This is a genomic window from Vibrio fluvialis (assembly GCF_900460245.1).
Taxonomy (GTDB): domain Bacteria; phylum Pseudomonadota; class Gammaproteobacteria; order Enterobacterales; family Vibrionaceae; genus Vibrio; species Vibrio fluvialis.
The window spans coordinates 2419305-2534647 of sequence record NZ_UHIP01000001.1 but is presented as its reverse complement, the minus strand read 5'-3'; the positions used below and the strand labels follow the sequence as shown (position 1 = coordinate 2534647).

The following is a 115343-nucleotide window of genomic DNA, read 5'->3' as shown; positions in this document are numbered from 1 at the left end:
GGTTGAAAAAGGACTACAACTCAATTGAGCGTGGCAGCTACCGTGGCAGCTACTACGAAGTGAAGCGCGGGGATACGCTGTACTTTATCGCTTACATCACAGATAAAGATGTAAAAGAGTTGATTCGTTACAATGATCTTAAATCTCCCTACACGATCCATCCGGGTCAAAAACTGAAACTATGGCAACCTGCATACAATCCACCCGCTTATGGTGGAAGTGGCGCAGGCTCAGCAGTTGCTGCGGCTGGTGCGGTTTCTGTAGCAGCAAAACCTGTAGCGCCTCCCGTTGCTGTACCAAACGTGAGCAAAAACTCTAAACCTGCAGCGTCATCACAAACTACTAATACATCATCAAAAGTGGTTAAAAAATATCCAGAAAAGGGTGTTGATCAATCGAAAACAAAAGAGTATGTTGGAAACTCAAGTAAACAAAATGTTAACAAAACTGTAAGTAAACCTAAACCAACGAACGATAAAGTCGCGAAGTGGTTATGGCCTACTCAAGGCAGAGTTGTTAAGAATTTTTCTGCTGGGGATCAAGGTAACAAAGGTATCGACATTGCAGGACAGCGAGGTCAATCCATTGTTTCAACCGCAGCAGGTACCGTGGTGTACTCGGGCAATGCATTACGAGGTTATGGCAATCTTGTCATCATTAAGCACAACGATCACTATCTCAGTGCTTATGCCCACAACGATCGGTTGCTGGTTAAAGAAGGACAAAGTGTTAAGGCTGGCCAGAAAATAGCAACAATGGGCAGTTCAGGAACCAGTAGTGTTCGTTTGCACTTTGAAATTCGATATCAAGGTAAGTCAGTGAATCCGAAGCGCTACTTACCATAAACATACTTGTTAAGAGTCATGTAGTGACATTCAGAGTAGTAATGTCTTGCTAGCTCGCCAGGGGAGGCGCTATGAGTATCAGCAATACAGCCACTAAAGTCGAAGAGTTTGATTTTGATCCTGAAACAGCGAATCTTGCTGAGGTCGAAGAAGAACTTGCTACCAACAATGACCAGTCAGAAGAGATTCGTGAAGAGTTTGACGCTTCAACGAAAAGCCTCGATGCAACTCAGATGTATCTGAGTGAGATTGGTTTCTCACCACTGTTAACCGCCGAAGAAGAAGTACTCTACGCTCGCCGTGCTCTGCGTGGCGATGAAGCTGCGCGCAAACGCATGATTGAGAGTAACTTACGTCTGGTGGTCAAGATTTCCCGCCGTTATAGTAATCGTGGCCTGGCACTGCTTGACCTGATTGAAGAGGGTAACCTCGGCCTGATTCGTGCGGTAGAGAAATTCGACCCAGAACGCGGTTTCCGTTTTTCGACTTACGCCACCTGGTGGATTCGTCAGACCATTGAACGTGCGCTGATGAACCAAACCCGTACCATTCGTTTACCGATTCATGTGGTGAAAGAGCTGAATATTTACCTGCGTACTGCACGTGAACTGTCTCAGAAACTGGACCACGAACCAACCGCAGAAGAAATAGCGGTTGAACTGGATAAGCCAGTGGATGACGTCAGCAAAATGCTGCGCCTGAATGAGCGCATCAGCTCTGTGGACACTCCGATTGGCGGTGACGGTGATAAGGCGTTGCTGGATATCATTCCGGACATCAACAACTCTGATCCTGAAGTCTCCACGCAAGATGACGACATTCGTGATTCGTTGGTGGCTTGGCTGGATGAGCTCAATCCGAAACAGAAAGAAGTGCTGGCACGCCGCTTTGGCTTGTTGGGCTATGAACCTTCGACGCTGGAAGAAGTCGGCCGCGAGATTAATCTGACTCGTGAACGTGTACGCCAAATTCAGGTTGAAGGTCTGCGCCGTCTGAGAGAGATCCTGATGAAACAAGGCCTGAATATGGAATCGCTGTTCAACGTGGAAAACGATTAAACACAGCAGACTGATTGAAATGAAAAGGCACTCATTGAGTGCCTTTTTTGATCACTGTAGGAAGAGGGCTAAAGCATCTTTTTCAGACGATAGAGTGCCTCAAGAGCCTGGCGCGGGGTCAGATCATCGGGATCAATCTCGGCCAGTGTCTGTTCGACTTCGCTTGGCTCTGGGATAAGGCTCAGTTGATTAGCAATATCGACCGTGCTTGGTTTCTGACTGGGCTGCTGAAGACTGAGTTGTTCGAGCTGAGTCAGTTTGGCTCGGGCGTTTTTGATGACCGCTTTAGGTACACCTGCCAAACCTGCCACCGCCAAACCATACGACTTACTCGCTGCGCCTTCTTGTACGGCATGCATAAAGGCAATGCTGTCGCCGTGCTCCACCGCATCAAGGTGAACGTTGGCGAGATGTGGCAGTGAATTCGGTAACTCCGTCAGTTCAAAATAGTGCGTGGCAAACAGAGTCATTGCCCCAATTTCCTTGGCCAGCCATTCCGCACTTGCCCAGGCCAGTGACAGGCCATCGTAAGTACTGGTGCCGCGGCCGATTTCATCCATTAAGACTAGGCTACGTTCGGTGGCGTTGTGAAGAATATTGGCGGTTTCTGTCATTTCCACCATGAAGGTTGAACGACCCGATGCCAAATCATCAGAAGCACCGATACGAGTGAAGATGCGATCGAGCGAACCAATGTGCGCCGCTTCGGCTGGCACGTAAGAACCAATGTGAGCCAACAGCGCAATCAACGCCGTCTGACGCATGTAAGTCGATTTACCACCCATGTTCGGGCCGGTGATGATCAGCATCTTACGTTGCGGATTCAGTTCAATCGGGTTAGCAATAAATGGTTCATCCATCACTTGCTCGACCACCGGGTGACGACCGGCTTGAATGCGAATCCCCGGTTCATCGCTGAGTGTTGGGCGGCAGTAATCTAGGCTTTCTGCACGCTCTGCCAGATTCTGCAGCACATCAATCTGCGACAGGGCAGACGCCAGATTTTGCATCTGCTCTAAGTGAGGCAGAAGCTGATCAAACAACCCTTCCCACAACTGTTTCTCCAACGCCAGCGCTTTGGACTTAGAATTCAGCACTTTATCTTCGTGCTCTTTCAGTTCTGGAATGATGTAGCGTTCAGCATTTTTCAGTGTCTGGCGACGCACGTAATGTGGCGGCACCAGATGACTTTGCCCACGGCTGACCTGAATGTAGAAACCATGCACTGCGTTATAGCCGACCTTCAGTGTATCAATGCCGTGACGCTCGCGCTCGTCAGCTTCAAGCCTGTCGAGATACTCGGTTGCACCATTGGCCAGGTCACGCCATTCATCCAGTTCAGCATTGTAACCATCGGCAATGACACCGCCATCGCGAATAACGACGGGTGGGTTTTCTTTGATGGCTTGTTCCAGTAACTCGCATAGGCTGTCCATCGGTTGAGCGTCGTTACGCAGTTTGCCCAGATATGGCTGAGTCAGGATGGTTAGTACATCCGCCAGTTCCGGTAACTGCTGCAGCGCATTGCGCAGGCGGGCGAGATCGCGTGGACGGGCAGAACGCAGTGCCAGACGCGCCAGAATACGTTCAATGTCACCAATCTGCTTGAGTACAGGGTGTAGCTCGGTGAATAAACCGTGCTGTTTAATTTCCCCGATGGCATCCAGGCGCTGGTTCAATGTTTCCAGACTGCGCATAGGTTGATGCAGCCAACGTTTGAGCATACGGCTGCCCATCGCTGTTGCGCAGTGATCCAGTACTTCGGCTAACGTGTTGTCGGTGCCGCCTGCGAGATTCTGTGTCAGCTCCAGATTGCGACGGGTCGCAGCATCGAGAATGACCGACTGATCCTGACGATCAAACGTCAGTGAACGAATGTGTGGCAGAGCAGTACGCTGAGTATCTTTCACGTACTGAATCAAACAACCCGCCGCGCATAAACCCAGTTTCGCTTGTTCTACACCAAAGCCGACCAGATCGCGTGTACCGAACTGTTGATTGAGCTGCTGTTTGGCGGTATCAATCTCAAACTCCCATACCGGACGGCGACGGTTGCCTTTGCGGCTCGCCATCAACTGCACAGGTGCAAAATCTTCCGGAAACAACAGTTCGCGTGGTGAGGTGCGTTGCAGTTCGGCCGCCATTGCTTCTTCCGATTCCGGCTCACACAACTGGAAACGGCCAGAGGTAATGTCCAGTGTCGCATAGCCAAAGCGACCATCATGGTGATAAATCGCGGCAATCAGGTTGTCCACCCGTTCTGATAACAAAGCCTCATCCGTGACAGTGCCGGGAGTGACGATGCGAACGACTTTGCGCTCGACCGGGCCTTTGCTGGTGGCCGGGTCGCCAATCTGCTCGCAAATCGCGACCGATTCACCCAACTGGACCAGTTTCGCCAGGTAGCCTTCAACCGCATGAAACGGTACGCCCGCCATCGGGATCGGCTCACCAGCGGATGCGCCGCGTTTGGTGAGGGAAATATCCAGCAATTGCGATGCGCGTTTGGCATCGTCATAGAACAGTTCGTAAAAATCTCCCATGCGGTAAAACAGCAAAATATCCGGGTTCTCAGCTTTGAGCTTGAGGTATTGCTGCATCATTGGAGTATGTTTTTGTTCGGCAGTCACGGGTTACATCTTTTGTTTGTGGACATAGCGGCTTAGGATACGTGAATCCCTATCGAGCGAAAAGACGCAAAGAGGTTTTTGGTTATGGAATTACACCAAACATTAAGTCAGCAGGTTGGCGAACAATTGCTGGCAGCGGGTGAAATACTGGTTACGGCTGAGTCCTGCACGGGCGGCGGCGTGGCAACCGCGGTAACCGATATCGCAGGCAGCTCCGCGTGGTTTGATCGCGCGTTTGTGACCTACAGCAACGAAGCCAAGCAGGAAATGATTGGTGTTAAGGCTGCAACGCTGGAACAGTACGGCGCGGTATCGGAACCGGTCGTGGTTGAAATGGTACTCGGCGCGCTAAAACACTCTCAGGGCAGCGTTGGTATTTCGATCAGTGGCATCGCGGGCCCGGGCGGCGGCAGCGCAGAAAAGCCGGTCGGCACCGTATGCTTTGCCTGGGCGAGTAAGCATGGTTGGCTTCATGTAGAAACTCAACATTTCGCCGGAAATCGCGCGCAAGTTCGCTATCAAGCGGTGCAACATGCCCTGCTGACGTTGAGCAAATATTTATCAATAGCTTAAGCGTTAAGTTTGTCGACTCGCTGCAACTTTTTTCCATACAGGGGTGGACACTGTATGAATCAACAGTATAATGAGCAGCAATCTGACAACAAATGTCGAACCGATTTCTACGCATTCACGTATCACTGTCGGTACTCAAACATAAATAGATAGTGACAGTCTGGAGAAAGTAATGGACGAGAACAAACAGAAGGCTCTGGCCGCAGCCCTGGGTCAAATTGAAAAGCAATTCGGTAAAGGTTCTATCATGCGCTTGGGTGACAACCGCACGATGGACGTAGAAACGATTTCTACCGGTTCACTTTCTCTGGATATCGCCTTGGGTGCGGGTGGCCTGCCAATGGGTCGTATCGTGGAAATCTACGGTCCGGAATCATCAGGTAAAACGACGCTGACTCTGGAACTGATCTCAGCGGCTCAGCGCGAAGGTAAAACATGTGCCTTCATCGATGCAGAGCACGCTCTGGATCCAGTTTATGCTCGTCGTCTGGGCGTGAAAATTGATGAACTGCTGGTGTCTCAGCCAGATACTGGTGAACAGGCGCTGGAAATCTGTGATGCATTGGCGCGTTCAGGTGCTGTTGACGTTATCGTCGTTGACTCGGTTGCAGCACTGACACCAAAAGCGGAAATTGAAGGCGAAATGGGCGACAGCCACATGGGTCTGCAAGCGCGTATGCTGTCTCAAGCGATGCGTAAACTGACGGGCAACCTGAAACAGTCAAACTGTATGTGCATCTTCATCAACCAAATCCGTATGAAGATTGGTGTGATGTTCGGTAACCCAGAAACCACTACTGGTGGTAACGCACTGAAATTCTACGCATCTGTTCGTCTGGATATTCGTCGTACCGGTTCTATCAAAGAAGGCGATGAAGTTGTCGGTAACGAAACTCGTATCAAAGTAGTGAAGAACAAGATTGCGGCACCATTTAAAGAAGCCAACACGCAAATCATGTACGGCCAAGGCTTTAACCGTGAAGGTGAGCTGATTGAACTGGGCGTGAAGCACAAGCTGGTAGAAAAAGCAGGTGCTTGGTACAGCTACAACGGCGACAAGATCGGTCAGGGTAAAGCGAACGCGTGCAAATACCTGAGAGAAAATCCTGAAGTGGCTAAATTCATCGACAGCAAACTGCGTGAAATGCTGCTGAACCCTGAACAAGTTGCGGTAAACGAAGAGCCGGAATTTGGTTCAGTGCCAGAACAAGAAGAAGAGTTTTAATCCGACTCTTTACCGATGAAGCCCTGCTATTGCGGGGCTTTTTGCTATCAGAGAATTGATGGAAAAATCATGTATTCACGCTCATCGAAAATGACCTGCAAAGAAAACGCGCTGTTTTTGCTCACACGACGGGATCATGGGGAATACGAGTTGCACCAGAAACTACTTATTAAAGGTTTCGAACCGGAGGAAGTGGAGCAAGCGGTGCGCTATTGCCAAGAGCATGGCTATCTCAACGATTTGCGTTATGCACACAGTCAGGTTCGACAACATGTGGCCAAAGGTCATGGCGAACGACGTATCCGTCAGGAACTGAAGCAAAAACGAGTGGATTCCGATATTGTCTCCCAAGCGATAGAAGAAGAGGGCACAGACTGGTTTGAACTGGCTAAAGTTACGGCGCAGAAAAAGTTTTCTCCGCTCTCTGCCCGGGAGCCCAAAGAGTACGCAAAGCGCGTTCGTTTTTTGCAATATCGTGGGTTTGGTTTTGACCAGATTCAGTATGCATTGAGTGATGAAGAAAGCTGACCGCAGCTCGATATTGTGGGGATTTTCCAGACATTTCACGTTGTTAACGGTTAAATCAAATTTAACTCTCTGACATTTCTTTGTATTTCAATTCATTTTCGTCTTTTCTTGAAGAAAACTAGGCGAACTCTTATCCATGCTTTACAATAGCGCAAAATTCTAACTTGAGTATTTCAGGAAGAGCTGCATGTACATGAGCACGGATGAGGTTCGCCGCGCGTTCCTCTCATTCTTTGAAAGTAAAGGTCACCAAATCGTCGACAGTTCGTCGTTGGTACCTGCAAATGACCCGACCCTGCTGTTCACTAACGCAGGTATGAACCAGTTTAAAGATTGTTTCCTAGGTTTGGAAAAGCGCGCTTACACGCGTGCCACCACTGCCCAACGTTGTGTGCGTGCTGGTGGTAAGCATAACGACCTGGAAAACGTCGGTTTCACCGCACGTCACCACACCTTTTTTGAGATGCTGGGTAACTTCAGCTTTGGTGACTATTTCAAAGAAGACGCCATCAAATTCGCATGGGAATTTCTGACCGAAGTACTGCAATTGCCTAAAGAGCGCTTGCTCGTCACTGTTTATCAGACCGACGATGAGGCGTTTGATATCTGGAACAAACAAGTTGGTATTCCTGCTGATCGCATTATTCGCATTGGTGACAAGCCTGGCGGCAAAGCGTACGAGTCAGATAACTTCTGGCAAATGGGTGATACCGGCCCTTGTGGTCCGTGTACCGAGATCTTCTACGATCACGGCGATCACATCTGGGGTGGGCCTCCTGGTTCACCAGAAGAAGATGGCGACCGTTTCATCGAGATCTGGAACAACGTGTTCATGCAGTTCAACCGCCATGCTGATGGAACGATGGAGCCGCTGCCAAAACCGTCTGTAGATACGGGTATGGGTATCGAGCGTATCTCTGCCATCATGCAGGGTGTGCATTCAAACTACGAAATCGATGTCTTCCAAACGTTGATCAAAGCTGCTGCTGACGTGATTGGTTACGACGATTTGTCGAATCAGTCTCTGCGCGTGGTGGCTGACCACATCCGCTCCTGTGCTTTCCTGATTGTTGATGGTGTTATGCCTTCAAACGAAGGTCGTGGTTACGTGCTGCGCCGCATCATTCGCCGTGCAGTACGTCACGGTAACAAGTTGGGCGCGAAAGGTGCATTCTTCTACAAACTGGTTGGCCCTCTGGCAGAAGTGATGGGTACGGCTGGCGAAGAACTGAAAAAACAGCAAGCTATTGTTGAAAAAGTTCTGCGTATCGAAGAAGAAAACTTTGGCCGTACTCTGGATCGCGGTATGACGATTCTGAATGAAGCATTAGATGCGCTGTCTGGCACTGAGCTGGATGGTGAAACCGTGTTTAAGCTTTACGACACCTACGGCTTCCCTGCTGACCTGACCAACGATGTGGCTCGTGAACGTGGCTTTACTATCGATGAAACTGGTTTTGAAACGGCAATGGAAGAGCAGCGTCAACGTGCTCGTGAAGCGGGTCAATTCGGCACCGACTACAACCAGTTGATTAAAGTTGAAGGTACAACTGAGTTCTGCGGTTACAGCGCGACTCAGGGTGAAAGTGTCATCGCTGACATGTTTGTGGAAGGCAAAGAAGCCGCTTCTCTGTCAGCTGGCGACAAAGCGATCATCGTTCTGGATGAAACACCATTCTACGCAGAATCAGGTGGCCAGTGTGGTGATACGGGTGTGCTTAAGACTGAAGCGGGTGTATTCCACGTACAGGATACGCAAAAGCTGGGCAATGCGATTGCGCATCACGGCGTTGTGGCTGAAGGTGTATTCGCTCAGGGCGATAAAGTTCAGGCAATTGTCGATGCTAAACGTCGCAAGGCTATTTCGCTTAACCACTCTGCTACGCACCTGTTGCACGAAGCCCTGCGTCGTGTTCTCGGTGAGCACGTGATGCAGAAAGGTTCTCTGGTTCGTGCGGAAGCTCTGCGTTTTGACTTCTCGCACCTGGAAGCTGTTTCTGCAGCTGAACTTAAAGAAGTTGAGCGTCTGGTGAACGAACAGGTTCGCACCAACCATAACATTGAAACCAACATCATGGACATCGAAGCGGCGAAAGCCAAAGGCGCGATGGCTCTGTTTGGTGAGAAATACGACGATCAGGTTCGCGTTCTGTCGATGGGCGATTTCTCAACAGAACTGTGTGGCGGTATTCACGCCAGCAGCACTGGTGATATCGGTCTGTTCAAGATCACTTCTGAAAGTGGTATCGCAGCGGGTATCCGCCGCATTGAAGCGGTAACCGGCGAGGCGGCACTGGATTACCTTGACGCACAACAGTCTCAGTTTGAGAGCAAAGTTTCTGAGATGGCGTCTAAAGCGAAGAGTCTGGAAAAAGAGATTCAGCAACTGAAAGACAAACTGGCTGCAAAAGAAAGTGCCAATCTGACCAGCAAAGTTAAAGAAATCGCTGGTGTGAAAGTACTGATAGCGCAACTAGATGGTGCAGATAACAAGGCGCTACGCGGCATGGTTGATGAACTGAAGAATCAGCTGGGTAGCGGCATTATTATGCTGGGCAACGTGGCTGACGATAAAGTGGGTCTGATTGCTGGCGTAACAAAAGATCTGACTGCCAAAGTGAAAGCAGGGGAACTGGTGAACATGGTTGCCCAGCAAGTTGGCGGTAAAGGCGGTGGTCGCCCAGATATGGCTCAAGCGGGTGGTAGCGATGCAGCAGCATTGCCTTCAGCCTTGGAGTCCGTAGACGCTTGGATTGCTGAGCGTCTATAACAAACTGAAATAAATAGCGCTCAATCAAAACAATTTTTGATTGAGCGTAACTTTATCTGGTCAACCAAGTGGTTTAATTGGCTTAATTTTGTACAAAGCCGATTAGCTGCTTGGTTTTGTTTTTGCAACTACTAAACTGATAGACAACTCGTTGGTGAGCACAGTTTAGTCCGAATGAGACTTTGGTCTTGGGAAGGTGAATACTGGTGAAAAAGCCCCTTATCGTGCAAAAGTTCGGCGGAACTTCAGTAGGCTCGATTGAGCGCATGCATACTGTCGCTGAACACATCATTAAAGCGAAAAATGATGGTAATCAAGTTGTTGTTGTTGTCTCTGCGATGTCAGGCGAAACCAACCGACTGCTGGGTTTAGCCCAACAAGTAGATAGCGTACCAACCGCTAGGGAACTTGATGTTTTGCTCTCTGCTGGTGAGCAGGTGTCTATGGCACTGGTGGCAATGACTCTGAATAAACTGGGTTATGCTGCTCGCTCTCTAACCGGAGCTCAAGCGAACATTGTGACGGATAACCAACACAATGACGCGACGATTAAAACGATTGATACACGAACGATTACGGAACTTCTGGAGCAAGATCAGATTGTTATCGTAGCCGGTTTCCAGGGTATCAATGAGAATGGGGATATCACCACTTTAGGTCGTGGCGGTTCGGATACCAGTGCGGTGACATTGGCCGGAGCGCTCAACGCAGATGAGTGCCAAATATTCACTGATGTTGACGGGGTTTATACCTGTGATCCTCGAGTTGTAGCGAATGCAAAGAAACTGGACGTGATCGATTTTCCTTCGATGGAAGAGATGGCACGTAAAGGCGCGAAAGTGCTCCATCTGCCTTGTGTTCAGTACGCTTGGGAAAATCAGGTTCCACTAAGAGTATTGTCGACGTTTGATGTGAACGAAGGAAGCCTGATTAAAGGCGAACTCGGTACGCAAGCGGTGTGTGGTCTGGCGGTTCAACGCGATATGTCTCTGATTACTGTTGAACATGACTCATTATCCAGCCTGACAAAACAGTGTCAGATGCTGGGTGTGGAAGTCTGGAATGTGATCGAAAAGGCAGAATGGGCAGGAGTTGTGGTAAAACGCGATGCCTGTGCCAAGTTGGATCTGGTGTTCAGCGACAAAATCCGTAATAGTGAACATGTGAGTTTACTGACTACGGTCGGTCTGCAAGCGCCTGACTTAGAGGAGCATTCTCGTGTACTGTTGTCTGAAAAAGGCATCGACGTGCATTATGCTTCTACGACTTCACAATCATTGATGTTGATGCTTGCGCCGCAATGCGTTGACGAAGCGGCAAATATTTTGCACGAAGCTTATATCGATTCGGAAACACTTGTGGACTTTCAACCTAAACATGCATTTTTAGGCTGATTTGACTGCAATAGAGAGTTTACGAAAATATAACTTTTAGTGGATAATAACGTAGTTGCAAGATAATACAGAGATTACTCAAGGAGCAAAGAATGCTAATTTTGACTCGCCGCGTTGGCGAAACACTCATGATCGGTGACGAAGTGACAGTAACAGTACTTGGTGTTAAAGGTAACCAAGTGCGTATCGGTGTAAACGCTCCGAAAGAAGTTTCTGTGCACCGTGAAGAAATCTACATGCGCATTCAAGCTGAAAAAGGTAATGGTAACGTTGCATCAGGCAACTACTAATTATCGAAGAAAGGCTGGCAAATTTGCCGGCCTTTTTTGTCTTTCAGATATTCATTTTTAATAAAAGTGTAATTTCACACCGCTTTGGTTAAATAGCCAACGGTTAAGCGTTTTTTTGTTATTTTCGCCAAGAAAGTGTTTGACATATTTTTGGTAAATCGTAATATGTGCCTCCGCAAGACGGTGAGGTGGCCGAGAGGCCGAAGGCGCTCCCCTGCTAAGGGAGTATGCGGTTTATAGCCGCATCGAGGGTTCGAATCCCTCCCTCACCGCCATTTCTTGCGACACTTAATTTAGCACATTAGGTGAAATGCGCGTCCGTAGCTCAGCTGGATAGAGTACCTGGCTACGAACCAGGCGGTCAGAGGTTCGAATCCTCTCGGACGCGCCATATTCCTTCGGGAGTATGAAAAGTTCTGAAACGTAAGTTTTGGAAGAGAAAAGTGGTGAGGTGGCCGAGAGGCCGAAGGCGCTCCCCTGCTAAGGGAGTATGCGGTTTATAGCCGCATCGAGGGTTCGAATCCCTCCCTCACCGCCATTTCTTCGCCTTCGGGCAAGTTTTTATTCCAAAAGAATAAAAATGTGATATGCTTCACAACCTGCGCGCTCGTAGCTCAGCTGGATAGAGTACCTGGCTACGAACCAGGCGGTCAGAGGTTCGAATCCTCTCGAGCGCGCCATTATTTTTAAGCTCTTGATTTATCAGGAGTCGATTGTGAAAACAATCAAGCCTGCGCGTCCGTAGCTCAGCTGGATAGAGTACCTGGCTACGAACCAGGCGGTCAGAGGTTCGAATCCTCTCGGACGCGCCATTCTTTCTTGTGAAAGAATATTGTGAATAAGGGTAATGCCCTGATACTAAGCGGTTTGTTTAGTCTCGAAAATTGCGCGCTCGTAGCTCAGCTGGATAGAGTACCTGGCTACGAACCAGGCGGTCAGAGGTTCGAATCCTCTCGAGCGCGCCATTATTTTTAAGCTCTTGATTTATCAGGAGTCGATTGTGAAAACAATCAAGCCTGCGCGTCCGTAGCTCAGCTGGATAGAGTACCTGGCTACGAACCAGGCGGTCAGAGGTTCGAATCCTCTCGGACGCGCCATTCTTTCTTGTGAAAGAATATTGTGAATAAGGGTAATGCCCTGATGCTAAGCGGTTTGTTTAGCCTCGAAAATTGCGCGCTCGTAGCTCAGCTGGATAGAGTACCTGGCTACGAACCAGGCGGTCAGAGGTTCGAATCCTCTCGAGCGCGCCATTCTTATAAAGCCTCGCATTCGCGAGGCTTTTTTATTTACATCTCGTTATCATTTTGTTTATCTCTTCTTTACAACTCATTGTTTTTATTGGGCTGCTTGCCACTTTATTAACCACATCTCAATTTTCATTTTGAATCTTCATTAATCTAGTCATATTGGCCACAAAAGTTAGAAAGTGTATCGGTTATTTCACGACATTTTGTGATTTGTGTGACGAATCTTTCACCGATTTTGTGGATCGCCCGCAACTGTGCAGTGAACAAAATTGACAATTTTTCACCAAAATTGATAATTTCGGTTCACATGCCGACGCGGAATGGTCGTTCGTGTTCGGTATATGTTGTCAGGATGACACAGAAAGGAAGCAAAATGACTAATATTGGAAGCCTGCTAGTAGATGCGGCCACCCTGATGGTTACGGGGATGTCGGTCGTATTTCTATTCCTCACCATTCTGGTTTACCTCGTTCGATTTATGTCTAAATTGGTACCACAAGAAGTACCACCATCGTTCGTCGCACCAGTCCCAGCGAAAAAAGTGAACCCCACCTCTGCTGCTGTCAGCCCTCAGGTTGTGGCTGCTATTTCCGCTGCCGTACATCAATACCGTACTTCAGCGTCGAAGTAGTAAGGATTAAAAGGAGTTATACGCATGTCTAAACCTCTCGCTATTACTGATGTCGTCCTACGCGACGCGCATCAATCCCTGTTCGCGACGCGCCTGCGTCTCGAGGATATGCTGCCGATTGCGGCAGAACTGGATAAAGTGGGTTACTGGTCGTTGGAAACCTGGGGTGGTGCTACTTTTGATGCTTGTATTCGTTACTTGGGAGAAGATCCTTGGGAACGTTTGCGCGCTCTGAAGCAAGCGATGCCAAATACACCGATGCAAATGCTGCTGCGCGGCCAGAACCTGTTGGGCTATCGCCACTATGCGGATGATGTGGTGGCGAAATTTGTGGAACGTGCTCACACCAACGGTATGGATGTGTTCCGTATCTTTGATGCGATGAATGATGTCCGCAATTTTGAAAAAGCGGTTAAAGCCACGATAGAAGTCGGTGCGCACGCACAGGGGACGCTCTCTTACACGACTAGCCCGGTACACAACACCGATACCTGGGTTGATCTGGCCAAACGTTTGGAAGATCTGGGTTGCCACTCGCTGTGTATTAAAGATATGTCGGGTCTGCTTAAACCGTATGAAGCGGAAGAGCTGATCCGTCGCATTAAAGCATCTTGTTCTGTACCGTTGGCGCTGCATTGCCATGCCACCACTGGATTGTCGACAGCGACGGCAATCAAAGCCGTAGAAGCCGGCATTGATATTCTCGATACCGCTATCTCATCAATGAGCCAGACCTACGGCCATACTCCCACCGAAACGGTGGTGGCAATGCTGCAAGGTACTGAACGTGATACAAACTTGAAGTTGGAACAACTTGATCCGATTGCTGCTTATTTCCGTGATGTCCGTAAAAAGTACGCCAAATTTGAAGGCCAGCTCAAGGGCGTGGATTCCCGTATTCTGATTGCTCAGGTACCGGGTGGTATGCTGACCAACATGGAGAGCCAACTCAAAGAGCAGGGCGCGGCGGATCGTATGGATGAAGTGCTGCAAGAGATTCCGCGTGTGCGTGAAGATCTCGGTTTCATTCCGTTGGTGACCCCAACGTCTCAAATCGTTGGTACACAGGCGGTTATCAATGTCCTGACTGGTGAGCGTTACAAGAGCATTACGAAGGAAACTGCAGGCGTACTGAAAGGTGAGTACGGCGCGGCTCCAGCACCCGTAAACGCAGCGTTGCAAGCCAAGGTACTTGATGGCGCAGAAGCCATCACTTGCCGTCCGGCAGATTTGCTACACGCTGAAATGGACCATCTGACTACCGATTTGCTGGCTAAAGCCAAAGCAGACGGTATTTCATTGGCAGAAGATGTGGTCGATGACGTGCTGACTTACGCCTTGTTCCCTCAGGTAGGACTCAAGTTCCTGAAAAATCGTCATAATCCGGACGCTTTTGAGCCGGCTCCAGGTTGTGAACCTGCGCCAGCAGCGGCACCTGTCGTATCGGCATCGAGCGGAGGTGTGGAAACTTACAGCGTACGCGTTGATGGACAGGTATATAACGTTGAAGTCGGCCCCCAAGGTCAGCTCACTTCAGTGATTCCTACAGCAGCAACCCAAGCGGCTCCGGTTATCGCACCCGCTGAAACTGTATCGGATGCGGAAGCCGTTCCGGCTCCTTTGGCGGGGAATATTTTCAAAATCAACGTCCAAACGGGTAGTGAAGTCGCGGAAGGCGATATTTTGATCGTGCTGGAAGCGATGAAGATGGAAACTGAAATTCGCGCTGCACGAGGCGGTGTGGTTCAGGATCTGCACGTCAAAGAGGGTGACTCTGTGACGGTTGGCGCACCTTTGCTTAGTCTGGCGTAAGGGAGAACCATGGACGGATTAATGACCTTATGGTCAGAGACGGGTATTGCCAATTTTGAATTTGGTCAGATCATCATGATCATGGTTGGCTGTTTGCTGCTGTTTCTGGCGATTCGTAAAGGGTTTGAACCTTTGTTGCTGTTGCCGATTGGTTTTGGGGCCGTGTTGGCCAACATTCCGAACGCTGGTTTTACTGAACCGGGTGGCTTGTTGTACTACGTTTATCACGTGGGGATTGAATCCGGGGTTTTCCCGCTGTTGATCTTCATGGGCGTAGGGGCGATGACGGATTTTGGCGCGCTGATCGCTAACCCGAAAACGTTATGGTTGGGGGCGGCGGCGCAGTTGGGTATTTTTGCCACTCTGTTTGGGGCCATCATGCTGAACTACGTGCCGGGTATGGAATTCACCATGGCAGATGCCTCATCGATTGCGATTATCGGTGGTGCGGATGGCCCGACGGCTATCTTCCTTGCCAGCCAGCTATCGCCAGACTTACTCGGGGCGATTGCTGTGGCAGCTTATAGCTACATGGCACTGGTGCCTATCATTCAACCGCCAATTATGAAAGCGTTGACCACGCCAGAGGAACGCCAGATCAAAATGGCTCAGCTGCGCCATGTCGGAAAGACGGAGAAAATCATCTTTCCATTGGTGGTGTTGCTGATGACGATACTCTTTCTTCCTGCAGCGACGCCACTGGTCGGGATGTTCTGTCTGGGCAACCTGATGCGTGAAGCGGGTGTGGTTGAACGTTTGTCTAAGACGGCGCAGAACGAGCTGATCAATATTGTGACGATTTTCCTCGGGCTTGGCGTCGGTTCGAAATTGCAGGCTGATAAGTTCCTCAATCTGGAAACGCTCGGTATTCTGGCACTGGGTGCTGCGGCGTTCAGTATTGGTACGGCTGGCGGCGTGATCATGGCGAAGATCCTCAACAAGTTCTCCAAGGAAGACATCAACCCATTGATTGGAGCCGCAGGCGTGTCTGCAGTTCCTATGGCGGCTCGAGTGGTGAATAAAGTAGGACTGGAAGCCAATCCTCAGAACTTCCTGCTGATGCATGCCATGGGACCTAACGTCGCTGGTGTGCTGGGTTCGGCGGTGGCCGCAGGCGTGTTGTTGGCTCTGGTCGGTTAATCTCTGGTTAAATTGCGAACTGAGAGTTAACGATCATAAAGAAAATGGTATATATTCAAGGGGATGCTTCGGCATCCCTTTTTATTTGCCTCGATAGGGACCCTGGAAATGGACAACAAGCAGATCGCAATTACCCAGTTCGGCGGGCCGGAAGTGCTCGCGATTCAAACCTCCGCTATTCCTGAGCCTCAGGCGGGTGAAGTGTTAGTGAAAGTCGCATTTGCGGGCATCAACCCTATCGATGTGAAAACTCGTGCTGGTCTTGGTTGGGCGGCGGCGCAGAACAAAGACAACCTTCCTTGGGTTCCGGGCTATGACATCTCTGGCACAGTGGTCAGAGTGGGAAGTGAAGTCAGTGAGCTCAAAGCCGGGGTCAATGTGGCTGGCTTTATTGGCTTTCCGCTGCGCGGCGGCGGTTACAGCCAATATGTGTGTGTACCAGAAAAAGAACTCAGCATCATCCCCGATGCAGTGACGCTAGAAGCCGCTGCCGTCTTGCCTCTGGCGGGGCAAACCGCTGCGCAGGCGCTCAATAAAGCGCAGGTCAAAGAAGGCGACCGCGTGCTAATTCTCGCTGGTGCCGGAGGGGTTGGTCATCTGGCGGTGCAAATCGCGATTGCGGCGAAAGCCGAAGTGTATACCACCTGTAGCGAAAGCAATCTTGATTATCTGGCGACCTTGGGCGCGCATGCGATCAACTATAATTTTGCGCCGGTTTCCCAGCGTCTCGAACAAGTCGATGTCCTGATTGATCTGGTCGGCGGCGATGCGGCGCTGGACGCACTCAAATGTCTTAACGATAATGCCCGCGTGGTGACGGTACCGACGTTGAGTGCGGAGCTTATTTGCGAGAAAGCGAAAATGCTCGGCTTTGAAGCCACCGGTATGCTGGTGGATCCCAATCCCGAGCAGCTCAATACCATGTTGTACATGGTTAGTGTCGGGCTATTGAAGACCGAAATTCAACAGGTGTATCCGATGAGTGACGTGCAGCAAGCTCACACTCAGATTGAGTCCGGGCACACTCGAGGCAAGGTGTTGCTTGATATGCAATGCTAGAGTGGTTTAACTCTGGCTTTACCGAACTGGCACTGCTGTTTTCCAATTCCGCCCTCTGGGTGCTGTTCCTCGGGGGCTTTCTGAGTGCGACCCTGTTGCCCGGCGGGTCAGAGGCGGCACTGGTTGCGACCTTATCTCTGCAACAATATTCCGTATTTTGGGTGATTGTGGTCGCCACTGTGGGTAATACCCTCGGTGGTGTCACCAACTATTGGTTGGGTTTATGGCTGCCCAACCGAACTGAACACGAAAAACAAGGTCATAAAGCATTAGCCTGGCTGAATAAACACGGCTATTGGGCGTTGCTGTTTAGTTGGTTGCCAATCATTGGCGACCCTCTCTGTCTGGCAGCTGGCTGGCTTCGCATGAATTGGTTTCCCGTCTTTACTCTTATTCTGATTGGTAAAGCATTACGTTATTCGCTGCTGGCTGCTCTCTTTTATGGTTTTTTCTAAGGAGAAGTCATGAGAAAACTCTGGTTTGGTGCTTTTTCTCTTATCGCCTTGTACGGCTGCACATCGACAACGGCACCTGTTTCGCTTTTCTCATCTCTACCTTCCGGTGTTTCACTGGTTGAAAAAGTGGATGCACAACCGGGAAAAGTGATGATCCCGTACTCCAAGTACCGTCTTGATAATGGGTTGACGGTGATTCTGTCGCCGGATCACTCTGATCCATTGGTGCATGTGGATGTGACTTACCATGTAGGCTCAGCGCGCGAAGTGGCGGGTAAGTCCGGATTTGCCCATTTCTTCGAACACATGATGTTCCAGGGCTCGAAACATGTCGGCGATCAACAGCATTTCCGTATCATTACTGAAGCGGGTGGTTCATTGAATGGTACCACCAACCGTGACCGCACCAACTACTACGAGACGGTGCCGTCCAATCAATTGGAAAAAGTGTTGTGGCTGGAATCGGATCGCATGGGCTTTTTGCTGGATGCGGTGTCGCAGCGCAAATTCGAAATTCAGCGCGATACAGTGAAAAACGAGCGCGCGCAAAACTATGACAACCGTCCCTATGGTTTGATCTGGGAGAAAATGAGTGAGGCCATCTATCCGGAAGGTCACCCATATTCCTGGCAAACGATTGGTTACGTGCAAGATCTGGATTGGGTTGACGTCAATGATCTGAAAGCTTTTTTCCTGCGCTGGTACGGACCGAACAATGCGGTATTAACCATTGGTGGTGATATTGATGTGGATAAAACGCTGGCGTGGGTGAGCAAATACTTTGGCTCGATTCCGAAAGGACCAGAAGTGGATAATGCACCGAAGCAGCCAGCGAGCTTACCGCAGGATCGTTTTATCACCCTGCAGGATCGTATTCAGCAACCTATGGTGGTGATTGGCTGGCCAACTGCGTATCGCGGTGCCGAGGATCAGGCCTCATTGGACGCCTTAGCAAAAGTGTTGGGTAGCGGATCCAACAGTCTGCTCTATCAGAATCTGGTTAAAACGCAAAAAGCGGTTGATGCGGGTGCCTTCCAGGATTGTGCGGAGCTGGCGTGTACTTTCTACGTTTACGCGATGGCACCTTCAGGTGACAAAGCACAGCTTAAACCGCTGTATCACGAATTGATGCAGACGTTGCAGCAATTCAAGCAATCGGGTGTTGATAAAGCACGTCTGGAGCAGATTAACGGCATGGCGGAAGCCAACGCGGTATTTGCGCTGGAAAGTGTGCAAGGCAAAGTCACTCAGTTAGCGAGTAACCAGACTTTCTACGGTCAGCCGGATCGCATCGAAACGCAATTGGCCGAATTACGCGCCGTCTCTCCGCAGTCGGTGTCGCAGGTGTTTAACCAGTACCTCGATGGTCAGCATAAAGTCACACTGAGCGTCGTGCCAAAAGGTCAAACGCAACTGGCGGTTCAAGCGGATAACTTTACACCGCCAGAGCGGGCTGTACCTGAGTATCACAAAATTAGCGACAGTGACCTTCATTATCGCGCAGTGAAGGACAATTTCGATCGTTCACTAATGCCTAAAGTCGCAGAAGCTGTGCAGGCGCATATGCCGCCGCTGTATGACATCTACTTTGACAACGGAGCAGAACTGCTGGGCACCCAGACGACCGAAACGCCAACCGTGCTGGTGGAAATCAAACTGCCAGCGGGGGAACGCCACGTGGTGCCGGGCAAAGAAGGGTTAGCCAATCTGACCGCAGCAATGCTGGAAGAAGGTTCCACCACCCGCGGTGTAGAACAGATTCAGGCACAACTGGATAAGTTAGGTTCTCAGGTCAGCGTCAATGCCAATGCGTATTCAACCAGCATTGTGATTTCGAGCTTGAAAAAGAACCTGGCCGAAACCATGAATGTGGTTGAAGAGGTGCTGTTCAAACCTGGCTTCAGAAAAGAGGACTTTAACCGCATCAAGCAGCAGATGATCCAGGGCGTGGTGTACCAGCATCAGCAGCCTAGCTGGCTGGCTTCGCAGGCGACACGTCAGGTATTGTTCGGGGATTCTATTTTTGCTCGGGCCAGTGATGGTACGGAAGCTTCGATTGCGGCTCTGACACTTGATGATGTGAAGAATTTCTACCGTAAATACTACACGCCACATGGCGCGCAGATTGTGGTTGTGGGAGATATCGGTAAACGCGAAGTGCGCAAGCAACTGCAGTTCTTTGCCAACTGGCACGGAGAGGCGTCTCCGCTTCTGCGTCCGCAAGTGGTGCCGAATCTCGGTGGTCAGAAAATCTACTTAGTCGACAAGCCGGGAGCGCCACAAACCATTGTTCGCCTGGTGCGTCGTGGGTTGCCGTTTGATGCCACTGGTGAGCTTTATCTCAGCCAGCTTGCCAACTTTAATCTGGCGGGCAACTTCAACAGCCGTATCAACCAGAACCTGCGTGAGGACAAAGGCTACACCTATGGTGCCAGCAGCTATTTTGTCAGCAACCGAGAGGTCGGTGGGATTGTGTTCAATGCTCAAGTGCGCGCCGACTCGACTGTGCCATCGATCATTGAGATGGAAAAAGAGATGGATCGCTTCAGCAAACAAGGAATGACCAACGAGGAAATGAAATTTTTACGCCTCGCGGTCGGTCAACAAGATGCTCTGAGTTACGAAACGCCATCACAGAAAGCGCAGTTACTCAGTAGTATTCTGACTTACAGCTTAGATAAAGATTATCTGCAGCAACGCAATGACATCGTCAAAAGCGTGGATAAGTCGACACTGGATGAACTGGCGGCGAAATGGTTTGTACCCGCGGATTATCAAATCATTGTTGTGGGAGATGCCAAATCGCTGAAGCCACAGCTAGAAAAGTTAACTATTCCCGTAGAAGAGCTTGAAATCATCCGCTAGAGTACACATTAAAGAGGAGGCGAAGTTCCGCCTCCTGCTTCTATCGTGGCGGGTTAAGCTCAGCTTCATTGGATTTATACACATATAAGCGAATCTCATTTTGACTAATTTTGCCGCGCGACTTGAACGAGTTGCTAATCAACCTGAAGTGTTTCAACAGTTTGGCCGAGGCGTTGAACGTGAAACGCTGCGTTACACTCCTGAGGGGGCAATTGCTCAAACACCTCATCCAACAGCACTGGGTTCGGCACTGACCAATAACTGGATCACGACGGATTTCGCAGAATCTCTGCTGGAGTTCATCACTCCGGTTTCTCATGACGTTCAGGCGCTGATGTCGCAACTGGCGGACATTCATCATTTTGCCCAGACGAAGATTGGTGAAGAAAAATTGTGGCCGCTCTCAATGCCGTGTTATGTCGGCAGCGAAGACGATATTACGCTGGCGCAATATGGCACTTCCAACTCCGGACGCATGAAAACACTATACCGTACGGGCCTCAAACGCCGTTACGGCAGCCTGATGCAAATCATTTCTGGTGTGCATTTCAACTTTTCCTTCCCGGATTCGTTCTGGGATGCCCTGTATGGTGAACAGTCAGAGGAAGAGCGTCAGGCCACGAAATCGGACGCCTATTTTGCGCTGATCCGTAACTATTACCGCTTTGGCTGGTTAATTCCTTATTTCTTTGGTGCTTCACCTGCGCTGTGTTCGTCGTTCATTCAGGGGCGCGAAACGTCACTAGAGTTTGAGAACATCGGCCATACGTTGTATCTGCCGCATGCGACATCACTGCGTTTGAGCGATCTGGGTTACACCAACCACGCGCAAAGTGTGCTGCGAATTGGTTTCAATGGAATTGAGCAATATCTGACTGGCCTCAATGCGGCCATTCGCACACCTTCCGATGAGTTTGCCCGCATTGGGGTGAAAGTAGATGGTGAGTACCGTCAGCTCAATAGCAATGTACTGCAGATTGAAAATGAACTGTATGCTCCGATCCGTCCTAAACGTGTGGCAAAAAGTGGCGAAAAGCCGTCTGAAGCGCTGGCTCGTGGTGGCGTGGAATACATCGAAGTTCGTTCGCTGGATGTGAACCCATTCAGCCCGGTCGGTATTACCGAGCAGCAGGTTCGTTTCCTCGACCTATTCCTGACTTGGACTGCGCTGTCGGATTCAGATCCGATGGACAATTGCGAACTGGAATGTTGGCGTGATAACTGGAGCAAAGTAGTACTGGAAGGGCGTAAGCCTGGTCTGGAACTGCAAATTGGCTGTCACGGTGAGAAATTGTCGCTGCAAGCCTGGGCCAAACGCGTATTTGCTGATTTGTCTCTGATTGCTGAACTGATGGATTCAGTGCATGGCTGCAGTGCATATCAGGATGTGTGTCGCGAGCTGGAAAGTTGGATCGATCATCCGGAACGTACGTTGTCAGCACAAATTCTGGAGCTGACCAAACAGCACGGCGGATTAGGGAAAACGGGGTGTGCGCTGGGGCTTAAATACCGTGAACATAACCTGAATCATCAATACGAGGCATACTCTGCCCAGTTGATGGAAGAGGAAGTAGTGCGTTCTGTGGCAGCTCAGAAGCAGATTGAGCAACAAGACGAACTCAGCTTTGATGCCTTTCTTGAACACTACTTTGCCTACCTGAAATAACATGGCGGTGGCGAAATGGTTATCTGTTAGCACACTTCTGCTTTTGGCGGGGTGTGCGACGTCGCCACCCAGCAAACAGAACAACCTATGTGAAATCTTTCGTGAAAAGCCGCAGTGGTATGAAGATGCGGTGGAGATGCAGGATGAATGGGGGACTCCGATTCAGATTGCAATGGCGATCATCAAACAGGAAAGCAGTTTCCGCCATGATGCGAAGCCACCGAAAGATTATCTATTGGGTTTTATTCCATGGGGTCGGGTCAGCAGTGCTTATGGCTATGCTCAGGCGCAAGACCCTGCCTGGGACGATTTCCTGCGAGCCACGGACTACGGCGGTTCGCGCACCAATTTTGATGATTCGTTAATGTTTATCGGCTGGTACACCAGCGAAACACAAAAAACACTTGGGGTATCGAAGTGGGATACCTATCATCAATATCTCGCTTATCATGAAGGACGAGGTGGCTTTAAACGCAAAAGTTACCAATCGAAACCGACTTTGATCAAAGTGGCTCGTAAAGTCGAGCAACAGGCAAAAGACTACGGATGGCAACTGAAACAGTGCCGTCAGGAATTAGAAGACAACCGAAGCTGGTTTTTCTGAACTGGCATGCAATGGAGAAAGGACAATGCCATTATTAGACAGTTTTACCGTCGATCACACTCGCATGAACGCACCGGCTGTGCGTGTTGCGAAAACCATGCAGACGCCAAAAGGCGACACCATTACGGTGTTTGACCTGCGTTTTACGATGCCAAACAAAGACATTCTGTCAGAGAAAGGGATTCACACTCTTGAGCATCTTTACGCGGGCTTTATGCGCGCGCATCTGAACGGTGCGAACGTGGAAATCATCGATATTTCCCCAATGGGCTGCCGTACAGGTTTTTACATGAGCCTGATTGGTGCGCCAAGTGAAGAACAGGTGGCTGCCGCTTGGTTGGCTGCAATGCAAGATGTTCTGAAGGTGGAAAGTCAGGACAAGATTCCTGAACTGAACGAATACCAGTGTGGTACGGCAGCGATGCACTCGCTGACGGAAGCTAAAGCGATTGCAGAGAAAGTGATTGCCGCAGGCATTCAGGTCAACAAGAATGATGAACTGGCACTGCCAGAGTCAATGTTGAAAGAGCTGAAAGTACACTAAGGCTAAGAACGAGAAAAAGGCTTGGGATGACCAAGCCTTTTTTGTATGCGTTGTGAGTGCGAGTAACGCTACGCCTTCTTATTTTTGCGTGGATACACTCGAACCAGTTTGATACGGTTTTCTTCCAGCTCGACGATCTCCATTGGGTGACCAGCGACTTTGACACTCAGGTGACTGGCTGGAATCTCTTCGAGATGTTCCAGAATCAAACCGTTCAGTGTGCGTGGACCATCGGTCGGGAATTTCCACTTCAGGCTCTTGTTGATATCACGAATATTGGCGCTGCCTTCAATCAAAAAGCTGCCATCGCCTTGCGGTGTAATTTCATCCGCTAAACTCGGCGCAATGGATGTGGTGAACTCGCCGACAATCTCTTCCAGAATATCTTCCAAGGTGATGAGACCAATAATGTCACCGTACTCATCCACGATGAGGCCGATGCGCTCTTTGTTGCGTTGGAACTTAAGCAACTGCACGTTAAGTGGTGTGCCTTCCGGAATGAAATACACTTCATCGGCGGCACGCAATAACGTTTCTTTGGTGAACTCATTTTTCTCCAACACGAAGCGCGCCGCTTCACGCAAACGCAACATGCCGACCACTTCATCAATATGATCGCGATACAACACCACTCGGCCATGAGGTGAGTGGGTTAGCTGACGCACAATTGATTTCCAGTCATCGTTAATGTTGATGCCAGTAATTTCATTGCGCGGAATCATAATGTCGTTGACGGTAACGTGTTCCAGATCGAGGATCGACAGCAACATGTCCTGGTGGCGGCGTGGGATCAGGCCGCCAGCCTCATTCACCACCGTACGCAGTTCTTCTGAGCTGAGCGGGTCATCGCCACCATGCTGCGCAGACAGACCCAGCAGACGAATAAAACCGTTGGTAATAAAGTTGACAAACACCACCAGCGGCGACATCACTTTCATCAGAATAGAGAGCAGAATACTGCTGGCGTAAGAGACGCGTTCCGGATACAGCGCCGCCAGTGTTTTCGGCGTGACTTCGGCAAACACCAGAATCACTAAGGTGAGCACACCAGTAGCAATCGCAACGCCGATATCGCCATACAAGCGCATGCCCAAAATGGTGGCGATTGCGGAGGCCAGAATGTTAACCAGGTTGTTACCGATCAGAATCAGGCCGATCAAACGGTCAGGACGGCCAAGCAGCTTTTCAACGCGTTTGGCCCCTTTGTGGCCAGTGTTCGCTAAGTGCTTTAGGCGATAACGGTTCAGCGACATCATGCCTGTCTCTGAACCGGAGAAGTAGGCGGAAATAATAATAAGACACGCGAGTAGCGCAAATAAGATACCCGTTGATATGTCGTCCAAAACGCTTGTTTTCCTTATAACTGTTTTCGGTAATTAATGGCCTATCCCAGGCGGGGTGTCAATGTCGATTAAGGTCTAACCCGTTGACCTTAGCGCAGAATAATCTCTCTGACAAATCGGCTGCCAAAGTACGCCAGCGTCAGTAAGGTCGCACCGGCAACAGCAAACCAGGTAACTTTGCGTCCGCGCCAGCCTTTCTGATAGTGACCCCAAAGCAGGATGGAATACACAATCCAGGCAATGAAGGAGAGTATGCCTTTGTGCGCTTTCCCTTGGGCAAACATATCCTGTACGAACACAAAACCAGTGATCAGTGTCCCGGTCAGCAGCAGGTTACCGATCAGAATGATCTTAAACAGCTGACGCTCGACCATGAGCAGTGGCGGCAGGTTAGGGTTAATGGTCAGCCCTTTTTTCTTCTTCAGCTTGTAGTCCAGCCAGGCTAGCTGCAGCGCATAGAGAGCACCAATCGACAAGGTAGAGTAGGAGAAGAGTGCTAAAGAAATGTGAAACATCAGCTTGGGATCATTTTCCAAATGGGTAATGAAGGTTCCGGGTAGGAACGCCGCCGCTGACAGATTAATGGCAGAGAAGCTGTACACCACTGGCAGTAAAAACCACAGTCGTGCTTTGAACATTGCCAGGCTCATGACCAGTGAAATAATAAAGCTGATCAGCGAGGCCACGTTGAGGATACTTAGGTTTTGACCACTGCCGTGCAGGATCAGGTCACTCAACAGCCAAGCGTGAAACAACAGCGCCAGTGCGGCACTGATAAACACCGTTTTAGCTTTGATCCCGGTTTGGTTGGCCAGCCCTGGCACGATCGTCGCGATTGACAGTACATACAAGATGGCGGCAACGATAGCGATTAAGTTGTCCATGCTTCTCACAAAAATGGTTGCTGAATTAGCGAATTATACCCTGCCTAACCCCAATGAGCTACGCCGGATCGTGATCGATTTTGAGAGTTGAGATATCGCGATATAGCCCAATATTATAAAGAAACGTGGATGCAACCTCGCAATGGGTATGCCTATTCATTTGGCTAAGGTATACTCACCGATATTAATCGCCTTATCGCGAAGAGAAAAAGATGTTTGAGAATTTAACGGATCGATTGTCCAAAACGCTGAAAAATATCAGCGGTAAAGGTCGTCTTACTGAAGACAACATTAAAGAGACGTTACGCGAAGTACGTATGGCTCTGCTGGAAGCAGACGTTGCGTTGCCGGTCGTACGTGAATTTGTCAGCCGCGTAAAAGAGAAAGCGGTTGGCGTTGAAGTTTCAAAATCCCTGACGCCAGGCCAGGAATTCATCAAAATCGTTCGCGGTGAACTCGAAGCGGTGATGGGGGAGTCCAATGAAGCTTTGAATCTGGCGGCTCAGCCACCGGCAGTGATTCTGATGGCGGGTTTGCAGGGGGCGGGTAAAACCACCTCGGTCGGTAAACTGTCGAAACTGCTGAAAGAGCGCGATAAGAAGAAAGTGCTGGTGGTTTCAGCTGACGTATATCGCCCTGCGGCGATCAAACAGTTGGAAACGCTGGCCAATGATCTCGAGGTGGATTTCTTCCCATCGTCTCCGGATCAAAAGCCTATTGATATTGCTAATGCGGCGATTGACCATGCGAAGAAGAAATTCTTTGATGTGCTGATTGTCGATACCGCGGGCCGTCTGGCGATTGACGAGCAGATGATGGGCGAAATCCAAGATCTGCATAAAGCGATTAAGCCAGTTGAAACGCTATTTGTGGTCGATGCAATGACCGGCCAGGATGCAGCCAACACGGCGAAGGCGTTTGGTGATGCACTGCCGCTAACCGGTGTGATTCTGACGAAAGTCGACGGTGACGCCCGTGGCGGTGCTGCGCTGTCCGTGCGTCATATTACCGGGAAACCGATCAAGTTCCTTGGTGTGGGTGAGAAAACCGACGCGCTGGAACCTTTCCACCCGGATCGCGTGGCCTCACGTATTCTGGGTATGGGTGATGTCCTGTCGCTGATCGAAGATCTGCAACGCAATGTCGACCAGGAAAAAGCCGAGAAACTGGCGAAGAAATTCAAAGAGAAGAAAGGCTTCGATCTGGAAGATTTTCGTGAACAGCTAGGCCAGATGCAGAACATGGGCGGCATGATGGGGATGCTGGATAAGCTGCCAGGTATGTCTCAGCTGCCTTCGGACATCAAAGACAAAGTCGATGACCGTATGTTCAAACAGATGGAAGCGATCATCAGTTCGATGACCATGAAAGAGCGTCAGAACCCTGAACTCATCAAAGGCTCACGTAAGAAACGCATCGCGGCAGGTTCAGGGACGCAAGTTCAGGATGTTAATCGCCTGCTGAAGCAGTTCACGCAGATGCAGAAGATGATGAAGAAAATGCAAAAAGGCGGCATGAAAGGCATGATGCGTAACATGCAAGGCCTGATGGGTGGTGGTGGCGGAGGCTTCGGTGGCGGATTTTTCGGCCGCTAAGCATCCATGTGAGTGAGACAACTTTCTGATCCTAAGTTTTCAAACTGTTATCGAGCTCACGGTATTTTGCCCCCACTTTTGGTGGTGAAAAAATAGCTAAAACCCTTGCAATGCCTCGGAATAAGAGTAAAATTCCGGGGCTTTATTTTGGCACGAGACCCCAAACTGTTTCTGATAAGCGGTTATTGGGGTTAATTTTATTTTTGAGAAAGCAAAGAGGACGACATGGTAACCATTCGTTTGGCACGTCACGGCGCTAAAAAGCGTCCATTCTATCAAATCGTTGTTGCTGACAGCCGCAACTCTTCTACTGGCCGTTTCATTGAGAAAGTGGGTTTCTTTAACCCAACAGCTCAAGGTCAAGAAGAAGGCCTACGCCTGGATCTAGAGCGCGTGAACCACTGGGTTTCACAAGGCGCATCTGTATCAGATCGCGTAGCTAAGCTAGTTAAAGACGCTCAAAAAGCGGCTTAATTCTTACTTAGTAAGTAGCACTAGTTTATGTCGATGAAAGGTAAAGAAACGATGAGCAAGCAAGACGAAAAAATTGTTGTAGGTAAGTTTGGTGCTTCTTATGGCATTCGTGGCTGGCTTAAGGTTTTTTCCTATACAGACGACGCTGAGAGCATTTTTGATTACAGCCCGTGGTTTGTTAACCATAAAGGCGAATGGGTCGAGTACAAAGTAGAAGGCTGGAAACGCCATAACAAAGGTATGGTGGTGAAACTTCAGGGGCTTGATGTCCGTGAAGATGCGCATCTGCTGACTAACTTTGAAATCGCTATTGACCCTGCATCACTACCTGAATTGTCAGAAGATGAATTCTACTGGCGTGAATTGTTCGGCATGCAAGTCGTGACAACTCAAGGCTATGACCTTGGTGAAGTGGTCGACATGTTAGAAACTGGTTCGAACGATGTTCTCGTGGTGAAGGCGAATCTGAAAGATGCTTTTGGCCAAAAGGAACGATTGATTCCGTTCCTTGAAGAGCAAGTGATCAAAAATATTGATCGCACGGCTCAACGGATCGAAGTTGACTGGGATCCTGCGTTTTAAATTCTGAATCGATAAGGCAGAGAACACATGTGGGTTGGCGTAATTAGCCTATTTCCTGAAATGTTCCGCAGCGTTACCGATTTCGGAGTAACAGGTCAAGCGGTAAAAAAAGGGTTATTGTCAGTTGAGACTTGGAATCCTCGTGATTTCACTCATGACAAACGTCGCACTGTCGATGATAAACCTTACGGTGGCGGTCCTGGCATGTTAATGATGGTGCAACCTTTGCGTGATGCCATTCAGACAGCCAAACAGGCGGCACCGGGAAAGACGAAAGTCATTTATCTTTCTCCTCAGGGTCGAAAACTCGATCAGCAGGGAGTCGAAGAGCTGGCAACCAATGAGAACCTGCTTCTCATCTGTGGCCGCTACGAAGGGGTAGATGAGCGCATCATCGAGTCTGAAGTTGACGAAGAATGGTCAATTGGTGATTTTGTGATGACAGGCGGGGAACTCCCGGCCATGACGCTAATCGATTCTGTCTCTCGGTTTATTCCGGGGGTTTTGGGTGATTTTGCGTCGGCAGAAGAAGATTCTTTTGCTAATGGTCTGTTGGATTGTCCGCACTATACGCGTCCGGAAGTGTTAGATGGAAAGGAAGTGCCTCAGGTGCTGAAATCCGGTAATCACGAGGACATTCGTCGTTGGCGACTGAAACAGTCGCTGGGCCGAACTTGGCTGAGAAGACCAGAGCTCCTGGAAAACCTAGCTCTGACTGACGAACAGGAACAATTACTGGCTGAGTACATCAAAGAGACCCAGACCCAGTAACCTATTAAATTTAGTATCAGTTTATTCTAGGAATTTAGACAATGAGTAACATCATCAAGGCTCTTGAACAAGAGCAAATGAAACAAGACCTACCTCAATTTGCACCAGGTGACACTGTTGTTGTTCAAGTTAAGGTAAAAGAAGGTGACCGTGAGCGTCTACAGGCTTTTGAAGGCGTTGTAATCGCAATCCGTAACCGTGGCCTACACTCTGCTTTCACAGTTCGTAAGATCTCTAACGGTGAAGGTGTTGAGCGTACGTTCCAAACTCACTCTCCAGTAGTGGCTAGCATCGAAGTTAAACGCCGTGGTGCAGTACGTCGTGCCAAACTGTACTACCTACGCGAACTATCTGGTAAAGCAGCTCGTATCAAAGAGAAGCTTGCTAAGAAATAATGCTAGAACTCGCGTTCTCATGAAAAAGCGGAGCCCAATGGCTCCGCTTTTTTGTTTATGCGATGTGTACAGACAGATTATTCGCGAGTATCTTCAGCAATCGTGACTGGTAACGTGATCTCTTCACCTTTACGCAGCAGCGTAAAATTGACTACCGTACCTGGACGTAGGTCGGTGACGGTATCCATCACGCTCTGACGGCCATTGATCTTCTGACCATCAATTTTCAGGATGATGTCTCGTGTCTGGAAGCCTGCCTGAGAGGCCGGGCCGTTCGGATCAATACCGAGTACCACAATCCCGCCAATATGTTCACTGCCGAGCAGGCGTGAGGTCACCGCGTTAATGTCTTGACCATCGACGCCGATATAACCACGAATGACGCGTCCGTCCGCGATGATTTTATCCATGATTTTACTGGCCAGGGTAAACGGGATCGCAAATGAGATGCCGTAAGTTTCCATGTCTGTGGCTTGTTGAAATGACGCCGTATTGATACCGACCAATTCACCTTGCGTATTGACCAGCGCTCCACCGGAGTTGCCTTCGTTAATTGCGGCATCGGTCTGAATAAACGCCTGACGACCATCAGCGCTGATCGAAGAGCGGCCTGTGGCGGAAATGATCCCAAAGGTGGTGGTTTGACCGAGGTTGTAGGGGTTGCCAATCGCAAGTACGACATCGCCTACTTTGGCTTGGTAGTTGGGGTTTTGTGGAATTACCGGTAGATTCGTTCCTTCCACGCGCAGTACCGCGATATCGGTGCGACGATCTTTACCGACTAACTGCGCCGCTGCGACTCGACCATCTTGCAAGGCAACGATAATTTGATCTGCCTGAGCGACAACATGGTAGTTAGTGATGATGTAGCCTTTTTCGCTGACAATCACCCCAGATCCCAGCCCTTGCGTCGACAGCTTGGTTTTATCGCTTTCTGAATACTTACGACTATAGATATTGACGACGGCAGGCGCCGCGCGGCGGACAGCCTCATTGAATGAGATCTGCAGCGAGCCGATATCCGTGGGTTGAGCACTTTTTTCAGGAATCACGTGACTGCGCAGCGATGGCACTGCCGCGATCACGACGGCCGCAGTGACCAGCCCGAGCCCTACTGAACGAACCAGAAATTTCAGCATAAATTCCTCAACCACTTACTCAAAGACCGAAATACAACGGTTACTCATTGATACTCTTATGATGATACGGATAAGTAACGAGTTCGAAGAATAGCATTACCTAGAGAAATAACAAAAGGGCAGCGTAATAAAGCTGCCCTTTTCTGAACTAACCAAACTTTGCTTAACGAACAACCAAGTAGATGGTGCGGTCACCACGTTGGATATTCAATGCCAGTACGTTGGGATTTTTCTCAAGTACGGCTCGCAGCTCGGCAATGTTTTTCACTCGTTTGCGGTTCACACCGATAATGATGTCATCTTTCTGCAACTGATAACCTTCAGCAGGGGAGTCTTTCTCCACCGCGGTGACTTTAACGCCTTGAATGGAATCACTGTCAGTGGTATTGCTCAGCTCTGCGCCAGTTAGGCCCTGATATAATTTATCTGCTTTGGTCTTGTTGTTGCTTTGTTCACCCAGCGTGACGTCGTAGGTTTTTTCTTTACCATCACGAATAACACCGAGTTTGACCGTTTTGCCTGCACCGAGTGTGGCGACTTTGGCGCGAAGCTCGGCGAAGGTTTCGATTTTTTTTCCGTTGACCGAAACAATGATGTCACCCGCTTTGAGGCCTGCTTTATCGGCGGCACTGTCTGGTAGCACCTGACTAACGAATGCCCCTTTGCTCGAGTCGTAGCCTAATGCATCGGCCAGTTCGGAGGTGATTTCTCCACCCTGAACGCCTAGCATGCCGCGTTTGACTTCACCAAATTCCAGAATTTGGTCGGCGAGGTTTTTCATCATATTGGATGGAATCGCAAAGCCGATGCCGACGTTACCGCCATTCGGACCCAGAATGGCGGTGTTGATACCAATCAACTCGCCATTGAGATTGACCAAGGCACCACCTGAGTTACCGCTGTTGATCGCTGCATCGGTCTGAATGAAGTTTTCGAAGTTTTCGATATTCAGACCACTGCGGCCCAGCGCAGAAACGATGCCTGATGTTACCGTTTGACCCAGACCAAACGGGTTACCGATCGCAACGGCAAAATCGCCAACTCGTAGTTGATCCGAATCTGCAATCTTAATTTCCGTGAGATTTTTCGCTTTATCCAGTTTGAGAAGAGCGATATCGGACATCTGATCGCCGCCGACCAGTTCTGCATCATATTCACGGCCATCATGCAGCTGAACGCGTATTTTCTCCGCGCCATTAATGACGTGATAGTTGGTTACGACATAGCCCTTACTGGCGTTAATCACAACGCCTGAGCCCAAACCACGGAATGGACGTTCCTGTAATTGCTCAGTGGGGAAATCCGGGCCAAAGAAGAATCGGAATTGCTCTGGAATGCGTTGGCGAGAGACCTGAGTTCCTTCAACCGCAATACTGACAACGGCTGGAGTGACTTTTTCCAGCATAGGAGCTAGGCTGGGTACTTGCTCTCCACTGACGGAAAGCGGAAGCGCGGCAGAGGCCGGCAAGGGGGTGATGATGGAACTTAAGCTTAGAGACAGAGCGGTTAAGACAAGCAAAGGTTTTTTCATCATAAAACTCCTCATAGATTAACGCCTGGTTACAGTTATATTTGTTACAAAATATAAATCTTCAACAGACTCGTGAGAGTTATGACTCAAAAACCTTTGCAAAGTTCAGTGGTCACTCATTTCAGTGACTGGCGGATCAACTCGCGCGTGCGTTGACCACTTCTGAAGAGTGAATGATCGCTTTCTCTTCAGGTTTCAGAAGGCCGGTTGCACCCAGAGCGTAGTCTTTCGGTGGTTGTTCGAAAGACTCGTCGGAATTTTCTACTTCATTACCGCTATGCTGAGCAATTTTTTTCACAAACGGATTATCTTGCTCTGGCACATTGGGTAACAGCTCAGACGAAGTCTTCGCCATGTGCTGGTAAAGTTTTGTGTAATCTTTACCTAGAGTATCGAGCATTTCAGCTGCCTGCGCGAAATGATCAGCCAGCTCTTGGCGATGCTGTTCAATTTCAAATTTGGCGCTGTCTAAGTCTTTCTGTAGGGACTTCTGAGTCTTGTACTGAGGGGTAGTCAGGCGAGCAATTACGATCCCTGCAACAATCCCCACTAGCAAGCCCACAATGGCATAAATCCAAGGCATAACTGCTCCTTATTGTTGTTATTTAACATGTTTTTCACTGGTTGGTTACACATGTTGTAGGGACATGTTACTATGAGACTGTTGGCGGATAAAGCAAAAAGCATGTGCTTTGAACGTCAGTTTTTTGCCCTTCATTTTTGCAGTAGACACTCATGACACCGAAGCAACGATACGAACAAGATTTAAAACGATCGGATTTTCAAAGAGATGAAGCGCAGGCCCGAGCCGTCGATGGATTGGATGCTCTGTATCATCAGCTGACAGAATTCCTCAATACACCAGTGGTACGACCTTCGCGCTGGCAAAAACTGATGGGAAAAAAAGAACAGTTACCGACGCCACCTAAAGGACTTTATTTTTGGGGCGGAGTGGGACGCGGTAAAACTTATTTGATGGACACGTTCTTTGATGCATTGCCGACTGAACGAAAGATGCGTGTGCATTTCCACCGCTTTATGTACCGCGTGCATGATGAATTGAAACAGCTGGGTGAAACCAGCGATCCGCTTGAACTGGTGGCAGATAAGTTCAGTCAGGAAGCAGTGATCATTTGTTTTGATGAGTTTTTTGTCTCTGACATTACCGACGCGATGATTCTGGGTACGTTGTTCCAGGCGCTATTTCGTCGTGGTGTGGTGTTGGTGGCGACGTCAAATATACCTCCGCACGATCTGTATCGTAATGGCTTGCAGCGCGCGCGCTTTTTGCCAGCAATCGCGTTAATTGAAGCCAACTGTCATATTCTTAATGTGGACAGCGGGGTCGACTACCGCCTGCGCACTCTTGAGCAAGCGGAAATTTATCATTACCCGCTGGATGGACAGGCAAGTGCAAATCTCTGCCAGTACTACAGTCAATTGGTAGGCAAAGACAAACCGAAAGCGAATGAAATAGAGATTAATCATCGCAAACTCAAAGTGATTGAGGCCAGCGATGGCGTGTTGCATGCTTCATTTGCGCAGTTGTGCCAGACAGCGCGTAGCCAGAACGACTATATTGAAATGTCTCGCCTCTATCACACCGTTTTGTTGGCGGACGTCAAACAAATGGATCGTACGTTGGATGACGCTGCCCGTCGTTTTATCGCTTTAGTCGACGAGTTCTACGAACGTCATGTGAAACTGATTATTTCAGCGGAGGTCGCATTGGAAGACCTCTATACTCAAGGGCAACTGGAATTTGAGTTTAAGCGTTGCCAGTCAAGGCTGATAGAAATGCAAAGTCATGATTATTTGGCCAAAGAGCATCTGGCTTAAGAACAATCTTTCCCAGAAACAGGGCAAAGAAAAAAATTGTGATTTTGTGCAAAAAGAGGTGATTTTTTCCGCGCTCTTCTCTATAATCCTGCGACCCACCGTTACTGCAGGTCTTTTTAGACCGAGAGTGCCACCCACTCGAAGGGGTGATGACTGGGCTCTTAGACAGTGGGAGCGAATGCTCCTTTAAGTGTAAATTTGATTAAACGGGTTATTATTAGCATGAAAACTTTCGTTGCTAAACCAGAAACTGTAAAACGCGACTGGTACGTTGTAGACGCTGAAGGTAAAACTCTTGGCCGTCTAGCAAGTGAAATTGCATCTCGCCTACGTGGCAAACACAAAGCTGAATACACTCCACACGTTGACACTGGTGATTACATCATCGTTGTAAACGCGGAGAAAGTTGCTGTAACTGGTAACAAAGCTAAAGACAAGATGTACCACCGTCACACTGAATTCCCAGGTGGCCTAAAGTCATTCAGCTTCGAGAAGCTGATTGAGCGTAAGCCAGAGATGGTACTTGAGCTAGCGGTTAAAGGTATGCTTCCAAAAGGTCCTCTAGGCCGTGCTATGTACCGTAAGCTGAAAGTTTACGCAGGCGCTGAGCACAACCACGCTGCTCAACAACCTAAAGTACTAGACATCTAATCGGGGATTTCGGAAATGGCAGAGAATCAATACTACGGCACTGGCCGTCGCAAAAGCTCAGCTGCACGTGTTTTTATTAAACCAGGCAGCGGCAACATCGTAATCAACAAGCGTAGCCTTGATGAGTACTTCGGTCGTCCAACTTCTCGCATGGTTGTTAAACAACCTCTAGAGCTGGTTGAGATGGTTGAGAAACTAGACCTGTACATCACTGTTAAAGGTGGTGGTATTTCTGGTCAAGCAGGTGCTATCCGTCACGGTATCACTCGCGCTCTGATGGAATACGATGAATCTCTACGTCCTGTTCTACGTGCTGCTGGCTACGTTACTCGTGACGCTCGTCGCGTTGAACGTAAGAAAGTTGGTCTACGTAAAGCACGTCGTCGTCCACAGTTCTCTAAGCGTTAATCTTTTCATTACGAAAAGAATCTCGCTTTCCAGTGTTACTGGAATGTGGTTCAAAAGCTCGGCATTTGCCGGGCTTTTTGTTTTTCTACGCAAAAGTTTTTGTGTATTTACACAAAAGAAATTCCTTTCTCACAAGTCACTTCATCACCCTTTCTTCCAATAATGTCCCTTTTGTGACCTCGCGTGCGAATTACTGCACGAATGTTACCAAAAGGTAGCTTTATCTTGTCAAAAAGTAGGGTTTTATTTATCATTTCACATCAAATAAATACAACGAAAACCGTATTTTGTTAGCCATGCTCTTAAGCGGAATAACAGGAATCCACAAGGAGCAAATGGGAGAATGTCTGGATGAGCAATGCGCCTTTGAACAACGGTCGCAGACGTTTCTTAACCGCTACAACAGCTGTTGTGGGTGGTTTGGGAGCGGCTGCTGTTGCCGTACCTTTTATCAAATCGTGGAACCCAAGTGCGAAAGCGAAAGCGGCGGGTGCCCCTGTCGAGGTTGACATCAGTAAACTCGAAGAAGGGCAAATGGTCCGTGTTGAGTGGCGAGGTAAACCTGTATGGGTTGTACGTCGTTCTCAATCTGTAGTTAATGCTTTAAAAGAGCATGACAATCAGCTTCGTGATCCGAACTCTAATGAAGAACAACAACCTACCTACGCTCAAAATACCTATCGCTCAATAAAGCCTGAATACTTTATTGCCGTCGGTATCTGTACTCACTTAGGTTGTTCACCAACCTATCTGCCTGACTCTTTTAACGAACAAGTTCAAGGGGTTAAGTCAGGTTTCTTCTGTCCATGTCACGGTTCGAAATTCGACATGGCTGGTCGTGTATTCCAAGGTGTACCTGCTCCACTTAACCTTGTGATTCCAAAGTACATGTACCTGAGCGATACCAGAATTGTTATCGGCCTTGATGAAACAGGGGAGGCATAATGCAAGCTCTACTTGATTGGGTGGAAAAACGCCTGCCCGCAATGAATGCGTATAAGAAGCACCTTTCTGAATACCCAATGCCGAAGAACTTTAACTTTTGGTACCTTTTTGGTTCCTTGGCAATGTTGGTGCTGGTTAACCAGATCCTAACTGGTATCTGGCTGACGATGAACTACGTTCCGTCTGGTGACGGTGCGTTTGCGTCTGTTGAATACATCATGCGTGATGTGGATTACGGTTGGTTGCTGCGTTATATGCACTCAACTGGCGCATCGGCATTCTTTGTCGTGGTCTACCTGCATATGTTCCGTGGTCTGATCTACGGCTCATACCAGAAACCTCGTGAGCTATTGTGGATCTTCGGGATGTTGATCTTCCTGGCGCTGATGGCAGAAGCTTTCATGGGTTACCTACTGCCTTGGGGCCAGATGTCTTACTGGGGTGCGCAGGTAATCATTTCTCTGTTCGGTGCCATTCCGGTTATCGGGGATGATCTGACGCTATGGATTCGTGGTGACTACGTTATCTCCGGCGCCACACTGAACCGTTTCTTTGCTCTGCACGTCATTGCATTGCCGATCGTTCTGCTGCTGCTGATCGTGCTGCACATTCTTGCTCTGCACGAAGTGGGTTCGAACAACCCGGATGGTATCGAAACCAAACTGCCGAAAGGCACGATGGGCGACGATTACCAGAGCCAGTTCAAGTTCCACGAGTACTACACCAAGAAATACGACATCATCGATTCGATTCCTTTCCATCCTTACGGTACGGTGAAGGATCTGGTGGGTGTCGCTGGTTTCTTGTTCTTGTTCTGTTACGTGCTGTTCTTCAACCCAGAGATGGGGGGGTACTTCCTTGAGCCGCCTAACTTTGAAGCTGCAAACCCGCTGAAAACGCCACCGCATATCGCTCCGGTTTGGTACTTCACACCGTTCTACGCAATTCTGCGTGCGGTACCGGATAAGCTGCTGGGCGTTGTCGCGATGGGTGCCTCGATTGTTGTGTTGTTTGTTTTGCCTTGGCTGGATCGCTGTAAAGTGCGTTCATACCGCTACCGCAGCAAACTTCACCTGGCGAACATCATTCAATTTACCATTTGTTTCATTGCCTTAGGTGTTTTGGGTGCGCTTCCTGCAACTCCAACGTATACCTTACTGGCTCGAATCTTTAGTTTGGGTTACTTCATGTTCTTCGTTCTGCTGTTCTTCTACAGCAAAAACGAAGCAACCAAGCCACTACCAAAGAGGGTGACATTCAAATGAAAAAATGGATTGTAATTTTGTTTGCAATGCTGCCTTCATTGGCGATGGCAGCAGGCGGTAACGTGCATCTGGATAAAGCGGGGAATGACTTGTCTGATACCGCTTCTCTGCAACGCGGCGCCAAACTGTTCATGAACTACTGTTTCGGTTGTCACTCAACGCAGTATCAACGTTATGAGCGCGTGGCGACAGACTTGGGGATCCCAGCGGATCTGATGAAAGAGAATCTGATTTTCAATCCGCAAACCAAGATCGGTGAGCTGATGGAAAACGCGATTCCGGATAAGTCAGCGGCCAAATGGTTTGGTGCTCCACCACCTGACCTGACGTTGGTGGCTCGTGTGCGTGGCGTGGATTGGTTATACACCTACCTACGTTCATTCTATGCCGATCCAAGTCGTCCATTTGGCGTGAACAATATTGTCTTCCCAAGTGTCGGTATGCCACACGTTCTTGAAGAACTACAAGGCACTCCGGAACCTGTTTTCGGTTCACACATGGTTGATGGCGAAGAAGTGAAAGCTGTTGTTGCCACCAAATCGCAAGGCAATGGTGAGCTGAGCACTGGCGAATACGATCAAGCTGTTCGCGATCTGGTGAACTTCCTAGAATATTCCGGTGAACCAGTGAAACTTGAACGTCAGGCGATGGGCTGGTGGGTGATGGCCTTCCTTGTTCTGCTGACGATCGTTGTCGTGGCGCTGAAGAAAGAGTATTGGCGTGATGTGCACTAATTGTGCTACGATGTCGTGCTAATTCTCGATTAATCGAATCATCAATGGAGGCTTAGCCTCCATTGTTTTTTTATATCTGTAAGTGTGTGCTGGAGGGCTCCATGGCTGTAGCTGCCAATAAACGTTCTGTGATGACTCTATTTTCAAGTGCATCTGATATGTATAGCCATCAGGTTCGTATTGTGCTGGCTGAAAAAGGTGTCAGTGTTGAAGTTGAGCTGGTTGATGAAGATAACCTACCTGCGGATCTCATCGAGCTGAACCCATACAAAACGGTACCAACGCTGGTTGACCGTGAGCTTGCGCTTTATGACTCAAAAATCATCATGGAATACCTTGATGAGCGTTTTCCACATCCACCATTGATGCCAGTGTATCCTGTTGCCCGTGGTAACAGCCGTCTGATGATTTACCGTATCGAGAGAAACTGGTATTCACTGGCGAACAAAATCATCAAGGGTTCTGCTGAAGAAGCAGAATCGGCACGTGTCAAACTGCGTAACGATCTACTGACACTTGCACCAGTATTTGCGGAATACGAATACTTCATGAGTGAAGAATTCAGCCTGATCGATTGTTACCTGGCTCCGCTATTGTGGCGTTTGCCTGTTCTGGGTATCGATTTGATTGGCCCGGGTTCAAAAGAGCTGAAGATTTACATGAACCGCGTATTTGAACGTGATTCATTCTTGGCTTCTCTGACAGAAGCTGAACGTGAGATGCGTTTAGTTCGTTAATGGTAGTCTGATGGATATCGAACACATGACTCCCCGCCGACCATTTATGCTGCGCGCATTTTATGATTGGTTGCTGGAAAATGAACTGACGCCACATTTGGTGGTAGATGCCACACTGCAAGGTGTAAGAGTACCGATGGAATATGTTCAGGATGGTCAAATCATTCTGAACGTTGCTCCTCGAGCTGTCGGTAACCTTGAGCTGGGCAACGATGAGGTGACTTTCAATGCTCGCTTTGGCGGTCGCCCACATCTGGTTGTGGTTCCTATGTACGCGATTCAGGCTATCTATGCTCGTGAGAACGGCGCAGGAACAATGTTTGAACCTGAGGAAGCTTACATGGATGCTCAAGAAGCGGGTATCTATGAAGAAGAACCAGCAGAAAGTGGTTTGAGCGAAGTGACGTCAGAGGCACCAGCAAACACTGCTGAATCTGATGAGGCACCGCGCCCGAAAGGCAAGCCAAGTTTGCGTGTTGTAAAATAACTCAGCAAGATAAAACAAAAAAGCAGCGTGAATACGCTGCTTTTTTTATGCCGAAGATTAGGCTAGTCCGCGTATTCGAAGGCTCGAATTACTTGTTTTACTCCTGAAATGTTGCGCGCAACGTCTGTCGCGATGTTCGCATGTTCACGAGAAATGTATCCCAACAGATAAACTTCACGGTCTTCGGTAATCACTGAGACTTTCACACCATTAAGCTCTGATTTTGCCAGCAGTGCTGATTTCACTTTGGTCGTGATCCAGCTGTCGTTACTGATTTCACCAAACGACAAAGGTGCTTTTATCTTTACCTGATTGTGTAGTTCTTTGACATCTTTTAACTTTTGCACCTGAGCAACAAATTGATCCAATAATTCAGGGGTGCGTGATTGGCCAATCAGAATCACGGTTCCTCGGAATGAACTGGCGGTAATACGCATCTGATTCTGGAACGGTGGCTTATTACTCAGCCCTGTCACTTCGAGTTCCAGATTGCTGTCTTTCCAGATTTCTTGAGTGGAGCGCGGATCGGTCGCAATGTTAACGGTGGTGGCAGCACCAGCGATAAACAGTCCAGCGCAGCCGGATAAGGTCATCAGTGTCGCCAGAACGGCAAATAGGCGTAAAGTCTTCATCGATTACTCTTCGTGAGCGGGGAACAGAACCTGGTCAATCAAGTCACACAGACAGTGCAACGTGACCATATGAACTTCCTGAATACGAGCGGTACGTTGGGATGGAATACGAATTTCGACGTCGTTTTCTCCCAGTAAGCCTGCCATTTCACCGCCATCTTTGCCTGTCAGAGCAATAATGGTCATGTCGCGTGTTACCGCGGCTTCCATCGCTTTGATGATGTTCTTGCTGTTACCACTGGTGGAGATGGCCAGTAGAATATCGCCTGGCTGACCAAACGCACGTACTTGTTTAGAAAAAATTTCCTGATAGTGATAGTCGTTGGCAACGGCAGTCAATGTGGTGTTGTCAGCGGTTAGTGCCATCGCTGGCAGGCTTGGGCGCTCAGTTTCAAAACGGTTAACTAAACAGGAAGTAAATTGCTGCGCATTAGAGGCGGAGCCGCCATTACCACAACACAGAATCTTGCTGCCGTTGAGCAGGCTGGCCACCATGGCTTGTGCTGCGTGCATAATCGCATCAGGTAGCGCTTCGGCTGCGGCGATTTGAATTTGAATGCTTTCGGTGAAACTGTCTTTAATGCTGTCGAGCATTGATTATCCTTCAGTGATTGCGTTTTTTATCCAGTCAATTTGGCGGCCTTCATCGTGGATAGCCACCACATCGAAACGAAAATCGGTGTTGTCGGCGCAGAGGCCTTGCTTGAGCATCCACCAATTTGCCGCTTTGATCAAGCGTGCTTGTTTCTGTCTGGTGACCATTTCAGCAGCATGGCCGTGACGTTGGTTCTGACGATACTTCACTTCGACAAACACCAGCGTTTGATTTTCCCGCATAATTAAATCCAGTTCACCGCCGCGAATCTGGAAATTTTGTTCGATAAGAAACAAACCGCGGCGGCGTAAATACTCCGCCGCCGTAGTTTCATAGTGTTGTCCGGTCTGGCGGCGACTAAAGAGCCCCATGCTCCGCCCAACTGATTTCACGTTGCACTACGCATTGTTCATCAATGCCCAGTACACCGGTTTGGCCTTCAATCGTATAACCTTGGACGACTTTCATCTGTGGGAGTTCCACCATGAGTTTGTATGCGTCCATCCCCATGGCTTGCAGGCGACGCTCGGCATTGGTGGATTTTGGCCACAGTTTATTCATCTGTTCTGAGACGTCCGGCGTCGGATGAATCAGCAAAGGAATGTCACTGTAAGTCACGCCGGTCAAATCTTCATACTGACGGCCACCGCTGTTGCTGGCGGAGTTAGAGAACAGTTTTGGCGGCTTGGTATCCGGGTTGATCGCCACTTCAATAAACGGCTTGATTAACGTCAGATCAGCACTGTTGGCCACGATGTATACCGCGTCGATGTCACGACGGCTGCGTGGCTGGCTTTCCATTTTCAGACCCGTTAAGGCTTCCATCTGAGCAATATTCTGCTGGCTGTCCTGCAGACCGAATACGTTATTGATGTTGCGCTGCAACTGACGACGATCGCCGTACTGGTTCACCGCCACCTTGTTTTTGCTGTATTTGTGCCACTCTTCATCGAAGGCCTCAACCACACGCTCGCCGTAACTGCCCTGAGGCGCTAAGACCAGTGGGTAACGATAACCTTCAGTAAACAGATGTTTAGCCGCCTGAGCGACTTCCTGCTCCGGTGACAGTGCGAGGTAACAAGTGTCTGAACCATCGATCACTTGATCCGGAATATTCAGCGCCAGTGTCGGAATTGATTGCCCACGTTCTTGCTGGAATTGTTGCAGTTTCTCAATGTTGCCTTTAATCAGCGGACCAACCACGAAGTCGATGTTCTTCTCTGTCAGTGTTGCATCCACAGATTCCAGCGTTTCGGCGTTGGTATCCATGATGGTCAGGGTCGCATTGGGATCGCGGTCTTCGTCATTCATCATCGCCATGATGAAACCGTCGCGAATCAGTTGAGCGGGTTTCGAGAATTTACCGGTCAACGGCAGCAGCAGCGCAGTATGTTTCGGCTTAATGATCTCAAGGGCCAAAATGTCCTGAATGGATTTAGGGGTGTAGATTGCCGCTGGATGATCTGGGTTTTCTGCCAACCATTTCTCGAGCGTGTTTTTTAGCTGAGGCAGGTCACTACCCATAGTTTTGACATAAATGGCCAGTTGCAGCCAGCCATCCAGCTCCGCTTCATTCGGTTCGGCAGATAGCTTGGTGATCGCATAGCCTGAGTAGTGGTTGAGATTGGTCCAGATTTGATCGGCCAGGGCTTCTTGTTGATCGCTGTCGGCCAGATCATACAGTGCGACCAGTTCGCGACTTGAGTCAAACGAGCGATCAAGCGCGGTGAAAATGTCGGCACGCAACTGGTGGTACTCCTGCCACTGTAGTGTCGGCAGTTGCCAGTTAGGCTTGAAGTTAAGCAGATTCAGCGCGTCTTTGTATTTTTCCGCGTTGACCAACAACTGCGCGCGAGCCAGTTGCCATTCGGCTTGCTGGGTTTCGCTCAGGTTCTGTTTGGCCAGACGACGAATCAGCAGATCAGCCTGTTCTGTGTTGTTTTCAGCAATCGCGGCTTTCAAGGCCATGATTAACCAGTCATTTTGCAGGCTGCCTTGACTGCTGTCTGCCTGCATCAGGTAAGTCTGTGCCGGCAGGCTCGGTTCGCCGGTAATATCCACCAAAAGCGGGGACGTCGGCGTCGAGGAACAGGCGGCCAGGGTAATTGCTAATGCAACGGGAGTGAGTAAGCGTGGTACACTGCGTCTCTGATGGTTTTTCATAGCCATGAGTTCTTTCGTTAATCCGTGTAAAATTGTCTCTATATTAATCGTTGAAGTGATGGTAAACAAATGACAGATAACAAAACCTTGCCTGCAGAAGTCCCAACTTTGTACATAGTTCCGACTCCGATTGGCAACTTAGGGGATATTACCCAACGTGCCCTCGATGTGCTTTCAAGTGTTGATGTTATCGCCGCAGAAGATACCCGCCATTCAGGCAAACTGCTTGCGCACTTCAATATTCAAACTAAGACGTTCGCTCTGCATGATCACAATGAACAGCAAAAAGCTCAAGTTTTAGTTGAGAAATTGTTGGCCGGACAGTCGATCGCGTTGGTATCGGATGCCGGTACACCACTTATTAGTGATCCAGGTTATCATTTAGTCACCCAATGTCGTCAGGCGGGTGTTAAAGTTGTGCCACTTCCTGGTGCGTGTGCGGTGATCACGGCATTGAGTGCCTCTGGTCTGCCATCCGATCGATTCAGTTTCGAAGGTTTTTTGCCGGCCAAAAGCAAAGGGCGCAAAGACAAGTTTATGGAAATCGCCAAGGCTGAGCGTACCTGTATTTTTTATGAATCACCGCATCGTATTACGGAATCGCTGCAGGATATGCTGGACGTCTTAGGGCCAGAGCGTGAAGTCGTGCTGGCTCGTGAACTGACCAAAACCTTTGAAACCATTCAGGGCATGCCGTTGGGCGAACTGATTGAGTGGATTGAAGCAGACGATAACCGCAAAAGAGGCGAGATGGTACTGCTGATCCACGGTTATCGTGACAGCGCAGAAGACGTCTTGCCAGAAGAAGCGCTACGTACTTTGGGGATCCTGACCAAAGAACTGCCGCTGAAGAAAGCGGCGGCGATGACGGCGGAAATCTACAATCTGAAAAAGAATGCACTTTACAAATGGGGACTGGACAATCTTGGCTAACTGCTGAACTTCTGACCAGTTGCGCTGAAAATACGTTGTGAGGACGATTCCTCCTAGACAGTGAGGTACGATGCCGATAGAATTCGCGCCTGGAGTTGACTGGGTAGTCGCTGCCTTATTGACGTCCCTTGACCTTGTGTTGGGGAGACTGATAAGGGGGAGGAAAGTCCGGGCTCCGTAGAGCAGGGTGCCAGGTAACGCCTGGGGGGCGCAAGCCTACGACAAGTGCAGCAGAGAGAAGACCGCCGATGGCCCGCAAGGGATCAGGTAAGGGTGAAAGGGTGCGGTAAGAGCGCACCGTGCGGCTGGCAACAGTTCGTAGCAAGGTAAACTCCACCCGGAGCAAGACCAAATAGGCCTCCACATAGCGTTGCTCGCGTTAGGAGGCGGGTAGGTTGCTTGAGCCAGTGAGCGATTGCTGGCCTAGACGAATGGCTACCGCCGCGCAAGCGGAACAGAACCCGGCTTACATGTCGGCTCCACCTATTCAGACCCATCATAGCTTCGCGGTTATGATGGGTTTTTTGCTTTTTATTGACTTAGACGATAGTAAAACCATTAAACTTAGCGCAATGTCACGTCCTGTAACTGCTTTTATGGCTAGCAGTAGTGTGGGAAAACGGTACACTACAAAATCAAACTGACGGACGTTTGTGCTGAACGAGACCATTATGACTGAATCTTTCCAACATATTTCTGTGCTGCTTCATGAATCGATCGACGGTCTGGCGATTAAGCCGGATGGCATTTATATCGACGGCACCTTTGGTCGTGGCGGACACAGCCGCACTATCTTGTCTCAGCTGGGCCCGAATGGCCGCTTATACAGTATCGACCGCGATCCACAGGCGATTGCTGAAGCGCAAAAAATTGATGATCCGCGTTTTACCATCGTTCACGGTCCGTTTTCCGGCATTGCAGAGTACGCTCAGCGTTACGATTTAGTCGGCAAAGTTGACGGCGTGCTGTTCGACCTTGGTGTTTCGTCACCGCAGCTTGATGATGCTGAACGTGGTTTCAGCTTTATGAAAGATGGCCCGCTGGATATGCGCATGGACCCGACTTCGGGTATGCCAGTTTCCGCCTGGTTGGCACAAGCGGATCTGGACGACATTACTTGGGTGATTCGCGAATTTGGTGAAGATAAACACGCGCGCCGAATTGCCAAAGCGATTGTCGCTTATCGTGAAGATGAAGAAAACGAACCCCTGACTCGCACCAGCCAACTGGCTAAACTGATTTCTGATGCGGCGCCAAAGAGTTTCAAAGAGAAAAAACACCCGGCCACCCGCGCATTCCAGGCTTTTCGTATTTACATCAACAGTGAATTGGAAGAGATCGATACCGCGCTTAAAGGTGCTGCGTCGATTCTCGCACCGCAAGGCCGCCTGTCGGTGATCAGCTTCCACTCACTGGAAGATCGCATGGTGAAGCGCTTCATGCGTAAAGAGAGTAAAGGGCCGGAAGTGCCGCATGGTATTCCGCTGACTCAGGAACAAATTCGCGCGTTGGGTAGTGCTGACCTGAAAACAGTCGGTAAAGCCATCAAACCTTCTGAGCAAGAAGTGGAGATGAATCCACGTTCTCGCAGCTCTGTTCTGCGTATCGCCGAAAAACTCTGAGCGCTCTGAAACTCGATAGCGATTATGTCTCAAACCAAGCTAAATCTCGCCAAACTGATTGCAGCCGACCTACTTACGGTAGGTCGGGTACCTCTCATCATGTTGATTCTGATCTTTACTTCCGCGATGGGAGTTGTGTTTACCACACACCATACCCGTCAGGCGATCACGCAAAAAGATCAGGCGCTGGAAGAGCGCGATCATCTCGACAATGAGTGGCGTAACCTGATCCTGGAAGAGACGGCACTGGCCGAGCATAGCCGAGTGCAAGAAATGGCAAAGAACGAGCTGGACATGAAGCGTCCGGATGCTGACAAAGAAGTAGTGATTGAAATCAAATGACGAAAAAGCCAGCGAAAGCCAAAGAAAAAGCCACAGCCAAACCGAAAACGAGCGCCAAAGTTGCCGAGCAGAACAGCCCGGTTTTTATCCGCTGGCGTTTTTATCTCATCGTCTTTTTTGTCCTGCTCGCCTTTGCCATGTTGGTGGGGCGACTTGCTTTTATTCAAATTATCGAACCGGATAACCTGATTCGCGAAGGCGACATGCGCTCTATTCGTGCTAAAACGCTGCAATCCGCGCGCGGGATTATCTCCGATCGTAATGGTGAAGCGCTGGCAGTGAGTGTGCCTGTGGATGCCGTGTGGGCCGATCCGGTGACCATTTTCAAACAAGGCGGATTGGTCGAAAAAGATCGTTGGTACGCACTGGCGGATGTGCTGAGCTTAGATCGTCAGGAAATGATGAAAAGGCTTGAGGATAACCGTACTCGCCGCTTCATCTACCTGCAACGTCAGGTCAGCCCGGCGATGGCGAAATACATTCGCGAACTGAAGCTGTCTGGCGTTGGGCTTAAATCGGAATCTCGCCGCTACTATCCGGCGGGGGAAGTCAGCGCTCATTTGATTGGTGTGACCGGCATCGACGGCCATGGTCTGGAAGGTGTCGAGCGTAGCTATGACAAATGGCTGACCGGTGAAGCTGGTAAGAGCATTATCCGTAAAGATCGCTACGGCCGCGTGGTGGAAAATATCTCGCTGGAAGAGCGTGAAGAGGGTAAGCCGTTGCAACTGACTATCGATCAGCGTTTACAAGCGATCGCTTTTCGCGCCGTTAAGCAGGCGATGGCCGATTACCGTGCGACGTCGGCATCGGCGGTGATGCTGGATGTTAAAACCGGCGCAGTGCTGGCAATGGTTAACGCCCCTTCTTACAACCCGAATAACCGCGCTGACTGGCAAAGCTTCAAGATGCGTAACCGCGTCATTACTGATGCATTTGAGCCAGGTTCAACCGTGAAACCATTTGTGGTGCTGGCCGCGCTCGCCAACGGCACCGCAGATGAACATACCATCATTGATACCGGCGATGGGGTCATGCGCATTGGTGGCAGCCGGGTACGTGACACCTCAAAAGTGGGCAAAGCCACGCTGCAAATGATTCTGAAAAAATCGAGCAACGTTGGTGTGGCGCACTTAGCGCTGGGAATGCCGCTCGAAGCGATGCTCGGCATGTACAACTCTGTGGGCCTGGGTGAAGTTTCCGGCCTCAACCTGGTGGGTGAAACCACCGGGATTTTCCCCAACCGCCGCCGTTGGTCACAGTTTGAGATCGCGACACTGGCCTTTGGTTATGGCTTGTCTATCACGCCGATTCAGCTTGCGCACGCTTATGCCACGCTGGGCAATCTGGGTAAATACCAGCCAGTACATTTGATTGAAAGCAATCAGCAGGATCTGTCTCATCAGGTGGTGGATGCCAAATACGCCAAGCAAGTGCTGGATATGCTGGAAACTGTAACCCAGCCGGGTGGTACGGCCGTGAAAGCGGCGGTACCGGGATATCGGATTGCGGCGAAATCCGGGACCTCGCGCAAAGCGATAGCAGGCGGTTATAGCGACGAATATTTTGCCTACACAGCTGGCGTGGCGCCAGTGAGCGATCCACGTATTTCGTTGGTGGTGATGGTGAACGAACCTCAGGGTGATTCTTACTACGGCGGCGCCGTAGCAGGACCGGTGTTCTCTGAAATCATGAAAGGGGCACTGCAGATCCTCAACATCGCGCCGGATGAGAACCGATTTCAAAAATAACAAAGTCCGCTGACACCACGGTGCGGCGGACAAACCATAGTGTGAGAACTCCATGAACACTAGCAAGGCTTTACAACAACTAATCTCTCCATGGCTGACGATCAGCGAGTCTGAGTTGGCGGCGCTACCCGTCACGCATCTGGAACTCGACAGCCGAAAAATTGAACCGGGTGACACCTTTGTCGCCATTATTGGCCATGCCATTGATGGACGTCAGTTCATCGATAAAGCCATCGTCCAAGGGGCGAATCTGGTGCTGGCCCAAGCGTGCTCACAATACTCACATGGCAGCGTCGCAGAGCGCCAATCGGTTCCTATTCTCTATATCGAACATCTGGACAAACATCTGTCGCAACTGGCAGGTCGCCTGTATGGCGGACATCAGAATCACGTCATTGCTGTGACGGGGACCAATGGTAAAACCACCATTTCTCAACTGATTGCGCAATGGATTGACCTGCTGGGCCATCGCGCCGCGGTGATGGGGACGACGGGCAATGGTTTTCTTGCCAACTTGCAGCCCGCGGCCAACACTACGGGCAACGCGATCGAAGTGCAGTCAACACTGTTTGATCTCGCGCAGCAAGGTGCGGAATTTACTGCGATGGAAGTCTCCTCGCATGGTTTGGTGCAAGGACGGGTGAAGTGTCTGCAGTTTGATGCAGGCGTCTTTTCCAACCTCAGCCGTGACCATCTGGATTACCACGGCACCATGGACGCCTACGCGGAGGCAAAGCTGTCGCTGTTTACTGAACATGACACGCGTCATGCCATCATCAATGTGGACGACGAAGTCGGCGCGCGTTGGGCGCAGCAGCTTAAGCATGCCGTAGGCGTTTCTCTGCAAGGAAAACCGGAAACCGAGCAAGCGCTGTGGGCAGTGAAAGTAAGTTACGCTGAAAGCGGCATTACGCTCGATTTCGATGGCAGTTGGGGCGCGGGTCAACTGCGTGCGCCGCTGATTGGCGAATTTAACGCATCGAATCTAATGCTGGCGCTGGCCACACTGCTGAGCCTGGGCTTTGAGCTCGGCGCTCTGTTGGCAGCGGCACCTAAACTTAAACCGGTATTAGGTCGCATGGAACTGTTTCAGGCGCCTGGCAAAGCGAAAGTCGTCGTCGATTACGCCCATACGCCGGACGCATTAGAAAAAGCGCTACGCGCACTGCGCGTGCATTGTCAGGGGCAATTGTGGGCGATTTTTGGGTGCGGCGGTGATCGTGATACCGGTAAGCGCCCGATGATGGCTGCGATTGCTGAAGCGTTTGCTGATCGCGTGATCCTGACTGACGACAACCCGCGCAGCGAAGATCCGCAGGCAATTGTCAACGATATGCTGGCCGGACTTAAAGCGCCGCAAGACGCTAGCGTGGAGCACAACCGTTTTGACGCGCTGAGTTTAGCCCTGTCGCAAGCGGGTGAACAAGACATTATTCTGCTCGCGGGTAAAGGTCACGAAGACTACCAGGTACTGGCCAACGAGACGATTCATTACTCGGATCGTGAATCCGCGCAAACTTTATTGGAGCTGTCAGCATGATTGGAACTTCTCTGACGCAGTTAACTGCGGTTCTTGATGCGCAATTAGTGGGTGAAGATACCGAGATCGCCGCAGTGTCAACGGATACTCGTTCAATTCCAAAAGACGCACTTTTTGTTGCCTTGGTCGGAGAGCGTTTTGACGCCCATGAATTTGCCGTGCAAGCGGTGGCAGCGGGCGCCAAAGCGCTGTTAGTAGAAAGAGTGCTGGATATCAACGTGCCCCAGCTGGTGGTCGCCAATAGCAAAATTGCGCTGGGCTTGCTGGGCAGCTGGGTTCATCAGCAGTGTCATACGCCGACGGTTGCCATCACGGGCAGCTGTGGCAAAACCACGGTGAAAGAGATGGTGGCCAGTATCTTAGCGGCGAAAGGCCAGGTGCTGTTCACTGCGGGTAACTTTAATAATGACATCGGTGTGCCGCTGACACTGCTGCGTTCGACGCCGCAAGATGATTACGCTGTAATTGAACTCGGCGCCAACCATATTGGCGAAATTGCTTACACCACGGCGCTGGTGAAACCGGATGTGGCGTTGGTGAATAACGTGGCTGCGGCACACTTAGAAGGCTTTGGCTCGATCGAAGGCGTAAAACGTGCCAAAGGTGAAATTTACCAAGGCCTGAGTGCGGGCAAAACGGCGGTCGTTAACCTCGACAGCCAGGGCGGTGAACTGTGGCAAGCCGTGCTGGCTGACAAATGTGTGAAAACTTTTTCCGTCACAGAGCACAGCGCTGACTTTTACCCGCGTGACATCGTGTTGAATGCTGCAGGGGAAGCCAGCTTTGTTCTGGTGACGCCTATCGGTGAAGTGGCAGTGAAACTGGGCATCATCGGCAAGCACAATGTGGGTAATGCACTTGCAGCAAGTGCACTTGCGATTGAGATGGGCGCGACTCTCGCTGACATTCAGCATGGTTTAGCGCATCTGTCGAAAGTGAAAGGCCGCGTGGATGTGACAGAGCTGAACGACAACATTACGTTGATCGACGACAGTTACAATGCCAGTGTTCCGGCGATGAAAGCCGCCGTGGACCTGCTTGGCGGTTTTTCTGCCACCCGGTGGCTAATTTTGGGCAATATGGCCGAGTTAGGTGAGGAAAGCCTTGCACTTCACCAACAAGTCGGTGAACATGCTGCACCATTCCAGTTTGAATATGTCTTGACGTATGGCCACGATGCGAAGGTGATCAGCGATGTCTGTCACGGTCGCCATTTTGCGTCCCATCAGGACATGATTATGTTTATCGAGCAGCAACTAGAACAACAACAGGATCGCGCTCACGTACTGATCGTCAAAGGCGCCAACAGTGCGGGTATGAGTAAGATTGCCGCTGCTCTTAAGGAGAAATACTCATGATTATTTGGCTTGCGGAGTTACTCCAGCCATATTTTTCGTTTTTCCGTTTGTTCGAATACCTTTCATTTCGAGCGATTGTCAGCATTCTGACGGCTCTGGGCATTTCATTATGGATGGGCCCGCGTCTGATCAAACGTCTGCAATTGTTGCAGATTGGTCAGGTGGTGCGTAACGACGGCCCGGAATCGCATTTCAGTAAACGTGGTACCCCAACGATGGGCGGTATCATGATTCTGGCCTCGATTATTATCACCGTGTTGTTGTGGACAGATTTGTCGAACCCGTACGTCTGGGCGGTTCTGGCCGTGCTAATGGGTTACGGTGCAGTCGGCTTTGTCGATGACTATCGTAAAGTGGTGCGCAAAAACACCGATGGTCTGATTGCGCGCTGGAAATACTTCTGGCAGTCAGCGATTGCGCTGGTGGTCGCATTTGCACTGTATGCACATGGTCACGATACCGCCGCGACTCAGCTGGTGGTGCCTTTCTTTAAAGAAGTGATGCCCCAACTGGGACTGTTCTACATTATTCTGACTTACTTTGTGATTGTAGGTACCAGTAACGCAGTCAACCTGACCGATGGCTTGGATGGCTTGGCGATCATGCCAACGGTGTTGGTCGCGGCTGGCTTTGGTGTGATCGCCTGGGCAACAGGTAACGTCAACTTTGCCAACTACCTGCATATTCCCTACATTCCTTACACGTCTGAACTGGTGGTGGTGTGTACCGCGATTGTCGGTGCTGGCCTTGGTTTCCTTTGGTTTAACACCTATCCAGCACAAGTTTTCATGGGCGATGTGGGTTCTCTGGCACTGGGCGGTGCTCTGGGCACTATCGCGGTGCTGGTTCGTCAGGAATTTGTCTTGGTGATCATGGGCGGTGTGTTCGTGATGGAAACCCTGTCGGTGATCCTGCAGGTGGGTTCATACAAGCTGCGCGGTCAGCGCATCTTCCGCATGGCCCCGATTCACCATCACTATGAACTGAAAGGTTGGCCGGAACCACGCGTGATCGTGCGTTTCTGGATCATCTCTATTGTTTTGGTTTTGATTGGTTTAGCGACACTGAAAGTGCGTTAATCCTTTACGTGGAAAAGAAATAAATGGACCGTTGGCAAGGCATTCAGCATGTAGTGGTCGTAGGGCTCGGTATAACCGGGCTCTCTGTCGTTAATTATCTGCAAAAATATCACCCGACAGTGACGGTGAGGGTTATTGATACTCGTGAAGCGCCACCAGGACAGGAACAACTGCCAACCGGTGTGGAACTGCACAGCGGCAGCTGGAATGTTGAGTGGTTGTTGGCGGCCGATTTAATTGTTGCTAACCCGGGTATTGCGCTCGCCACGCCAGAAATTCAGCAGGCACTGGCGGCGAACATCCCGGTGGTCGGCGATATTGAGCTGTTTGCCTGGCACGTGAATAAACCTGTAATTGCGATTACCGGTTCGAACGGTAAAAGCACCGTGACCGACCTGACTGGCGTGATGGCCAACGCGGCTGGAATTGCTACTGCAGTCGGAGGCAATATTGGTGTGCCGGCGCTGGATCTACTGTCGCAACACGCTGAACTCTACGTGCTGGAGCTATCGAGTTTTCAACTGGAAACCACTTCGTCTCTGGCGCTAAAAGCCGCGGCATTTCTTAATCTGTCGGAAGACCACATGGACCGTTATGACGGCATGGCAGGATATCGTCAGGCTAAGCTGCGCATTTTTGAACATGCACAAACGGCGGTTGTGAATGCTGACGATACCCAAACCTATCCTGATGCCTACTCGGGCCGCACGGTGCGTTTTGGTCTGGAGCAACCTGCTGAATTTACCACGGCGCAACATGACGGTAAGGAAGTGTTGATCGCCAATGGTGAGGCGGTGCTACCAACCTCGGATCTGAGTCTGGTTGGTCGTCACAACGTGGCTAACGTGCTGACCGTGCTGGCTTTACTCGATGCAGCGGGCGTGAATTATACAAACGCGTTGCCTGCATTGAAGTCTTACACGGGACTGACACACCGCTGTCAGGTGGTTGCCGATAATCAGGGTATAAAATGGGTCAATGATTCGAAAGCAACCAATGTGGCGAGCACATTGGCGGCGTTGTCTGGCCTGACCTTGAATGGCACTTTGTATCTGCTGGTAGGCGGAGTTGGTAAAGGCGCTGACTTCACACCATTAAAACCAGTGTTGGAGACGCTACCACTCACGCTGTGCTGTTTTGGTCGCGATGGCGATCAGTTCATGCCATTGCATGCCTCCGCTCAGCGTTTTGATACGATGGAAGACGTTATTGTATCGATTCGCCCGCAACTGAAAGCGGGGGATATGGTGCTGTTATCTCCGGCTTGCGCCAGCTTCGACCAATTTAAAAACTTTATGGCCCGTGGCGATGTGTTTGCTGAACTGGCTCAGCGCTACGCTTAGGGACAAAGGGAACGATTTTGTTACTCTCCAAACCATTTCAATCACTTAACCGCTGGCTGCGTACTGCTTCTCCTGACGCTTTGTTCGATCGTCAGTTGGTCTGGATCGCGCTGGGGTTGATGTTGATTGGTTTGGTGATGGTGACATCTGCTTCGTTTCCCATCAGCTCACGTCTGACTGATCAACCGTTTCACTTTATGTTTCGCCATGCCATCTTCCTGATGCTGGCTCTCATCACCTCTGCGGTGGTGCTTCAGGTACCGCTGCAGCGCTGGATGCAATACAGTTCGGTGTTGCTTGCGATCTCCTTTGTGTTGCTGATTATCGTGTTGTTAGCGGGTAAATCGGTCAACGGTGCTTCGCGCTGGATCCCACTTGGTCTGTTTAACCTTCAGCCTGCGGAAGTGGCCAAGTTATCGCTGTTTATCTTTATGTCCGGCTATCTGGTGCGCAAACACGATGAAGTGCGACAAACCTTCTTTGGCGGCTTTCTCAAACCCATCATGGTGTTTGGCACGCTGGCGGTTTTGCTGCTTGGTCAGCCAGACTTAGGGACGGTTATCGTGATGCTGGTGACGCTGTTTGGCATGCTGTTTATCGCTGGGGCAAAGCTGTCGCAGTTTCTCGCCTTGATGGTGGCCGGTATTCTTGCGGTGGTGGCGTTGATCGCCGCTGAACCCTACCGGATTCGCCGGGTAACCTCGTTTCTCGACCCGTGGGAAGACCCATTTGGCAGCGGTTACCAGCTCACGCAATCGCTGATGGCCTTTGGTCGCGGTGAATGGTTTGGTCAAGGGCTGGGCAATTCCATTCAAAAACTGGAATACCTGCCTGAAGCGCATACAGACTTTGTTTTCGCCGTGATGGCGGAAGAGCTTGGCTTTGTTGGCGTTACGCTGGTATTGATGCTGATTTTCAGTCTGGTGTTTAAAGCCATTTTGATCGGCAAGAAAGCGTTTGAGCACGATCAGCAGTTTGGCGGTTATCTGGCGTTTGGCATCGGGATCTGGTTTGCGTTCCAGACCTTGGTCAACGTCGGCGCAGCCGCAGGTATGGTGCCAACCAAAGGTCTGACATTACCGCTGATCAGTTACGGTGGTTCGAGTTTAATTATTATGTCGGTGGCGGTATCGATACTGCTGCGCATCGACCATGAATGCCGCATGGCAGACAATCGCAGAACAAAAGAAATAACCAATGAAGAAAACTAAACGATTAATGGTGATGGCTGGGGGAACCGGCGGTCACGTCTTCCCCGGTTTAGCCGTGGCAAAACAGTTGCAGCATCAAGGCTGGGACATTCGCTGGTTGGGAACGGCGGATCGAATGGAAGCGGATCTGGTGCCCAAACATGGCATCGCGATCGATTTTATTCGGGTGAAAGGTCTGCGTGGTCAGGGCATTGCCCGTCTGCTGAAGGCGCCATTTCAAATCGTGAATGCCATTTTACAGGCGCGCCGCCACATGAAAGCGTGGCAACCGGATGCAGTCTTGGGCATGGGTGGCTATGTCAGTGGCCCGGGTGGGATCGCGGCGTGGACGCTCGGCATTCCAGTGATTTTGCATGAGCAAAATGCGGTGGCTGGCCTGACTAACCAATGGTTGTCTAAAATTGCCACCAAAGTCTTTCAGGCTTTTGACGGCGCGTTTGCGGGCGTCCCTGTGGTGGGAAATCCGGTTCGTGGTGATGTTGTGGCGTTGCCGGAGCCGGATGCTCGATTGGCGGAGCGCACAGGTCCGCTGCGTATTCTGGTGATGGGTGGCAGCCAAGGCGCGCGGATTCTCAATCAAACCGTGCCGGCAACGTTGGCGTTGTTGGGTGACGGTTACCAAGTGCGTCATCAGGCTGGGAAAAATAACCAACAAGACGTTCAACAAGCCTATGCGGAACGGGGTGTGCATACGGCTGAGGTGACTGAATTCATCGATGATGTGGCTGAGGCGTATGCCTGGGCCGATCTTCTGGTTTGCCGCTCTGGAGCCTTGACGGTATCTGAAATTTCAGCGGCGGGTGTGGCTGCGATCTTTGTTCCTTTCATGCACAAAGATCGCCAGCAAGCCTTGAACGCTGACCACTTGGTGGCGTGTGGCGCTGCCCAAATGATTGAACAACCTGAGCTGACGGCAGATAAATTGGCCGCTGCCATTGCGCAGTTGGATCGCCCGGCTCTGCTGAACATGGCGCAAAAAGCCCGCCATGCAGCCAAACTGGATGCGGATAAAGTGGTGGCGGATGCCATCATTGCCGTGACGCAGTCCAGTGTCGACAAATAATGAGAACCGCTTTATGACGATCAAACATACACAAGACTTAGCGCAGATTCGCGCAATGGTGCCGGAAATGCGCCGTGTGAAATGTATTCACTTTATCGGTATTGGTGGCGCGGGCATGAGCGGGATCGCGGAAGTCCTGCTCAACGAAGGCTACCAAATCACGGGATCAGATATCGCGTCGAATGCGGTCACTGAACGTCTGACGGAGAAGGGCGCGACAGTTTATATTGGCCATGCAGCGTCTAACGTTGCGCAGGCGAGTGTGGTTGTTGTTTCGACGGCCATCAATGAACAGAACCCTGAAATCAAAGCTGCACGCGAGAAACGCATTCCGGTCGTCCGTCGCGCCGAGATGCTGGCCGAGCTGATGCGTTTTCGTCACGGGATTGCAGTCGCGGGGACTCACGGTAAAACCACCACCACCGCACTGGTGACGCAAATTTACTCGGAAGCGGGCATGGATCCAACGTTCGTCAACGGTGGCCTGGTGAAAAGCGCGGGGACTAATGCTCGCTTGGGGTCAAGCCGTATCCTGATAGCGGAAGCTGATGAGAGTGATGCGTCGTTCCTGCATCTGCAGCCGATGGTGACGATTGTGACCAACATCGAAGCGGATCATATGGATACTTATGGCGGTGACTTTGAAACGTTGAAGCAAACTTTTGTCGATTTTCTGCATAACCTGCCATTTTACGGTCAGGCGATTCTGTGTATCGATGATCCGGTGGTGCGTGAGTTGATTCCACGCATCAGCCGCCAGGTGATCACTTATGGTTTCTCAGAAGATGCCGACGTGCGTATTGAAAATTACCGTCAGGATGGCCAACAGGGTAAATTTACCGTGGTGCGCCAAGGTCGCGCCAATCTGGATATCACGCTTAACATTCCGGGGCGTCATAACGCGCTCAATGCGTCGGCTGCGATTGCGGTCGCGACTGAAGACGATATCAGTGATGAAGCGATTCTGCGTGCGATGGCGAATACCCAGGGTACTGGACGTCGTTTCGATCATCTGGGCGAATTTGAAACTGGTCGCGGTAAAGCGATGCTGGTGGATGACTACGGTCATCACCCAACCGAAGTCGGTGTGACGATTGCTGCTGCCCGCAATGGTTGGGCAGACAAACGCCTGGTGATGATTTTCCAACCGCACCGTTATACGCGAACTCGTGATTTGTACGATGACTTTGCAAATGTGCTGGAGCAGGTCGATATTCTGCTGATGCTGGATGTGTATTCGGCGGGTGAAAAGCCGATTGCTGGCGCGGATGGTCGCTCACTGTGTCGTACGATTCGTAGTCGTGGCAAGCTGGATCCGATTTTTGTTCCGGATAGCAAGACGTTACCGTCGGTTTTGGCCAATGTTCTACAAGATGGTGACCTGGTGCTGACGCAAGGCGCTGGTGATGTGGGCAAAGTAGCAAGAGAATTGGCCGCGTTAGAGTTAAACGTCGAGCGTATGCAAAAAGCGTAACGCAGTTGCATATCTGTGTTTTATGGTGAATTAAGTCGCTACCGATATGGAATTTCTGTATTTGAGTATTTGATACTTTTTAACACCTCAGTATAATCCAAAGGTTAAAGTCAGTGCTTTTGCCTCTATTGCGTAACGAAATAGGGAAACAATTTGCCAGTCGTCAACAGGATCATCGGACTTTGATAAACAGCGTGTTAGCCGAAGGCCGTAAAATATCCGGTTCACCACTAGTGAAACAGCATGCCGTCGGAGGCAGCTTTTTTCTGGTGGTGGTGTTGTTGATTGGTTTTTTGTTGTATTCAACGATCAGTTGGATGTGGGATGAACAACGTCTTCCGCTCTCTAAAATCGTTCTGCAAGGTAATTTACAATACGTTTCTACTCTTGATGTTCAGCGAGCATTTGCCCGGTTGGATCATATCGGAACCTTTATGTCCCAGGACATTGATGTTCTTCAGACCAGCGTGCAATCCATTCCCTGGGTTTCTCATGCATCAATCCGGAAACAGTGGCCCGACACTATAAAAGTCTTCTTAACGGAGCACCAAGTACAGGCTATCTGGAACGGTAATGCTTTGCTGGATGATGATGGCATCGTTTTTGATGGTGATATCGGACTGGTTAAAGAAGAACATGTAAAATTGTACGGGCCGGATGGCAGTGCTCCGGAAGTATTAAAAGTTTGGCGGCAGTATAATTCTCAGTTTCAGGCAATAGGCCGTAACATCTCTTCGTTGTTACTTAATGAGCGCCGAGCCTGGCAGATAATTCTGGATAATGGCATTCGCTTGGAATTGGGAAAAGAGTCGCTGGACGAACGTATAGCACGGTTTTTTCTACTGTATAAGCAGTTGGGCAATGAAGTGGATAAAGTCAGCTACATTGACCTCAGATACGATACAGGCGCCGCAGTAGGTTGGATCTCAGAACAAGAGTTAGCACAAGAGAATACAGATGACTAAAACTGCTAATGACAACATCATTGTTGGTCTGGATATCGGCACCGCCACCGTATCAGCTTTAGTGGGAGAAATTCTCCCGGATGGTCAGATAAACATTATCGGTGCGGGAAGTAGCCCTTCCCGAGGCATGGATAAAGGTGGCGTCAACGATCTGGAATCGGTGGTAAAATCGGTTCAGCGTGCCATTGACCAAGCAGAATTAATGGCGGAATGCCAAATCAGTAATGTGTTTCTGTCGATTTCCGGCCGTCACATTGCTAGCCGAATTGAAAAAGGTATGGGCACTATTTCCGATGAAGAAGTGTCGCAGGACGACATGGATCGGGCAATTCATACCGCGAAATCGATCAAAATTGGTGAAGAGCAGCGAATTTTGCATGTCATTCCTCAAGAATTTACGATCGATTATCAAGAAGGCATCAAAAATCCATTAGGATTATCCGGTGTGCGCATGGAAGTCAGCGTGCACTTGATTACTTGTCACAATGATATGGCAAGAAACATCATTAAAGCCGTAGAACGTTGCGGTTTAAAAGTTGAACAGTTAGTGTATTCAGGATTGGCGGCAAGTAATGCCGTGATCACTGAAGATGAGCGCGAACTTGGTGTGTGCGTGATCGATATTGGTGCAGGAACCATGGATGTTTCCGTTTGGACCGGTGGTGCGCTACGACATACCGAAGTGTTCTCTTATGCGGGCAATGCTGTCACCAGTGATATCGCATTTGCTTTCGGTACTCCCGTAAGCGATGCCGAAGAGATCAAAGTGAAATATGGCTGCGCGCTGAGTGAGTTAGTAAGCAAGGATGATACGGTTAATGTTCCGAGTGTAGGTGGTCGTCCGTCACGCAGTTTGCAACGACAAACCTTGTCGGAAGTGATTGAGCCTCGCTACACTGAGTTAATGGGCCTGGTAAACCAGACGATTGACTCGGTTCAGGAAAAACTGCGTGAAGACGGCATCAAGCATCACTTGGCTGCCGGCGTTGTTCTAACAGGCGGCGCAGCGCAGATTGAAGGATTAGTTGAGTGTGCGGAGCGCGTGTTCCGCAACCAAGTCAGAGTCGGTAAACCTCTTGAGGTGAGTGGCCTGACAGATTACGTAAAAGAGCCGTATCATTCTACGGCAGTTGGTTTACTTCATTACGCAAGAGACAGTCAAATTAACGACGATACTGAATATCAAGAGCCTAAGCGCCAATCAATGTCGGGCTTATTGGGTCGTTTGCGTAACTGGATACAAAAAGAGTTTTAACCTGAGTTGCAGGAAAAACGGAGATAACACATGTTTGAACCGATGATGGAAATGTCTGACGATGCTGTAATTAAAGTCGTTGGGGTTGGTGGTGGCGGCGGTAACGCCGTAGAACACATGGTGCGTGAATCCATCGAAGGCGTGGAATTCATCAGTATCAATACAGATGCGCAAGCACTTCGTAAAACCAGCGTGAGCACAGTCATTCAAATCGGCGGTGATATTACTAAAGGTTTGGGGGCGGGTGCGAATCCGCAAGTTGGACGTGACGCAGCTCTCGAAGATAGAGATCGAATTAAAGAAGTGCTGATGGGTGCCGATATGGTATTTGTCGCCGCTGGTATGGGTGGTGGTACCGGTACTGGTGCTGCTCCTGTGATTGCGGAAGTGGCTAAAGAGCTGGGCATCCTAACAGTTGCTGTAGTGACTAAGCCATTCAGCTTCGAAGGTAAGAAACGTCTTTCGTTTGCGGAACAAGGTATTGAAGAGCTGTCTAAGCACGTGGACTCTTTAATTACTATTCCGAACGAAAAACTGCTGAAAGTTCTGGGTCGTGGTATCACCTTGCTTGAAGCCTTTGCCAGCGCGAACGACGTACTTAAGAATGCAGTACAAGGTATCGCAGAACTGATTACTCGTCCGGGTATGATCAACGTAGACTTTGCAGACGTACGCACTGTCATGTCGGAAATGGGTCACGCCATGATGGGTAGCGGTGTTGCAAAAGGTGAAGACCGTGCTGAAGAAGCGGCCGAGATGGCGATTTCAAGTCCACTATTGGAAGATATCGACCTCGCTGGCGCTCGTGGCGTACTGGTGAACATCACTGCTGGTTTGGATATGCGTCTGGATGAATTTGAAACTGTGGGTAATACTGTTAAAGCGTTCGCTTCTGACAATGCAACCGTAGTCATCGGTACATCTCTGGATCCAGATATGGCAGATGAAATTCGCGTAACAGTCGTTGCAACGGGTATTGGTAACGAACGCAAACCAGACATTACGTTAGTGGCAGGCGGTAAAGCGAAACCAGTACAAGCTTCTCAACCACAACAAGTGATCGTTCCGGCGGCAAAAGTGGAAGAGAAAGCGGCACAGCCTTTGCAAGAAAGAGTTGAAGTGAAAACCCAGCCGGCAACGGCCGCGTCGAGCAGCGTCTCTTCTTCTGCAAGCCAAAGCACTGCGCCTAAGCAAGAGAAAGAGAGCGGATATCTGGATATCCCTGCTTTCCTACGTCGTCAGGCTGATTAAGATCTCGCCACAATTTGACACTGTTCAAAATTCTGGTAGGATGTCGGTCGGTAACCATACCGGCCGAGCTTTGTGGCATCGATTTAGAGGCAAGTAGATGATCAGACAACGTACACTGAAAGAAATAGTGAAAACAACTGGAGTGGGCCTACACTCTGGTCGTAAGGTCACGTTAACTCTTCGCCCAGCTGCTGCAAACACAGGCATCATTTACCGTCGTACTGACGTAAACCCACCTGTGGACTTCCCAGCAGACCCAGAATCTGTGCGCGACACTATGTTGTGTACTGCTCTGGTGAACGATGAAGGTATTCGCATCTCAACGGTTGAACACCTGAATGCGGCACTGGCGGGTATGGGGATCGACAACGTTATCGTTGAAGTGGATGCACCTGAAATTCCAATTATGGATGGCAGTGCAAGTCCATTTGTATACCTGCTGCAACAAGCAGGCATCGAAACGCTGAACACTCCTAAACGTTTTATTCGTATTAAGAAACCCGTTCGTTTTGAAGATGGTGACAAGTGGGCTGAACTGCGCCCGCACAACGGCTTCAAAATGGATTTCGAAATCGAATTCAACCACCCGGCTATCGACGGCGATGAGCAACACTTAGTGTTTGATTTTTCTTCACAAGGTTTTGTGAAAGAAATTTCGCGTGCTCGTACTTTTGGTTTCATGCGTGACATTGAATACCTTCAGTCACAGAATCTGTGTCTGGGCGGTAGCTTTGATTGTGCAATCGTGCTGGATGATTATCGCATCTTGAACGAAGAAGGCCTTCGTTTCGCCAACGAATTTGTGACACATAAAGTACTGGACGCGATTGGTGATCTGTACATGTGTGGTCACGCGATTGTCGGTGAATTCCGTGCTTATAAATCAGGTCATGGTTTGAACAACCAGCTGCTGCGTGCAGTACTGGCAGATCAGGAAGCTTGGGAATGGGCAACGTTTGAAGAAGAAGTTGGTTCGCCAGTTGCCTTCGCAGAACCAAATATGGTTATCGCATAAGCAAAAGATTAATGAAAAAAGCCAGACTAAGGTCTGGCTTTTTTTGTGTCATTTTTTCGCCAGCTTAGCCAGATTTTCCAGCCGTTGACGCACTTTAGGCGAGGCATTTTCAGCGATGGTCATCAGTACCTGAGCGGCATGTTCTGTCAGGGGAGGGCGAGGTTTTGCCTCTTCCGGCTTTGCCGTTGAACGGGATTGATTACGATAAAGATCCGGGTTGATCTTAATGTCAATGCTGATCAAACGGCCAAATCCGTGGGCGCGTAACTGGTTGAGCAGCGAGAGTCGATCATAATCGATCTTCATTTTGATCGCTGCGCTGGCGGCTTCCAGGACCAGATGCCCGCCGCGAATATTGGCGGCACGCACGTGCTGCTCGGTTCCGCGGGGTAACAGCGTTTTGAGTAACTGATTGAGCTGAAGAATTTCTTTAGCATGCTCCTGCAGTTGACTGAGGCGCGAAGCTTCAATCAGTTCTTCAGTATTTGTAGGTCGGTGATCTCGCATGGTGCTCATCCGCTGTGTGTTCTTTCTGTATTCTATACACAAATGGCAGCAACGAAAACGCTCAAGATGAAGCACTGGCGGACAGAAATGTCAGCCAATGATGCGAATTTAACCACCCAACATCCGGCAGAGTGCACAAAATGTTAAGCCGAATGCAAACAAACCGGATTGTTATTGGTTGTTCCATCAAAAATTCCTTAAACTAGGCGCCACTTAATTCAATTAGTGCCTTGAAAATAAACATCACCATCACAATATCCGTAGATGCATGACTTACCTCAGTATCCTTAGTTGAAATTAGGTAGAGACTTAAGGCAGTAAAAGTAGATCGGGAAGATCTAAGTAAAGAGAGATTCACAACAGATGATAACTAAGCTACTGACAAAAGTGATTGGCAGTCGCAATGACCGCACACTGCGCCGCTTAAGAAAGATTGTAAAAGAGATCAATAACTACGAGCCGGCATTTGAAGCGCTTTCCGACGAAGAACTGAAAGCCAAAACCGTTGAATTCCGTCAACGTATTGAGCAAGGCGAGACACTCGATCAACTTCTTCCAGAAGCCTTTGCGACCGTACGTGAAGCTTCTAAACGTGTCTTTGGTATGCGTCACTTCGACGTTCAGCTGATTGGTGGTATGGTTCTGAACGCTGGCCAAATCGCGGAAATGCGTACTGGTGAAGGTAAAACCCTGACCGCAACTCTGCCTGCCTACCTGAATGCCCTTCCTGGTAAAGGAGTTCACATCGTTACGGTGAACGACTACCTGGCAAAGCGTGACGCTGAAACTAACCGCGCACTGTTTGAATTCCTTGGTATGACTGTTGGTGTCAATGTGCCAAACATGCCGCCACAAGAGAAAAAAGAGGCCTACCGCGCCGATATTCTTTACGGAACCAACAACGAGTTTGGTTTCGATTACCTACGTGACAACATGGCGTTCCGCACTGAAGATCGTGTGCAACGTGCGCGTTTCTTTGCCGTTGTCGATGAAGTGGACTCGATTTTGATCGATGAAGCGCGTACGCCGCTGATCATTTCAGGCCCGGCAGAAGACAGTTCTGAATTGTACACCCGTATTAATACTCTGATCCCGCATCTGCAAAAGCAGGACAAAGAGGATTCAGAAGAGTACCGCGGTGATGGTCACTACACCGTAGACGAAAAATCCAAACAAGTTTATCTGACCGAAACTGGTCAGGAATACGTGGAAGAGCTGTTGGTGAAAAACGGCATGATGCAGGACGGCGATACACTGTATTCGCCAACCAACATCAGTCTGCTGCACCATGTGAATGCAGCGCTGCGTGCGCACGTGCTGTTTGAAAAGAACGTTGACTACATCGTCACTGATGATGGTGAAGTGGTCATCGTTGACGAACACACTGGCCGTACTATGCCGGGTCGTCGCTGGTCTGACGGTTTACACCAAGCGGTGGAAGCCAAAGAAGGCGTGAAGATCCAAAACGAAAACCAGACGCTGGCATCGATTACCTTCCAGAACTACTTCCGTTTGTATGAGAAGCTGTCGGGTATGACCGGTACTGCTGATACCGAAGCGTTTGAATTCCAGTCTATTTACGGTCTGGAAACGGTGGTAATTCCAACCAACAAACCAATGATCCGTAACGATATGCCGGATGTGGTTTACCGTACTGAAGCGGAGAAATTCGCAGCGATCATTGAAGACATCAAAGAGCGCGTCGTGAAAGGCCAGCCAGTGCTGGTGGGTACGGTATCGATTGAAAAATCGGAACTGCTGTCTAATGCGCTGAAGCAAGCCAAGATCAAACATAACGTTCTGAACGCCAAGTTCCACGAGAAAGAAGCGGAAATCGTTGCAGAAGCTGGTAAACCAGGCGCGGTCACGATCGCAACCAACATGGCTGGTCGCGGTACCGATATTGTGCTGGGTGGTAGCTGGCAGTCTAAAGTTGAGACTCTGGACAATCCGACTCAAGAGCAAATCGATGCGATTAAAGCCGAGTGGAAAGAAGTCCATGACGCGGTACTCGCATCTGGTGGTTTGCACATCATTGGTACTGAGCGTCACGAATCACGCCGTATCGACAACCAGTTGCGTGGTCGTGCGGGTCGTCAGGGTGATGCGGGTTCTTCGCGTTTCTACCTGTCGATGGAAGATACGCTGCTGCGTATCTTTACGTCAGACCGTATGGCAAGCCTGATCCAAAGCGGTATGGACGAAGGCGAAGCGATCGAAAGTAAAATGCTGTCGCGCTCGATTGAAAAAGCACAACGCAAAGTCGAAGGCCGTAACTTCGATATTCGTAAGCAGCTGCTGGAATACGATGATGTAGCGAACGATCAGCGTAAAGTCGTATATGAACTGCGTGATGAACTGATGGGCGCGGAAGATATCAGCGATATGATTGAACAAAATCGTGTTGATGTTATGACCGCCGTTATCGACGAGTACATTCCGCCGCAATCGCTGGAAGATATGTGGGATGTGCAGGGGCTGGAAGAGCGCCTGAAGAACGATTTCGACCTTCCGTTGCCAATCCAGTCTTGGTTGGATGAAGATGACAAGCTTTACGAAGAAGCATTACGCGACCGTATTCTTGAGCAGGCTGTGACTGTCTACAAAGCGAAAGAAGAAGCAGTGGGCGAAACCGTGATGCGTAACTTTGAAAAATCCGTCATGCTGCAAACTCTTGATACTTTGTGGAAAGAACATCTGGCGGCGATGGATCACCTGCGTCAGGGTATTCACCTGCGTGGCTACGCGCAGAAGAACCCGAAACAGGAGTACAAGCGCGAATCGTTTGAACTGTTTGAAGGCCTTCTGGAGTCATTGAAATCTGACGTGATCACTATCCTGTCTAAAGTCCGCGTACAGCAGCAGGAAGAAGTAGAGCGTATGGAAGCTCAACGCCGTGCACAAGCGGAAGAAGCTGCACGTCATGCACAGGCGCAACACGCTAACGCCGACGGTTCACCAGAACAAGACGATCATCAGCCGATGGTACGTGAAGAACGTAAAGTCGGCCGTAATGAGCCTTGTCCGTGTGGCAGTGGTAAGAAGTACAAACAGTGTCACGGTAAGATCGACTGATCCCGTCACCTTGAACAAGAGTCGCCACTGGCGGCTCTTTTTTTATCGCAGCGTCTGGACATTGCTTCATCTTGCGATTAGAAACAAACAGATTTCAGCGAACAGGATAGAAATATGAAACGAATTCACATTGTGGCGGGCATTATCTTCAATCAGGACAAGTCGCAAATCTTTATCACCAAACGTCCCGATAATTTGCATAAAGGTGGATTCTGGGAATTTCCCGGTGGCAAAGTGGAAGCGGGGGAGTCTATTGAACAGGCTCTGACTCGTGAGCTTGATGAAGAAATTGGTATCGAAGTAACACAGCAGGCGCCGTTTGAGCATCTGGAGTACGACTACCCGGAAAAATCACTCAAATTCGATTTTATGCTGGTGACAGCATTCAATCACCAGCCATATGGACGTGAGGGACAACAGGGTGAATGGGTTAATGTCGCAGAGCTGACGAACTACACCTTCCCTGAAGCGAATGTTCCGGTGCTGGAGCGTGTACTGAAAGAGTTCGCGTAAGTGCTAGCCACAAGCCGCTATAGTTGGTAGTTTAAAGTCACAAGTTGGAAACACCGTGCGAGAGCATGTGCGAGAAGAAAATGGAGAAGACGCAATGGTAAGAATTGCGATTGCAGGCGCGGCTGGCCGAATGGGCCGCAATTTGGTTAAAGCTGCCCATCATAACCCTAAAGCCACTGTCGGCGCAGGTTCTGAACGTCCTGAGTCATCACTGGTCGGTGTGGATATTGGTGAACTGTGTGGAGAAGGCCGCTTTGATGTGGCACTGGTGGATAACCTGGAACAAGCGATCCATGAGTTCGACGTCATCATTGATTTTACGGCACCAGTCAGCACGCTGGCCAATATCGAACTGTGTAAAAAATACGCTAAGAAATTGGTTATTGGCACCACAGGCTTCAGTGATGAAGAACGCGCGTTGATCGACGAAGCGGCTAAAGAAATGCCCATCGTCATGGCTCCAAACTACAGTGTTGGCGTGAACCTGGTATTTAAGTTGCTTGAAAAAGCGGCCAAAGTGATGGGTGACTACTGCGATATCGAAATCGTTGAAGCGCACCATCGTCATAAAGTCGATGCGCCGTCAGGTACCGCAATTGGTATGGGCGAAGCCATCGCGCATGCGATGGGTAACAAGCTGAGTGACGTCGCGGTTTATGCCCGTGAAGGCATTACTGGTGAGCGTACGCGTGATGAAATTGGTTTTGCCACCATTCGAGCTGGCGACATTGTCGGTGAGCACACTGCGATGTTTGCGGACATTGGTGAACGTGTCGAGATCACCCATAAAGCCACTGATCGCATGACTTTCGCCAATGGCGCGGTAAGAGCCGCGATCTGGTTATCTGAGAAACCTGCAGGTTTTTATACTATGACCGACGTGCTGGGTCTTAACGAACTCTAAATACATAATTATGCGCCGGCTTATTCCGGCGCATCCTCTTTTTCTCTTCAAAGCCCCTCAAAATTTACTCTGCACAATTTCGAAATCTAATCCTACTTTTGTTGTTCTTTTTGCGGTTTGATTGTTTCTTTTAAATGTAATCGTTATTTTTTAAGTTAAATTGCGTAGATTATCGTTTGCCTGATTTTTGATAATAAAAAGCACGAAAAAAAAATACTAAAGTGCCTATTTTTTATTCGCTTGTTCATAACTATCGTTTGAAACTGCCTAAAACATGCGGTTTTAGTGCCTTTGGGTGGTTTTTTAATTGTAACCTACCAAAAATTAATTTTATTTCTGAACGAATGTTGACAGAGGTCACGGCGAACATTAGAATACCGCCAATTTGTCTAAAACCCCCTAGAGCAAACTTTAAACGCGAAAAGGAAGGCAAATTTGCAGTTTAATTTAAAATTTATGCATTTTTATTCTGGAGGTTGTCTTGAGTAAATCAGCACTGTTAGTCCTAGAAGATGGGACAGTGTTCCGCGGAGTATCCATTGGTGCAGATGGTTCTTCCGTTGGTGAAGTCGTTTTTAATACCTCGATGACGGGGTACCAAGAAATCCTCACTGATCCTTCCTATTCACAGCAAATCGTTACCCTTACTTACCCTCACATTGGCAATACCGGCACCAACGCCGAAGACGAAGAATCAGCATCGATTCATGCTCAAGGCCTTGTGATTCGCGATCTTCCTCTTATCGCTTCTAACTTCCGCAGTGAACGTTCTCTTTCTGATTACCTTAAGTCGCAGAACATTGTCGGCATCGCCGATATCGATACGCGTAAGCTGACTCGTATTCTGCGTGAAAAAGGTGCGCAAAATGGCTGCATCATGGCCGGCGACAATCTGGATGAAGCGTTGGCTCTGGCAAAAGCGAAAGAATTCCCTGGTCTGAAAGGGATGGATCTGGCGAAAGTAGTAACGACCAAAGAAGCGTACGAATGGAAACAAGGTTCATGGACACTGGAAGGTGGCCTGCCTGAAGCAAAAGACGATAGCGAACTGCCATACCACGTCGTGGCTTACGATTTCGGTGCGAAGCGTAACATCCTGCGTATGCTGGTGGACCGTGGTTGCCGACTGACCGTCGTTCCTGCGCAAACGTCTGCTGAAGAAGTGCTGGCGATGAATCCAGATGGCGTGTTCCTGTCAAACGGCCCAGGCGACCCTGAGCCATGTACTTATGCTATCGAAGCGACACAGGTATTCCTGGATAAAGGTCTGCCAGTCTTCGGTATCTGTCTTGGCCACCAAATTCTGGCGCTAGCGTCTGGCGCGAAGACAGTGAAGATGAAGTTTGGTCACCACGGTGCGAACCACCCGGTGAAAGACCTGGATCGTAATGTTGTGATGATTACCTCGCAGAACCACGGTTTCGCGGCTGATGAAGCGACACTGCCAGAGAACCTGCGTGCAACGCACAAATCTCTGTTTGATGGTTCGCTGCAAGGTATTCACCGCACGGACAAGCCGGCATTCAGCTTCCAGGGACACCCTGAAGCGAGCCCGGGTCCTCACGATGCGGCACCGCTATTCGACCACTTCATTGAACTGATTAAACAACACCGCGCTTAATTTGGAGTAGTAAACAATGCCAAAACGTACTGACATTAAAAGCATTCTTATCCTGGGTGCGGGTCCGATTGTTATCGGCCAGGCTTGTGAGTTTGACTACTCAGGTGCGCAAGCATGTAAAGCGCTGCGTGAAGAGGGTTACCGCGTTATTCTGGTCAACTCTAACCCAGCGACGATCATGACTGACCCAGAAATGGCGGATGCGACCTACATCGAGCCGATTCACTGGGAAGTGGTACGCAAGATCATCGAAAAAGAGCGTCCGGATGCTATCCTGCCAACCATGGGTGGACAGACTGCACTGAACTGTGCGCTGGCGCTGGAAAAACATGGCGTACTGGCTGAATTCGGCGTGGAAATGATCGGCGCAACAGCTGACGCGATTGATAAAGCAGAAGACCGTTCACGCTTTGATAAAGCGATGAAATCTATCGGCCTGGAGTGTCCACGTGCTGATACGGCGAAAACCATGGAAGACGCGTACCGCGTGCTGGATATGGTTGGCTTCCCTTGTATCATCCGCCCTTCTTTTACTATGGGTGGTACTGGCGGTGGTATCGCGTATAACAAAGAAGAGTTTGAAGAAATCTGTCGTCGTGGTCTGGACTTGTCGCCAACCAATGAGCTGCTGATCGACGAATCTCTGATCGGCTGGAAAGAGTACGAAATGGAAGTGGTTCGCGATAAAGCGGACAACTGTATCATCGTATGTGCGATTGAGAACTTCGATCCAATGGGCATCCACACGGGTGACTCCATCACAGTGGCGCCAGCACAGACTCTGACCGACAAAGAATATCAGCTGATGCGTAACGCCTCTCTGGCGGTACTGCGTGAAATCGGCGTAGAAACGGGCGGCTCGAACGTTCAGTTCGGTATCAACCCGAAAGATGGCCGTATGGTTATCATCGAGATGAACCCACGTGTATCTCGCTCTTCTGCTCTGGCTTCTAAAGCAACCGGCTTCCCTATTGCAAAAGTGGCAGCGAAACTGGCGGTTGGTTTTACCCTTGATGAACTGATGAACGACATCACTGGCGGCGCAACGCCAGCATCATTCGAACCAACCATCGACTACGTTGTGACTAAAATTCCTCGCTTTAACTTCGAGAAATTTGCTGGTGCCAACGACCGTCTGACAACTCAGATGAAGTCAGTGGGTGAGGTGATGGCGATTGGCCGTAACCAACAAGAATCCCTGCAAAAAGCCCTGCGCGGCCTGGAAGTGGGTGCCACCGGTTTTGACGAAATGGTTGATCTGGACGCTCCGGATGCACTGACCAAGATTCGTCACGAGCTGAAAGAAGCGGGCGCTGAGCGCATTTGGTACATCGCGGATGCATTCCGTGCCGGTATGTCTGTTGATGGTGTATTCAACCTGACAAACGTTGACCGTTGGTTCCTGGTTCAAATTGAAGAGCTAGTGAAACTGGAAGCTGAAGTGAAAGCAGGCGGTTTTGCTGGTCTGACTAAAGATGTTCTGAAAAATATGAAGCGTAAAGGCTTCTCTGATGCACGTCTGTCTAAGCTACTCGGTGTTGCTGAAAGCGAAATTCGTCGTCTACGTGACCAGTACGATATCCATCCTGTTTACAAGCGTGTAGATACCTGTGCGGCTGAGTTTTCTTCTGATACAGCTTACATGTACTCATCTTATGATGAAGAGTGTGAAGCGAACCCAACAGATAAAGACAAGATCATGGTTCTGGGCGGTGGTCCAAACCGTATCGGTCAGGGTATCGAATTCGACTACTGTTGTGTACACGCTTCACTAGCGCTGCGCGAAGATGGCTACGAAACCATCATGGTGAACTGTAACCCTGAGACAGTTTCGACCGACTACGACACTTCAGACCGTCTGTATTTCGAACCAGTAACACTGGAAGACGTACTAGCAATCGTACGTGTTGAAAAGCCAAAAGGCGTTATCGTTCAGTACGGTGGTCAAACGCCACTGAAACTGGCGCGTGCGCTGGAAGCGGCAGGTGTGCCAATCATTGGTACCAGCCCTGATGCTATCGACCGTGCAGAAGACCGTGAGCGTTTCCAACAAGCGGTAGACCGTCTGGGTCTGCTTCAGCCACAAAACGCAACAGTGACTGCGATTGAACAAGCGATTGAAAAGTCGCGTGAAATCGGCTTCCCGCTGGTGGTTCGTCCTTCATACGTGCTGGGCGGCCGCGCGATGGAAATCGTTTACGATGAGTCTGACCTGCGCCGTTACTTTAACGAAGCGGTGAGCGTATCGAACGAATCTCCGGTTCTGCTGGACCGTTTCCTTGATGACGCAACCGAAGTGGACGTTGATGCTATCTGTGACGGCGAACGTGTCGTGATTGGCGGTATCATGGAACACATCGAACAAGCGGGTGTTCACTCTGGAGACTCAGCATGTTCGCTACCCGCTTACACGCTAAGTCAGGAAATTCAGGACAAGATGCGTGAGCAGGTTGAGAAACTGGCGATGGAACTGGGCGTTCGTGGTTTGATGAACACGCAGTTTGCCGTCAAAGACAACGAAGTTTACCTGATTGAAGTGAACCCTCGTGCGGCACGTACGGTTCCGTTCGTATCGAAAGCGACGGGTGCTCCGCTGGCGAAAATCGCTGCGCGTGTGATGGCCGGTCAATCGCTGGAACAGCAAGGCTTTACCAAAGAAATCATTCCACCATACTACTCTGTTAAAGAAGTGGTGTTGCCATTCAACAAGTTCCCGGGTGTTGACCCGCTGCTTGGCCCTGAAATGCGCTCAACTGGTGAAGTGATGGGTGTCGGCGCAACGTTTGCGGAAGCTTACGCGAAAGCGGAACTGGGCTGTGGCAACGTCTACCCTGAAGGTGGCCGTGCACTGCTGTCGGTTCGCGAAGGTGACAAAGAGCGTGTGGTTGACCTGGCTTCTAAACTGGTGAAACTAGGTTACAAACTGGATGCGACTCACGGTACCGCAGTGATTCTGGGCGAAGCGGGTATCAACCCACGTCTGGTTAACAAGGTACACGAAGGCCGTCCGCACATTCTCGACCGCATCAAGAACAACGAGTACACCTACATCGTCAACACGGCAGCTGGCCGTCAGGCGATTGAAGACTCGAAAGTTCTGCGCCGCGGCGCACTGGCTGAGAAAGTGAACTACACCACTACGCTGAACGCGGCGTTTGCAACCTGTATGTCTCATACAGCAGATGCAAAAGCGAGCGTGACTTCAGTGCAAGAACTGCACGCGCAAGTGAAAGCAAGTCTGGCTTAACGGATAACTATATCGGTAAGTCTCAGACTTATCTAACAACCTCATTGCCCGCTCATTCGAGCGGGCTTTTTTATGTCAGCAGTACCGAGAACTCAGTATTATATTGATGAAAATTTGGAATAGGTTGTTGTCGTTTGTTTCGCTGTTGCAACCTCGTCGTCAGTGCTACTTTGTCGTTTTACTCAGTAGTTGATTCGGAAGTTCATGGAAGTCTCGTTAGAAGTTTTAGGGTTGTTGTTTTTGGTCGCAGGTGTGGCCGGATTTATTGATGCAATGGCGGGCGGCGGCGGCTTGCTGACCTTACCAGCATTGTTAGCGGCGGGAGTGCCTCCTACTCAGGCTCTTGCCACCAATAAGCTACAAAGCTCATTCGGTAGCTTCTCAGCCAGCTGGTATTTTGTGCGCAACGGTATTGTCAGCCTTAAAGAGATGCGACTGGCGATCGTGTGCACCTTTATTGGTTCAGCAATTGGTGCTGAGCTGGTGCAACAGTTTGATGCGTCGCTGCTGACCAGCTTGATTCCGTTGCTGCTGATCGCGATTTCTCTCTATTTTTTGCTGGCCCCGCAGACTCGCGCAGATTCGGGTAAAAAGCCACTGCCGGAAGCGCTGTTCGCGTTATGTATTGGTGGCGGTATCGGTTTTTATGATGGCTTCTTTGGTCCGGGGACCGGCTCCATTTTTACTGTCTGTTTTGTGGTGTTAGGCCATTTCAGTCTGGTGGATGCGACCGCGCGTACCAAAGTGTTGAACTTCACCTCCAATATCGCTGCACTGACTTTCTTTTTGATTGCTGGCCTGCCTATCTGGCAAATTGGTCTGACGATGGCGGTCGGTGGTTTTATCGGTGCTCGCATGGGTGCGAAAGTCGTGGTCACCAAAGGCCACAAATGGATTCGCCCTCTGGTGATCACCATGTCGATGCTGATGGCACTTAAACTGCTGTGGGAACAGCATTCACAATCGTTTCTATCAATGTTCTGACCCGCGGTGAGCGGTAGCTGGTAGCCCGGACACAAATGTGAATCGGGCGAAACAGCGGCGCTAATTCGGCAAAATCAAAGCAATATTGCGGTTCGATTTTGAGCGCGTTAACGATGGAGAGGGGCACGAGGGCCGGGGCCATGCCACCTAATGCCAACTGCGCGGATGCCGTATAGGAGTCCATTTCCATCACCGGATTGATGCCAAGCCTGGCGAGGATAGCTGCCTGATAGGTGTTCGCCGGGTTGGCCAAGTCGTTGGTCACTACTTCGTCGGGTAAGGTGGTGAGTGGCTGGCGACTGACAATATAAAACGGCTCATCGAACAGATGCAGCGTCATCAACCCATGGTTACCCGGCAGATAGCCAGCGCAAAATCCCAGCGTGGCTTTGCCCGATTGAACGTGTTCCACAATACGCGGCGTATGGTGAGTGGTGATGGTGAAATGCGGGTCGCGCTGGCGATAGTCACCCATCACCTGAGTCAGATAGCCAGCGACCAGAGTTTCTGAGCAGTCGAGGCGAATCAGCGTATCATCCTCCAGCGTTTGCTGCTCAAAGATCAGGCCACGTAGTTCATTGAATGTCGGCCCAATATTGGCAATCAGTTGTTCGGCTTCCGCGGTGAGCTTGATGTGGCGCCCTGCCGGAACGATCAGTTTCTTGCCCAGTTTCTGCTCAAGATTGGCAATCCGCTTGCTCACCGCCGACTGACTGATGTACAGCTGGCTGCCTGTGCGGCTCATGGTTTTTTCTTTGCTGAGAACCAACAGGGTCTCAATGCCTTCCAGTAGCATACTCATCCAATGACAAATGGGAATAGATGACAGTCATTGTACTTAAGTCCTGCCAATTTAACAGCCACACGGTTTGAGGCTTCGAATCACGGCTCGTAACTGCCGGCGATGGCGCGCTGTGCTTTGCTGCTGACACTCATCGAGAGCACTGGCCGCATTCAGCGCTGCATCATGCTGCAGATAGGCGGGCAGGTGATCGCGGGTGCTGAGCCAGTGATGAAACTTGCGCTGGCAGAGCTGATGTTGCTGACGTTGGTTGAGTGCCAGCAGCGCCAGCACCAGACGATAAATCAGGGTTTGTAACATAGGCCCTCCTATTGATTGAGCAGTGAGGCCATGCGTTCACCATAATAAAATGCAGTGGCCAGATCGTTCGGGTTCACCTGAGAGGTGTTATCAAGGTAGCTCGCCACCACACCAATACTTGAGCCTGTATGATTCAAACCACGGGAATCAGTGTGTTTGGAGACATCCAGCCCGACCCAAATCATGCCGTGTTGGCAGGCCAGCGTGACGAAACTGTACAGCGTCTGCTGCTGCTCACCATTGACGCTGCCACCCATGGTCAAACCGCCCGCCAGTTTGTTGCGCCATAACTTGTTGGCGTAACCGTCACTGCTGGTATCCATAAATGCTTTGAACTGAGCGGCGGGTCCACCCATATAGGTTGGGCTAGCGAAGACGATGGCGTCACATACCAGCAACTGGCGAAACAACGCGTCATTCTGGTAACGGCCGGTAACGATGTCAGCGGCCTTGATCTCTAACGTGATGCTTTCTACGCCCTGGTGTTGAGCGCCTTCCGCGACGTGCTGAGCCAGCAGGCGAGTCGCACCATCTTGAGAAAAATAAACAATCGCAATGCGTTTCATAGTCGGTCCTGATATTGATGAGTGATTACGCGGGATAATGGTTTCGTTTGGCTGGATCGTCAGAAAAGTACTCAATGAATTCCCATTCCGTCCCGCTCGGGTCAAAAAAATAAACCCGATGGCGATACTCGTTGTTCTCGGATAGTTCATTGATCTGATACCCCGCTGCCAACAGGCGCTGCTTTACCGCTTCGGCATCGTCGACCACGATACCGACGTGATTGATCCCCACATCCCGGTAAGGAATACGATCCACTTCAGTACGGTTCAGCACTTCCTGTAGCGCGATGTAAGTCTGCTCAGTGCCAATATGGCACCAGCGATAGTCCTGCTTCCCCTGATGGCGAATCTTGAAATCTGGCAGTGCCGTTTGTAGAAACGTAATCGCCTGATCGATATCGGCGACCGTAATGTTGGCGTGTTCGACATAAGCTTGCATAGATGCCTCCATAGCTATTAAGTAAAGTTATTTGCTTATTAAACTAGTTCAAATATCGACTAAGTAAACATAAAACTTTATTTAATTGCTCAGTGATCGTATTTATGTGATCGATGATCTCATTGTGGTGTAGTTTTCGTGCAACAGGGCGAAGATCGCCGACAAAGTGCCAACCAGAGAAAGAAAGGCTGGGAGCAACTGAAAACAGGAAAGGAATGAGTGGGTAGATATAAAAAAGGCCGCATTGAGCGGCCTGATTAAAACTTAGCGGGTAATGGCAAAGGTGGGCAGTGATAAATGCCAGCGTATCGCGCCAAGGCGAATGATCAGGGTGGATAACACGCCGGAAATAAAAGCGGTTGAACTGTCATACCCCATCATCAGTGCCGTCGTGTGGAACACGCCGCCGATGATGCAGGCCGTTGCGTAAACTTCGCTGCGCAGCACCATTGGAATTTCACGGGCCAATACATCACGAATGATCCCGCCGCCACAACCGGTAATGACACCCATAATGATCGCGATCAGCGATGATTCCTGATAGATGAGCGCTTTTTCAACACCAATGCCAACAAATACCGCCAGACCTATTGCATCACACACAGGTAAGATCCACCAAGCCAGTCGTTTTGGACGACGTACGATCAGCATGGTCAGGATACAAGTGATGAAAATCACCCACAGGTAGGTGGGATCTTTTATCCAGAATACCGGTGTGGCACCGAGTGACATATCGCGAATGGTTCCGCCGCCGATGGCCGTCACGCTGGCCAGTACAATCACGCCGAACGGGTCCATTTTCAAACGGCCAGCCAGCAAAACGCCGGAGATGGCAAAAATAGCAGTACCGAACATATCGATCAGATAGAGCAGTGAAGTATCCAAAGTGTGTATCGCTCAGTTAAGTCAGTCAGAGGCAAAATTGGCCGCAAATTGTACGGGATTTTTGTTAAATCTGTTACTTATTTTCGCACTTGGTCGAAGTAATGACACACTTGCTCAATCGCTTTCAGCGTACGTGGTGTTGGGCGGTTGAGCCAATCTGAAGTCAGCGCCCACACATGGTTCTGTCTGACGGCGGGCAGTTGCTCTTGCCAGCGTTGCCACATGTTGCCGTTTTCAATCGCATGCTCGGAGGTGAAGATCACCTCTGGTTGTGCCAGCAGAACTTGCTCCAGGCCGACTTGCGGATAAGGTGTTGGGCTGTGCTCAAACACGTTTTCTCCGCCACAAAAGCGAAAGACTTCGCTGGGCCAACTGTTTTGCGCGAGCGTAATAATCGGTTTTTCACTCAACTGGTAAAAGTAACGCACAGGCTTGGCTGTAGCGTATTGCTTACGCAGCGTGCTGAGTTGATGGCGAAATGCCTCTGCCGCCTGTTGCCCGACAGATGGATCGTCAGCGTACTGGCTGAGTTGCTCAATATTGGTCGCAATGTCGTCCAGTGTGCGTGTGTTGGAATAGTAAATCGGCAGGCCAAGCTGTTTAAGCTTGTCCAGTTCGCGTGCAGGATTACCTGCGGGCCAGGCTATCACCAGATCAGGTTTAAGGGCGACAATACGTTCGACTTTTACGCCCTGATAATTGGACACCTTTTCGATGTTACGCGCTTGTGGCGGATAGTCGCTGTACTCACTGACCGCGACCAGTTTGTCACCAAGACCGGCAGCAAAAGCCAGCTCTGTGGCATGTGGTGCAAGGCTGATGACGCGTTGCACCGGGGCGGCGGCATAAGAAAAAGTACTGCAGCAAAGCAGAGTGAGCAGCCAAAGGCGCATTTAAACTCCTCGATGAATAACGAGCAACAGCAGGCTTTGTAAAACGATCCAAGCGAAGATTCGCCAAGCCAGCAGGGTATGAACTTGTGACAAATGAATAGCAGACGGTGCAATACGGCCGCCGATTTTGACGCGAACGGCCTTTTGTTCACCGTAAATCGCTGGCCCACCCAGTGATAATTCCAGCTTGTTGCCAACTGCGCACAGCAGCCATCCCGGTCCGGGTAGTGGCCACGAACGACTTTGCTGCAGTGTGTTTTGCAGGGTGTGTGCGGCTTGGTTGCCCATGACGATCAAAAGACTGAATAGGCGCAGCGGAACGAATTCAAGCACCGCGACCGCTCGCACTACAGGCAGACCAAACGGTTGAAAACGAGCGCGCGATGGTGACCAAGCGCGGGCCAACTCCACCATAAGGCGATAGATAAATGCGCCAATTCCGCCGAGTAGGGCGTACCAAAACAGCACACAGACAACATTGCGGCCAAAGCCCATAATCACGGTTTCAGCCCCTGCTTTACCAAGGCCCAGCGGCGAGAGGGTAGAGGTGTCGCGGTTGACGTACGGCATTAACAGGCTGCGCGCGAGTTTCTTATCGTCTTTGGCGAGTGCAGAGGCCATACGATTGGCCAACTGTTCCTGACTGCGCCAATCGAGTGCCAGCAGCAGCAGTGCCAGTTCAAACAATTGCGGTTGCCACACCAAAGGCTTGAGCGCCACGCACACCACAACCGTCGGCAAAATCATCAGCAGCCACGCGAGCGTGCCGGATAGCTGACTTTGCGCATAGCTGGCGTTGGTATTGACCTTGTCCGCCAGTATTTCGGCAAACTTATGCCATAACGTGACAGGATGCGCGCTGCGTGGGATCGGCAGAATCAGATGAAACAGCAGCGCGCCCCACATAACGAGGAGCGCACCGTTGGCATAGAAAGTATGAAAGATCTCGTCCATGAGGAAGTGTCGGTTATTTCAGCAGTTCAACCATCTTGCTCACCATTTCTGATGAGCTTTTCGCTGCCAGCGGCAGAAACTCGTCAAACGACATAGGGGATTCTTTATCGGCAACGTCAGAGATCGCACGTACGACCACAAACGGTACCTGGAACTGGTGACAAGCTTGTGCAATGGCTGATGCTTCCATCTCTACCGCAATCACAGATGGGAAGTGAGCGCGGATAAACGCTTGACGTTCAGCGGTGCAGACAAACGCATCGCCAGTACAAATCAGGCCGCGAACCGCGTGTTTGTCCGCCATCGCTTCCAGCGCTTTTTCCGCCACAGCCATCAGCTGTTCATTGGCTTTGAAGGCAGCTGGCTGGCCAGCCATTTGACCAATCTCGTAACCAAAGGCGGTCACATCGGCATCATGATGGCGGACTTCGGTAGAAATCACAACATCACCGACATTCAGAGTCGCATCGAAACCGCCTGCAGAGCCTGTGTTGATGACGACATCTGGCTGGTATTCATCCAGCAGGATTGCCGTGCCGATGGCTGCAGCGACTTTACCGATGCCCGATTGCAGCAATACCACGTCAACGCCATGCAGCTGACCGGAATAGTAAGTACAGCCGCCTTTGCTGACTTCCTGACAGTTGTCGAGAGCGTCTTTCAGAATGGCGACTTCTTGTTGCATTGCGCCGATGATGCCAATTTTCATGCAGTATCTCTTTTATGAATTACGAAAAAACAGCGCGGAGTTTACCACGATCCGCGCCGCCTGCGCGAGGTCAGGCTGACGTTATGGTTGGCGCAGCATGCCTGCTTCGGCCAGTTTTTCACGCAGGTTTTCTGCGCGGCGGCGGTTGACGCCAAAGTCACTGTAACCGACACGTGATTCCGAGCGAACGATCAGATGGTCATCGGTTAGTTTTAGTTCCAGATCATCGACAAAACGCATGATACGCGTGGTGCATTCGATGCGCAGATAATTACTGTCTTTATCGGCGGTTTTCGCTCCGGGCAGAGTGAGTGCGACGCGCTCAACCTGCTCTAATGTCACGCCCGGGCGCAGAATAAAGGGAGCGAGAGTGAATTTTTCGCGACTCTCCTGAGTTGATACGCAGTTGGGCTTTTCGCCACAAAGTGTGTTGGTGCGGTCGGTCATAGGGGCAATTCCCTGGCTGCAGCCGCTGAGCAGCACCACAGCCATCGATAGGGTTACAGTTCTTAACATCCGTGCTGCCTTGTTGGCGTCAGATTGAGCAGAGGTGGTTAGCATATCGGTTTAATCCTCTGAAATGTCAACACGTTACAACTGGTGACAATTATAGGCCGAAAATGAAAAAAGGATTCATCAACGATGAATCCTTTTGCCAAACAGTGAAGTCAGGTCACGGATTTTACACTTCTAGGTAATCCATGATGCCTTCTGCCGCTTTGCGTCCTTCATCGATGGCGGTCACCACCAGATCTGAGCCACGTACCGCATCGCCACCAGCAAAGATTTTCTCATTGCTGGTCTGGAACTTAAATTCCTGATTGAGCGGCGCCTTAATGCGGCCCCATTGATCCAGCTCGACACCAAACGGTTCCAGCCAGCTCATCTGATGCGGTTGGAAACCAAACGCCATGATCACGGCATCGGCTTCCAGCACGTGTTCACTGCCTGCGACCGGTTCTGGGCGACGGCGACCGGCGTCATCCGGTTCACCCAATGCAGTTTGCACCACTTTCACGCCCGTCACTTTACCGGATGCATCGACTTCAATACCCAGCGGTTGCAGGTTGAACATGAACTCAACGCCTTCTTCTTTGGCGTTTTTCACTTCACGGCGTGAACCGGGCATGTTCTCTTCGTCGCGGCGGTAAGCACAAATCACGCGTGATGCCCCCTGACGAATCGACGTGCGCACACAGTCCATCGCAGTGTCACCACCACCGAGTACCACGACTTTCTGACCAGCCATGTCGATGAAGTTCTCTTCCGACGGCAGTTCCATCACTTTGTAAGTGTTGGAGATCAAGAATGGCAGAGCATCGTACACGCCTTGCGCATCTTCATTTTCCAGACCCGCACGCATGTATTTGTAGGTGCCAACGCCCAGGAACACCGCATCGTACTCGTCAACCAGCTGTTGCAACTGAACGTCTTTGCCCACTTCGACGTTGAGACGGAATTCGACGCCCATTTCGCTAAACACGCGGCGGCGGTTTTCCATCACGCCTTTTTCCAGTTTGAACGAAGGGATACCGAACGTCAGCAGGCCACCGATTTCAGGATAACGATCGTAAACCACGGGTTTCACACCGTTGCGAACGAGGACGTCAGCCGCAGCCAGACCCGCCGGGCCAGCACCGATAATGGCGACTTTCTTATCCGTCCATTCCACTTTGGACATGTCCGGTTTCCAGCCCATCTCAAAGGCCGTATCGGTGATGTATTTTTCAATGTTACCAATGGTCACGGCGCCGAAATCGGCGTTCAGCGTACATGACCCTTCACACAAACGATCCTGCGGGCACACGCGACCGCACACTTCAGGCAGGCTGTTGGTCTGGTGTGATAACTCAACCGCCTCGAGAATGCGGCCCTCATTGGCCAGTTTCAGCCACTGAGGAATGTAGTTGTGTACCGGACATTTCCATTCACAGTACGGGTTACCACAATCCAGACAGCGATCCGCCTGAGCGGTCGCTTGCTGTTTGGTAAACGGTTCGTAAATCTCTACGAATTCAATCTTACGAATGGTGAGCGGCTTCTTTGCCGGGTCCACTCGGTTGACATCAATAAATTGGTATACGTTCTGGCTCATTACTTCGGCTCCTTCCAATTATTGTGCTTGAACGCGCAGTTCAGCAGCGCTGCGGCTTTGGTGACCCAATAGAGTCTGCAGGTCCGCTGCCTGTGGTTTAACAAGGTAGAACTTCGGAATCCATTCATCAAAGTTCGCTAAGATATTTTCTGCATGAACAGAGCCGGTCTCTTCCAGATGTTCTGCAATCAAGCCACGCAGGTGTTCCTGATGGATGTAGAGATCGGTCAGTGCAATCGCTTCGACGGACTCTTCGTTCACGCGGCCCTGGAAGTCGCCATTTTCGTCAAGGACGTAAGCAAAACCGCCCGTCATACCCGCGCCGAAGTTGACGCCCGTTGCACCCAGAATAGCCACGATACCGCCCGTCATGTATTCACACGCGTTGTCGCCTGCACCTTCAATCACTGAAATGGTGCCAGAGTTTCGCACGCCAAAACGCTCGCCCGCTTTACCGGCTGCAAACAGCTTACCACCAGTGGCGCCGTACAGACAGGTGTTACCAATGATGGTGGCCTCGTTACAGGTAAAAGCAGTCCCCAGATGCGGTTTGATGACAATCTTACCGCCCGCCATGCCTTTACCGACGTAGTCGTTGGCATCGCCGGTCAAGTACAGCTCGACGCCGCCCGCGTTCCACACACCAAACGACTGACCTGCGGTGCCTTGCAGAACCACTTTGATCGGGTTCGCCGACATGCCCGCATTGCCGTAGCGTTTGGCAATTTCACCGGACACACGCGCACCTACCGAACGGTCGGTGTTGATCACGTCGTAGTAGAGTTCAACTGACTGCTGGTTTTCGATCGCTTCCAGTGCGTCATCAACGATTTTCTGGTTGAGCGCCCCTTTGTCAAACGGGGTATTCGGCTGGGTGCAGTATAGTGGTAAACCTTCCGGTGACACGGGTACTTCCAGCATGCCAGACAGATCCAGTTTGCTCTGTTTCGCTGTCATGCCTTGCACGGTTTCCAGCAGATCGGTACGGCCAATCAGGTCGGTGAGTTTCTCTACGCCCAGTTCGGCCAGATAACCACGTACTTCTTCGGCAAGGCCAGTGAAGTAATTGATCACCATCTCTGGCAGACCTTTGAAGTATTCGCGGCGCAGGGTTTCATCCTGAGTCGCCACCCCGGTTGCACAGTTGTTGAGGTGACAGATACGCAGGAATTTACAGCCCATTGCTACCATTGGCGCGGTACCAAAACCAAAGCTTTCCGCACCCAGAATGGCACCTTTGATGACATCCAGACCGGTTTTCAGACCGCCATCGACCTGCAGACGAATCTTATGACGCAGACCGTTGGCGACCAAGGCTTGCTGAGTTTCAGCCAGGCCAAGTTCCCAAGGGCTGCCCGCGTATTTCACTGAGGTCAGTGGGCTCGCCGCTGTGCCGCCGTCGTAACCGGAAATGGTGATGAGGTCGGCGTAAGCTTTGGCCACACCCGTCGCGATCGTGCCGACGCCCGGTTCAGAAACCAGTTTGACCGACACCAGCGCTTTCGGGTTGACCTGTTTCAAGTCGAAGATCAGCTGGGCTAAGTCTTCAATTGAGTAAATATCGTGGTGCGGAGGCGGCGAAATCAACGTCACACCCTGTACGGAGTAACGTAACTTAGCGATTTCCGCCGTCACTTTGTGGCCAGGAAGCTGACCACCTTCACCGGGTTTTGCACCTTGCGCGACTTTAATTTGCAGCACGTCAGCGTTGGTCAAGTAGTGTGGCGTCACACCGAAACGGCCTGAAGCGACCTGTTTGATGCGCGAGTTACGTTCGGTACCAAAGCGGCGTGGATCTTCACCACCTTCACCGGAGTTCGAGTGACCACCAATTCGGTTCATCGCGGTCGCCAGAGCTTCGTGCGCTTCCGGGCTCAGTGCGCCGATAGACATTGCCGCCGAGTCAAAACGTTTGAACAGCTCAGTGGTCGGCTCAATTTGTTCCAGTGCCAGCGGGTTGTCTGATTTTTTCAATTTCAGCAAATCACGCAGCATCGCCACCGGACGCTCGTTAACCTGTTTGGCAAACTCAGCGTAGTCTGATGTTTCACCGGATTTCACTGCCGTTTGCAGCGTGCCAACCACATCTGGGTTGTAGGCGTGGTATTCACCGCCGTGCACGTATTTCAGCAGACCACCGTGTTCCATCGACTTACGTTTCGTCCATGCTTTACGCGACAGGTTAAACAAATCCTGCTGGAAGTCTTCAAAGTTGGCGCCCTGAATACGGGTTGTTACCCCTTTAAAACACAGTTCGACAATGTCGGTATGTAGGCCAACCGCTTCAAACAGTTGTGAACAGCGGTAAGAGGCCACTGTCGAGATGCCCATTTTGGACATGATTTTGTACAGGCCTTTATTGATGCCGTACTGGTAGTTTTGCATCGCATCACGATAGCTCTTATCCAGCACGCCGTCGTCGACCATTTTGCCGACCACTTCATAAGCGAGGTACGGATAAACGGCGGTGGCACCAAAGCCAATCAGCACGGCGAACTGATGTGGATCGCGCGCGGTGGCGGTTTCCACAATGATGTTCGCATCACAGCGCAGGTTGGATTCCACTAGGCGAGTTTGCACTGCGCCGACGGCCATCGCCGCCGGGATCGGCAGTTTGCCTTTGGTCAGCGCGCGATCAGACAGCACGATCAGTACGGTACCTTCGCGCACCACCTGTTCGGCTTGATCACACAACTCCAATACCGCTTGTTTAAGATCTTTTTCCTGCGGATCGTAGTTGATGTCGAGGATCGTATTGCGGTAATGCTGATCGCTCAGGGTCAGTAACTGCTGCATATCAGAGTAAAGCAGAACCGGCGAATCAAACGTGACTCGGTGTGCGTGACCATCGGTTTCGCAGAAGACGTTCATCTCCTGGCCGATACTGGTGGCCAGCGACATCACGTGTTTTTCACGCAGCGGATCGATCGGCGGGTTGGTCACCTGAGCAAATTTCTGACGGAAGTAGTCCGTGATCAGGCGTTCTTTCGATGAGAGGACGGCCATCGGCGTATCATCGCCCATTGAACCGACCGCTTCCTGACCCATGTCGGCCATGACGCGCAGTACCTGATCCACTTCTTCGTTGGTCATCGCAAACTGCTTCTGATAGGTCTTAAGCAGATCTTCATCGAAGCTGCGCTCGCCAACCTGATCGTCTGGCAGTTCGGAAAACGAGGTTAACTGGTAAACGTTGTTTTGCATCCACTCGCGGTAGGGGTGGCGGCTCTTAAGATCGTTGTCGATCTCGGCCGATTGCCACAGCTTACCTTTGCGGGTATCGATTACCAGCAGTTCGCCCGGGCCAACGCGGCCTTTTTCCGCCACTTCATCCGGCGCGTAATCCCAAATACCAACCTCAGAAGCCAGCGTGATCAGCTTATCTTTGGTGATCACATAGCGTGCAGGGCGCAGACCGTTGCGGTCAAGGTTACATGCAGCGTAGCGGCCATCGGATAATACGATACCCGCCGGGCCATCCCACGGCTCCATGTGTTTGGAGTTGAAGTCGTAGAAGGCGCGCAGATCGTCATCCATATCCGGGTGATTTTGCCACGCTGGCGGAACCAGCATGCGCATGGCGCGGAAGATATCCATGCCACCCGCGAGGAACAGATCCAGCATGTTGTCCAAGCTGGAAGAGTCAGAACCGGTTTCGTTCACAAAAGGTGCGGCCGTTTGCAAGTCAGGCAGCAACGGGGATGAGAACTTGTAGGCACGCGCACGCGCCCACTGACGGTTACCTTCGATGGTGTTGATCTCACCGTTGTGCGCCAGATAGCGGAACGGCTGAGCCAATGGCCAACGTGGTTGCGTGTTAGTTGAAAAACGCTGGTGGAACAGACAGATAGCCGATTCCATACGTAGGTCGGCCAGGTCGAGATAGAAACGTGGTAAGTCCGCTGGCATGCACAGGCCTTTGTAGACGATAACCTGAGTGGACAGCGAACAGATGTAGAAATCTTTGTCTTCGGTGATTTGCTTTTCGATGCGACGACGAGCGATATACAGGCGGCGCTCGATATCGCGCTCACGCCAGCCAGCCGGTGCAGAAATGAAGACTTGTTGAATATCCGGCAGTGAGGCCGCAGCAATCGGTCCCAGCACTTTCGGATTGGTTGGCACGGTACGCCAGCCGGAGACCGTGAGTGTTTCTTGCGCTAGCTCTTTATTGATGATGTCGCGCGCGGACTGCGCTTTGATCGGATCCCTGCTAAGGAAAATCATACCAACCGCGTATTGCTTACCCAGCTTCCAGTGCTGTTCTTCAGCGATCAGGCGCAGATAAGAATCGGGCTTTTGCAGTAGAAGACCACAGCCATCACCGGTTTTACCATCGGCGGCAATACCGCCGCGGTGGGTCATGCGGTCGAGAGCAGAAATCGCGGTGCGAACCAATTTATGACTGGCCTGACCTTCCATGTGCGCGATCAAGCCGAATCCACAGTTGTCTTTCTCAAGACTTGGATCATATAGAGCCATTGCAATTCTCCCTTTGCTTCTCTGTCATCCAGACAGTAAATGACTAACTATTCGTTTATATTGTTATTATGTAGATATTTATTAATTAAAACTGATTAAAAATTTAACAATTCTGGACAGTTTAATTTGCACTGAATTCACAACCTATAGCTTATTGTGAAAAAGGTCAAGTTTTTGGTGATTAATCATGTGTGTCAGCGATTTACCAAGCATTACTCTGAATAATATCAATAAATTCAATATGATACGTTTTTAAATGTTACAGCTTTTTAACATTTAACTCTCGTCAGATGAGAAACAGAGAAAAAAGGCTAGCGGGAGCGCTAGCCAAATAGGAACAGTTTGGAAGGAATTTGTTGTGTCTACACCAAAGTTCCTAGGGATATGCTCTCTAGGAACCTTGTTGTATAGACCTTTATGCTGAAAGCATTAAAGAGTCGGCTTTTGCTTCGAGATGGGTATTGCCCATCAGGTATTCATCCACGGCTCGCGCGGACTCGCGGCCTTCGTTGATGCAGCGTACCACCAGTGATTGACCTGTGCGCATATCACCTGCGGCAAACACCCCTTTTTGGTTGGTCGCAAAGTTTTGTGTGGCCACATTACCGCGCTCATCCAGTTTGATGTCGAGCTGAGCCAAGACACCATGTGGTTCCGGATGCAGGAAGCCCATCGCCAGAAATGCCATGTCACACGGAATGACTCGCTCGCTGCCCGCCACTTCCTCGAAACTCGGACGTTCACCCGCCGCTGCTTCTTTCCAGACGATATCGGCAATGCGCAGACCGGTGACCTCACCTTTGTCGTTGCCAATAAACTCTTTGGTCAGAATGTTCCAGTGACGCTCGCAGCCTTCTTCGTGGGAGGTCGACGTACGCAGAATCATGGGATATTGCGGCCAAGGCATGTTCGCCGGGCGTTTGTCTGCTGGCATGGGCATGATTTCCACCTGAGTGATGCTCGCCGCGCCGTGGCGGTTTGAGGTGCCGACACAGTCAGACCCGGTGTCGCCACCGCCAATCACCACCACGTGTTTGCCTTTGGCATGGATCTCGTCGGTTTTGAGATCCATGTTGTTGGCACGGCGGTTGTTTTGTGCCAGGAACTGCATCGCAAAATACACACCGCTTAGCTCACGGCCCGGAATGGGCAGGTTGCGTGGTACGGTGGATCCGCCCGTCAGCAGCACGGCATCGAACTCCTGACGCAGTTGCTGGGCGTTGATGTCGACGCCGACATGCGAATTGACTTCAAATTTCACGCCCGCTTCGGCCATCAGGTTGATCTTGCGATCAATCACATCCATGCTCAGTTTGAAATCCGGAATCCCAAAACGAAGCAGGCCGCCGACTTTCTCATCGCGCTCAAACACGGTCACAGTGTGACCCGCGCTGTTGAGCTGCTCTGCGGCAGCTAACCCTGCCGGGCCAGAGCCAATAATGGCGATCGATTTACCGGTGCGAGTGCGCGGCGTTTTCGGCTTGGCATAGCCGTCTTGGTACGCGCGCTCAACGATGGTTTTTTCGATATTACAAATGGTGATCGGATCCTGATTGATACCCAGCACACACGCGCTTTCACACGGCGCCGGACAAACACGACCGGTAAACTCCGGGAAGTTGTTGGTCGAACTCAGGATGTGCCACGCTTCTTCCCAGCTTTCACGATACACCGCATCGTTGAACTCTGGAATGATGTTGCCAATCGGGCAGCCGTTATGACAAAACGGTACGCCACAATCCATGCAACGCGACGCTTGTTGGTTGATTTTGTTACCAAACTCGGCGTTGAGAACAAACTCTTTGTTGTTCTTGATGCGCTCTTTCGGGTCGATCTTCTTCGGTAGTTCACGACCAAATTCTAAAAATCCAGTAGGCTTACCCATTACACTGCCTCCGCTTCTGCCGCTGCTGCTTCCTGACGCTTCTGAAGTACCGCTTTGTAATCACGCGGCATCACCTTCACCATATCGGCAAGGCTGGCTTCAAAGTTGTCGAGGAAAGACTGTGCCACTTCACTTCCTGTGAACTGAACGTGTTTGGTGAGCATCTCTTTGAGCAGAGTTTTGTCCTCTGTTTCAATTGGATCGAGATCCACCAGTTCAGGGTTGAGTTTCGATTCGAAGTCACCCGACTTATTCCAGACGTAGGCGGTACCGCCGCTCATGCCTGCCGCAAAGTTGCGACCGGTTGCACCAAGGATCACGGCCACGCCGCCCGTCATGTATTCACAGCCATGGTCGCCCACGCCTTCTACCACGACTTTGGCGCCGGAGTTACGTACACAGAAACGCTCGCCCGCCAGACCACGAATGTAAGATTCGCCAGACGTCGCACCGTAAAAACAGACGTTACCGACGACGATGTTGTCTTCGGCAATCAGGCTGGAATTGCGGTTCGGGTAGAGTACCAGCGTACCGCCGGACAACCCTTTACCCCAGTAGTCGTTCGCATCGCCTTCGACTTCAAACTTCACGCCTTTTGCCAGGAACGCCCCAAACGATTGTCCGGCGCTGCCGTTGAACTTGACCTGCATTGGCTGCGGCAGACCTTGGTCCTGGTAGACTTTGGAGATCTCGTTCGACAGCATAGTGCCGGTACTGCGGTCGGTGTTGATGATCGGGAATTGTGCATTCACCGCTTCACCTTTCTCCAGCGCCGGTTTGGCGACTTCGATCAATTGGCGATCCAGCACGCTTTCCAGATTATGGTTCTGCTGTGTCTGACAGTAGATACCATCGGCTTCACGAGGAGGCTCAAGGAACAGTACCGGAGACAGATCCAGATTCTTGTATTTCCAATGACCGACATCGTCGCGCAGTTTCAGTTTGTGCGCCTGACCAACCATCTCATTGATGGTACGGAAACCCAGTTCCGCCATAATTTCACGCAGACCTTGCGCCATGTACTGGAAGAAGGTCACCACGTCATCCACGCGGCCGTCAAAGCGTTCACGTAGCGTTTTGTTCTGTGTTGCAATGCCGACCGGGCAGGTGTTCTTATGACACTTACGCATCATGATACAACCTTCAACTACCAGGGCAGCGGTAGCCACGCCCCATTCTTCGGCGCCCAGCAGCGTCGCAATCGCGATGTCGCGTGGGGTTTTCATCTGACCATCCGCTTGCACGACGATACGGTTACGCAGGCCGTTTTTCAGCAGTGTCTGATGCGTTTCGGCCAGACCCAGTTCCCACGGCAGACCCGTGTGACGAATCGACGAAATCGGTGAGGCCCCCGTGCCGCCATCGTGCCCGGCGATCAGTACCACATCCGCTTTCGCTTTGGCGACCCCGGATGCGATGGTGCCGACCCCCGCTTCCGAGACCAGTTTGACGTTCACGCGGCCTTTGCGGTTGGCGTTTTTCAAGTCAAAGATCAGCTGCGCCAAGTCTTCAATGGAGTAGATGTCGTGGTGCGGTGGTGGCGAAATCAGGCCGACCCCCGGCGTGGAGTGACGCGTTGCGCCGATCCAGTCATCGACTTTGTCGCCCGGCAACTGACCCCCTTCGCCCGGCTTCGCGCCCTGAGCCATCTTGATCTGAATTTCTTCCGAGTTAGTGAGGTAGTAAGACGTCACACCAAAGCGGCCGGAAGCCACCTGTTTGATCGCCGAACGTTCCCAGTCACCATTCTCTTTTGGCAGGAAGCGCATTGGGTCTTCGCCGCCTTCGCCTGAGTTTGATTTCGCGCCCAGACGGTTCATTGCGACCGCCAATGTGGAGTGCGCTTCATAAGAAATCGAACCAAACGACATCGCACCCGTGGCAAAGCGTTTAACGATGCTGTCAATTGACTCTACTTCTTCAATTGGAATCGAGCCGGCCGGATTTTTCACAAAGTCGAGCTGACTGCGCAGAGTGACGGCTTTGTCGCCTTGTCTGTCCACCGCGGCGGCGTATTTCTTGAACTCCTGGAAGTCCTTGTTGCGCGTCGAGTGTTGCAGCAGGTGAATGGTTTCTGGGTTGAACAGGTGTTTTTCACCACGCTGTTTCCACTGATACACACCGCCGACATCCAGCACTTGTAGCGGAATTTCACGTGTTGGGTAACCGATGCGGTGACGCACGCCAACTTCTTTGGCGATGTCATCCAGCGTCATGCCCTGAATGCGGGTGATGGTGCCGGTAAAGTATTTATCGACCACCGCTTTGCTGATCCCCAGCGCTTCAAAGATTTGCGCGCCATGGTAGGACTGCAGGGTTGAAATCCCCATTTTTGAGAAGATTTTCAGCAGGCCGGCATTGATGCCTTTGCGGTAGTTTTCGAAGTATTTGTCGACCGGAATCTCGGCATCCAGTTTGTTGCGGCGTTTCAGATCGAAAATGGTTTCCGTGACCAGATACGGGTTGACCGCGTTGGCCCCGTAACCGACCAGTGTCGCAAAGTGGTGCGTTTCACGCGCATCGCCGGTTTCAACCACAATGCCACACTTCGAGCGCAGACCTTTGCGGATCAGGTGATGGTGTACCGCGCCCACAGCCAGCATGGCAGGAATCGCAGCGTGGTTGGAGTTCACCGCGCGGTCGGTCAGCAGAATGATCGAGTAACCGTCGATGACCGCATCTTCCGCGTATTGGCAGATGCGTTTCAGAGCACGTTCGAGTTTGCCCGGTTCGCCGCTGGCCTGGAATACGATATCCAGCGTTTTGGCTTGTAGGTGTTCGTTATCGATCGCACGCAGTTTTTCCAGCTCAGCGTTGGAAATCACGGGCGATTCGAGTTCCACTTTACGGCAGTGCGCAGGCGTTTCAGCGAGCAGGTTTTGATCTCGGCCGATGTAGGTGTTGAGTGACATCACCATGCGTTCGCGAATCGGGTCGATCGGCGGGTTGGTCACCTGAGCAAACAGCTGCTTGAAGTAGTTGGACAGATGCTGGGACTGGTGCGACAGCACGGCCACAGGCCAGTCTGCGCCCATGGAACCGAGCGGTTCATAACCGGTTTGCGCCAGTGTGAGAATGATGTCGTTCACTTCTTCGCTGCTGACCCCAAAGGCTTGCTGACGGTGCAGCAGGCGTTCTGGTGAAGGCTGGCTGTGCACGTTATCGGCGTCAGGCAGCTTCTTCAGGCTCAGCAGGTTATCTTCCACCCATTTTTCATAGGGCTGGGCGTTGGCAATGCCATCTTTCACTTCTTCATCAGAAATGATGCGGCCTTGTTCCAAATCCGCCACAAAGATACGACCCGGTTGCAAACGGCCACGGTATTCAACGTTTTCCGGTGCAATTTCCACCACGCCCGACTCGGACGCCATGATGAGAAAATCGTCTTTCGTCACCGTATAGCGAGACGGGCGCAGACCGTTGCGGTCAAGCGTTGCACCCACTTGCACGCCATCGGTAAAGCAGACAGACGCAGGGCCATCCCACGGTTCCATCACGCTGGCGTGGTATTGGTAGAACGCACGGCGTTTCGGATCCATGGCTTTGTTTTCTTGCCACGCTTCCGGAATCATCATCATCAGGGCATGTGGCAGGCTGCGGCCAGAGAGCACCAAAAGCTCAAGCACCATGTCGAAGTTGGCGGAGTCGGACGCGCCTTCCTGGCATACCGGCAGCAACATATCGATTTCGGCTTGAGTAAATAAATTCGATTGCAGGATCGCCTCGCGCGCCTTCATCCAGTTCAGGTTGCCGCGTACCGTGTTGATTTCACCGTTGTGCGCAATGTAACGGAAAGGCTGGGCCAGACGCCATTTCGGGAATGTGTTGGTGGAGAAACGCGAGTGTACCAGTGCCAGCGCCGTCACCATGGTCGGATTCTGCAGATCCAGGAAATATTGCGGTACTTGCTCGGTCGTCAACTGGCCTTTGTAGACCAGCGTTTTGTACGACAGCGAGTTGATGTAGAAGTCATCACCGATGTTCGACACGCTTTCGAGACAAACGCGGACGGTGTAATTACGCAAAACGTACAGTTTACGTTCCAGCTCGTCGGCACTCATGCCCGGACCGCCGGAAATAAATACGTGTTCAAATTGAGGCTCAGTGCTTAATGGATCCGCACCCAGCATACTGTTGTCGGTTGGCAATACGCGGTAGCCAATCACGTCCAGATCAAGACGTTTAGCATTGCGTTCTAAAATGTCGCGACATTGCGCGCGTTTGTGCTCATCTTTAGGAAACAGCACCACACCGACGCCGTATTTATCGAACGCTGGCAATTTGATGCCCAGCTTAACGGCTTCTTCCAACAGAAATTCGTGTGGCTTTTGCAGCAGAATACCCGCACCGTCACCACTGCAAGGGTCACAGCCCTGACCGCCGCGGTGTTCCATACGTGCCAGCATGTCCAGTGCCTGAGTCACGACTTGGTGAGATTTGCGGTTCTTAAGGTGAGCAACAAAACCGATACCACAAGCATCATGCTCGAGTTCCGGAGTGTAAAGACCTCGCGAACTTTGCTCTCTATCTACCATAGATACATCCTTCCAGTTCAAGCGGACACAATTAAGCCAAGGCAAGCCCCAGCTCTGTATCCCGTCCTTTATTGTTATGAATCTAAACCTGCCAATGGTGGCGGGTTCGCTTCCTTTCCGTCTCTCACAGGAAAAATTTTGTGAGAAAAACAATCCTTAGTGATATCCCTTTTGTCAGGCCACTTTTCTAGTGGTTTATATAGGTAGGAGCGGAATATCACCGACGTTTCGCAGAGTTTTTTGTAATAAATCAATCAAAAATCAGTGCAAAACTGTAAGTATCCTACAATTTTGTTGCACGAAAATGCAACGAAAAGTCTGGGTTTTTTATGGGCTTTTTTTGTTTGCAAATGCATAACTTGTTTAACATTTGTAAAACATTAAGGGTTAAATGCTGTTTTTATGAATGTTTATTGATTTTGATTAGAGATGTCTGCGTTTCATACACCTAAAATTTGTGACTAAATTTTGTAATTGTGTAATTTAATTACATTTTGTAATTGAGAAGTATTTGTATTTATTTGGGATGTCGCCATGCAGTTACATGAGCTAGTGAATACGATTGGACAAGATCTCCAGCGACGCTACGGAGAGCGTGTACATAAGTTGACCTTACATGGTGGATTCAGTTGCCCGAATCGTGATGGCACCATCGGCCGTGGGGGCTGTACCTTCTGCAATGTGGCGTCGTTTGCCGATGAACAGAGCCAAGCCAAAAGTATTGAAGACCAACTGAAAGATCGTGCGGGTGAAGTGCAGCGGGCGAAGAAGTATCTGGCCTATTTTCAGGCTTATACCAGCACCTATGCCGAAGTTCAGGTGCTGAAAAACATGTATGAACAAGCACTCAAAGCCGCCGATATTGTCGGCTTGTGTGTCGGGACGCGCCCGGACTGCGTCCCGGATGCCGTGCTGGAATTACTCGCGGAATACGTGCAACAAGGGTTTGAAATCTGGCTTGAACTCGGTTTGCAGACCGCAAATGATCGTACGCTTAAACGCATCAACCGCGGCCACGATTTTGCCTGTTACGCCGACATCACCCGCCGTGCCCGCGCGCTGGGAATCAAAGTCTGTACTCATCTGATTGTCGGGTTACCGAAAGAGGGCAGGGATGACAATATCGCCACGCTGGAACAGGTGCTGACGATTGGTACCGACGGGATCAAATTACACGGCCTGCATATCGTCGAAGGCAGTACCATGGCCAAAGCGTGGCGAGCCGGAAAACTGGAAGCGCCGACATTAGAAGATTATGTCGCGATTGCCAGTGAAATGATTCAACGTACACCGCCAGAAGTGGTCTTTCATCGCGTGACATCTGCTGCGAGGCGGCCAACGTTGCTGTCGCCGCTATGGTGCGAGAACCGCTGGCTGGCGATGACCGAGATTGGACGCCGACTGGATCGTGACGGCGCTCAAGGATCCTTAATCGGACGGCCGTTTCAATATCACTCGCTCGAATAGTTGCAGACCATAAACCGAGAAACTGTTATCTTTTGCCCACTCAATAATCGGTAATGATTGAAGGTTTTCATCAGCATGGATCAACTGCAGTGGGCTGCGACTGGATTTATGGAACACTGGGGCTGGTTTGTCGCGTTGTTTGCGACGATGAGCGCAGGTTTCCTTTATCTTTACCGCCGTCAGCAGCGGCATCTGGTGTTGCTGATGGCAAGTTCGCCCGCTGCCCTGTTGTTGTTTCAGGCGCAGAAAGGCGAACTGATGTTCGCCAACCTGGCTGCGTATTCATTGTTCGGCATTCGCCGGGTTGGGAAAAATTTCTTTTTCCCTCCTCATCTTTCTTCTGAACAGTTGCAGTTACTGCTCAACACGATTGCCAATTGCGCGGAAAAGCGGATTGCCGCTGTGATTGAGTGGCCGATGCCCGGCAGCGCTTCACACCATATCGAACTTTCCGCACGCGCGACCCATTACCGGGGGCGTAAAGTCTGGCTGGTGAACGCGGTGGTTTATCATCACTCTGCGTTCGAACAGCAACACGAACTCAACTCTCTCTCTATTGCCAAGACCGCTCTCGATTCACTGTCGGAACTTATTTACGTCAAAGACTTAAGTGGTCAACGCATCGCGACCAACCGTGCGTTCGACCAGTTTTGGCTGGGCAGAGAAGAGGAAGGCAGCGAAGTCTTTTCCGGCATCATGAAAGGACGCGCCAGTCAACAGCGCTGGACCACCACGCCGGATGGCCGCAGTTGCCTGCTGGAAACGTATCAGTCTGTGCTGATGTCGCCGCGCGGCGATCATCTGGGCGTGTTGGGCATCAGTCATGATGTAACCGACTGGCACAACATTCAGCGCAACCTGCGCGATGAGATGGAAAAGCGCAAAGACACCGAAGTGGCACTCGCGCAGCGAGATACGATTCTGCAAAGTATTCTTGATGCCAGCCCGGATTCAATTGGGATCTTCAACGAAAATATGGTTTATCAGGCGTGTAACCGGCCATTTATTGATGCGCTGGGGCTGAGCGATGTCAGTGAACTGATCGGCAAACGCCTGCAGGATGTGGTGCCGGAAAGTGTTTACGCCCGTCTGTCTGAGAGTGACAGTCAGGTGTTGAAAAGTGGCCAATCGCTGCGATATCTGGATAAAGTGGACTATTCCAACGGCCGTCAGGTTTGGTATGACGTGGTCAAATCACCATTTCGCGACCCGATATCCGGAACGCGTGGTGTGCTGATCATGGCGCGTGATGTCTCAGAGCGTTATCTGAGTGAACAGAAGCTGGAAGCGGCCAACCAAGAGCTGGAGCGCCTCAGTTATCTCGACAGCCTCACGCAGGTTGCCAACCGCCGCCGGTTTGATGCGCAGTTGCAGACGTTGTGGCACCTGCATGCCCGCGAAAAGCGCCCGCTCAGCGTGATGTTGTGCGATGTCGACTATTTTAAAGGGTACAACGACAGCTATGGTCACCTGCAGGGGGACGATATTCTTCGTATGGTTGCGCAGGCATTTAATGACGTGATTAATCGCTCGTCCGATTGTGTCGCCCGTTATGGGGGAGAAGAGTTTGCGATTATCCTGCCCAATACCGAACTGGCAGGAGCTCAGTTGGTGGCGCAACGTATTCATGGCCGGATTGCTGAGCTTGCGCTGCCACATCAGAGCTCTGCTGTATCGCCTTATGTTACGGTGAGTATTGGGGTGGTGACCTGTACGCCTCAGGCCGACGATTCGCCGGAGATCATGCTGGCGTGGGCTGACAGTGCGCTGTATCAGGCAAAAGCCAACGGCCGCAATCAGACTTGTGTGCATCCGGTCTCGCTGTGAGCATACTCTTTATTGATTTCTCAATGGCTTGTGACTGGAATGGCTGACGTTCACGTCACAAACACGCTAGACTAACGCCAACGCTTTCCCGTGGAGCTTTGAATGAAACCCATGAAAAATCTCGCCCAGTATTATGTTGATCTGTTGGTTAAGCTGGGCATCCTCCGTTTTTCCATTTTACTGGCACTGGCGCTGGTGGCATTGGCCGTTGTGGTTCAGGTCGGTATTACGCTGGCACTGAAGGGCTTTGTCGACGATATCGATATTGTTCGCTCCGTTTTCTTTGGTCTGCTGATCACCCCGTGGGCGGTCTATTTCCTGTCGGTGGTCGTCGATCAGTTGGAAGAATCGCGTCAACGTCTGTCGAAACTGGTCTCCAAGCTCAAAGACATGCGCTCGCGCGATCAGGAGCTGAACCAAAAACTGCAACAGAACATCGTCAAGCTGAATCAGGAAATTGAAGAGCGGATCAAAGCCGAGGAAGCGCGGGAAGAAGCGATGGTGGATCTCGAAAACGAAGTCTACCAGCGTGAAAAAACGCAGGTTGAGTTGGCTGAGCGCACCGCCTTATTGCGTTCTTTCATCGATGCCTCGCCGGATTTGATTTATTACCGTAACGCGAAAGGTGAATTCTCCGGCTGTAACCGCGCGATGGAAGAGCTGACAGGCAAGCGGGAAAGTGAGCTGGTCGGCCTGACACCATGGGATGTGTATCGTAAAGAGATTGCGCAGTCGATTGTGGAAACAGACCAGCAGGTGTTCAACAACAACCGTTCTCTCACCTATGAACAGTGGCTGGAATATCCGGATGGGCGTAAAAACTACTTCGAACTGCGCAAAGTGCCGTTTTACAGCAAAGAAGGCCGCCATCTCGGCCTGGTCGGCTTTGGACGTGACATCACAGAGCGCAAGCGTCATGAAGAGTCGCTGGAAAAAGCCAGCCGCGACAAAACCACCTTTATTTCGACCATCAGTCACGAGCTGCGCACGCCGCTCAACGGCATTGTGGGCCTGAGCCGTATGCTGCTCGACACGCAACTCGATCCCGAGCAGCGCAAACACATGCAGACGATCAACGTCAGCGCGGTCACGCTTGGTAACATCTTCAACGATATTATCGACATGGATAAGTTTGACCGCCGCAAACTGGAGCTTTTCCCGGCACCGCTTAATTTCGAAGAATTTGTCGCTGAACTGGAAAGTCTGTCGGCGTTGATGGCTGAGCAAAAAGGCCTGCGTTTTGATCTCGAACGTCTGACCGATTTACCTACGCTGGTGGAAGTGGATGCCACCCGCTTGCGTCAGGTGTTGTGGAACCTGATTAGTAATGCCATGAAGTTCACCAAAGAAGGTGGCGTGGTCATGACCGTAAGTGCGGATATTGAAGATGGCTTTGCCAATATCGTGATGGACATTGAGGATACCGGGATCGGTATTCCAGAATCGGAACTCGATAAGATCTTCGCCATGTATTATCAGGTTAAATCGGGCAAAGATAACTTACACGCGGTAGGTACCGGTATTGGTCTCGCGGTATCTCGCCAGTTGATCAATCTGATGGGCGGCGATATCAGCGTCAGCAGTGAGGAAGGCTTTGGGAGTACCTTTACTGTAACCATTTGCGTGCCGCTGGCCGAAGTGAGCCAGACGCTGCCAAGCCCGGTCGAACAGAAGAGTCTCAACATCTTCATGGTGGAAGATATTGAACTCAATATTACCGTTGCCCGTTCGCTGCTGGAGAGTTTAGGCCATACCGTATCGGTGGCAATGACTGGTGAAGAGGCGAAAGCGAAGTTTGCACCAGACCTTTACGATCTGGTCTTCCTCGATATTCAGCTGCCAGACATGACCGGTTTTGATATTGCTCAGTACTACCGAGAAAACTACGATCATCTGCCGCCTTTGGTCGCGCTGACAGCCAATGTCCTGAAAGACAAAGGGGAATATCAGCGCCAAGGTATGGACGATGTGATCAGCAAACCGTTGTCAGTACAGGCGGTGCAGGACGTGATCAACAAAACGGTCCATAAGATTGATAAACCGAATGTGTCGGTTGTCTCGGCGCAACCTGAACAGTCCGACAGCAATGATGAGTTGTATCAGCGCTTGCTCGATCTGCCGATGCTTGAGTCTTATATCGACATCGTTGGCCCCAAACCCGTGCTGGACAGCATAGACATGTTTGCGGATATGATGCCAAGCTATATTGAAGTGCTGGATTCCAATATGGTTGCGAAAGATCAAGACGGTATCGTTTCTGAAGCGCACAAAATCAAAGGGGCGGCGGGGTCTATTGGTCTGAAACACATTCAAAGTGTGGCGCAAAAAGCGCAAACGCCAGATGCACCGGCTTGGTGGGAGAATATCGGCGACTGGGTCGATGAAATTAAAAATGAATACCAGAATGATATTCTGGTGTTGAAACAGTGGTTAGCTCAGAGGAAATAACATGAAAAAGTGGCTTTTGGTCTTGGTGAGCGCGGTATTGACCGCTTGTTCAACTCACGCCGTCAACTGGCAGCACAGTAATCTGGCGATGTTCTCGGAAACGGCGATTCAGCTCAAAAGTAACCTCTGGACCGATCAAATGCCGAAGGTGGGCGAGGATGTCGATAGCCAGAACCTTAATGGTACGCTGACGCTGGAGACATCCGGGCAGCTACCCGCCGATTTAACCGTCAGTTCCGTGGTCATCAAACAAGGTGAAAAAGTTTGGTCCATCGATGGTGACGATGTCGAGCTTCGTACCCAGAGTGAAAACATGTGGGAAGTGGTGTTTCAAAGCGACATCGAAGTGGATCTGAATAAGCCGGTGAGTGTGGCACTGGGCTTAAGTGATAGTCAGGGGGAAACCTGGCTGGTGGAACACAAAGTCACGATCGACAAAGTCTACTGAGTGTTTGCTGCATAATAAAAAAGCCTCTGTATGCAGAGGCTTTTTTGTATTCGTTACCATGAAAGATTACTCTTCCAGATCACCACAGAAACGGTAACCTTCGCCGTGAATGGTCGCGATGATTTCCGGTGTACCAGACACAGATTCGAAGTGCTTACGAATGCGACGAATGGTTACGTCAACAGTACGGTCATGAGGTTTCAGCTCACGGCCAGTCATTTTCTTCAGTAGATCCGCACGAGTCTGGATCTTGCCTGGGTTTTCACAGAAGTGCAGCAGGGCACGAAACTCTGAACGCGGCAGCTTGTAGCTGTCACCGTCAGGGCTGACCAGTGAACGACTGTTGATATCCAGTACCCAACCGTTGAATTCGTATTTCTCAACCGAACGTTTCTCTTCATGCGTGGTGCTGGCGTTCATTGAACGACTTAGCAGGTTACGCGCACGAATGGTCAGTTCACGTGGGTTAAATGGCTTAGTGATGTAATCATCTGCACCGATTTCCAGACCCAGAATCTTGTCGACTTCATTGTCGCGGCCAGTCAGGAACATCAGAGCTACATCTGCTTGTTCGCGAAGTTCGCGAGCCAGCAGCAAGCCATTTTTACCTGGCAGGTTGATATCCATGATCACCAAATTAATTGGGTTGTCGGACAGCACATGGTGCATCTCTTCACCGTTACTGGCCTCAAAAACAGCGTATCCCTCTGCTTCAAAAATACTCTTTAGAGTGTTACGAGTAACCTGCTCGTCTTCAACGATAAGAATCTGCGGGGTTTGCATTGGCGGTACCTAAACTTGTGAAAAAAATGTGCTAATAGAACTCATTCTAGGCAAAAACATAACATACAAGTAATTTTATGTTGATAATAAACCAAAGTTTTTCGAGAAAGTCTCGTCTTTGGTTGCCCGCCATCCATGGATAACACTAGCGATTGAGATCCAACACCTCATTGGTTCTACTAGTCTTTGCAGCGAATTCTATAATGTTAACAGCATGCTAACAACGGCCTGTTGTTAATTCCAACAACTTTGTTGATTTACATCAAGAGTTGAAATGTAACAGATATGAATAGTAATAACGAGTTGTAAAAATACGAGAATGATGACGATCGATGCAAAACTCTGGCAAGCCTATGCAAACGTGCGTTTTGCCTTTGAATCCCCGCTACGCAAGCGTTCTTTCGCGATCATTACCGCATGGAACCCGAAAAGCCAACGGTTGTCGAATAATGAGAATTGCGTAAATAATCAACGTTTACAGCAAGCGTTGATCAACTATGATTGGTCGAAAGTGGTGGTCGGTGACTACAATTTTGATTGGTATGAAGAGAGTTTTGCTGTGTCGATACCTTTAGACACAGCGCTGCAAATGGCCAGAGACTTTGGCCAGAATGCCATTTATTACGTTATTGATGATGAGCTGATGTTGCACTCTTGTGTCGACGATGAGGTGACATCGCTGGGCTCGCTACAAGAAAAACTGACATAACAAGCACAACAAGAATCATGGAGGAATGATGAGAGATATAACACCGGATATTTGTGATCAATATGAATCGCAAGTGACTTTGTTGGAGCTGCCGTTACAAAATTTCGGTATGCGCAGTGCGTTCTGGGGACAAATTGTGACTGTGCGCTGCTACCACGATAACTCAAAGGTTAAAGAAATCCTCAGTCAGAATGGCAAAGGAAAAGTTCTGGTTGTTGATGGACATGGTTCCTGCCAAAAAGCGTTGATGGGCGATCAGATTGCGATTTCTGCGATTGAAAATGAATGGGAAGGGGTGATCATTAATGGCGCTGTGCGTGATGTTGTCGCCATGTCGCAGATGGATTTGGGTATCAAAGCACTCGGCGCTTGTCCGTTCAAAACCGAGAAACGCGGCGCGGGTGACGTCAATGTGACACTGTCGATTCATAATCAGATGATTCAACCGGGCGATTATATTTATGCCGACTGGAATGGAGTGCTGCTTTCACCGGTCGAGTTGGACTTGAGTTAAAAGCGGAAGCCCAACCCCAACTCAATCCCTTGCTGCCACTCCTGATAATCGAGAGTGGCGTGCAAGTCGAGGTTTTCCGTCAGGTGTAAGCGGCTGGAAAGCTCTGCAGCCATCACTTCGCTGCGTTTGTTATCTTCAAAGTTTTTGTTCGCAGTATAGAGCGTACTTTTAACCGAGAAACGATCGCTTATCTTGTAGCTGACACCACTGAGAAAGCCATTTTCACCGCCGTTTAACGATGAATTAACCCGGGCACCGACGTACAAATCCACATCACGAAACACGTTGTACATGTAACCGCCATCCACAATCCAACTGTCAAAGCCCTGACTGCCCGGTTCACTGTAAAGGAATACGCTGTGAGAGGAACGGTTCTGTGCGGAAGGTAACGCGGGAAGTTCGACGGCGTTTGCGGCAAAACCAATACACAGGCAACACATACCAAGAATTTGCTTCATGATACCCTCCTTGTATTGATTATTGGGCGTACGCTTTCCACTGCGGTACCCCTAAGTTAAGCACAAAAATTTTGCACCTGCTGAGCAAAATTGAGCAACGAGTTGTTTTGTTTAACGGATGATTTGATTATTTAATCGTCACTCTATCATATGAATCCAGATGATTTAGCAACTTAGCGGCAAGATTTGAAAGAGATGCGAAAAAAAACAATTTTTTCGTTGACTATTTGCGCAGAAATGAGTTAAACGTAGAGGCACGCAAACACACGAGTTACGCAAGATTTCTATGATTAATAACAGCCTAGTAGTAATGACCACCACCATTATTATTACCGACATTACGCATGTTGGGGCAGGCTGCTGAGCGTAAAAAATTCACAAAAAAGGCCTGTATCCCAACCGATACAGGCCTTTTTTTATACCAATTTTCAGAGAATTTGGAGGAAGGGATGCGAGTATTAAAGTTTGGAGGTTCATCGTTAGCAGATGCTGACCGTTTTTTAAGAGCGGCAGATATCATTGCCAACAATGCACAACAGGAAGAAGTGGCCGTCGTTCTTTCTGCTCCTGGAAAAACAACCAATAAACTGGTTGCGGTGATTGAAAGCGCACTGCGCAATGGCGAAGCCGAGTTACAAATTACCGAGCTGGAAACGTCATTCCAAGTGCTGTTTGAGGACATCAAAGCGGTCCTGCCTGCTATCGATGGCAGCGCATTTGATAACCAGGTTCGCACATCGATGTCTCAGCTGCGTCAGTTTGTCCACGGCATTAACCTGCTTGGTATGTGCCCGGATAATGTCAATGCTCGCATTATCAGCAAAGGAGAGCGCGTTTCCATCCAACTGATGAAAGCCGTCATGGAAGCCAAAGGTCTGGCGGCAAACCTTATTGACCCGGTTAAATACCTGCTGGCAAAAGGTGATTATCTGGAAGCGATGGTCGATGTTGAAGCGTCGACTCAGCACTTCAAGCAAAACCCACTGCCAGCCAATCACGTCAACATCATGCCGGGTTTCACCGCGGGTAACAAAAAAGGTGAACTGGTTTGCCTTGGACGCAATGGTTCGGACTATTCTGCGGCGGTTCTGGCCGCGTGTCTGCGCGCCGAGTGCTGCGAGATCTGGACTGACGTTGACGGGGTTTACAACTGTGACCCGCGCTTGGTTGACGATGCTCGTCTGCTGAAATCCCTGAGTTATCAGGAAGCGATGGAGCTCTCTTATTTCGGTGCGTCCGTCCTGCATCCGAAAACCATCGCACCGATTGCTCAGTTCCACATTCCTTGCCTGATTAAAAACAGCTTCAACCCGCAAGGCCCCGGCACTCTGATCGGTCAGGATACTGGTGAAGATAAGCTGGCAATCAAAGGCATCACCACGCTCAACAATCTCACCATGGTGAACGTTTCCGGTCCGGGCATGAAAGGCATGGTTGGCATGGCGAGCCGAGTATTTGGTGCGATGTCTGCCGCGGGCGTATCGATTGTGCTCATCACTCAGTCGTCCTCTGAATACAGCATCAGCTTCTGTATTGAAGCGGAGCACAAACAACTGGCACAACAAGCGTTGGCGGAAACCTTTGAGCTGGAGCTGAAAGATGGCCTGCTTGAACCGGTCGAATTTATGGAAGATCTGTCGATCATCACACTGGTGGGCGACGGTATGCGCACATCTCGCGGTGTCGCATCGCAGTTCTTTGCCTCGCTGACTGAAGCACACGTTAACATTGTCGCGATTGCACAAGGCTCATCTGAGCGCGCGATCTCTGCAGTGATCCCGGAAGACAAAGTGTCTTCAGCGATCAAGGCGTGTCACGAGAACCTGTTCAACTCGAAACACTTCCTGGATGTGTTTGTGGTGGGCATCGGTGGCGTGGGTGGTGAGTTGGTGGATCAGATCCATCGTCAGCAAGCCAAACTGGCCGATAAAGGCATTGTGATTCGTGTGTGTGGCCTCGCCAACAGTAAAGGGTTGCTGCTTGATAGCGAAGGTCTGCCGCTGGATCACTGGCGCGATCGCATGACTGCTGCGACCGAAGAATTCTCACTGGCGCGTCTGATTGCCCTTGTGCAACGTAACCACATCATTAACCCGGTGCTGGTTGACTGTACGTCGAGCGATGAAATTGCCAGCCAGTATGCAGATTTCCTGGCCGCGGGTTTCCACGTCGTGACACCAAACAAAAAAGCCAACACCGCCAGCATGGCTTACTACTACCAGCTACGCGAAGTTGCGCGTCATTCGCGTCGTAAGTTGATGTACGAAACAACCGTTGGTGCTGGCCTGCCGGTGATCGAAAACCTGCAAAACCTGATTGCGGCAGGTGATGAACTGGAAAAATTCAACGGCATTTTGTCGGGCTCGTTATCGTTTATCTTCGGCAAACTGGATGAAGGATTGTCGTTCAGTCAGGCAACCACGGTCGCGAAAGACAAAGGCTTTACTGAGCCGGATCCGCGTGACGATCTGTCGGGTATGGATGTGGCGCGCAAACTGCTGATCCTGGCGCGTGAATCCGGCATGGTGTTAGAGCTGGATGATGTGATCGTCGAGCAAGCTCTGCCACCGGGTTTTGATGCCTCGGGCAGTGTTGACGAGTTTATGGCGCGTCTGCCGCAAGCGGATGAATACTTTAAGTCGTTGTGCGATAAAGCTGCACAAGAAGGCAAAGTGTTACGTTATGTGGGCGAGATTGCCGATGGTCAGTGCCGCGTGCGCATTGCCATGGTCGATGAAAATGACCCAATGTTCAAAATTAAAGATGGCGAGAACGCGTTGGCGTTCTACAGCCGCTACTACCAACCAATTCCTCTTGTTCTGCGCGGTTACGGCGCAGGGACAGAAGTGACTGCCGCAGGCGTATTCTCTGATGTGATGCGTACTTTAGGCTGGAAATTAGGGGTTTAATCAATGAGTTCAAGTGATATGAGTGTCGTCGTTTATGCACCGGCATCGATCGGTAACGTCAGTGTCGGGTTCGATGTGCTGGGGGCCGCCGTGTCCCCGATCGACGGCACTCTGCTTGGTGACCGCGTGCAGGTCAAAGCGGGCAGCGAACCGTTCACACTGAAAACCGCGGGCAGTTTTGTCTCTAAGCTGCCAACGGATCCGAAAGAAAACATCGTGTACGATTGTTGGACCGTGTTTGCGCGCGAGCTGGATAAAAAGCAAATTGCGCTCAAACCGCTGGAAATGACGTTGGAGAAAAACATGCCGATCGGCTCGGGACTGGGTTCCAGTGCCTGTTCGATCGTCGCTGCACTCGATGCCCTTAACCGCTTCCATGGCCAACCACTGAATGAAACTGAGCTGCTGGCACTGATGGGGGAAATGGAGGGCAAGATCTCCGGTGGTGTGCATTACGACAACGTGGCACCTTGCTATCTGGGCGGCGTACAACTCATGCTGGAAGAACTCGGCATCATCAGTCAGGAAGTGCCGTGTTTTGATGACTGGTACTGGGTGATGGCGTATCCGGGGATCAAAGTATCCACCGCGGAAGCGCGTGCGATTCTGCCTTCTCAATACCGTCGTCAGGATATCATCGCTCACGGACGCTATCTGGCGGGCTTTATTCACGCTTGCCATACCAACCAGCCAGAGCTGGCGGCGAAGATGATCAAAGACGTGATCGCGGAGCCGTATCGTGAGAAACTGCTGCCTGGCTTTGCCGATGCGCGTAAATACGCGGCCTCTGCAGGAGCACTGGCGACCGGGATATCAGGCAGTGGTCCAACGCTGTTTAGCGTATGCAAAGATAAAGATGTCGCAGAGCGTGTCGCTCGTTGGCTTGAACAAAACTACGTCCAAAATGAAGAAGGATTCGTACACATTTGTCGCCTCGACAAGAACGGTTCGAAAGTTACAGGAAGTGAGCTATGAAGCTTTACAACATAAAAGAAAATGATGAACAAGTCTCCTTTGGCCAAGCCGTGCGCCAAGGATTAGGCCGCAACCAAGGCCTGTTTTTCCCGTCGGAATTGCCAAAGTTTGACGACATTGATGCACTGCTGGCGGAAGATTTCGTCTCTCGCAGCACCAAAATTCTGTCTGCGCTGATTGGCGATGAGCTACCGGAAGAAAAAGTGAACGCGATGGTGGATGCGGCCTTCCAATTCCCTGCGCCCATAAAGTCAGTTAAAGACGGCGTTTATGCGCTGGAGCTGTTCCACGGTCCTACGCTGGCGTTTAAAGACTTTGGTGGTCGTTTTATGGCCCAATCTCTGGCAGCGGTTTCTAACGGCGGTAAGATCACCATTCTGACCGCAACATCGGGTGATACCGGTGCGGCGGTTGCCCACGCCTTCTACGGCATGGAAGACATCAATGTGGTGATTCTGTATCCGAAAGGCAAGATCAGCCCATTGCAAGAGAAGCTGTTCTGTACGCTGGGTAAGAACATTCATACTGTGGCCATCAATGGCGACTTCGATGCTTGTCAGGCGTTAGTGAAAAAAGCGTTTGATGATGCTGAGCTGCGTCAGCAGATCGGCCTCAACTCCGCGAATTCTATCAACATCAGCCGCCTGATGGCGCAAATCTGTTACTACTTTGAAGCGGCATCGCAGATGAGCAAGGCAGAGCGCGAGAACCTGGTGATTTCGGTCCCGAGTGGTAACTTCGGTAATCTGACTGCAGGCCTGCTGGCCAAAGCGCTGGGTCTGCCGATCAAACGTTTCATTGCCGCAACGAACGCCAACGACACTGTGCCTCGTTATCTGGAAACCGGTAAATGGGATCCAAAACCGACGGTCGCAACCACATCGAATGCGATGGATGTAAGCCAGCCAAACAACTGGCCACGCATTGAAGAGCTGTGCCGCCTGAAAGATTGGGGCCTGGAAACATTGGGCAAAGGTGCGGTGCTTGATCACGAAAGCGCGCAATCGGTACAAGAGCTCAATGAACTGGGCTATTTGTGTGAACCACATGGCGCGATCGCTTACCGGGTACTCAGCGAGCAACTGAAACCGGGCGAAACCGGTCTGTTCTTGTGTACAGCGCATCCGGCGAAATTCAAAGAAGTCGTCGATGAGATTTTAGGTACGGATATCGAACTGCCCGCGCCGCTCGCCAAACATGCGGTGATGGAGCTGTTGTCAGTTGATCTCGATAATGACTTTGATGCTCTGAAAGCCTTGCTGGTAAAAGTGCAGCCTTAATCGGCCTGATGAATCATGCGGAACCAAGGTTAACTTGAGCTTTGGTTACCGTTGCCAGCAGAGAGAATAAAAAAAGCGGCGCCTTAGGCACCGCTTTTTTCATGCATCTGAGATTATAGCGACTCAGTAAAAGTACGCGCGATAACGTCGCGTTGCTGTTCTGGAGTCAGAGAGTTGAAACGTACCGCGTAGCCTGACACGCGAATGGTCAGCTGTGGGTATTTTTCTGGGTTTGCTACGGCATCTTCCAGAGTTTCACGTTTTAGTACGTTCACGTTCAGGTGTTGGCCACCTTCGATACGAGGCGCCGCTTCAATCGCAACTTCACGGCTTTCGAATTCGCCCAGTTCGTTCAATGCGACAACCTGATCAGCTTCGTAGCCAGCGACTGCAGCAACACAACGCGCTTCATTCGCTTCATTGTCGATTAGCCAAATTGAGTTAAGTAGGTCATCATTAGCGGCTTTAGTAATTTGGATACCTTGGATCATCACTATCTCCTAGTCCACAAACGTGGCAATTATTGGTGTTAATTTTCAAACCTTGTTGAGCTTCGTATTATATAATCAATATCCTTAGAGATAGTATTGATTTAAGTCAAAAAACAACAATAAACCTTATTTTTATCAAGGTAAATAATTTGATTTTGGTCAATAAGTTGTTTAAAAACAAAATAATTACAATTTATTTTAAATATTAAAACAAATTTTAACTGTAGTTTTGTTGTAATTTTACTACAAAACTAGTCGCCAACTTGACTTGGATAACGCAAGATCAGGCAGTTAGGCGGTGGAACTGAAAGTGTAAAGTGATTAAATGACAAACAGTAAAATCGATTTTGGGAAGAAGTTCATCGGCGCACATGTGTCGGCCTCAGGTGGTGTTGATCAGGCACCAGTGCGCGCCAAAGAGATTGGTGCTAATGCGTTTGCACTGTTTACTAAGAATCAACGCCAGTGGGTGGCGAAGCCGCTTGAAGCGGCCACGATTCGTGCCTTTAAAGCGAATTGTCAGCGTTTGGGATTTGCCGCAGAACACATTCTGCCGCACGACTCGTACCTGATTAACCTTGGAGCTCCGGAAGCTGACAAGCTGGAGAAGTCACGCGAAGCATTTATCGATGAAATGCAGCGCTGTCAGCAATTGGGGCTAACGTTACTCAACTTCCATCCGGGTAGCCACCTAAAGCAGGTGAGTGAAGCGGAGTGTCTGCGTACGATTGCGGAATCGATCAATATCGCACATCAGGCCGTTCCTGAGGTGATTGCGGTGATTGAAAACACCGCCGGGCAGGGAACCAACCTCGGGTGGCGTTTTGAGCATCTGGCCGAAATTATTGATCAGGTTGAAGATAAGTCGCGTGTCGGCGTGTGTCTCGATACCTGCCACACGTTTGCTGCGGGTTACGATCTACGCACCCCTGAAGCATGTGAAGCCACGTTTGCCGAGTTCGAGCGCATTGTGGGCATGCACTATTTAAGGGCAATGCATATCAATGACTCAAAGTCTGTTCATGGCAGCCGCGTTGACCGCCACCATTCATTGGGTAAAGGGGAGATCGGCTGGAGCTGCTTTGAATACATCGCAAAAGATCCCCGTTTCAATGGTATCCCATTGATTTTGGAGACAATCGATCCTGATATTTGGGCCGATGAGATCAATGCGTTGCGAGAAATTCATTTGCAGAATTTATAATTCCGACTTAATTCACAATATTGGCATCTTTCTTTCATTACATTTTCATGTAAGTGTCATGTCAGTAAGGATGTCAATATGAACGCACCTAAATCGCTCGCCGTTAACTCAGTCGCTCGTTCTGTGCCACGCATGCCGGTCCCCAATCGTCATGTGAATGGGCAGGGACATCATCGTTCTCCACAACGTAGTCGTCCTCATCATTGATGAGCATGGCCGGAATGCGCACTGAGTCATCACTGATGCCTGACGTCTGAGAAGAAATCAGGGTACAATCGCCCTTATTCTTCAAGTAATAAGGATCTTTTATGACTCAGTCACTGACCTGGCATGACGTTATTGGTGCCGAGAAGCAGCAAGACTATTTTCAGCAGACTCTCGCATTCGTTGAACAACAACGACAGGCGGGCAAGGTAATTTTCCCTCCGGCGAAAGACGTATTTAACGCATTTCGCTTCACGGAATTTAACCAGGTGAAAGTGGTGATTCTCGGCCAAGACCCTTATCACGGGCCTAATCAGGCTCACGGGCTGTGTTTTTCCGTGCAACCCGGCATCAAAACTCCCCCTTCGTTGGTCAACATGTATAAGGAACTGGCACAGGATATTCCTGGCTTTCAGATCCCGAACCATGGCTATCTCAAAAGCTGGGCCGAGCAGGGCGTTTTGCTTCTCAACACCGTACTGACCGTCGAACAAGGTCAAGCGCATTCGCACGCCAATACCGGCTGGGAAACCTTCACTGATCGCGTGATTGATGCTCTCAATCAGAATGGCCAGGGGATTGTGTTTCTGCTGTGGGGCTCGCACGCTCAGAAGAAAGGCCGCATGATCGATCGTCAGCGGCACCATGTGCTGATGGCTCCGCACCCGTCGCCACTTTCTGCCCACCGCGGTTTTTTGGGTTGTCGCCACTTTTCACAAACCAATCAGTTGCTTGAGCAGCAAGGTAAAGCGCCAATCAACTGGCAGCCACAGCTCGACTAATGTGTTAATTGGTGTTTTTTCGACCAGAATCAAAGCGTGTTTTTGAATCCTTATATACACTTACATAAAGTATGTGTAAGGGAGAAACACGATGATGATTGAGAGAATCAGACGCGAGCATGGCTACATGACTCGGCTATTGGCGATACTGCGCGACAAGCTGCAATTGCTTAAAGCCGAACAAGCCATCAATTATAGCTTGGTAAAAGAGATCGTTGATTACCTTGCCAGTCACTCTGAAACCGTCCATCACCCGAAAGAGGACATCATTTACCGCTACTATATGCAGCATTATGGTGAACACCACACGGTGGCCGATCTGGAGAAAGAGCACATGGTGCTTTCCGAGCAGACACATGCTTTCCTCAATATCATTGAGATGATTCTGCAGGATGCGGTTGTGCCGCAAGAGGTGATTATCGAGAAACTGGAAAGCTTTATCAGTGCGCAGCGCCGCCATCTGGAAATGGAAGAGCAGTCCATTCTGCCACTGATCAATCGCACGTTTACCGTTGCCGATTGGCAGAAAGTGGAGTCGCAATGGAACGAAAATGAAGATGATCCGGTGTTTGGTGAGACTATTGCCGAACGTTTTGCTCAGCTGGCCCGCCGAGTGCGGAAAAGCGAATCCGAGTGCACCTGATAGCGCAATGAGATAAATAATAAAAAGGCACCGAGCGGTGCCTTTTTATTTCATAATTTGATGTCGTCAATCTCCAGACAGATATCCATATCGAGAAGCTCTTTCTCCAATCGCTTCTTGTCTCGAATGGCTTCGATCTCTCTCCACATGCGCTTTACCGGTTTCGCTCGGTTGGCGCGGATTTTCGTGATTTCCCTATCCAACAGTTCATCGAAGTGCAAGTCATCCATAATCTAGCCTCATTGTCGTTGTTGTCATTCCATGAGTGCTGTCTAAATAGCACAGTTAGCCGCAGCGTAACTTTGATTTGTTTCTCATTTGTTTCGTTTGGATGAAGCTTTGATGAGTTTTTCAACTGGAATTCACACTTTTCTGACGGAAATTTTGAGTAAAAAATCAGCAATTGAACTGCGCAAACGTTTTTATTGCGTTCGGCAGGTTGTTAAAAAGGTGTTGAAGAGTTCGTGCCAGAATGATTGGGTGGTTATTTTTTGTTCGTTTGATTTCAAAATATGACTTTTTGCTGACAAATTTCCCGGCCTGAACGTCCCATCCCTTTATTCTCAGGGGATGAGATTAAGTTTATGCAATAAGGTTTTTATGGTTGCTTTTTGCTCTAAAATGTTGCGATATGTGTGGTGTTTTGTTCTAATTTTGTGTTGTTTTTGATTGGTTGCGTGTTAATGAATGGTGATTTTATAGTAAAAAATAACAATTAAATGAATTTGATTGCATATTGATTTTTACTACCTCAGGTTGCATTATCCGCCCGTCAAAAAATACGCTGGTTTATTTTGACGGTCATTCTGACCGGCAAAACGACATCAAATGTAACCACAATTCTGATAATTTCGCGGGACGCGAAAGTGCATTTGCCGTGCTGGCTTTAGCTCAGATCAGCGCAATCACTCTACGAGAGGTACTTGTGACAGACTTAATCAATTTAATGAACGATCTGCTTTGGGGATCGATTCTGGTTTATCTTTTAGTGGGTGTAGGTATTTACTTCACTCTACGTTTAGGCTTCATCCAATTCCGTCATTTCGGCCACATGTTCAGCGTGTTGAAGAACAGCCGAAAAGAGGACAATGCTGGTATTTCTTCTTTCCAAGCCCTTTGTACCAGTCTGGCTGCCCGCGTGGGTACCGGTAATATGGCCGGTGTGGCTGTCGCTCTGACCGCTGGTGGTCCGGGTGCTATTTTCTGGATGTGGATGACGGCTTGCCTGGGCATGGCGACCTCTTTTGCGGAAAGTACGCTGGCGCAGCTGTACAAAACCCGCGATAAAGACGGTAACTACCGCGGTGGTCCGGCTTACTACATGGAAAAAGGCCTGGGCATGCGCTGGATGGGCGTGCTGTTCTCTATCTTCCTGATCATTGCATTTGGTCTGGTGTTCAACGCTGTACAAGCGAACTCCATCACTAACGCGATGAACACCGCATTTGGCTACGAACCGCTCTACGTTGGTATTGCGATTGTTCTGCTGTCTGCGTTCGTTATCTTCGGTGGTATCCGTAAGATCGCGCGCACCGCGGAAATCATTGTGCCGTTCATGGCGCTGGCGTACATTGCGATTGCCCTGTTTGTCGTGTTCATGAACCTTGAAAAACTGCCGGCCGTATTCAGCCTGGTGATCAAGAGCGCGTTTGGCTTCCAGCAAGCCGCTGCTGGTGGTTTGGGCTACGCGATTGCCCAGGCGATGATTAACGGTGTGAAACGTGGCCTGTTCTCGAACGAAGCCGGTATGGGTTCTGCGCCAAACGCAGCGGCATCCGCAACTCCATATCCACCACACCCTGCTTCTCAGGGCTACGTGCAGATGCTGGGCGTGTTTGTCGATACGATCGTAATCTGTTCGGCTACCGTTGCTATCATCCTGATGTCGGGTGAATACGTACCACATGGTGAAATTACCGGTATCGAGCTGACACAGCGCGCGCTGAGCTCACAAGTGGGTAGCTGGGGCTCTATTTTCGTGGCGTTTGCGATCTTCTTCTTCGCGTTCACCTCGATCATTGCTAACTATTCGTATGCAGAAACCAACCTGATTTTCCTTGAGCACAACAACAAGAAAGGTCTGGTGGTCTTCCGCCTGATCTTCCTGAGCATGGTGATGTTCGGCTCTCTGGCAACGCTGCCGACCGTTTGGTCAATGGCTGACGTGTCGATGGGTCTGATGGCGATTGTTAACCTGGTAGCGATCCTGTTGCTGTCTGGCATTGTGATTAAGCTGGCGAAAGACTACAACCGCCAGTTGAAAGCGGGCAAAGTGCCGACTTTTGATGCCAATGAATACCCTGAGCTGAAATCTCAGCTGGAAGACGGTATCTGGGACAACAACAAAAAGTCTTAATAGACAGCGTCAATACCAGAGATTGGAAAAGCCATGCAGACAATGCATGGCTTTTTTTGTAGGCTATAGAAAGCTCAACCAATCAAAGAATTAGGATAAGACAATGCTGATTGTGGTTTCACCTGCAAAAACACTGGATTATGAATCGCCGCTGCCAAGCGAGCGCCACACACAACCGGAACTGACCCAGCACTCAAAAGCACTGATTGAGGTGTGCCGTAAACTGACACCGGCGGACATTTCCGCGCTGATGAAGGTGAGCGATAAAATTGCCGGACTCAACGTTGCTCGCTTTGCTGAGTGGAGTGAGACCTTCACCTTTGAAAACGCCCGCCAGGCGATTTTTGCCTTCAAAGGGGACGTGTACACCGGGCTTGAGGCTGAGACGCTAAGCGATGATGATCTGAGCTTTGCACAGTCACATCTACGCATGTTGTCTGGCCTGTATGGCCTGTTGAAGCCGCTGGACCTGATGCAGCCTTACCGTTTGGAGATGGGCACCAAGCTGGCGAACGATCGTGGCAGTAACCTTTACCAGTTCTGGGGCAATGTCATTACTGACAAGCTCAATGAAGCGATTGCCGCTCAAGGCGACAACGTGCTGGTCAATCTGGCATCCAATGAATATTTCAAAGCGGTCAATACTAAACAACTGGACGCGCAGGTCATCACGCCAGTGTTCAAAGACTGCAAAAATGGTCAGTATAAAGTGATCAGTTTCTACGCCAAAAAGGCGCGCGGCATGATGGCTCGTTACATTATTGAAAACCGTATTGAGTCGGTAAAACAGCTGGAAGCGTTTGATACCGCTGGCTACTATTTTGTGGCGGCAGAATCGACCGCTACTGAACTGGTGTTCAAGCGCGAAGAACAGTAATCGTTACGCACAGGAGAGTTTGCTATGTGGGCATGGATGAAGGCAATGATCGCGCGCTACGATGCCTGGTGTCGGGCCATGGGGCTGACGCCGGACCAAAAGCGCTGCTGCGTACCATACCGTAAAGACCCGGCGCACGATCAAGATGGCGATAAAGTCTGAGGTCCGCCTGTTCGACACCCATTGTCATTTTGATTTTGATGCGTTTGCCAGTGATTTCCCGACCGAGATATCGCTGGCACAACAAGCTGGGGTTGAACGTTTTCTCATTCCCTCTATTGGGCCGCAGAACTGGCAACGTGTTGCGCAGTTGGCTGAGCAGTTTCCCGGTGCGGTTTATTACGCACTGGGTTTTCATCCCTATTTTCTTCAATCAGATTGGCACAATCCGCTAGCCAGACTGGAGCGTGAACTCAGTGTGCGCAGTGAGGCATGTATCGCGCTCGGCGAAATGGGGCTTGATGGCATGATTGCTGTCGATGCCCAGTTGCAGGAACAGTTATTAATTGGGCAACTGGCAATCGCGCAGAGTGCGCAACTGCCCGTTATTCTGCATAGCCGAAAAACGCACAATCGCTTGCTGCAATTGCTTAAACAAACCCGTTTTCAATACGGCGGGGTGTTGCACGCTTTTTCCGGCAGTGTGCAACAGGCGCAGCAGTTTATTGATTTGGGATTTCACATCGGTGTCGGTGGTGTCATCACCTATCCACGTGCCAATAAAACGCGTCAGGCTGTGGCGGTGTTGCCGATTGAGTCGTTGGTGCTGGAAACAGATGCTCCCGATATGCCGTTGTCAGGCTTGCAGGGACAACCCAACCATCCGCGTTATCTGCCGCAGGTACTTGATGCTTTGGCGCAGCTTCGCAATGAAGACCCACATCAACTGACGCAGCAACTGTGGGATAACAGTTTACGCGTGTTTGGCATATCTGAAGCGTGAGTGACAATTCTGATCTGAAGGATAAAGTAAAGGGCACGATATGTGCCCTTTACTATTTGGTGGTTACTCGCGCTCTTTGGTGTAAGGCACACCAATCGCTTTTGGTGCCACCGCTTTACCAATAAAGCCAGCCAGCAGGAAGACGGTCAGTATATAAGGCGAAGCTTCGATTGCCTGGACCGGAATGGGGAAATCACCAATTGAGACCCCTTGCAAGCGAATTGCCAGTGCGTCGAGAAAGCCGAACAACAAACAGGCCGCCATCGCCGTCACAGGCCGCCATTTCCCGAAAATCAGCGCGGCGAGGGCCATATAGCCCTTACCAGCACTCATATTTGGAATGAACTGCGCAGTCTGGCCGACCGACAAATACACGCCGCCCAGACCGACCAACAGGCCACAGATCACCATGGCGCTGTAACGCATGCCGACGACCGAAATCCCCGCGGTATCGACCGCAGCAGGGGACTCACCGACCGCGCGCAAGCGCAGACCAAAGCGGGTTTTGAACAGCACATACCAAGCGGTTGGTACCGCCAGAAAGGCGATGTATTCAATGATTGAGTGGCCGCTGATCAACTCGGAGTACAGCAGTCCAATCACAGGCGTATCCTGAGCTGCATCTGCACCTGGCAGGGTGAGCGGCGCAAAACGCGCATCGCCTGAGAGCGTTGGCGTCTGGCCGCCCTGTCCAAACCAGTAACGGCCGAGGGTAATGGTCAAGCCTGTCGCCAGAATGTTGATGGCCATGCCGCTGACGACCTGTTCACCGCGGTGGGTAATAGAGGCAAAGCCGTGCAGCAGCGCGAGCAGGATGGAAACACCGACACCCGCCAGCAAACCAAGCCAGGCTGAGCCTGTTACAGAGGCGGTCGCCGCACCGGCAAATGCTGAGGCGAGCAGTTTCCCTTCCAGCGCGATGTTTACGACGCCGGAGCGTTCACTGAACATGCCAGCCAAGGCGGCCAGAATCAGCGGTGTCGAGACTCGGACCGTGGCATCGGCCATTAGAATAAAGGTTTCAAACATAGCTTATGCCACTCCTTGTTTTGACTGGCCGAACAGACGTCGGTAGGTGCGTTCCAGCGATGGGCGGAACATGTGCTCCAACGCGCCGGAGAACAGAATCACCAAACCTTGCAAAACGACGACAATATTGCGGTCAACCCCATATTCAAAACTCAGTTCTGCACCGCCCTGATAGAGGAAACCAAACAGCAAACTCGCCAGCAGGACTCCGACCGGGTGGTTACGACCCATCAGTGCGACGGCAATCCCGGTAAAGCCAAAGCCTTCGACGAAGTTCAGTTTGATTTGGTGTAGCTCGCCTTGCAGAACATTGATGCCAAAGAAACCGGCCAACATGCCAGAAAGCAGCATGGTAATCACAATCACTTTGATGTAGTTAATCCCGGCGTAAGAAGCCGCGGACGCATTGGCGCCGATGGCGCGAATCTCATAGCCCCAACGGGTATGCCAGATAAACAGCCAGACGAAAACACAGCTCAGCAGCGCAAACAAAAAGCTGATGTTGAGTGGGCTTGCGGCCAGTTTTACGCCAAACACAGCCAGCAGTTCATGCATTTTCGGTAACCAGCTCGATACCGCAAACACGCGGCTTTCGGTTGCCATGGTGTTTTCCGGCTTCAGCACATCAACCAACAGATAAGCCATCAGCGAAGAGGCGATGAAATTGAACATGATCGTGGTGATCACGATGTGCGAGCCCCGTTTCGCCTGCAGGTACGCCGGAATAAACGCCCAGGCCGCACCAAAGGCACCGCCGGCGAGCACCGCAACCGGAAATACCACATACCAAGGCGCGTATTCGCCCAGTGTTAAACAGACTAAGCCGACACCAAGACCACCGATGTAAGCCTGACCTTCTACCCCGATGTTGAACAGGCCAGCATGATAAGCCACCGCAACGGCAAGACCAGTGAAGATAAAGCCCGTAGTGTAGTAGAGGGTGTAACCGAAGCCTTCCGCGTAACCAAAAGCGCCGGTCCACATGACTTTGATTGCATCGAGCGGGTTGATGTCGATGTAGATAAACAGCAGGGCAGAGACCAGAAACGCGACCAGAACATTGATCGCAGGCAGCAACCCTATCGTGACCCAGGCAGGGACGTTTGTCTGACTCATGCCAAGTTCCCCTGTGATTGTATTACATGATCCGGCACGATGTTGGCCATCATCAGGCCTAAGGTTTTCTCGTCTGCCAATTTGGCATCCAGTTCACCCACGATCGCGCCGTCAAAGACCACCAGAATGCGATCTGCCAGGCTGAGGATCTCGTCGAGTTCAACCGATACCAGCAGGATCGCTTTGCCCGCATCGCGGCAGGCGATGATCTGTTGATGGATGTATTCAATCGCGCCGATGTCGACCCCGCGCGTCGGCTGACCAATCAGTAACACATCCGGTTCTTCTTCCATTTCGCGTGCAATCACCAGTTTCTGCTGGTTGCCGCCGGAAAAATTAGCCGTTTTCAGATGGATGTCGTTTGGCCGCACATCCCATTTGTTCATGCTTTCCTGACACAGCGTCGCGATGGCCTGCTTATCTTGCAGCAGCCCTTTGTTGTACTTCGGCAGGTTGTGGTAGCCGAGAATGTAAGCTTCTTGCGCTTCAAACTTATTGATCAGTCCCTGTTTGTGGCGATCTTCCGGAATATGGCCGACACCCATAGCACGTACTTGCTGTGGGTCAGCCGGGTGTTGAGGAGAAATCGTGTGACCATTCATCTGGATCGTACCGGACGTCGGTTTAAGGATGCCGGACAACAGCGACAGGATTTCAGACTGACCATTACCGGAAACGCCGGCGATACCCACCAGTTCACCAGCGCGAACGGAGAAGCTGATGTCTTTGACACGCGGCACGCCACTGCTGTCGACATAATTGAGGTGTTCAACCTGCAACAGCGCCTGTTGCGGATGAGGTTCAGACTTTTCGACTTTGAGGCGGACTTTACGCCCCACCATCAGTTCGGCCAGTTCTTCACGATTGGTGTCTGAGGTTTTGACATGGGCGACCATCTGACCCTGACGCATCACCGAGATGTTGTCGGTAATCGCCAGTACTTCACGCAGTTTGTGCGTAATGATGATGACGGTGGTTCCCTGACTGCGTAATTTATCGAGAATGGCAAACAGGTGATCCGCTTCCTGAGGTGTCAGCACGCCAGTGGGTTCATCGAGAATGAGTACGTTAGCGTTGCGATAGAGCGCTTTCAGAATTTCGACGCGCTGCTGTAAGCCAACCGGCAGATCGCCCACCAGACTGTCGAGCGGGACGTCCAGACCGTAGTCTTTTTCCAGTTGGATGAGCTTTTTGCGCGCTGCTCTCAGGCTGTCATTCAATTTCCAGCCGCTTTCCGCGCCCAGAACAATGTTTTCCAAAACGGTGAAGGTATCCACCAACATGAAGTGCTGGTGAACCATGCCGATCCCTGAACCAATCGCATCTTGCGAATTGCTGGGGGAGTATGGGGTGTTGTTGACGCGCATTTCTCCGGCATCAGGCGTGTAGAAGCCGTAGATGATGCTCATGAGCGTCGATTTGCCTGCACCGTTTTCACCGATAATGCCGTGAATGGTTCCGGCCGGGACTTGCAGATCGATTGCGCGGTTGGCATGAACAGCACCAAAACGCTTATCGATCTGTTTAAGTTCGATGGCAAAGTGTTGAGATTGAGTCACACGAAAACTTCCTGAACGAAAATGAGTTTCTTGCCTTTATTGCGCCAAAAGGGGCGCAATACAAATCAATAGACGCCGCTACATCAGCAGCGGCGTATCGGGTTATCCATTGGCTCTTTACCCTTGCGGTGTTGCCCGCAAGGCCAGACTTATATGGATAGTCAGAGCGTTTTAGTAATCACATTTATTGTCTGACATGTAGTCATGGACCTGAATC

100 protein-coding genes, 8 tRNA genes, 1 other RNA gene and 1 other annotated feature (2 of these 110 cut by a window edge) are annotated in these 115343 nt (G+C 50.4%); of the genes, 76 read left to right on the top strand and 33 right to left on the bottom strand.

From position 1 onward, the window contains the following. A protein-coding gene (gene nlpD, locus DYA43_RS11860) for a murein hydrolase activator NlpD (RefSeq protein ID WP_061056878.1) crosses the window boundary here: on the top strand, nt 1-845 show its 3' portion. The gene continues 91 nt to the left of window position 1, outside the view; only the last 845 of its 936 coding nucleotides appear in the window; its start codon lies beyond the left edge, outside the window; the stop codon is at nt 843-845. Between the two features lie 71 nt (nt 846-916). Further along, complete coding sequence (gene rpoS, locus DYA43_RS11855) at nt 917-1903, top strand: RNA polymerase sigma factor RpoS (protein ID WP_020429689.1); 987 nt, start codon at nt 917-919, stop codon at nt 1901-1903. 68 nt (nt 1904-1971) lie between these two features. Here rpoS and mutS read toward each other — a convergent pair whose 3' ends face one another. Then, complete coding sequence (mutS, locus tag DYA43_RS11850; RefSeq protein ID WP_020429690.1) at nt 1972-4533, bottom strand: DNA mismatch repair protein MutS; 2562 nt, start codon at nt 4531-4533, stop codon at nt 1972-1974. A gap of 84 nt (nt 4534-4617) precedes the next feature. Between mutS and pncC the strand changes: the two genes are divergently transcribed. The 23 genes from pncC to luxS all read left to right on the top strand — a co-directional run bounded on the left by pncC (nt 4618) and on the right by luxS (nt 23336). Further along, nucleotides 4618-5106, top strand: coding sequence for a nicotinamide-nucleotide amidase (gene pncC, locus DYA43_RS11845; protein WP_061056877.1), 489 nt, complete (start codon nt 4618-4620; stop codon nt 5104-5106). Nucleotides 5107-5278: 172 nt separating this feature from the next. Continuing rightward, nucleotides 5279-6331 carry a recombinase RecA gene (gene recA / locus DYA43_RS11840; RefSeq protein ID WP_020330433.1) on the top strand — a complete coding sequence of 351 codons (1053 nt, stop codon included), beginning with the start codon at nt 5279-5281 and terminating at the stop codon, nt 6329-6331. Nucleotides 6332-6400: 69 nt separating this feature from the next. After that, a complete protein-coding gene (gene recX, locus DYA43_RS11835; RefSeq protein WP_061056876.1) occupies nt 6401-6859 on the top strand; it encodes a recombination regulator RecX in 459 nt (152 codons plus the stop codon). Between the two features lie 187 nt (nt 6860-7046). Next, a complete protein-coding gene (gene alaS, locus DYA43_RS11830; RefSeq protein WP_020429693.1) occupies nt 7047-9629 on the top strand; it encodes an alanine--tRNA ligase in 2583 nt (860 codons plus the stop codon). Nucleotides 9630-9835: 206 nt separating this feature from the next. After that, nucleotides 9836-11023, top strand: coding sequence for an aspartate kinase (locus DYA43_RS11825; RefSeq protein ID WP_020330436.1), 1188 nt, complete (start codon nt 9836-9838; stop codon nt 11021-11023). A 92-nt stretch (nt 11024-11115) separates the two neighbouring features. Further along, a complete protein-coding gene (gene csrA, locus DYA43_RS11820) occupies nt 11116-11313 on the top strand; it encodes a carbon storage regulator CsrA (RefSeq protein ID WP_004415691.1) in 198 nt (65 codons plus the stop codon). A gap of 182 nt (nt 11314-11495) precedes the next feature. Beyond that, nucleotides 11496-11588 (top strand) — tRNA-Ser (locus DYA43_RS11815). A gap of 39 nt (nt 11589-11627) precedes the next feature. Further along, nucleotides 11628-11704 (top strand) — tRNA-Arg (locus DYA43_RS11810). Between the two features lie 54 nt (nt 11705-11758). Then, nucleotides 11759-11851: transfer RNA gene (locus DYA43_RS11805), tRNA-Ser, on the top strand. 65 nt (nt 11852-11916) lie between these two features. Beyond that, a tRNA-Arg gene (locus DYA43_RS11800) sits at nt 11917-11993 on the top strand. Between the two features lie 55 nt (nt 11994-12048). After that, nucleotides 12049-12125, top strand: a tRNA-Arg gene (locus DYA43_RS11795). A gap of 76 nt (nt 12126-12201) precedes the next feature. Beyond that, nucleotides 12202-12278: transfer RNA gene (locus DYA43_RS11790), tRNA-Arg, on the top strand. A gap of 55 nt (nt 12279-12333) precedes the next feature. Further along, a tRNA-Arg gene (locus DYA43_RS11785) sits at nt 12334-12410 on the top strand. Nucleotides 12411-12486: 76 nt separating this feature from the next. Then, a tRNA-Arg gene (locus DYA43_RS11780) sits at nt 12487-12563 on the top strand. Nucleotides 12564-12933: 370 nt separating this feature from the next. Beyond that, nucleotides 12934-13191 (top strand): oxaloacetate decarboxylase subunit gamma, encoded by a 258-nt coding sequence (locus tag DYA43_RS11775; protein ID WP_020330441.1) that lies wholly within the window; start codon nt 12934-12936, stop codon nt 13189-13191. A 24-nt stretch (nt 13192-13215) separates the two neighbouring features. Beyond that, on the top strand, nt 13216-15003 hold the full coding sequence (gene oadA / locus DYA43_RS11770; RefSeq protein ID WP_061056875.1) for a sodium-extruding oxaloacetate decarboxylase subunit alpha: 1788 nt from the start codon (nt 13216-13218) through the stop codon (nt 15001-15003). A gap of 9 nt (nt 15004-15012) precedes the next feature. Continuing rightward, nucleotides 15013-16143 (top strand): sodium ion-translocating decarboxylase subunit beta, encoded by a 1131-nt coding sequence (locus tag DYA43_RS11765; protein WP_020330443.1) that lies wholly within the window; start codon nt 15013-15015, stop codon nt 16141-16143. Between the two features lie 108 nt (nt 16144-16251). After that, entirely contained in the window at nt 16252-17202 is a 951-nt protein-coding gene (locus DYA43_RS11760; RefSeq protein WP_020330444.1) for an NADP-dependent oxidoreductase, read from the top strand. Next, nucleotides 17196-17657, top strand: coding sequence for a YqaA family protein (locus tag DYA43_RS11755; RefSeq protein ID WP_024374271.1), 462 nt, complete (start codon nt 17196-17198; stop codon nt 17655-17657). Before DYA43_RS11760 ends, DYA43_RS11755 begins: the two co-directional genes overlap by 7 nt. Before the next feature lie 9 nt (nt 17658-17666). Further along, nucleotides 17667-20522: a M16 family metallopeptidase gene (locus DYA43_RS11750; protein WP_061056874.1), complete on the top strand. Its 2856-nt coding sequence runs from the start codon at nt 17667-17669 to the stop codon at nt 20520-20522. Between the two features lie 100 nt (nt 20523-20622). Then, complete coding sequence (gshA, locus tag DYA43_RS11745; protein ID WP_061056873.1) at nt 20623-22188, top strand: glutamate--cysteine ligase; 1566 nt, start codon at nt 20623-20625, stop codon at nt 22186-22188. A gap of 1 nt (nt 22189) precedes the next feature. Beyond that, nucleotides 22190-22792: a transglycosylase SLT domain-containing protein gene (locus DYA43_RS11740; protein ID WP_061056872.1), complete on the top strand. Its 603-nt coding sequence runs from the start codon at nt 22190-22192 to the stop codon at nt 22790-22792. Between the two features lie 25 nt (nt 22793-22817). Beyond that, the gene (gene luxS, locus DYA43_RS11735; RefSeq protein WP_020330449.1) at nt 22818-23336 is read left to right on the top strand and encodes an S-ribosylhomocysteine lyase; all 519 of its coding nucleotides are present in this window, start codon (nt 22818-22820) and stop codon (nt 23334-23336) included. Between the two features lie 68 nt (nt 23337-23404). Here the strand turns inward: luxS and DYA43_RS11730 are convergent, their stop codons facing one another. Together DYA43_RS11730 and DYA43_RS11725 are read right to left on the bottom strand one after the other, a co-directional pair. After that, nucleotides 23405-24679 carry an HlyC/CorC family transporter gene (locus tag DYA43_RS11730; protein ID WP_020330450.1) on the bottom strand — a complete coding sequence of 425 codons (1275 nt, stop codon included), beginning with the start codon at nt 24677-24679 and terminating at the stop codon, nt 23405-23407. Between the two features lie 89 nt (nt 24680-24768). Beyond that, entirely contained in the window at nt 24769-25563 is a 795-nt protein-coding gene (locus DYA43_RS11725; protein WP_020330452.1) for a cytochrome C assembly family protein, read from the bottom strand. 212 nt (nt 25564-25775) lie between these two features. Here DYA43_RS11725 and ffh point away from each other — a divergent pair, with 212 nt between their 5' ends. The 5 genes from ffh (at nt 25776) to rplS (ending at nt 29380) form a co-directional block, all read left to right on the top strand. Further along, the gene (ffh, locus tag DYA43_RS11720) at nt 25776-27158 is read left to right on the top strand and encodes a signal recognition particle protein (RefSeq protein WP_020330453.1); all 1383 of its coding nucleotides are present in this window, start codon (nt 25776-25778) and stop codon (nt 27156-27158) included. 225 nt (nt 27159-27383) lie between these two features. After that, complete coding sequence (rpsP, locus tag DYA43_RS11715) at nt 27384-27632, top strand: 30S ribosomal protein S16 (protein WP_020330454.1); 249 nt, start codon at nt 27384-27386, stop codon at nt 27630-27632. A 27-nt stretch (nt 27633-27659) separates the two neighbouring features. Next, nucleotides 27660-28214: a ribosome maturation factor RimM gene (rimM, locus tag DYA43_RS11710; protein WP_020330455.1), complete on the top strand. Its 555-nt coding sequence runs from the start codon at nt 27660-27662 to the stop codon at nt 28212-28214. Nucleotides 28215-28241: 27 nt separating this feature from the next. Further along, a complete protein-coding gene (gene trmD, locus DYA43_RS11705; protein ID WP_020330456.1) occupies nt 28242-28985 on the top strand; it encodes a tRNA (guanosine(37)-N1)-methyltransferase TrmD in 744 nt (247 codons plus the stop codon). Nucleotides 28986-29026: 41 nt separating this feature from the next. Further along, nucleotides 29027-29380, top strand: a complete 354-nt coding sequence (rplS, locus tag DYA43_RS11700; RefSeq protein ID WP_020330457.1) for a 50S ribosomal protein L19 — start codon at nt 29027-29029, stop codon at nt 29378-29380. A 77-nt stretch (nt 29381-29457) separates the two neighbouring features. Here the strand turns inward: rplS and degS are convergent, their stop codons facing one another. From degS to zapG, 3 genes are all read right to left on the bottom strand, one after another. After that, nucleotides 29458-30519, bottom strand: a complete 1062-nt coding sequence (gene degS, locus DYA43_RS11695) for an outer membrane-stress sensor serine endopeptidase DegS (RefSeq protein WP_020330458.1) — start codon at nt 30517-30519, stop codon at nt 29458-29460. 163 nt (nt 30520-30682) lie between these two features. Further along, nucleotides 30683-32050 (bottom strand): DegQ family serine endoprotease, encoded by a 1368-nt coding sequence (locus DYA43_RS11690; RefSeq protein WP_032082328.1) that lies wholly within the window; start codon nt 32048-32050, stop codon nt 30683-30685. 136 nt (nt 32051-32186) lie between these two features. After that, on the bottom strand, nt 32187-32633 hold the full coding sequence (zapG, locus tag DYA43_RS11685; RefSeq protein ID WP_020330460.1) for a Z-ring associated protein ZapG: 447 nt from the start codon (nt 32631-32633) through the stop codon (nt 32187-32189). A 152-nt stretch (nt 32634-32785) separates the two neighbouring features. On the opposite strand from zapG, the gene zapE reads away from it, so the two are divergent. The 8 genes from zapE (at nt 32786) to sspB (ending at nt 39116) form a co-directional block, all read left to right on the top strand. Beyond that, entirely contained in the window at nt 32786-33889 is a 1104-nt protein-coding gene (gene zapE / locus DYA43_RS11680) for a cell division protein ZapE (RefSeq protein WP_020330461.1), read from the top strand. A gap of 222 nt (nt 33890-34111) precedes the next feature. Then, nucleotides 34112-34540, top strand: coding sequence for a 50S ribosomal protein L13 (rplM, locus tag DYA43_RS11670; protein ID WP_020330462.1), 429 nt, complete (start codon nt 34112-34114; stop codon nt 34538-34540). Nucleotides 34541-34555: 15 nt separating this feature from the next. Then, nucleotides 34556-34948 carry a 30S ribosomal protein S9 gene (rpsI, locus tag DYA43_RS11665; protein WP_004723802.1) on the top strand — a complete coding sequence of 131 codons (393 nt, stop codon included), beginning with the start codon at nt 34556-34558 and terminating at the stop codon, nt 34946-34948. Nucleotides 34949-35299: 351 nt separating this feature from the next. Further along, a complete protein-coding gene (petA, locus tag DYA43_RS11660) occupies nt 35300-35893 on the top strand; it encodes a ubiquinol-cytochrome c reductase iron-sulfur subunit (RefSeq protein ID WP_020330463.1) in 594 nt (197 codons plus the stop codon). Further along, on the top strand, nt 35893-37158 hold the full coding sequence (locus DYA43_RS11655; protein WP_020330465.1) for a cytochrome b: 1266 nt from the start codon (nt 35893-35895) through the stop codon (nt 37156-37158). Before petA ends, DYA43_RS11655 begins: the two co-directional genes overlap by 1 nt. After that, nucleotides 37155-37892, top strand: a complete 738-nt coding sequence (locus DYA43_RS11650; RefSeq protein ID WP_032082332.1) for a cytochrome c1 — start codon at nt 37155-37157, stop codon at nt 37890-37892. Before DYA43_RS11655 ends, DYA43_RS11650 begins: the two co-directional genes overlap by 4 nt. A 101-nt stretch (nt 37893-37993) precedes the next feature. Continuing rightward, on the top strand, nt 37994-38629 hold the full coding sequence (gene sspA, locus DYA43_RS11645) for a stringent starvation protein SspA (RefSeq protein WP_020330467.1): 636 nt from the start codon (nt 37994-37996) through the stop codon (nt 38627-38629). Between the two features lie 10 nt (nt 38630-38639). Next, nucleotides 38640-39116 (top strand): ClpXP protease specificity-enhancing factor, encoded by a 477-nt coding sequence (gene sspB, locus DYA43_RS11640; protein WP_061056871.1) that lies wholly within the window; start codon nt 38640-38642, stop codon nt 39114-39116. A gap of 62 nt (nt 39117-39178) precedes the next feature. Here sspB and DYA43_RS11635 read toward each other — a convergent pair whose 3' ends face one another. Genes DYA43_RS11635 through DYA43_RS11620 form a run of 4 tightly spaced genes read right to left on the bottom strand, consistent with a single transcriptional unit; the run spans nt 39179 to nt 42506 of the window. Further along, the gene (locus DYA43_RS11635) at nt 39179-39748 is read right to left on the bottom strand and encodes a BON domain-containing protein (RefSeq protein WP_020330469.1); all 570 of its coding nucleotides are present in this window, start codon (nt 39746-39748) and stop codon (nt 39179-39181) included. Between the two features lie 3 nt (nt 39749-39751). Next, nucleotides 39752-40342 carry a phosphoheptose isomerase gene (locus tag DYA43_RS11630; RefSeq protein ID WP_020330470.1) on the bottom strand — a complete coding sequence of 197 codons (591 nt, stop codon included), beginning with the start codon at nt 40340-40342 and terminating at the stop codon, nt 39752-39754. A 3-nt stretch (nt 40343-40345) separates the two neighbouring features. Then, a complete protein-coding gene (locus DYA43_RS11625; protein ID WP_061056870.1) occupies nt 40346-40714 on the bottom strand; it encodes a YraN family protein in 369 nt (122 codons plus the stop codon). Then, a complete protein-coding gene (locus DYA43_RS11620) occupies nt 40701-42506 on the bottom strand; it encodes a penicillin-binding protein activator (RefSeq protein ID WP_061057238.1) in 1806 nt (601 codons plus the stop codon). The genes DYA43_RS11625 and DYA43_RS11620 overlap by 14 nt, the downstream gene beginning before the upstream one ends. Nucleotides 42507-42575: 69 nt before the next feature. Between DYA43_RS11620 and rsmI the strand changes: the two genes are divergently transcribed. The 16 genes from rsmI (at nt 42576) to lpxC (ending at nt 60708) form a co-directional block, all read left to right on the top strand. Beyond that, nucleotides 42576-43439: a 16S rRNA (cytidine(1402)-2'-O)-methyltransferase gene (gene rsmI, locus DYA43_RS11615; protein ID WP_020330473.1), complete on the top strand. Its 864-nt coding sequence runs from the start codon at nt 42576-42578 to the stop codon at nt 43437-43439. Nucleotides 43440-43530: 91 nt separating this feature from the next. Next, nucleotides 43531-43924, top strand: an RNA gene (rnpB, locus tag DYA43_RS11610) — RNase P RNA component class A. A 186-nt stretch (nt 43925-44110) separates the two neighbouring features. Then, nucleotides 44111-45061 (top strand): 16S rRNA (cytosine(1402)-N(4))-methyltransferase RsmH, encoded by a 951-nt coding sequence (gene rsmH / locus DYA43_RS11605; protein WP_020330474.1) that lies wholly within the window; start codon nt 44111-44113, stop codon nt 45059-45061. Between the two features lie 24 nt (nt 45062-45085). Beyond that, a complete protein-coding gene (gene ftsL, locus DYA43_RS11600; protein WP_024373943.1) occupies nt 45086-45403 on the top strand; it encodes a cell division protein FtsL in 318 nt (105 codons plus the stop codon). Further along, nucleotides 45400-47154, top strand: a complete 1755-nt coding sequence (locus DYA43_RS11595; RefSeq protein WP_061056869.1) for a penicillin-binding transpeptidase domain-containing protein — start codon at nt 45400-45402, stop codon at nt 47152-47154. Before ftsL ends, DYA43_RS11595 begins: the two co-directional genes overlap by 4 nt. 52 nt (nt 47155-47206) lie before the next feature. Then, nucleotides 47207-48694 (top strand): UDP-N-acetylmuramoyl-L-alanyl-D-glutamate--2,6-diaminopimelate ligase, encoded by a 1488-nt coding sequence (murE, locus tag DYA43_RS11590; protein ID WP_061056868.1) that lies wholly within the window; start codon nt 47207-47209, stop codon nt 48692-48694. After that, complete coding sequence (locus tag DYA43_RS11585; protein WP_061056867.1) at nt 48691-50052, top strand: UDP-N-acetylmuramoyl-tripeptide--D-alanyl-D-alanine ligase; 1362 nt, start codon at nt 48691-48693, stop codon at nt 50050-50052. Before murE ends, DYA43_RS11585 begins: the two co-directional genes overlap by 4 nt. Beyond that, entirely contained in the window at nt 50049-51131 is a 1083-nt protein-coding gene (mraY, locus tag DYA43_RS11580) for a phospho-N-acetylmuramoyl-pentapeptide-transferase (RefSeq protein WP_020330479.1), read from the top strand. Before DYA43_RS11585 ends, mraY begins: the two co-directional genes overlap by 4 nt. Before the next feature lie 23 nt (nt 51132-51154). After that, complete coding sequence (murD, locus tag DYA43_RS11575; RefSeq protein WP_061056866.1) at nt 51155-52474, top strand: UDP-N-acetylmuramoyl-L-alanine--D-glutamate ligase; 1320 nt, start codon at nt 51155-51157, stop codon at nt 52472-52474. A 17-nt stretch (nt 52475-52491) separates the two neighbouring features. Continuing rightward, nucleotides 52492-53685, top strand: a complete 1194-nt coding sequence (gene ftsW, locus DYA43_RS11570; protein ID WP_020330482.1) for a cell division protein FtsW — start codon at nt 52492-52494, stop codon at nt 53683-53685. Between the two features lie 7 nt (nt 53686-53692). Continuing rightward, nucleotides 53693-54748: an undecaprenyldiphospho-muramoylpentapeptide beta-N-acetylglucosaminyltransferase gene (gene murG, locus DYA43_RS11565; RefSeq protein WP_020330484.1), complete on the top strand. Its 1056-nt coding sequence runs from the start codon at nt 53693-53695 to the stop codon at nt 54746-54748. Nucleotides 54749-54761: 13 nt separating this feature from the next. Next, nucleotides 54762-56222 (top strand): UDP-N-acetylmuramate--L-alanine ligase, encoded by a 1461-nt coding sequence (murC, locus tag DYA43_RS11560; RefSeq protein WP_061056865.1) that lies wholly within the window; start codon nt 54762-54764, stop codon nt 56220-56222. A gap of 182 nt (nt 56223-56404) precedes the next feature. Further along, entirely contained in the window at nt 56405-57187 is a 783-nt protein-coding gene (locus DYA43_RS11555; protein WP_024373935.1) for a cell division protein FtsQ/DivIB, read from the top strand. Beyond that, nucleotides 57180-58442, top strand: coding sequence for a cell division protein FtsA (gene ftsA, locus DYA43_RS11550; protein WP_020330487.1), 1263 nt, complete (start codon nt 57180-57182; stop codon nt 58440-58442). Before DYA43_RS11555 ends, ftsA begins: the two co-directional genes overlap by 8 nt. Nucleotides 58443-58472: 30 nt before the next feature. Beyond that, nucleotides 58473-59693: a cell division protein FtsZ gene (gene ftsZ / locus DYA43_RS11545; protein WP_020330488.1), complete on the top strand. Its 1221-nt coding sequence runs from the start codon at nt 58473-58475 to the stop codon at nt 59691-59693. Nucleotides 59694-59790: 97 nt separating this feature from the next. Further along, the gene (gene lpxC, locus DYA43_RS11540) at nt 59791-60708 is read left to right on the top strand and encodes a UDP-3-O-acyl-N-acetylglucosamine deacetylase (RefSeq protein WP_024373934.1); all 918 of its coding nucleotides are present in this window, start codon (nt 59791-59793) and stop codon (nt 60706-60708) included. Between the two features lie 48 nt (nt 60709-60756). Here the strand turns inward: lpxC and DYA43_RS11535 are convergent, their stop codons facing one another. Next, on the bottom strand, nt 60757-61215 hold the full coding sequence (locus DYA43_RS11535) for a DUF721 domain-containing protein (protein WP_047461274.1): 459 nt from the start codon (nt 61213-61215) through the stop codon (nt 60757-60759). A 363-nt stretch (nt 61216-61578) separates the two neighbouring features. Between DYA43_RS11535 and secA the strand changes: the two genes are divergently transcribed. The 6 genes from secA (at nt 61579) to DYA43_RS11505 (ending at nt 71559) form a co-directional block, all read left to right on the top strand. After that, nucleotides 61579-64290 carry a preprotein translocase subunit SecA gene (gene secA / locus DYA43_RS11530; protein ID WP_020330491.1) on the top strand — a complete coding sequence of 904 codons (2712 nt, stop codon included), beginning with the start codon at nt 61579-61581 and terminating at the stop codon, nt 64288-64290. A gap of 114 nt (nt 64291-64404) precedes the next feature. Beyond that, entirely contained in the window at nt 64405-64803 is a 399-nt protein-coding gene (gene mutT / locus DYA43_RS11525) for an 8-oxo-dGTP diphosphatase MutT (RefSeq protein ID WP_020330492.1), read from the top strand. A 94-nt stretch (nt 64804-64897) separates the two neighbouring features. Then, nucleotides 64898-65707, top strand: coding sequence for a 4-hydroxy-tetrahydrodipicolinate reductase (dapB, locus tag DYA43_RS11520; RefSeq protein ID WP_020330494.1), 810 nt, complete (start codon nt 64898-64900; stop codon nt 65705-65707). Between the two features lie 481 nt (nt 65708-66188). Beyond that, nucleotides 66189-67328, top strand: a complete 1140-nt coding sequence (carA, locus tag DYA43_RS11515) for a glutamine-hydrolyzing carbamoyl-phosphate synthase small subunit (RefSeq protein ID WP_024373867.1) — start codon at nt 66189-66191, stop codon at nt 67326-67328. Nucleotides 67329-67344: 16 nt separating this feature from the next. After that, the gene (gene carB, locus DYA43_RS11510) at nt 67345-70575 is read left to right on the top strand and encodes a carbamoyl-phosphate synthase large subunit (protein WP_020330496.1); all 3231 of its coding nucleotides are present in this window, start codon (nt 67345-67347) and stop codon (nt 70573-70575) included. Nucleotides 70576-70779: 204 nt separating this feature from the next. Continuing rightward, nucleotides 70780-71559, top strand: a complete 780-nt coding sequence (locus tag DYA43_RS11505) for a TSUP family transporter (RefSeq protein ID WP_020330498.1) — start codon at nt 70780-70782, stop codon at nt 71557-71559. Here the strand turns inward: DYA43_RS11505 and DYA43_RS11500 are convergent. The 13 genes from DYA43_RS11500 to gltB (DYA43_RS11440) form a co-directional block, all read right to left on the bottom strand. Next, nucleotides 71510-72355 carry a LysR family transcriptional regulator gene (locus DYA43_RS11500; protein ID WP_020330499.1) on the bottom strand — a complete coding sequence of 282 codons (846 nt, stop codon included), beginning with the start codon at nt 72353-72355 and terminating at the stop codon, nt 71510-71512. The two genes, DYA43_RS11505 and DYA43_RS11500, sit on opposite strands and share 50 nt — an antisense overlap. Nucleotides 72356-72412: 57 nt before the next feature. Beyond that, on the bottom strand, nt 72413-72661 hold the full coding sequence (locus tag DYA43_RS11495) for a hypothetical protein (RefSeq protein ID WP_061056864.1): 249 nt from the start codon (nt 72659-72661) through the stop codon (nt 72413-72415). A gap of 8 nt (nt 72662-72669) precedes the next feature. Further along, on the bottom strand, nt 72670-73227 hold the full coding sequence (locus DYA43_RS11490) for a flavodoxin family protein (protein ID WP_055452690.1): 558 nt from the start codon (nt 73225-73227) through the stop codon (nt 72670-72672). A gap of 25 nt (nt 73228-73252) precedes the next feature. Continuing rightward, nucleotides 73253-73666, bottom strand: a complete 414-nt coding sequence (locus DYA43_RS11485) for a VOC family protein (protein ID WP_061056863.1) — start codon at nt 73664-73666, stop codon at nt 73253-73255. Nucleotides 73667-73930: 264 nt separating this feature from the next. Beyond that, nucleotides 73931-74551, bottom strand: coding sequence for a TRIC cation channel family protein (locus tag DYA43_RS11480; RefSeq protein ID WP_020330505.1), 621 nt, complete (start codon nt 74549-74551; stop codon nt 73931-73933). A 77-nt stretch (nt 74552-74628) separates the two neighbouring features. Further along, complete coding sequence (btuF, locus tag DYA43_RS11475) at nt 74629-75444, bottom strand: vitamin B12 ABC transporter substrate-binding protein BtuF (RefSeq protein ID WP_020330506.1); 816 nt, start codon at nt 75442-75444, stop codon at nt 74629-74631. Further along, nucleotides 75445-76398: a cobalamin biosynthesis family protein gene (locus tag DYA43_RS11470; RefSeq protein WP_061056862.1), complete on the bottom strand. Its 954-nt coding sequence runs from the start codon at nt 76396-76398 to the stop codon at nt 75445-75447. A 13-nt stretch (nt 76399-76411) separates the two neighbouring features. Further along, nucleotides 76412-77107, bottom strand: coding sequence for a 5'-methylthioadenosine/S-adenosylhomocysteine nucleosidase (gene mtnN / locus DYA43_RS11465; RefSeq protein WP_061056861.1), 696 nt, complete (start codon nt 77105-77107; stop codon nt 76412-76414). A gap of 81 nt (nt 77108-77188) precedes the next feature. Beyond that, nucleotides 77189-77554, bottom strand: a complete 366-nt coding sequence (locus DYA43_RS11460) for a DUF1499 domain-containing protein (protein ID WP_061057237.1) — start codon at nt 77552-77554, stop codon at nt 77189-77191. Nucleotides 77555-77789: 235 nt separating this feature from the next. Beyond that, the gene (locus DYA43_RS11455) at nt 77790-79202 is read right to left on the bottom strand and encodes an FAD-dependent oxidoreductase (protein WP_020330510.1); all 1413 of its coding nucleotides are present in this window, start codon (nt 79200-79202) and stop codon (nt 77790-77792) included. An 18-nt stretch (nt 79203-79220) separates the two neighbouring features. Further along, nucleotides 79221-83684: a glutamate synthase large subunit gene (gene gltB / locus DYA43_RS11450; RefSeq protein WP_061056860.1), complete on the bottom strand. Its 4464-nt coding sequence runs from the start codon at nt 83682-83684 to the stop codon at nt 79221-79223. A 415-nt stretch (nt 83685-84099) separates the two neighbouring features. Then, the gene (locus DYA43_RS11445) at nt 84100-85569 is read right to left on the bottom strand and encodes a glutamate synthase subunit beta (RefSeq protein WP_055452685.1); all 1470 of its coding nucleotides are present in this window, start codon (nt 85567-85569) and stop codon (nt 84100-84102) included. After that, complete coding sequence (gene gltB / locus DYA43_RS11440) at nt 85569-90104, bottom strand: glutamate synthase large subunit (RefSeq protein ID WP_061056859.1); 4536 nt, start codon at nt 90102-90104, stop codon at nt 85569-85571. The genes DYA43_RS11445 and gltB (DYA43_RS11440) overlap by 1 nt, the downstream gene beginning before the upstream one ends. Nucleotides 90105-90638: 534 nt before the next feature. Here gltB (DYA43_RS11440) and mnmL point away from each other — a divergent pair. The 4 genes from mnmL (at nt 90639) to DYA43_RS11420 (ending at nt 96294) form a co-directional block, all read left to right on the top strand. After that, entirely contained in the window at nt 90639-91571 is a 933-nt protein-coding gene (mnmL, locus tag DYA43_RS11435; protein ID WP_024373859.1) for a tRNA modification radical SAM protein MnmL/YtqA, read from the top strand. A gap of 75 nt (nt 91572-91646) precedes the next feature. Further along, the gene (locus DYA43_RS11430) at nt 91647-93398 is read left to right on the top strand and encodes a sensor domain-containing diguanylate cyclase (protein ID WP_020429758.1); all 1752 of its coding nucleotides are present in this window, start codon (nt 91647-91649) and stop codon (nt 93396-93398) included. A gap of 102 nt (nt 93399-93500) precedes the next feature. Further along, complete coding sequence (gene arcB / locus DYA43_RS11425; RefSeq protein WP_061056858.1) at nt 93501-95846, top strand: aerobic respiration two-component sensor histidine kinase ArcB; 2346 nt, start codon at nt 93501-93503, stop codon at nt 95844-95846. A gap of 1 nt (nt 95847) precedes the next feature. Further along, nucleotides 95848-96294 carry a hypothetical protein gene (locus DYA43_RS11420; protein ID WP_020330517.1) on the top strand — a complete coding sequence of 149 codons (447 nt, stop codon included), beginning with the start codon at nt 95848-95850 and terminating at the stop codon, nt 96292-96294. Nucleotides 96295-96360: 66 nt separating this feature from the next. On the opposite strand, the gene arcA is transcribed toward DYA43_RS11420, so the two are convergent. Beyond that, nucleotides 96361-97077 (bottom strand): two-component system response regulator ArcA, encoded by a 717-nt coding sequence (gene arcA / locus DYA43_RS11415; protein WP_004724146.1) that lies wholly within the window; start codon nt 97075-97077, stop codon nt 96361-96363. A 319-nt stretch (nt 97078-97396) separates the two neighbouring features. On the opposite strand from arcA, the gene DYA43_RS11405 reads away from it, so the two are divergent. Together DYA43_RS11405 and DYA43_RS11400 are read left to right on the top strand one after the other, a co-directional pair. Continuing rightward, nucleotides 97397-97786, top strand: coding sequence for a DUF3293 domain-containing protein (locus DYA43_RS11405; protein WP_024373855.1), 390 nt, complete (start codon nt 97397-97399; stop codon nt 97784-97786). 28 nt (nt 97787-97814) lie between these two features. Further along, the gene (locus DYA43_RS11400; RefSeq protein ID WP_024373854.1) at nt 97815-98300 is read left to right on the top strand and encodes a putative 4-hydroxy-4-methyl-2-oxoglutarate aldolase; all 486 of its coding nucleotides are present in this window, start codon (nt 97815-97817) and stop codon (nt 98298-98300) included. On the opposite strand, the gene DYA43_RS11395 is transcribed toward DYA43_RS11400, so the two are convergent. After that, a complete protein-coding gene (locus tag DYA43_RS11395) occupies nt 98297-98758 on the bottom strand; it encodes a hypothetical protein (RefSeq protein ID WP_020429765.1) in 462 nt (153 codons plus the stop codon). The genes DYA43_RS11400 and DYA43_RS11395 overlap by 4 nt on opposite strands. Before the next feature lie 299 nt (nt 98759-99057). Next, nucleotides 99058-99177 (top strand) — a sequence feature (Thr leader region). A 30-nt stretch (nt 99178-99207) separates the two neighbouring features. On the opposite strand from DYA43_RS11395, the gene thrA reads away from it, so the two are divergent. The 3 genes from thrA to thrC are packed head-to-tail and all read left to right on the top strand — an operon-like array spanning nt 99208 to nt 103922. Beyond that, nucleotides 99208-101667, top strand: a complete 2460-nt coding sequence (gene thrA, locus DYA43_RS11385; protein ID WP_020330522.1) for a bifunctional aspartate kinase/homoserine dehydrogenase I — start codon at nt 99208-99210, stop codon at nt 101665-101667. An 18-nt stretch (nt 101668-101685) separates the two neighbouring features. Next, a complete protein-coding gene (thrB, locus tag DYA43_RS11380) occupies nt 101686-102642 on the top strand; it encodes a homoserine kinase (RefSeq protein ID WP_020330523.1) in 957 nt (318 codons plus the stop codon). Continuing rightward, complete coding sequence (gene thrC, locus DYA43_RS11375) at nt 102639-103922, top strand: threonine synthase (protein WP_061056857.1); 1284 nt, start codon at nt 102639-102641, stop codon at nt 103920-103922. The genes thrB and thrC overlap by 4 nt, the downstream gene beginning before the upstream one ends. 113 nt (nt 103923-104035) lie before the next feature. Here the strand turns inward: thrC and grcA are convergent, their stop codons facing one another. Beyond that, nucleotides 104036-104413 (bottom strand): autonomous glycyl radical cofactor GrcA, encoded by a 378-nt coding sequence (gene grcA / locus DYA43_RS11370; protein WP_020330525.1) that lies wholly within the window; start codon nt 104411-104413, stop codon nt 104036-104038. A 325-nt stretch (nt 104414-104738) separates the two neighbouring features. Here grcA and nfo point away from each other — a divergent pair, with 325 nt between their 5' ends. Next, nucleotides 104739-105617 (top strand): deoxyribonuclease IV, encoded by an 879-nt coding sequence (gene nfo / locus DYA43_RS11365; RefSeq protein WP_061056856.1) that lies wholly within the window; start codon nt 104739-104741, stop codon nt 105615-105617. A 103-nt stretch (nt 105618-105720) separates the two neighbouring features. Here the strand turns inward: nfo and DYA43_RS22960 are convergent, their stop codons facing one another. Beyond that, complete coding sequence (locus DYA43_RS22960; RefSeq protein WP_020330527.1) at nt 105721-105909, bottom strand: hypothetical protein; 189 nt, start codon at nt 105907-105909, stop codon at nt 105721-105723. A 16-nt stretch (nt 105910-105925) separates the two neighbouring features. Here DYA43_RS22960 and ung point away from each other — a divergent pair, with 16 nt between their 5' ends. Further along, entirely contained in the window at nt 105926-106603 is a 678-nt protein-coding gene (ung, locus tag DYA43_RS11360) for a uracil-DNA glycosylase (protein ID WP_044362114.1), read from the top strand. Between the two features lie 91 nt (nt 106604-106694). Next, nucleotides 106695-107246, top strand: coding sequence for a hemerythrin domain-containing protein (locus DYA43_RS11355; RefSeq protein WP_020330529.1), 552 nt, complete (start codon nt 106695-106697; stop codon nt 107244-107246). Between the two features lie 50 nt (nt 107247-107296). Here the strand turns inward: DYA43_RS11355 and DYA43_RS11350 are convergent, their stop codons facing one another. After that, the gene (locus tag DYA43_RS11350; RefSeq protein ID WP_020330530.1) at nt 107297-107476 is read right to left on the bottom strand and encodes a DUF3545 family protein; all 180 of its coding nucleotides are present in this window, start codon (nt 107474-107476) and stop codon (nt 107297-107299) included. Between the two features lie 695 nt (nt 107477-108171). On the opposite strand from DYA43_RS11350, the gene DYA43_RS11345 reads away from it, so the two are divergent. The 4 genes from DYA43_RS11345 to DYA43_RS11335 all read left to right on the top strand — a co-directional run bounded on the left by DYA43_RS11345 (nt 108172) and on the right by DYA43_RS11335 (nt 111422). Then, nucleotides 108172-109602, top strand: coding sequence for an alanine/glycine:cation symporter family protein (locus DYA43_RS11345; protein ID WP_032081785.1), 1431 nt, complete (start codon nt 108172-108174; stop codon nt 109600-109602). A gap of 103 nt (nt 109603-109705) precedes the next feature. After that, nucleotides 109706-110479: a peroxide stress protein YaaA gene (gene yaaA, locus DYA43_RS11340; protein WP_020429775.1), complete on the top strand. Its 774-nt coding sequence runs from the start codon at nt 109706-109708 to the stop codon at nt 110477-110479. Between the two features lie 24 nt (nt 110480-110503). Further along, nucleotides 110504-110641, top strand: a complete 138-nt coding sequence (locus DYA43_RS22955) for a DUF5363 family protein (protein WP_020330534.1) — start codon at nt 110504-110506, stop codon at nt 110639-110641. Further along, nucleotides 110625-111422: a TatD family hydrolase gene (locus tag DYA43_RS11335; protein ID WP_061056855.1), complete on the top strand. Its 798-nt coding sequence runs from the start codon at nt 110625-110627 to the stop codon at nt 111420-111422. Before DYA43_RS22955 ends, DYA43_RS11335 begins: the two co-directional genes overlap by 17 nt. Nucleotides 111423-111485: 63 nt before the next feature. On the opposite strand, the gene DYA43_RS11330 is transcribed toward DYA43_RS11335, so the two are convergent. From DYA43_RS11330 to DYA43_RS11315, 4 genes are all read right to left on the bottom strand, one after another. Further along, a complete protein-coding gene (locus tag DYA43_RS11330; RefSeq protein WP_061056854.1) occupies nt 111486-112451 on the bottom strand; it encodes an ABC transporter permease in 966 nt (321 codons plus the stop codon). 3 nt (nt 112452-112454) lie between these two features. Continuing rightward, complete coding sequence (locus DYA43_RS11325) at nt 112455-113567, bottom strand: ABC transporter permease (protein WP_024373287.1); 1113 nt, start codon at nt 113565-113567, stop codon at nt 112455-112457. Further along, a complete protein-coding gene (locus DYA43_RS11320) occupies nt 113564-115126 on the bottom strand; it encodes an ABC transporter ATP-binding protein (RefSeq protein ID WP_061056853.1) in 1563 nt (520 codons plus the stop codon). Before DYA43_RS11320 ends, DYA43_RS11325 begins: the two co-directional genes overlap by 4 nt. A 171-nt stretch (nt 115127-115297) precedes the next feature. Next, on the bottom strand, nt 115298-115343 hold the final stretch of the coding sequence (locus DYA43_RS11315; RefSeq protein ID WP_199251765.1) for a BMP family lipoprotein. The gene runs 950 nt beyond the window's last position; the window shows 46 of its 996 coding nt (coding positions 951-996); the start codon falls outside the window, past its right edge; it ends in the stop codon at nt 115298-115300.

What these genes read in the sequence shown, in the direction of transcription:
- yaaA (WP_020429775.1), top strand. Translation starts at nt 109,706, where the DNA reads ATGCTGATTGTGGTTTCACCTGCAAAAACACTGGATTATGAATCGCCG.
- sspB (WP_061056871.1), top strand. Translation starts at nt 38,640, where the DNA reads ATGGATATCGAACACATGACTCCCCGCCGACCATTTATGCTGCGCGCA.
- rpsI (WP_004723802.1), top strand. Translation starts at nt 34,556, where the DNA reads ATGGCAGAGAATCAATACTACGGCACTGGCCGTCGCAAAAGCTCAGCT.
- rimM (WP_020330455.1), top strand. Translation starts at nt 27,660, where the DNA reads ATGTCGATGAAAGGTAAAGAAACGATGAGCAAGCAAGACGAAAAAATT.
- DYA43_RS11535 (WP_047461274.1), bottom strand. Translation starts at nt 61,215, where the DNA reads ATGCGAGATCACCGACCTACAAATACTGAAGAACTGATTGAAGCTTCG.
- DYA43_RS11350 (WP_020330530.1), bottom strand. Translation starts at nt 107,476, where the DNA reads ATGGATGACTTGCACTTCGATGAACTGTTGGATAGGGAAATCACGAAA.
- dapB (WP_020330494.1), top strand. Translation starts at nt 64,898, where the DNA reads ATGGTAAGAATTGCGATTGCAGGCGCGGCTGGCCGAATGGGCCGCAAT.
- DYA43_RS11595 (WP_061056869.1), top strand. Translation starts at nt 45,400, where the DNA reads ATGACGAAAAAGCCAGCGAAAGCCAAAGAAAAAGCCACAGCCAAACCG.
- DYA43_RS11470 (WP_061056862.1), bottom strand. Translation starts at nt 76,398, where the DNA reads ATGGACGAGATCTTTCATACTTTCTATGCCAACGGTGCGCTCCTCGTT.
- DYA43_RS11405 (WP_024373855.1), top strand. Translation starts at nt 97,397, where the DNA reads ATGATGACGATCGATGCAAAACTCTGGCAAGCCTATGCAAACGTGCGT.
- DYA43_RS11690 (WP_032082328.1), bottom strand. Translation starts at nt 32,050, where the DNA reads ATGAAAAAACCTTTGCTTGTCTTAACCGCTCTGTCTCTAAGCTTAAGT.
- rplS (WP_020330457.1), top strand. Translation starts at nt 29,027, where the DNA reads ATGAGTAACATCATCAAGGCTCTTGAACAAGAGCAAATGAAACAAGAC.
- DYA43_RS11490 (WP_055452690.1), bottom strand. Translation starts at nt 73,227, where the DNA reads ATGAAACGCATTGCGATTGTTTATTTTTCTCAAGATGGTGCGACTCGC.
- DYA43_RS11495 (WP_061056864.1), bottom strand. Translation starts at nt 72,661, where the DNA reads ATGTTACAAACCCTGATTTATCGTCTGGTGCTGGCGCTGCTGGCACTC.
- gltB (WP_061056859.1), bottom strand. Translation starts at nt 90,104, where the DNA reads ATGGTAGATAGAGAGCAAAGTTCGCGAGGTCTTTACACTCCGGAACTC.
- petA (WP_020330463.1), top strand. Translation starts at nt 35,300, where the DNA reads ATGAGCAATGCGCCTTTGAACAACGGTCGCAGACGTTTCTTAACCGCT.
- murC (WP_061056865.1), top strand. Translation starts at nt 54,762, where the DNA reads ATGACGATCAAACATACACAAGACTTAGCGCAGATTCGCGCAATGGTG.
- DYA43_RS11500 (WP_020330499.1), bottom strand. Translation starts at nt 72,355, where the DNA reads ATGCTACTGGAAGGCATTGAGACCCTGTTGGTTCTCAGCAAAGAAAAA.
- zapE (WP_020330461.1), top strand. Translation starts at nt 32,786, where the DNA reads ATGACACCGAAGCAACGATACGAACAAGATTTAAAACGATCGGATTTT.
- sspA (WP_020330467.1), top strand. Translation starts at nt 37,994, where the DNA reads ATGGCTGTAGCTGCCAATAAACGTTCTGTGATGACTCTATTTTCAAGT.
- DYA43_RS11400 (WP_024373854.1), top strand. Translation starts at nt 97,815, where the DNA reads ATGAGAGATATAACACCGGATATTTGTGATCAATATGAATCGCAAGTG.
- DYA43_RS22955 (WP_020330534.1), top strand. Translation starts at nt 110,504, where the DNA reads ATGTGGGCATGGATGAAGGCAATGATCGCGCGCTACGATGCCTGGTGT.
- secA (WP_020330491.1), top strand. Translation starts at nt 61,579, where the DNA reads ATGATAACTAAGCTACTGACAAAAGTGATTGGCAGTCGCAATGACCGC.
- DYA43_RS11625 (WP_061056870.1), bottom strand. Translation starts at nt 40,714, where the DNA reads ATGGGGCTCTTTAGTCGCCGCCAGACCGGACAACACTATGAAACTACG.
- DYA43_RS11420 (WP_020330517.1), top strand. Translation starts at nt 95,848, where the DNA reads ATGAAAAAGTGGCTTTTGGTCTTGGTGAGCGCGGTATTGACCGCTTGT.
- DYA43_RS11505 (WP_020330498.1), top strand. Translation starts at nt 70,780, where the DNA reads ATGGAAGTCTCGTTAGAAGTTTTAGGGTTGTTGTTTTTGGTCGCAGGT.
- mutT (WP_020330492.1), top strand. Translation starts at nt 64,405, where the DNA reads ATGAAACGAATTCACATTGTGGCGGGCATTATCTTCAATCAGGACAAG.
- DYA43_RS11755 (WP_024374271.1), top strand. Translation starts at nt 17,196, where the DNA reads ATGCTAGAGTGGTTTAACTCTGGCTTTACCGAACTGGCACTGCTGTTT.
- DYA43_RS11655 (WP_020330465.1), top strand. Translation starts at nt 35,893, where the DNA reads ATGCAAGCTCTACTTGATTGGGTGGAAAAACGCCTGCCCGCAATGAAT.
- rpoS (WP_020429689.1), top strand. Translation starts at nt 917, where the DNA reads ATGAGTATCAGCAATACAGCCACTAAAGTCGAAGAGTTTGATTTTGAT.
- DYA43_RS11330 (WP_061056854.1), bottom strand. Translation starts at nt 112,451, where the DNA reads ATGTTTGAAACCTTTATTCTAATGGCCGATGCCACGGTCCGAGTCTCG.
- trmD (WP_020330456.1), top strand. Translation starts at nt 28,242, where the DNA reads ATGTGGGTTGGCGTAATTAGCCTATTTCCTGAAATGTTCCGCAGCGTT.
- DYA43_RS11740 (WP_061056872.1), top strand. Translation starts at nt 22,190, where the DNA reads ATGGCGGTGGCGAAATGGTTATCTGTTAGCACACTTCTGCTTTTGGCG.
- DYA43_RS11760 (WP_020330444.1), top strand. Translation starts at nt 16,252, where the DNA reads ATGGACAACAAGCAGATCGCAATTACCCAGTTCGGCGGGCCGGAAGTG.
- csrA (WP_004415691.1), top strand. Translation starts at nt 11,116, where the DNA reads ATGCTAATTTTGACTCGCCGCGTTGGCGAAACACTCATGATCGGTGAC.
- gltB (WP_061056860.1), bottom strand. Translation starts at nt 83,684, where the DNA reads ATGGCTCTATATGATCCAAGTCTTGAGAAAGACAACTGTGGATTCGGC.
- arcA (WP_004724146.1), bottom strand. Translation starts at nt 97,077, where the DNA reads ATGCAAACCCCGCAGATTCTTATCGTTGAAGACGAGCAGGTTACTCGT.
- ftsA (WP_020330487.1), top strand. Translation starts at nt 57,180, where the DNA reads ATGACTAAAACTGCTAATGACAACATCATTGTTGGTCTGGATATCGGC.
- DYA43_RS11395 (WP_020429765.1), bottom strand. Translation starts at nt 98,758, where the DNA reads ATGAAGCAAATTCTTGGTATGTGTTGCCTGTGTATTGGTTTTGCCGCA.
- thrC (WP_061056857.1), top strand. Translation starts at nt 102,639, where the DNA reads ATGAAGCTTTACAACATAAAAGAAAATGATGAACAAGTCTCCTTTGGC.
- recA (WP_020330433.1), top strand. Translation starts at nt 5,279, where the DNA reads ATGGACGAGAACAAACAGAAGGCTCTGGCCGCAGCCCTGGGTCAAATT.
- mtnN (WP_061056861.1), bottom strand. Translation starts at nt 77,107, where the DNA reads ATGAAAATTGGCATCATCGGCGCAATGCAACAAGAAGTCGCCATTCTG.
- oadA (WP_061056875.1), top strand. Translation starts at nt 13,216, where the DNA reads ATGTCTAAACCTCTCGCTATTACTGATGTCGTCCTACGCGACGCGCAT.
- mnmL (WP_024373859.1), top strand. Translation starts at nt 90,639, where the DNA reads ATGCAGTTACATGAGCTAGTGAATACGATTGGACAAGATCTCCAGCGA.
- DYA43_RS11430 (WP_020429758.1), top strand. Translation starts at nt 91,647, where the DNA reads ATGGATCAACTGCAGTGGGCTGCGACTGGATTTATGGAACACTGGGGC.
- ftsZ (WP_020330488.1), top strand. Translation starts at nt 58,473, where the DNA reads ATGTTTGAACCGATGATGGAAATGTCTGACGATGCTGTAATTAAAGTC.
- DYA43_RS11630 (WP_020330470.1), bottom strand. Translation starts at nt 40,342, where the DNA reads ATGCTCGACAGCATTAAAGACAGTTTCACCGAAAGCATTCAAATTCAA.
- DYA43_RS11650 (WP_032082332.1), top strand. Translation starts at nt 37,155, where the DNA reads ATGAAAAAATGGATTGTAATTTTGTTTGCAATGCTGCCTTCATTGGCG.
- thrA (WP_020330522.1), top strand. Translation starts at nt 99,208, where the DNA reads ATGCGAGTATTAAAGTTTGGAGGTTCATCGTTAGCAGATGCTGACCGT.
- DYA43_RS11635 (WP_020330469.1), bottom strand. Translation starts at nt 39,748, where the DNA reads ATGAAGACTTTACGCCTATTTGCCGTTCTGGCGACACTGATGACCTTA.
- alaS (WP_020429693.1), top strand. Translation starts at nt 7,047, where the DNA reads ATGTACATGAGCACGGATGAGGTTCGCCGCGCGTTCCTCTCATTCTTT.
- mraY (WP_020330479.1), top strand. Translation starts at nt 50,049, where the DNA reads ATGATTATTTGGCTTGCGGAGTTACTCCAGCCATATTTTTCGTTTTTC.
- DYA43_RS11445 (WP_055452685.1), bottom strand. Translation starts at nt 85,569, where the DNA reads ATGGGTAAGCCTACTGGATTTTTAGAATTTGGTCGTGAACTACCGAAG.
- DYA43_RS11775 (WP_020330441.1), top strand. Translation starts at nt 12,934, where the DNA reads ATGACTAATATTGGAAGCCTGCTAGTAGATGCGGCCACCCTGATGGTT.
- DYA43_RS11725 (WP_020330452.1), bottom strand. Translation starts at nt 25,563, where the DNA reads ATGGACAACTTAATCGCTATCGTTGCCGCCATCTTGTATGTACTGTCA.
- btuF (WP_020330506.1), bottom strand. Translation starts at nt 75,444, where the DNA reads ATGCGCCTTTGGCTGCTCACTCTGCTTTGCTGCAGTACTTTTTCTTAT.
- DYA43_RS11765 (WP_020330443.1), top strand. Translation starts at nt 15,013, where the DNA reads ATGGACGGATTAATGACCTTATGGTCAGAGACGGGTATTGCCAATTTT.
- DYA43_RS11620 (WP_061057238.1), bottom strand. Translation starts at nt 42,506, where the DNA reads ATGAAAAACCATCAGAGACGCAGTGTACCACGCTTACTCACTCCCGTT.
- zapG (WP_020330460.1), bottom strand. Translation starts at nt 32,633, where the DNA reads ATGCCTTGGATTTATGCCATTGTGGGCTTGCTAGTGGGGATTGTTGCA.
- rpsP (WP_020330454.1), top strand. Translation starts at nt 27,384, where the DNA reads ATGGTAACCATTCGTTTGGCACGTCACGGCGCTAAAAAGCGTCCATTC.
- DYA43_RS11485 (WP_061056863.1), bottom strand. Translation starts at nt 73,666, where the DNA reads ATGCAAGCTTATGTCGAACACGCCAACATTACGGTCGCCGATATCGAT.
- DYA43_RS11455 (WP_020330510.1), bottom strand. Translation starts at nt 79,202, where the DNA reads ATGAGCCAGAACGTATACCAATTTATTGATGTCAACCGAGTGGACCCG.
- murD (WP_061056866.1), top strand. Translation starts at nt 51,155, where the DNA reads ATGGACCGTTGGCAAGGCATTCAGCATGTAGTGGTCGTAGGGCTCGGT.
- DYA43_RS11585 (WP_061056867.1), top strand. Translation starts at nt 48,691, where the DNA reads ATGATTGGAACTTCTCTGACGCAGTTAACTGCGGTTCTTGATGCGCAA.
- lpxC (WP_024373934.1), top strand. Translation starts at nt 59,791, where the DNA reads ATGATCAGACAACGTACACTGAAAGAAATAGTGAAAACAACTGGAGTG.
- grcA (WP_020330525.1), bottom strand. Translation starts at nt 104,413, where the DNA reads ATGATCCAAGGTATCCAAATTACTAAAGCCGCTAATGATGACCTACTT.
- DYA43_RS11750 (WP_061056874.1), top strand. Translation starts at nt 17,667, where the DNA reads ATGAGAAAACTCTGGTTTGGTGCTTTTTCTCTTATCGCCTTGTACGGC.
- DYA43_RS11325 (WP_024373287.1), bottom strand. Translation starts at nt 113,567, where the DNA reads ATGAGTCAGACAAACGTCCCTGCCTGGGTCACGATAGGGTTGCTGCCT.
- ung (WP_044362114.1), top strand. Translation starts at nt 105,926, where the DNA reads ATGACTCAGTCACTGACCTGGCATGACGTTATTGGTGCCGAGAAGCAG.
- recX (WP_061056876.1), top strand. Translation starts at nt 6,401, where the DNA reads ATGTATTCACGCTCATCGAAAATGACCTGCAAAGAAAACGCGCTGTTT.
- DYA43_RS11355 (WP_020330529.1), top strand. Translation starts at nt 106,695, where the DNA reads ATGATGATTGAGAGAATCAGACGCGAGCATGGCTACATGACTCGGCTA.
- carB (WP_020330496.1), top strand. Translation starts at nt 67,345, where the DNA reads ATGCCAAAACGTACTGACATTAAAAGCATTCTTATCCTGGGTGCGGGT.
- ftsL (WP_024373943.1), top strand. Translation starts at nt 45,086, where the DNA reads ATGTCTCAAACCAAGCTAAATCTCGCCAAACTGATTGCAGCCGACCTA.
- ffh (WP_020330453.1), top strand. Translation starts at nt 25,776, where the DNA reads ATGTTTGAGAATTTAACGGATCGATTGTCCAAAACGCTGAAAAATATC.
- DYA43_RS11335 (WP_061056855.1), top strand. Translation starts at nt 110,625, where the DNA reads ATGGCGATAAAGTCTGAGGTCCGCCTGTTCGACACCCATTGTCATTTT.
- murG (WP_020330484.1), top strand. Translation starts at nt 53,693, where the DNA reads ATGGTGATGGCTGGGGGAACCGGCGGTCACGTCTTCCCCGGTTTAGCC.
- rplM (WP_020330462.1), top strand. Translation starts at nt 34,112, where the DNA reads ATGAAAACTTTCGTTGCTAAACCAGAAACTGTAAAACGCGACTGGTAC.
- rsmI (WP_020330473.1), top strand. Translation starts at nt 42,576, where the DNA reads ATGACAGATAACAAAACCTTGCCTGCAGAAGTCCCAACTTTGTACATA.
- pncC (WP_061056877.1), top strand. Translation starts at nt 4,618, where the DNA reads ATGGAATTACACCAAACATTAAGTCAGCAGGTTGGCGAACAATTGCTG.
- degS (WP_020330458.1), bottom strand. Translation starts at nt 30,519, where the DNA reads ATGCTGAAATTTCTGGTTCGTTCAGTAGGGCTCGGGCTGGTCACTGCG.
- murE (WP_061056868.1), top strand. Translation starts at nt 47,207, where the DNA reads ATGAACACTAGCAAGGCTTTACAACAACTAATCTCTCCATGGCTGACG.
- nfo (WP_061056856.1), top strand. Translation starts at nt 104,739, where the DNA reads ATGACAAACAGTAAAATCGATTTTGGGAAGAAGTTCATCGGCGCACAT.
- DYA43_RS11460 (WP_061057237.1), bottom strand. Translation starts at nt 77,554, where the DNA reads ATGACCGACCGCACCAACACACTTTGTGGCGAAAAGCCCAACTGCGTA.
- thrB (WP_020330523.1), top strand. Translation starts at nt 101,686, where the DNA reads ATGAGTGTCGTCGTTTATGCACCGGCATCGATCGGTAACGTCAGTGTC.
- arcB (WP_061056858.1), top strand. Translation starts at nt 93,501, where the DNA reads ATGAAACCCATGAAAAATCTCGCCCAGTATTATGTTGATCTGTTGGTT.
- luxS (WP_020330449.1), top strand. Translation starts at nt 22,818, where the DNA reads ATGCCATTATTAGACAGTTTTACCGTCGATCACACTCGCATGAACGCA.
- rsmH (WP_020330474.1), top strand. Translation starts at nt 44,111, where the DNA reads ATGACTGAATCTTTCCAACATATTTCTGTGCTGCTTCATGAATCGATC.